The sequence below is a fragment of the Agromyces fucosus genome (genome assembly GCF_004134865.1).
Lineage (GTDB): Bacteria > Actinomycetota > Actinomycetes > Actinomycetales > Microbacteriaceae > Agromyces > Agromyces fucosus.
Genome location: NZ_SDPO01000002.1, coordinates 169,062 through 280,119, shown reverse-complemented (window position 1 = coordinate 280,119; position 111,058 = coordinate 169,062). Strand labels below are relative to the sequence as shown.

110 protein-coding genes (2 of these 110 only partly in view) are annotated in these 111,058 nt (G+C 70.4%); 61 read left to right on the top strand and 49 right to left on the bottom strand.

The window, feature by feature from the left end; all coding sequences use genetic code 11:
* Nucleotides 1–2,614 carry the 5' portion of a glycosyl hydrolase family 95 catalytic domain-containing protein gene (locus tag ESP57_RS07090; RefSeq protein WP_207904501.1) on the bottom strand. 815 nt of this gene lie to the left of the window's left edge, so the window shows 2,614 of its 3,429 coding nt (coding positions 1–2,614); the start codon lies at nucleotides 2,612–2,614; the stop codon falls past the left edge of the window.
* 244 nt (nucleotides 2,615–2,858) lie between these two features.
* Here ESP57_RS07090 and ESP57_RS07085 point away from each other — a divergent pair, with 244 nt between their 5' ends.
* Both ESP57_RS07085 and ESP57_RS07080 read left to right on the top strand, forming a co-directional pair.
* Entirely contained in the window at nucleotides 2,859–3,356 is a 498-nt protein-coding gene (locus ESP57_RS07085; RefSeq protein WP_129231064.1) for a DUF2975 domain-containing protein, read from the top strand.
* A complete protein-coding gene (locus tag ESP57_RS07080; protein ID WP_129231063.1) occupies nucleotides 3,356–3,592 on the top strand; it encodes a helix-turn-helix domain-containing protein in 237 nt (78 codons plus the stop codon). Before ESP57_RS07085 ends, ESP57_RS07080 begins: the two co-directional genes overlap by 1 nt.
* A gap of 12 nt (nucleotides 3,593–3,604) precedes the next feature.
* On the opposite strand, the gene ESP57_RS07075 is transcribed toward ESP57_RS07080, so the two are convergent.
* Nucleotides 3,605–4,447 (bottom strand): SDR family oxidoreductase, encoded by an 843-nt coding sequence (locus ESP57_RS07075; protein WP_129231062.1) that lies wholly within the window; start codon nucleotides 4,445–4,447, stop codon nucleotides 3,605–3,607.
* A gap of 136 nt (nucleotides 4,448–4,583) precedes the next feature.
* Here ESP57_RS07075 and ESP57_RS07070 point away from each other — a divergent pair, with 136 nt between their 5' ends.
* A complete protein-coding gene (locus ESP57_RS07070; protein WP_129231061.1) occupies nucleotides 4,584–5,576 on the top strand; it encodes an AraC family transcriptional regulator in 993 nt (330 codons plus the stop codon).
* 3 nt (nucleotides 5,577–5,579) lie between these two features.
* Here ESP57_RS07070 and ESP57_RS07065 read toward each other — a convergent pair whose 3' ends face one another.
* Complete coding sequence (locus ESP57_RS07065; RefSeq protein WP_129231060.1) at nucleotides 5,580–6,278, bottom strand: TetR/AcrR family transcriptional regulator; 699 nt, start codon at nucleotides 6,276–6,278, stop codon at nucleotides 5,580–5,582.
* A gap of 184 nt (nucleotides 6,279–6,462) precedes the next feature.
* Between ESP57_RS07065 and ESP57_RS07060 the strand changes: the two genes are divergently transcribed.
* From ESP57_RS07060 to ESP57_RS07035, 6 genes are read left to right on the top strand one after another with little or no spacing between them, the layout of a single operon-like run.
* Entirely contained in the window at nucleotides 6,463–8,121 is a 1,659-nt protein-coding gene (locus ESP57_RS07060; protein ID WP_129231059.1) for an amidohydrolase, read from the top strand.
* Nucleotides 8,122–8,139: 18 nt separating this feature from the next.
* A complete protein-coding gene (locus tag ESP57_RS07055) occupies nucleotides 8,140–9,798 on the top strand; it encodes an ABC transporter substrate-binding protein (RefSeq protein ID WP_243648442.1) in 1,659 nt (552 codons plus the stop codon).
* A gap of 48 nt (nucleotides 9,799–9,846) precedes the next feature.
* Complete coding sequence (locus ESP57_RS07050) at nucleotides 9,847–10,803, top strand: ABC transporter permease (RefSeq protein ID WP_056005230.1); 957 nt, start codon at nucleotides 9,847–9,849, stop codon at nucleotides 10,801–10,803.
* A complete protein-coding gene (locus tag ESP57_RS07045) occupies nucleotides 10,800–11,660 on the top strand; it encodes an ABC transporter permease (protein ID WP_129231058.1) in 861 nt (286 codons plus the stop codon). The genes ESP57_RS07050 and ESP57_RS07045 overlap by 4 nt, the downstream gene beginning before the upstream one ends.
* A complete protein-coding gene (locus tag ESP57_RS07040; protein ID WP_129231057.1) occupies nucleotides 11,657–13,390 on the top strand; it encodes a dipeptide ABC transporter ATP-binding protein in 1,734 nt (577 codons plus the stop codon). Before ESP57_RS07045 ends, ESP57_RS07040 begins: the two co-directional genes overlap by 4 nt.
* Nucleotides 13,391–13,435: 45 nt before the next feature.
* On the top strand, nucleotides 13,436–14,701 hold the full coding sequence (locus ESP57_RS07035; protein WP_129231056.1) for a flavin-dependent oxidoreductase: 1,266 nt from the start codon (nucleotides 13,436–13,438) through the stop codon (nucleotides 14,699–14,701).
* A 34-nt stretch (nucleotides 14,702–14,735) separates the two neighbouring features.
* Here the strand turns inward: ESP57_RS07035 and ESP57_RS07030 are convergent, their stop codons facing one another.
* The 4 genes from ESP57_RS07030 to ectB are packed head-to-tail and all read right to left on the bottom strand — an operon-like array spanning nucleotide 14,736 to nucleotide 18,410.
* A complete protein-coding gene (locus tag ESP57_RS07030) occupies nucleotides 14,736–15,446 on the bottom strand; it encodes a GntR family transcriptional regulator (protein ID WP_207904500.1) in 711 nt (236 codons plus the stop codon).
* Nucleotides 15,443–16,321, bottom strand: a complete 879-nt coding sequence (locus ESP57_RS07025; RefSeq protein ID WP_243648441.1) for a cytochrome c biogenesis CcdA family protein — start codon at nucleotides 16,319–16,321, stop codon at nucleotides 15,443–15,445. Before ESP57_RS07025 ends, ESP57_RS07030 begins: the two co-directional genes overlap by 4 nt.
* Nucleotides 16,318–17,097, bottom strand: a complete 780-nt coding sequence (locus ESP57_RS07020; RefSeq protein ID WP_129231055.1) for a DsbA family protein — start codon at nucleotides 17,095–17,097, stop codon at nucleotides 16,318–16,320. Before ESP57_RS07020 ends, ESP57_RS07025 begins: the two co-directional genes overlap by 4 nt.
* 38 nt (nucleotides 17,098–17,135) lie before the next feature.
* A complete protein-coding gene (ectB, locus tag ESP57_RS07015) occupies nucleotides 17,136–18,410 on the bottom strand; it encodes a diaminobutyrate--2-oxoglutarate transaminase (protein WP_129231054.1) in 1,275 nt (424 codons plus the stop codon).
* A gap of 129 nt (nucleotides 18,411–18,539) precedes the next feature.
* On the opposite strand from ectB, the gene ESP57_RS07010 reads away from it, so the two are divergent.
* Nucleotides 18,540–18,974, top strand: a complete 435-nt coding sequence (locus ESP57_RS07010) for a nitroreductase family deazaflavin-dependent oxidoreductase (RefSeq protein WP_165877400.1) — start codon at nucleotides 18,540–18,542, stop codon at nucleotides 18,972–18,974.
* A gap of 24 nt (nucleotides 18,975–18,998) precedes the next feature.
* Here ESP57_RS07010 and ESP57_RS07005 read toward each other — a convergent pair whose 3' ends face one another.
* Entirely contained in the window at nucleotides 18,999–19,466 is a 468-nt protein-coding gene (locus ESP57_RS07005) for a VOC family protein (protein WP_129231052.1), read from the bottom strand.
* Between the two features lie 118 nt (nucleotides 19,467–19,584).
* A complete protein-coding gene (locus ESP57_RS07000) occupies nucleotides 19,585–20,037 on the bottom strand; it encodes an Lrp/AsnC family transcriptional regulator (protein ID WP_115963357.1) in 453 nt (150 codons plus the stop codon).
* A 102-nt stretch (nucleotides 20,038–20,139) separates the two neighbouring features.
* Between ESP57_RS07000 and ESP57_RS06995 the strand changes: the two genes are divergently transcribed.
* Nucleotides 20,140–20,799, top strand: coding sequence for a LysE family translocator (locus tag ESP57_RS06995; RefSeq protein ID WP_243648440.1), 660 nt, complete (start codon nucleotides 20,140–20,142; stop codon nucleotides 20,797–20,799).
* A 37-nt stretch (nucleotides 20,800–20,836) separates the two neighbouring features.
* Here the strand turns inward: ESP57_RS06995 and ESP57_RS06990 are convergent, their stop codons facing one another.
* Together ESP57_RS06990 and ESP57_RS06985 are read right to left on the bottom strand one after the other, a co-directional pair.
* Nucleotides 20,837–21,871 carry an NADPH:quinone reductase gene (locus ESP57_RS06990; protein WP_129231051.1) on the bottom strand — a complete coding sequence of 345 codons (1,035 nt, stop codon included), beginning with the start codon at nucleotides 21,869–21,871 and terminating at the stop codon, nucleotides 20,837–20,839.
* Nucleotides 21,872–21,950: 79 nt separating this feature from the next.
* The gene (locus tag ESP57_RS06985) at nucleotides 21,951–23,531 is read right to left on the bottom strand and encodes a PucR family transcriptional regulator (protein ID WP_243648439.1); all 1,581 of its coding nucleotides are present in this window, start codon (nucleotides 23,529–23,531) and stop codon (nucleotides 21,951–21,953) included.
* A gap of 145 nt (nucleotides 23,532–23,676) precedes the next feature.
* Between ESP57_RS06985 and lysA the strand changes: the two genes are divergently transcribed.
* From lysA to ESP57_RS06960, 5 genes are all read left to right on the top strand, one after another.
* Nucleotides 23,677–24,987, top strand: a complete 1,311-nt coding sequence (lysA, locus tag ESP57_RS06980; protein WP_056005190.1) for a diaminopimelate decarboxylase — start codon at nucleotides 23,677–23,679, stop codon at nucleotides 24,985–24,987.
* Nucleotides 24,988–25,030: 43 nt separating this feature from the next.
* Complete coding sequence (locus ESP57_RS06975; RefSeq protein WP_129231049.1) at nucleotides 25,031–25,966, top strand: ABC transporter substrate-binding protein; 936 nt, start codon at nucleotides 25,031–25,033, stop codon at nucleotides 25,964–25,966.
* The gene (locus ESP57_RS06970) at nucleotides 25,963–26,940 is read left to right on the top strand and encodes an amino acid ABC transporter permease (RefSeq protein WP_056005184.1); all 978 of its coding nucleotides are present in this window, start codon (nucleotides 25,963–25,965) and stop codon (nucleotides 26,938–26,940) included. The genes ESP57_RS06975 and ESP57_RS06970 overlap by 4 nt, the downstream gene beginning before the upstream one ends.
* Complete coding sequence (locus ESP57_RS06965) at nucleotides 26,937–27,740, top strand: amino acid ABC transporter ATP-binding protein (protein WP_129231048.1); 804 nt, start codon at nucleotides 26,937–26,939, stop codon at nucleotides 27,738–27,740. The genes ESP57_RS06970 and ESP57_RS06965 overlap by 4 nt, the downstream gene beginning before the upstream one ends.
* A 198-nt stretch (nucleotides 27,741–27,938) precedes the next feature.
* Nucleotides 27,939–29,531 carry an ABC-F family ATP-binding cassette domain-containing protein gene (locus ESP57_RS06960; RefSeq protein WP_056005178.1) on the top strand — a complete coding sequence of 531 codons (1,593 nt, stop codon included), beginning with the start codon at nucleotides 27,939–27,941 and terminating at the stop codon, nucleotides 29,529–29,531.
* A gap of 52 nt (nucleotides 29,532–29,583) precedes the next feature.
* Here ESP57_RS06960 and ESP57_RS06955 read toward each other — a convergent pair whose 3' ends face one another.
* Nucleotides 29,584–30,273, bottom strand: a complete 690-nt coding sequence (locus tag ESP57_RS06955; RefSeq protein ID WP_129231047.1) for a TetR/AcrR family transcriptional regulator — start codon at nucleotides 30,271–30,273, stop codon at nucleotides 29,584–29,586.
* A gap of 102 nt (nucleotides 30,274–30,375) precedes the next feature.
* On the opposite strand from ESP57_RS06955, the gene ESP57_RS06950 reads away from it, so the two are divergent.
* Nucleotides 30,376–31,419 (top strand): NAD(P)-dependent alcohol dehydrogenase, encoded by a 1,044-nt coding sequence (locus ESP57_RS06950; protein WP_207904499.1) that lies wholly within the window; start codon nucleotides 30,376–30,378, stop codon nucleotides 31,417–31,419.
* Between the two features lie 31 nt (nucleotides 31,420–31,450).
* On the opposite strand, the gene ESP57_RS06945 is transcribed toward ESP57_RS06950, so the two are convergent.
* From ESP57_RS06945 to ESP57_RS06930, 4 genes are all read right to left on the bottom strand, one after another.
* Nucleotides 31,451–32,374: an alpha/beta hydrolase gene (locus tag ESP57_RS06945; RefSeq protein WP_129231046.1), complete on the bottom strand. Its 924-nt coding sequence runs from the start codon at nucleotides 32,372–32,374 to the stop codon at nucleotides 31,451–31,453.
* Nucleotides 32,375–32,502: 128 nt separating this feature from the next.
* Nucleotides 32,503–35,394: an FAD-binding and (Fe-S)-binding domain-containing protein gene (locus ESP57_RS06940; RefSeq protein ID WP_115963330.1), complete on the bottom strand. Its 2,892-nt coding sequence runs from the start codon at nucleotides 35,392–35,394 to the stop codon at nucleotides 32,503–32,505.
* Nucleotides 35,391–36,560, bottom strand: coding sequence for an MFS transporter (locus ESP57_RS06935; RefSeq protein WP_129231045.1), 1,170 nt, complete (start codon nucleotides 36,558–36,560; stop codon nucleotides 35,391–35,393). Before ESP57_RS06935 ends, ESP57_RS06940 begins: the two co-directional genes overlap by 4 nt.
* Entirely contained in the window at nucleotides 36,557–37,462 is a 906-nt protein-coding gene (locus tag ESP57_RS06930; protein WP_056005160.1) for a MurR/RpiR family transcriptional regulator, read from the bottom strand. The genes ESP57_RS06935 and ESP57_RS06930 overlap by 4 nt, the downstream gene beginning before the upstream one ends.
* A gap of 184 nt (nucleotides 37,463–37,646) precedes the next feature.
* Here ESP57_RS06930 and ESP57_RS06925 point away from each other — a divergent pair, with 184 nt between their 5' ends.
* The 9 genes from ESP57_RS06925 (at nucleotide 37,647) to ESP57_RS06885 (ending at nucleotide 47,520) form a co-directional block, all read left to right on the top strand.
* Nucleotides 37,647–39,197: an ABC transporter substrate-binding protein gene (locus ESP57_RS06925; RefSeq protein ID WP_129231044.1), complete on the top strand. Its 1,551-nt coding sequence runs from the start codon at nucleotides 37,647–37,649 to the stop codon at nucleotides 39,195–39,197.
* A 64-nt stretch (nucleotides 39,198–39,261) separates the two neighbouring features.
* Complete coding sequence (locus ESP57_RS06920) at nucleotides 39,262–40,233, top strand: ABC transporter permease (protein WP_129231043.1); 972 nt, start codon at nucleotides 39,262–39,264, stop codon at nucleotides 40,231–40,233.
* Nucleotides 40,230–41,117: an ABC transporter permease gene (locus tag ESP57_RS06915; RefSeq protein ID WP_129231042.1), complete on the top strand. Its 888-nt coding sequence runs from the start codon at nucleotides 40,230–40,232 to the stop codon at nucleotides 41,115–41,117. The genes ESP57_RS06920 and ESP57_RS06915 overlap by 4 nt, the downstream gene beginning before the upstream one ends.
* Nucleotides 41,114–42,022, top strand: coding sequence for an N-acetylmuramic acid 6-phosphate etherase (gene murQ, locus ESP57_RS06910; protein WP_129231041.1), 909 nt, complete (start codon nucleotides 41,114–41,116; stop codon nucleotides 42,020–42,022). The genes ESP57_RS06915 and murQ overlap by 4 nt, the downstream gene beginning before the upstream one ends.
* Nucleotides 42,019–43,188, top strand: coding sequence for an anhydro-N-acetylmuramic acid kinase (locus ESP57_RS06905; RefSeq protein ID WP_243648438.1), 1,170 nt, complete (start codon nucleotides 42,019–42,021; stop codon nucleotides 43,186–43,188). The genes murQ and ESP57_RS06905 overlap by 4 nt, the downstream gene beginning before the upstream one ends.
* A gap of 3 nt (nucleotides 43,189–43,191) precedes the next feature.
* Nucleotides 43,192–43,695 (top strand): GNAT family N-acetyltransferase, encoded by a 504-nt coding sequence (locus ESP57_RS06900; protein ID WP_129231040.1) that lies wholly within the window; start codon nucleotides 43,192–43,194, stop codon nucleotides 43,693–43,695.
* On the top strand, nucleotides 43,692–44,786 hold the full coding sequence (locus ESP57_RS06895) for a mandelate racemase/muconate lactonizing enzyme family protein (protein ID WP_129231039.1): 1,095 nt from the start codon (nucleotides 43,692–43,694) through the stop codon (nucleotides 44,784–44,786). The genes ESP57_RS06900 and ESP57_RS06895 overlap by 4 nt, the downstream gene beginning before the upstream one ends.
* Nucleotides 44,783–45,880 (top strand): serine hydrolase domain-containing protein, encoded by a 1,098-nt coding sequence (locus tag ESP57_RS06890; RefSeq protein ID WP_129231038.1) that lies wholly within the window; start codon nucleotides 44,783–44,785, stop codon nucleotides 45,878–45,880. Before ESP57_RS06895 ends, ESP57_RS06890 begins: the two co-directional genes overlap by 4 nt.
* Nucleotides 45,881–45,888: 8 nt before the next feature.
* Nucleotides 45,889–47,520 carry an ABC transporter ATP-binding protein gene (locus ESP57_RS06885; RefSeq protein ID WP_115963477.1) on the top strand — a complete coding sequence of 544 codons (1,632 nt, stop codon included), beginning with the start codon at nucleotides 45,889–45,891 and terminating at the stop codon, nucleotides 47,518–47,520.
* 15 nt (nucleotides 47,521–47,535) lie between these two features.
* On the opposite strand, the gene ESP57_RS06880 is transcribed toward ESP57_RS06885, so the two are convergent.
* A complete protein-coding gene (locus ESP57_RS06880; RefSeq protein ID WP_115963312.1) occupies nucleotides 47,536–48,144 on the bottom strand; it encodes a TetR/AcrR family transcriptional regulator in 609 nt (202 codons plus the stop codon).
* Nucleotides 48,145–48,264: 120 nt separating this feature from the next.
* Here ESP57_RS06880 and ESP57_RS06875 point away from each other — a divergent pair, with 120 nt between their 5' ends.
* Together ESP57_RS06875 and ESP57_RS06870 are read left to right on the top strand one after the other, a co-directional pair.
* Entirely contained in the window at nucleotides 48,265–49,641 is a 1,377-nt protein-coding gene (locus tag ESP57_RS06875; RefSeq protein ID WP_129231037.1) for an NAD(P)/FAD-dependent oxidoreductase, read from the top strand.
* 2 nt (nucleotides 49,642–49,643) lie between these two features.
* A complete protein-coding gene (locus ESP57_RS06870; RefSeq protein WP_129231036.1) occupies nucleotides 49,644–50,066 on the top strand; it encodes a cupin domain-containing protein in 423 nt (140 codons plus the stop codon).
* On the opposite strand, the gene ESP57_RS06865 is transcribed toward ESP57_RS06870, so the two are convergent.
* Nucleotides 49,991–50,890, bottom strand: a complete 900-nt coding sequence (locus ESP57_RS06865) for an ROK family protein (RefSeq protein WP_056005136.1) — start codon at nucleotides 50,888–50,890, stop codon at nucleotides 49,991–49,993. The two genes, ESP57_RS06870 and ESP57_RS06865, sit on opposite strands and share 76 nt — an antisense overlap.
* A 236-nt stretch (nucleotides 50,891–51,126) precedes the next feature.
* On the opposite strand from ESP57_RS06865, the gene ESP57_RS06860 reads away from it, so the two are divergent.
* The 10 genes from ESP57_RS06860 to ESP57_RS06815 all read left to right on the top strand — a co-directional run bounded on the left by ESP57_RS06860 (nucleotide 51,127) and on the right by ESP57_RS06815 (nucleotide 61,101).
* The gene (locus ESP57_RS06860) at nucleotides 51,127–51,900 is read left to right on the top strand and encodes an ABC transporter permease (RefSeq protein ID WP_165877399.1); all 774 of its coding nucleotides are present in this window, start codon (nucleotides 51,127–51,129) and stop codon (nucleotides 51,898–51,900) included.
* A complete protein-coding gene (locus ESP57_RS06855) occupies nucleotides 51,890–52,717 on the top strand; it encodes an ABC transporter permease (RefSeq protein ID WP_129231034.1) in 828 nt (275 codons plus the stop codon). Before ESP57_RS06860 ends, ESP57_RS06855 begins: the two co-directional genes overlap by 11 nt.
* Nucleotides 52,704–53,507: an ABC transporter ATP-binding protein gene (locus tag ESP57_RS06850; RefSeq protein ID WP_129231033.1), complete on the top strand. Its 804-nt coding sequence runs from the start codon at nucleotides 52,704–52,706 to the stop codon at nucleotides 53,505–53,507. Before ESP57_RS06855 ends, ESP57_RS06850 begins: the two co-directional genes overlap by 14 nt.
* A 134-nt stretch (nucleotides 53,508–53,641) precedes the next feature.
* Entirely contained in the window at nucleotides 53,642–54,703 is a 1,062-nt protein-coding gene (locus ESP57_RS06845; RefSeq protein ID WP_056005124.1) for an ABC transporter substrate-binding protein, read from the top strand.
* Between the two features lie 25 nt (nucleotides 54,704–54,728).
* Nucleotides 54,729–55,775, top strand: a complete 1,047-nt coding sequence (locus ESP57_RS06840; RefSeq protein WP_056005122.1) for a Gfo/Idh/MocA family protein — start codon at nucleotides 54,729–54,731, stop codon at nucleotides 55,773–55,775.
* Nucleotides 55,772–56,815, top strand: a complete 1,044-nt coding sequence (locus ESP57_RS06835) for a Gfo/Idh/MocA family protein (protein ID WP_129231031.1) — start codon at nucleotides 55,772–55,774, stop codon at nucleotides 56,813–56,815. The genes ESP57_RS06840 and ESP57_RS06835 overlap by 4 nt, the downstream gene beginning before the upstream one ends.
* On the top strand, nucleotides 56,803–58,353 hold the full coding sequence (locus ESP57_RS06830) for a DUF3604 domain-containing protein (protein WP_129231030.1): 1,551 nt from the start codon (nucleotides 56,803–56,805) through the stop codon (nucleotides 58,351–58,353). Before ESP57_RS06835 ends, ESP57_RS06830 begins: the two co-directional genes overlap by 13 nt.
* Nucleotides 58,350–59,069 carry a hypothetical protein gene (locus ESP57_RS06825; protein ID WP_056005116.1) on the top strand — a complete coding sequence of 240 codons (720 nt, stop codon included), beginning with the start codon at nucleotides 58,350–58,352 and terminating at the stop codon, nucleotides 59,067–59,069. Before ESP57_RS06830 ends, ESP57_RS06825 begins: the two co-directional genes overlap by 4 nt.
* A gap of 37 nt (nucleotides 59,070–59,106) precedes the next feature.
* Entirely contained in the window at nucleotides 59,107–60,312 is a 1,206-nt protein-coding gene (locus ESP57_RS06820; protein ID WP_056005114.1) for an ROK family transcriptional regulator, read from the top strand.
* Nucleotides 60,313–60,327: 15 nt separating this feature from the next.
* Nucleotides 60,328–61,101 carry a glucosamine-6-phosphate deaminase gene (locus ESP57_RS06815; RefSeq protein WP_115963291.1) on the top strand — a complete coding sequence of 258 codons (774 nt, stop codon included), beginning with the start codon at nucleotides 60,328–60,330 and terminating at the stop codon, nucleotides 61,099–61,101.
* 9 nt (nucleotides 61,102–61,110) lie between these two features.
* On the opposite strand, the gene ESP57_RS06810 is transcribed toward ESP57_RS06815, so the two are convergent.
* Nucleotides 61,111–62,640, bottom strand: a complete 1,530-nt coding sequence (locus tag ESP57_RS06810; RefSeq protein ID WP_129231029.1) for a multicopper oxidase family protein — start codon at nucleotides 62,638–62,640, stop codon at nucleotides 61,111–61,113.
* Nucleotides 62,624–63,124 (bottom strand): hypothetical protein, encoded by a 501-nt coding sequence (locus ESP57_RS06805; RefSeq protein WP_129231028.1) that lies wholly within the window; start codon nucleotides 63,122–63,124, stop codon nucleotides 62,624–62,626. The genes ESP57_RS06810 and ESP57_RS06805 overlap by 17 nt, the downstream gene beginning before the upstream one ends.
* A 195-nt stretch (nucleotides 63,125–63,319) precedes the next feature.
* Between ESP57_RS06805 and ESP57_RS06800 the strand changes: the two genes are divergently transcribed.
* Genes ESP57_RS06800 through ESP57_RS18405 form a run of 3 tightly spaced genes read left to right on the top strand, consistent with a single transcriptional unit; the run spans nucleotide 63,320 to nucleotide 66,279 of the window.
* Nucleotides 63,320–65,449: a sensor histidine kinase gene (locus tag ESP57_RS06800; protein WP_129231027.1), complete on the top strand. Its 2,130-nt coding sequence runs from the start codon at nucleotides 63,320–63,322 to the stop codon at nucleotides 65,447–65,449.
* Complete coding sequence (locus ESP57_RS06795) at nucleotides 65,442–66,143, top strand: response regulator transcription factor (RefSeq protein WP_243648437.1); 702 nt, start codon at nucleotides 65,442–65,444, stop codon at nucleotides 66,141–66,143. Before ESP57_RS06800 ends, ESP57_RS06795 begins: the two co-directional genes overlap by 8 nt.
* Complete coding sequence (locus ESP57_RS18405; RefSeq protein ID WP_165877398.1) at nucleotides 66,133–66,279, top strand: hypothetical protein; 147 nt, start codon at nucleotides 66,133–66,135, stop codon at nucleotides 66,277–66,279. Before ESP57_RS06795 ends, ESP57_RS18405 begins: the two co-directional genes overlap by 11 nt.
* Before the next feature lie 26 nt (nucleotides 66,280–66,305).
* On the opposite strand, the gene ESP57_RS06790 is transcribed toward ESP57_RS18405, so the two are convergent.
* Nucleotides 66,306–67,562: a glycosyltransferase gene (locus tag ESP57_RS06790; protein ID WP_129231026.1), complete on the bottom strand. Its 1,257-nt coding sequence runs from the start codon at nucleotides 67,560–67,562 to the stop codon at nucleotides 66,306–66,308.
* Between the two features lie 114 nt (nucleotides 67,563–67,676).
* Here ESP57_RS06790 and ESP57_RS06785 point away from each other — a divergent pair, with 114 nt between their 5' ends.
* Together ESP57_RS06785 and ESP57_RS06780 are read left to right on the top strand one after the other, a co-directional pair.
* Complete coding sequence (locus ESP57_RS06785; RefSeq protein WP_056005101.1) at nucleotides 67,677–68,159, top strand: recombinase family protein; 483 nt, start codon at nucleotides 67,677–67,679, stop codon at nucleotides 68,157–68,159.
* Nucleotides 68,160–68,214: 55 nt separating this feature from the next.
* Nucleotides 68,215–70,641, top strand: a complete 2,427-nt coding sequence (locus ESP57_RS06780; protein ID WP_129231025.1) for an HAD-IC family P-type ATPase — start codon at nucleotides 68,215–68,217, stop codon at nucleotides 70,639–70,641.
* Here the strand turns inward: ESP57_RS06780 and ESP57_RS06775 are convergent.
* The 4 genes from ESP57_RS06775 to ESP57_RS06760 all read right to left on the bottom strand — a co-directional run bounded on the left by ESP57_RS06775 (nucleotide 70,574) and on the right by ESP57_RS06760 (nucleotide 72,832).
* Entirely contained in the window at nucleotides 70,574–70,981 is a 408-nt protein-coding gene (locus ESP57_RS06775) for a hypothetical protein (RefSeq protein WP_056005097.1), read from the bottom strand. The two genes, ESP57_RS06780 and ESP57_RS06775, sit on opposite strands and share 68 nt — an antisense overlap.
* A gap of 74 nt (nucleotides 70,982–71,055) precedes the next feature.
* The gene (locus ESP57_RS06770) at nucleotides 71,056–71,364 is read right to left on the bottom strand and encodes a hypothetical protein (RefSeq protein WP_129231024.1); all 309 of its coding nucleotides are present in this window, start codon (nucleotides 71,362–71,364) and stop codon (nucleotides 71,056–71,058) included.
* Entirely contained in the window at nucleotides 71,361–72,017 is a 657-nt protein-coding gene (locus ESP57_RS06765) for a CatA-like O-acetyltransferase (RefSeq protein WP_129231023.1), read from the bottom strand. Before ESP57_RS06765 ends, ESP57_RS06770 begins: the two co-directional genes overlap by 4 nt.
* A 53-nt stretch (nucleotides 72,018–72,070) precedes the next feature.
* The gene (locus tag ESP57_RS06760; protein ID WP_056005093.1) at nucleotides 72,071–72,832 is read right to left on the bottom strand and encodes a GbsR/MarR family transcriptional regulator; all 762 of its coding nucleotides are present in this window, start codon (nucleotides 72,830–72,832) and stop codon (nucleotides 72,071–72,073) included.
* A gap of 235 nt (nucleotides 72,833–73,067) precedes the next feature.
* On the opposite strand from ESP57_RS06760, the gene ESP57_RS06755 reads away from it, so the two are divergent.
* Nucleotides 73,068–73,739: a DUF4097 family beta strand repeat-containing protein gene (locus tag ESP57_RS06755; protein WP_243648436.1), complete on the top strand. Its 672-nt coding sequence runs from the start codon at nucleotides 73,068–73,070 to the stop codon at nucleotides 73,737–73,739.
* Nucleotides 73,740–73,821: 82 nt separating this feature from the next.
* Here the strand turns inward: ESP57_RS06755 and ESP57_RS06750 are convergent, their stop codons facing one another.
* Nucleotides 73,822–74,244, bottom strand: coding sequence for an acyl-CoA thioesterase (locus tag ESP57_RS06750; protein ID WP_165877397.1), 423 nt, complete (start codon nucleotides 74,242–74,244; stop codon nucleotides 73,822–73,824).
* Between the two features lie 197 nt (nucleotides 74,245–74,441).
* On the opposite strand from ESP57_RS06750, the gene ESP57_RS06745 reads away from it, so the two are divergent.
* From ESP57_RS06745 to ESP57_RS06735, 3 genes are all read left to right on the top strand, one after another.
* Entirely contained in the window at nucleotides 74,442–75,509 is a 1,068-nt protein-coding gene (locus ESP57_RS06745) for a winged helix DNA-binding domain-containing protein (RefSeq protein ID WP_129231021.1), read from the top strand.
* 67 nt (nucleotides 75,510–75,576) lie between these two features.
* Complete coding sequence (locus ESP57_RS06740) at nucleotides 75,577–76,116, top strand: dihydrofolate reductase family protein (protein ID WP_165877396.1); 540 nt, start codon at nucleotides 75,577–75,579, stop codon at nucleotides 76,114–76,116.
* Nucleotides 76,117–76,191: 75 nt separating this feature from the next.
* Nucleotides 76,192–77,088: a TerC family protein gene (locus tag ESP57_RS06735; RefSeq protein ID WP_129231019.1), complete on the top strand. Its 897-nt coding sequence runs from the start codon at nucleotides 76,192–76,194 to the stop codon at nucleotides 77,086–77,088.
* 43 nt (nucleotides 77,089–77,131) lie between these two features.
* Here ESP57_RS06735 and ESP57_RS06730 read toward each other — a convergent pair whose 3' ends face one another.
* The 6 genes from ESP57_RS06730 to ESP57_RS06705 form a co-directional block, all read right to left on the bottom strand.
* Nucleotides 77,132–78,031, bottom strand: coding sequence for a Gfo/Idh/MocA family protein (locus tag ESP57_RS06730; RefSeq protein ID WP_129231018.1), 900 nt, complete (start codon nucleotides 78,029–78,031; stop codon nucleotides 77,132–77,134).
* Complete coding sequence (locus tag ESP57_RS06725) at nucleotides 78,028–78,939, bottom strand: carbohydrate ABC transporter permease (RefSeq protein ID WP_235507590.1); 912 nt, start codon at nucleotides 78,937–78,939, stop codon at nucleotides 78,028–78,030. The genes ESP57_RS06730 and ESP57_RS06725 overlap by 4 nt, the downstream gene beginning before the upstream one ends.
* Nucleotides 78,936–79,862: a carbohydrate ABC transporter permease gene (locus tag ESP57_RS06720; protein ID WP_129231017.1), complete on the bottom strand. Its 927-nt coding sequence runs from the start codon at nucleotides 79,860–79,862 to the stop codon at nucleotides 78,936–78,938. Before ESP57_RS06720 ends, ESP57_RS06725 begins: the two co-directional genes overlap by 4 nt.
* Before the next feature lie 78 nt (nucleotides 79,863–79,940).
* Entirely contained in the window at nucleotides 79,941–81,212 is a 1,272-nt protein-coding gene (locus ESP57_RS06715) for an ABC transporter substrate-binding protein (protein WP_129231016.1), read from the bottom strand.
* Between the two features lie 61 nt (nucleotides 81,213–81,273).
* Entirely contained in the window at nucleotides 81,274–82,635 is a 1,362-nt protein-coding gene (locus tag ESP57_RS06710) for a sulfatase family protein (RefSeq protein WP_129231015.1), read from the bottom strand.
* Between the two features lies 1 nt (nucleotide 82,636).
* Nucleotides 82,637–83,677 carry a hydroxyacid dehydrogenase gene (locus ESP57_RS06705; RefSeq protein WP_129231014.1) on the bottom strand — a complete coding sequence of 347 codons (1,041 nt, stop codon included), beginning with the start codon at nucleotides 83,675–83,677 and terminating at the stop codon, nucleotides 82,637–82,639.
* A gap of 146 nt (nucleotides 83,678–83,823) precedes the next feature.
* Here ESP57_RS06705 and ESP57_RS06700 point away from each other — a divergent pair, with 146 nt between their 5' ends.
* Entirely contained in the window at nucleotides 83,824–84,996 is a 1,173-nt protein-coding gene (locus tag ESP57_RS06700; RefSeq protein WP_129231013.1) for an ROK family protein, read from the top strand.
* 25 nt (nucleotides 84,997–85,021) lie between these two features.
* Here ESP57_RS06700 and ESP57_RS06695 read toward each other — a convergent pair whose 3' ends face one another.
* Together ESP57_RS06695 and ESP57_RS06690 are read right to left on the bottom strand one after the other, a co-directional pair.
* On the bottom strand, nucleotides 85,022–85,597 hold the full coding sequence (locus ESP57_RS06695) for a dienelactone hydrolase family protein (protein WP_129231012.1): 576 nt from the start codon (nucleotides 85,595–85,597) through the stop codon (nucleotides 85,022–85,024).
* A gap of 159 nt (nucleotides 85,598–85,756) precedes the next feature.
* Entirely contained in the window at nucleotides 85,757–88,117 is a 2,361-nt protein-coding gene (locus ESP57_RS06690) for a glycoside hydrolase family 84 protein (protein WP_243648435.1), read from the bottom strand.
* Nucleotides 88,118–88,304: 187 nt separating this feature from the next.
* On the opposite strand from ESP57_RS06690, the gene ESP57_RS06685 reads away from it, so the two are divergent.
* Nucleotides 88,305–89,495 (top strand): ROK family transcriptional regulator, encoded by a 1,191-nt coding sequence (locus ESP57_RS06685; RefSeq protein ID WP_129231011.1) that lies wholly within the window; start codon nucleotides 88,305–88,307, stop codon nucleotides 89,493–89,495.
* On the opposite strand, the gene ESP57_RS06680 is transcribed toward ESP57_RS06685, so the two are convergent.
* Entirely contained in the window at nucleotides 89,479–90,654 is a 1,176-nt protein-coding gene (locus ESP57_RS06680) for a low temperature requirement protein A (protein ID WP_129231010.1), read from the bottom strand. The genes ESP57_RS06685 and ESP57_RS06680 overlap by 17 nt on opposite strands.
* A gap of 159 nt (nucleotides 90,655–90,813) precedes the next feature.
* Here ESP57_RS06680 and ESP57_RS06675 point away from each other — a divergent pair, with 159 nt between their 5' ends.
* The gene (locus tag ESP57_RS06675) at nucleotides 90,814–91,164 is read left to right on the top strand and encodes a metallopeptidase family protein (RefSeq protein ID WP_115963462.1); all 351 of its coding nucleotides are present in this window, start codon (nucleotides 90,814–90,816) and stop codon (nucleotides 91,162–91,164) included.
* Nucleotides 91,165–91,177: 13 nt separating this feature from the next.
* Here the strand turns inward: ESP57_RS06675 and ESP57_RS06670 are convergent, their stop codons facing one another.
* Genes ESP57_RS06670 through ESP57_RS06660 form a run of 3 tightly spaced genes read right to left on the bottom strand, consistent with a single transcriptional unit; the run spans nucleotide 91,178 to nucleotide 93,401 of the window.
* Nucleotides 91,178–92,410: an RNA polymerase sigma factor gene (locus ESP57_RS06670; protein ID WP_129231009.1), complete on the bottom strand. Its 1,233-nt coding sequence runs from the start codon at nucleotides 92,408–92,410 to the stop codon at nucleotides 91,178–91,180.
* 7 nt (nucleotides 92,411–92,417) lie between these two features.
* On the bottom strand, nucleotides 92,418–92,747 hold the full coding sequence (locus ESP57_RS06665) for a YciI family protein (protein ID WP_056005067.1): 330 nt from the start codon (nucleotides 92,745–92,747) through the stop codon (nucleotides 92,418–92,420).
* A 54-nt stretch (nucleotides 92,748–92,801) separates the two neighbouring features.
* The gene (locus ESP57_RS06660; protein WP_129231008.1) at nucleotides 92,802–93,401 is read right to left on the bottom strand and encodes a dihydrofolate reductase family protein; all 600 of its coding nucleotides are present in this window, start codon (nucleotides 93,399–93,401) and stop codon (nucleotides 92,802–92,804) included.
* A 160-nt stretch (nucleotides 93,402–93,561) separates the two neighbouring features.
* Here ESP57_RS06660 and qcrB point away from each other — a divergent pair, with 160 nt between their 5' ends.
* Together qcrB and ESP57_RS06650 are read left to right on the top strand one after the other, a co-directional pair.
* Entirely contained in the window at nucleotides 93,562–95,025 is a 1,464-nt protein-coding gene (gene qcrB, locus ESP57_RS06655; RefSeq protein WP_243648434.1) for a cytochrome bc1 complex cytochrome b subunit, read from the top strand.
* 125 nt (nucleotides 95,026–95,150) lie between these two features.
* The gene (locus tag ESP57_RS06650) at nucleotides 95,151–95,945 is read left to right on the top strand and encodes a bestrophin-like domain (RefSeq protein ID WP_129231007.1); all 795 of its coding nucleotides are present in this window, start codon (nucleotides 95,151–95,153) and stop codon (nucleotides 95,943–95,945) included.
* A 9-nt stretch (nucleotides 95,946–95,954) separates the two neighbouring features.
* Here the strand turns inward: ESP57_RS06650 and ESP57_RS06645 are convergent, their stop codons facing one another.
* A complete protein-coding gene (locus ESP57_RS06645; protein WP_129231006.1) occupies nucleotides 95,955–96,350 on the bottom strand; it encodes an amino acid-binding protein in 396 nt (131 codons plus the stop codon).
* A 178-nt stretch (nucleotides 96,351–96,528) separates the two neighbouring features.
* Here ESP57_RS06645 and ESP57_RS06640 point away from each other — a divergent pair, with 178 nt between their 5' ends.
* The gene (locus ESP57_RS06640; protein ID WP_129231005.1) at nucleotides 96,529–96,987 is read left to right on the top strand and encodes a nitroreductase/quinone reductase family protein; all 459 of its coding nucleotides are present in this window, start codon (nucleotides 96,529–96,531) and stop codon (nucleotides 96,985–96,987) included.
* Nucleotides 96,988–97,023: 36 nt separating this feature from the next.
* Here the strand turns inward: ESP57_RS06640 and ESP57_RS06635 are convergent, their stop codons facing one another.
* Genes ESP57_RS06635 through ESP57_RS06615 form a run of 5 tightly spaced genes read right to left on the bottom strand, consistent with a single transcriptional unit; the run spans nucleotide 97,024 to nucleotide 101,682 of the window.
* Entirely contained in the window at nucleotides 97,024–97,617 is a 594-nt protein-coding gene (locus tag ESP57_RS06635) for an HAD family hydrolase (RefSeq protein ID WP_129231004.1), read from the bottom strand.
* Nucleotides 97,617–98,207, bottom strand: coding sequence for a hypothetical protein (locus tag ESP57_RS06630; RefSeq protein WP_056005054.1), 591 nt, complete (start codon nucleotides 98,205–98,207; stop codon nucleotides 97,617–97,619). The genes ESP57_RS06635 and ESP57_RS06630 overlap by 1 nt, the downstream gene beginning before the upstream one ends.
* A gap of 39 nt (nucleotides 98,208–98,246) precedes the next feature.
* A complete protein-coding gene (locus ESP57_RS06625; RefSeq protein WP_165877395.1) occupies nucleotides 98,247–99,455 on the bottom strand; it encodes a serine hydrolase domain-containing protein in 1,209 nt (402 codons plus the stop codon).
* 11 nt (nucleotides 99,456–99,466) lie between these two features.
* Nucleotides 99,467–100,687, bottom strand: coding sequence for a serine hydrolase domain-containing protein (locus ESP57_RS06620; RefSeq protein WP_165877394.1), 1,221 nt, complete (start codon nucleotides 100,685–100,687; stop codon nucleotides 99,467–99,469).
* Between the two features lie 59 nt (nucleotides 100,688–100,746).
* Nucleotides 100,747–101,682 (bottom strand): EamA family transporter, encoded by a 936-nt coding sequence (locus tag ESP57_RS06615; RefSeq protein ID WP_129231001.1) that lies wholly within the window; start codon nucleotides 101,680–101,682, stop codon nucleotides 100,747–100,749.
* 72 nt (nucleotides 101,683–101,754) lie between these two features.
* Here ESP57_RS06615 and ESP57_RS06610 point away from each other — a divergent pair, with 72 nt between their 5' ends.
* Nucleotides 101,755–102,696: a LysR family transcriptional regulator gene (locus tag ESP57_RS06610; RefSeq protein ID WP_129231000.1), complete on the top strand. Its 942-nt coding sequence runs from the start codon at nucleotides 101,755–101,757 to the stop codon at nucleotides 102,694–102,696.
* Between the two features lie 38 nt (nucleotides 102,697–102,734).
* The gene (locus tag ESP57_RS06605) at nucleotides 102,735–104,018 is read left to right on the top strand and encodes a serine hydrolase domain-containing protein (protein ID WP_207904498.1); all 1,284 of its coding nucleotides are present in this window, start codon (nucleotides 102,735–102,737) and stop codon (nucleotides 104,016–104,018) included.
* 63 nt (nucleotides 104,019–104,081) lie between these two features.
* On the opposite strand, the gene ESP57_RS18705 is transcribed toward ESP57_RS06605, so the two are convergent.
* Together ESP57_RS18705 and ESP57_RS06595 are read right to left on the bottom strand one after the other, a co-directional pair.
* Nucleotides 104,082–104,660 (bottom strand): DUF6036 family nucleotidyltransferase, encoded by a 579-nt coding sequence (locus ESP57_RS18705; RefSeq protein WP_129230999.1) that lies wholly within the window; start codon nucleotides 104,658–104,660, stop codon nucleotides 104,082–104,084.
* Nucleotides 104,657–105,232 (bottom strand): helix-turn-helix domain-containing protein, encoded by a 576-nt coding sequence (locus ESP57_RS06595; protein WP_165877393.1) that lies wholly within the window; start codon nucleotides 105,230–105,232, stop codon nucleotides 104,657–104,659. Before ESP57_RS06595 ends, ESP57_RS18705 begins: the two co-directional genes overlap by 4 nt.
* A 186-nt stretch (nucleotides 105,233–105,418) precedes the next feature.
* Between ESP57_RS06595 and ESP57_RS06590 the strand changes: the two genes are divergently transcribed.
* Together ESP57_RS06590 and ESP57_RS06585 are read left to right on the top strand one after the other, a co-directional pair.
* A complete protein-coding gene (locus ESP57_RS06590; RefSeq protein WP_056007503.1) occupies nucleotides 105,419–106,027 on the top strand; it encodes a carboxymuconolactone decarboxylase family protein in 609 nt (202 codons plus the stop codon).
* Complete coding sequence (locus ESP57_RS06585; protein ID WP_129230997.1) at nucleotides 106,024–106,899, top strand: RNA polymerase sigma-70 factor; 876 nt, start codon at nucleotides 106,024–106,026, stop codon at nucleotides 106,897–106,899. The genes ESP57_RS06590 and ESP57_RS06585 overlap by 4 nt, the downstream gene beginning before the upstream one ends.
* A gap of 80 nt (nucleotides 106,900–106,979) precedes the next feature.
* On the opposite strand, the gene ESP57_RS06580 is transcribed toward ESP57_RS06585, so the two are convergent.
* On the bottom strand, nucleotides 106,980–107,342 hold the full coding sequence (locus ESP57_RS06580) for a cupin domain-containing protein (protein WP_129230996.1): 363 nt from the start codon (nucleotides 107,340–107,342) through the stop codon (nucleotides 106,980–106,982).
* A 142-nt stretch (nucleotides 107,343–107,484) separates the two neighbouring features.
* On the opposite strand from ESP57_RS06580, the gene ESP57_RS06575 reads away from it, so the two are divergent.
* The 4 genes from ESP57_RS06575 (at nucleotide 107,485) to ESP57_RS06560 (ending at nucleotide 110,329) form a co-directional block, all read left to right on the top strand.
* Entirely contained in the window at nucleotides 107,485–108,282 is a 798-nt protein-coding gene (locus tag ESP57_RS06575; RefSeq protein WP_129230995.1) for an MBL fold metallo-hydrolase, read from the top strand.
* A 132-nt stretch (nucleotides 108,283–108,414) separates the two neighbouring features.
* Nucleotides 108,415–109,086, top strand: coding sequence for a molybdopterin-dependent oxidoreductase (locus ESP57_RS06570; protein WP_129230994.1), 672 nt, complete (start codon nucleotides 108,415–108,417; stop codon nucleotides 109,084–109,086).
* A 74-nt stretch (nucleotides 109,087–109,160) separates the two neighbouring features.
* Nucleotides 109,161–109,826 carry an SGNH/GDSL hydrolase family protein gene (locus ESP57_RS06565; RefSeq protein WP_129230993.1) on the top strand — a complete coding sequence of 222 codons (666 nt, stop codon included), beginning with the start codon at nucleotides 109,161–109,163 and terminating at the stop codon, nucleotides 109,824–109,826.
* Between the two features lie 140 nt (nucleotides 109,827–109,966).
* Nucleotides 109,967–110,329 carry a PRC-barrel domain-containing protein gene (locus ESP57_RS06560; RefSeq protein WP_207904497.1) on the top strand — a complete coding sequence of 121 codons (363 nt, stop codon included), beginning with the start codon at nucleotides 109,967–109,969 and terminating at the stop codon, nucleotides 110,327–110,329.
* Between the two features lie 148 nt (nucleotides 110,330–110,477).
* On the opposite strand, the gene ESP57_RS06555 is transcribed toward ESP57_RS06560, so the two are convergent.
* The gene (locus ESP57_RS06555; protein ID WP_129230991.1) at nucleotides 110,478–110,963 is read right to left on the bottom strand and encodes a hypothetical protein; all 486 of its coding nucleotides are present in this window, start codon (nucleotides 110,961–110,963) and stop codon (nucleotides 110,478–110,480) included.
* Between the two features lie 83 nt (nucleotides 110,964–111,046).
* Nucleotides 111,047–111,058, bottom strand: partial view of an SDR family oxidoreductase gene (locus ESP57_RS06550; RefSeq protein ID WP_129230990.1) — the end only. The gene runs 888 nt beyond the window's last position; the window shows 12 of its 900 coding nt (coding positions 889–900); the start codon falls outside the window, past its right edge — the gene reads right to left on this strand; its stop codon occupies nucleotides 111,047–111,049.

The window sequence follows — 111,058 nt, the reverse complement described above, 5'->3', positions numbered from 1 at the left end:
TCTGCGTCGTGATCTGACGGCCGGGGAACACCGCGAACAGGTGCGAGGTGTGGCGGTGGATGCTGTTCGGGTCGTCGCGGTCGGTCTGCCACTCCTGCAGCTGGCCCCAGCTGCCGATCTTGTTCGGCGCGAGGCGCGACTGCAGGTCGGCGACGGTCGCCCGGTACTCCGGGTCGATGTCGAGGGCGTCGGCACTGTCGAGGTAGTTCTGGAACAGGTCCCAGATGATCTGCTGGTCGTACATGACGCCGTCTTCGCGGGGACCGTGCTCGGGCGACCAGCTGTTCGGCGACACGAGGGTGCCGTCGGGCAGTTCCTTGAGGCGGTGCTCCCAGAACTCGCAGATCTCCTTGAGGATCGGGTAGGCGACGTTCTGCAGGTAGTCGCGATCCTGCGTGTATGCGAAGTGCTCGTAGAGGTGCAGTGCGTACCAGGCGCTCGCGACGGTGTTCCACTCCCACGCGTTGCCGCCGAACACGCTCTGCGAGGTGCGTGCCGTCCAGCCTGGCGTGTTCTGGCCGAACGCGTTCTTCGTCGCGATGCGGCTCGGCACGGCTACCTGCTCGACGAAGCCGACGAGCGCCTCGTGCGACTCGGGCAGTGCCGTGCTCTCGGCCGCCCAGTAGTTCATCTGCACGTTGATGTTGGTGTGGTAGTCGGCGGCCCACGGCGGCTGATTGCTGTTGTTCCAGAGCCCCTGCAGGTTGGCGGGCAGGCCGCCTGGACGCGAGGAGCTGACCAGCAGGTAGCGGCCGTAGTCGTACATCGCCTGCTCGAGCGTGGGGTCGTCGCCGCCGGCCTTGTAGCGGGCGAGGCGCACACTCGTCGGCAGCGCCAGCACCGAGGCATCCGAATCGCCCCACGTCACCGTCGCCCGTGACATGAGCGCGGCGATCTGCGCCGTGTGCTCGCTGCGCAGCTCGGCGTACGGGCGAGCGGATGCCGCGGCGATCGCGGCATCGACGGCGGGCCGCGGCTCGGACCCGCGCCAGCCGTCGGCGGCACTCAGCTTGTAGTTCGTGCGGGCGTCGAGCACGAGGGTGATCGTCGAGGCGCCGGTGAACTTCAGCGAGGCGCCTTCGACGGTCACCTCGCCGTCGGTGTCGGCGATCTGGATCGTGGCGGCGTGCTTGAGGCCGTTGCCCAGGGTGCCCTGGAAGCCGAGCCGTCGCGCGGCGCCATCGGCCGTCGTGGGAGCGGAGGCGTGCGCCGAGGTGACGTCGATCGTGCCGGTGAGGCCGGCTGCGGCATCCGTCGTGTAGCGGAGCACCACCACGTCGGAGGCGCGGCTCGCGAAGGACTCGCGCAGCACGCGGCCCGCGGGCGTCGAGAACTGCGTGACCTGTACGCCGACGGAGGTGTCGAGCGCGCGCCGGTAGTCGGCGATCACGCGTCGGGTGCGGCTGTCGAAGCCGGTGCCGACGAACGCGACGCCGGCGAGCTGCAGGGTGCCGGGCGCGGTGAACGTCAGGCGGTACAGCGAGTAGGTCGTCGTGTTCGCGAAGGCGAACTCCTTCGCCTCGCCGCGAGCGGCGAAGGTCTGGCCGGACTTCGTGTCGAGGGTGACCCAGGTGTTCGCACCGTTCGACGCCTCGAGCTTCCAGTCACGGGGGTCGAGCTCGGGCTGGTCGGCCGCGCTCGTGAGCACGTACTTGGTGAGCGCCTGCTTCGTGGGGAGCTCGAGCTGCCAGCTCGCGCCCGAGCCGACGCCGTCGACCCGCCAGACGGTCGAGGGGTCGCCGTCGACGCTGCGCACGAGGTCGCTGCCCGCGTCGGCCGAGTGGCCGCTGGGGGAGGTCGCGTAGACCAGTCCGCCGCCGGCCATGTCGACGCCGACGAGGCTGATCTCGGCCACCTGGAAGTGGCTGACCCCGGCGATCGGCAGGATGTCGAAGCGGTAGAACCGGTAGGCCGTGGTGTTCGCGAACTCGAAGGTCTTCGTCTGCAGCCGCTGCTCGAACGGCGGGATCGCGCGCGTGTCGAGGGTCGCCCAAGTGGTGCCGTCGTTGGAGCCGAGCAGGCTCCAGTTCTGCGGATCGCGAGCCGGCACGTCTGCGGCGCTCGTGAACTTGTAGGACGACACGACCGTCGGGGCCGGCAGCTGAGCCTGCCACAGCACGTGGGCGGGCGGCGCGATGATGCACCACTTGGAATTGGGGTCGCCGTCGTATGTCTGCGCGACCGTCTGGCTCGAGGTCGAGTCCTGGTACGGCCCGCCGGGTGCCGTGACCGTCGGCCGTCCACCGAACGAGACCTTCACGGTGCCGAAGTTCAGGTAGGAGCCGAAGCCGGTCATGCTCGTGTCGAAGGCGGTCTCGGACTGGCCCATGAGGGCGTTGTCGTAGTTGTTGACACCGCCCCAGAGGCTCTGCTCGTTGAACTGCACGACCTCTTCCTCGGGGTGGCTGTAGAGCATGGCGCCGAGGCGGCCGTTGCCGACGGGCAGGGCCTGCGATGCCCAATCGGTGCCCGGTACGCCGTACCAGAGCGACTTGGTGGAGATGTCGGGGAGCTCGAGTGCTCCGACGGTGGCGCGCCGGACTCCGGCGATCGCCGCGGCGGAAGCGGACTGCGCGGTCAGCAGGTTCGGGAGGAGCGGCGCCAGGGCAGCCACGCTGCCGAGCTGGAGCGCTCGTCGCCGCGGCATTTCACGGTTCAGAATCAAGGGGACCTCCGGGACGTCGTTGTCGGGATGCAGTGAGCAAATATCCTATTTGATTCTCACCGCCTTCATATTGCCGGACGACGGGCCGGATGTACAGGGGGGCGCGGGCATATGACGCGTTGGGTGCTCGGGCGCACGAACTCGGTCGAGCTGATCGATTGACAATCGATAGAGAAATAACGAAACTCGATGCATGCGTACGATCGATCGCGTCATCGTGCCCCTGCGAGTCCTGCTCGTGCTCGTCTTCGTCGGGCTGTTGATCGCGCAACTGCTGAGCCTGCCCGGCCAGTTCTCCCACATGGCGAGCGAGCATCCCGAGAGCGGATTCATCCCGTGGCTGCTGTTGACCTTCTCGATCCTCGAGGTGCTGTGCTTCCAGGTCGTCATCGTCTGCACGTGGCGGCTGCTCAGCCTCGTCCGGTCCGACCGGATCTTCAGCGAAGAGGCCTTCGCCTGGGTCGACGGCATCGTCTGGGCGATGGTCGTCGCCTGGGTGCTGCTGGCGGGAGTTTCGGCCTACTTCGTCTCGGTCATCTACTTCACGCCCGAACTGCGCGACCCCGGCATCCCAGTGGTGCTCACGGGCATGGTGCTGATCGGTGCGGTACTCGTGCTGACCATGGTGGTGATGCGCGCGCTGCTCCGCCAGGCGACGCTACTGCGTACCGACCTCGAGGACGTGATCTGATGCCGATCATCGTGCGCATCGACGTCGAGCTCGCGAAGCGCAAGATGAGCGTGGGGGAGTTCGCCGATCGCATCGGGCTCACCCCGGCGAACGTGGCCGTGCTGAAGAACGGCCGCGCGAAGGCGGTCCGCTTCACCACGCTCGACGCGATGTGCCGCGTGCTCGGATGCCAGCCCGGCGACCTGCTCGAGTGGGTCGAGGAGGTCGCCGGGCCCGCTGCATCCGACGACGCCTGAGAGGCGTGTCGGCTACGACGACGACCGGTCCGCTGCCGTCGCCGTCGCTGCGGCCGCCGCAGCGCGCAGCACCGACCGGACGTCGCGCGGCGGTCGCCCGAGGGCGGCGTCCACGCCGTCGGTGGGGAGCACGTTCCGCCCGTCGAAGGTCTCGCGGCAGAGCTCGGTGAGCAGGGTCGCGACGGCCTCGCCCGCCTCCGCCGCCACTGCGGCGTGGAACTCGTCGAAGCCCATCGGCAGGTACGCGACCTCTCGCCCGGTGGTCTCCGACATGATCGCCGCGACCTCGGCGAACGTCAGCGACTCCGGTCCGGTCACCTCATGGACGCGGTTCGCGTGCACCGCTCCGGGCTCGGTGAGTGCGGCGACGGCGACCGCTGCCACGTCGTCGACGTCGATGAACGGCTCCCGAACGGCGGCGGCGGGAAGGGCCAGCACCCCGGTGACGGTCGCGTCGCTCAGCATGCCCTCGGTGAAGTTCTGCGCGAACCAGCTCGCCCGCACGATCGTCGCCGGCACGCTCGATGCGAGCAGGATGTCCTCGCAGCGGCGCGCGCCGTCTTCGCCGCGCCCCGAGAGCAGCACGATGCGCTCGACACCCGCGTCGGCTGCGACATCCGCCAGACGCGCGATCGCCGTCTCGGAACCGGGGGCGGCCAGGTCGGGCACATAGGCCGCGTACACGCGGTCGATACCCCGCAGGGCGTCGGCCCAGCGCTCCGGGTGCTCCCAGTCGAACGCCGGGCTCGTGCCGCGGGAGAGTCGGCGCACTGCGAAGCCCTCCGCCTCGAGGAGATCGGCGACGCGGCGGCCGGTCTTGCCGGTGGAGCCGATGACGGCGAAGTTCGTTGACATGATGGGTTCCTTTCGGTGGGTGGTGAGTCCACCTTCGACCGAAGTCTCCGGACGTTCAATCGCCATGCGGCCGGATTCGTATGCCGATCGTCCGGATCTGCGGATCTGCGGTCAAGTTGCATGGCACGTTGGATTCATGGTCAACCCGCGCACGCCCGTCGCCGAGGACCACCTCGGCGACGGCCTCCACCTGCTCCGGTTCACCGGCGCGCTCTACTGCCGTGCCGAGCTTACGGCGCCGTGGGGCGTGGAGTTCCCCGAGCTCGAGGGGTTCATGATGCTGCCCGTCGTGCTCGCCGGCCGATGCGTCCTCGAGATCGACGGTGAGCGGCACTCGCTCGAGGCGGGCAGCGCCGCACTCGTCACGCGCGGCGCATCGCATCGACTGCTGAGTGCAGCGGATGCCTCGAGCACGCCGCTGTTCGAGATCCCCGTCGAGCAGGTGAGCGACACCTACGAGCACATGCGCTTCGGGGGAGGGGGTGATCGCACGCAGATCGCCTACGCGGCCCTGCAGGTCGACGGTGCGCTCTCCGCCCGGCTGATCCAGGAGCTCCCCGCCGTCATCAGGGTCGACTCGTGGGACGACGGCGAGTCGGGCGCGTTCCAGGCCGTGCTGCGACTGCTCGCCCGGGAGGCGGAGAGCATCCAGCCCGGAGGCGAGGCCGTCATGACCAGCCTCGCGGACGTGCTCGTCGTGCAGGTGCTTCGCTCGTGGCTGCGGAGCTCGGAGTCGTCGGCCACCGGATGGCTCGCCGCCCTCCGCGACCCGCACATCGGGCGCGCGCTCGGCCGCATGCATGCTCGCCTCGATCACGACTGGACCCTGGTCGAACTCGCGCGGGAGGCGAACATGTCGCGCTCCTCGTTCGCCGAGCGCTTCACGGCGCTCGTCGGCGAACCGCCCATGCGCTACCTCGCGGCCTGGCGTCTCGAGCAGGCGCGTGCCGAGCTCGCGGGCACGACCGACTCGATCGCGTCGATCTCGAGTCGGGTCGGCTACGCCTCGGAGGCGTCGTTCGGGCGTGCGTTCAAGCGGCACCACGGTTCGACGCCGGGAGCGGTGCGTCGCGAAGGAGGCGGGTTCGGCGTCGCGGCGTTGCGCCCGCCGCCGGCCGCCTCCCCGTGACGCCTACTCCGCGTTGCGCGCCACGGTCAACTCGGCGGACTGGATGACGGCCTCGACCCCGAGCAGGAAGAGGTCCTCGTCCTTCAGGTCGGCGAGCTCGCTGTTGAAGGCCGTGATCAGCGGGAACCGGCGGGGGTCGGCGAGGATCGGACCGTCGAACCAGGGGCCCGGTTCGGGGCCGTCGCCGCGCTCGGCGCGGCCTCGCGCGATGCCGGCGGCGCTCGAGAGCACGTGCGAGGCGAGCAGGGCGTAGTGCCGCACCACGTCGTCGCCGGCCAGCCCGGCCTCGGCGAACGCCTCGAGCATGATCTCGATGGCCTCGAGCTCGCCCGGTCCGTGAGTCGTGAGCACGATGGCCTCGGCCCCGATGGCCGGGTGCGCGGAGTAGTGGGCCAGGGTCGCGCGTGAGAGCTGCCGCAGTCGTTCGCGCCACTCGGCCCTCTCCGCGGTGACGGCGGCGACGCTGCGCAGCGTCAACTCGTCGAGGAGCGCCTCCATCAGCTGCTCCTTGCTGCGGAAGTGCCGGTAGATCGCCGTGGGGTCGGCACCGAGCTGGGTGCCGAGCTCGCGTACCGAGATCGTGGGGGTCGCGGAGGTCGCGGCCAGTTCGAGGCCTGCGGCCACGATGGATTCGCGGTCGAGGCGAGCCCGGCCGGTCGATGCGCGGGTGGCACCGCCACGGTTGGAGCCTGTCGCTGTCAAATCGCCTCCTCCTCCTCGTTCGAAGTCTCATCGTGTCACGTCCCGGCGGACGGAAGCGTCTGGGCCGCGGTCGACATCGTCAGCATAACGAATGCGAGCACAATGTTGTCAACACAGTTGACAGCGGTGCTGGGCGTCGCTAGCGTCACCTTCACCAACCGTTCGACGAGGAAGCGAGGGCGACGTGTCAGCTGCCGATGTGCTGTTCACCGGAGCGGCCGTGTTCACTGGAACCGGCCGTCCAATTCAGGGTCACGCCGTGGCCGTCACCGGCGATCGCATCACAGCGGTCGTCCCCGAGGCCGAGGCGTCTGCGCTCATCGGCGAGGGGACGCGGGTCATCCAGCTCGACGGGGCGTTGCTGAGCCCCGGCTTCCAAGACGCGCACGTGCACCCGATCGGCGCCGGCGTCGAGCTGCTCATGTGCAACCTCACCGAGGCGGAGAGCGCCGAAGAGGCCGTCGCCACGGTGAAGGCCTACGCCGATGCGAACCCCGACGAGGCATGGATCCTCGGCGGAGGCTGGTCGATGGACCACTACCCCGGGGGAGCGCCGGTGCGTGCGCTGCTCGACGCGGTCGTGCCCGACCGCCCCGTCGCGCTCTCGAGCCGCGACCACCACAGCGTGTGGGCGAACACCGCCGCCATCACGCTCGCCGGACTCGACGCCGCCACCCCCGACCCCGTCGACGGCCGCATCGAGCGCGAGGCCGACGGCTTCCCCGCCGGCACGTTCCACGAGGGCGCGGAGCACCTGTTCGACCACGTGCGCCCGGGCGTCGACGCCGACTTCGCCTACGCGGGCCTCTTGCGTGCCCAGGACGAGCTGCTCGCACTCGGCATCACCGGCTGGCAGGACGCCATGATCGGCAGCATCTCGGGCATCGAGAGCGTCGACGACATCTACCGCCGCGCGGTCGCCGAGGGCACGCTGCGCGTGCACGTCGTGGGTGCCCAGTGGTGGGAGCGCGACGGCGGCATCGACCAGGTCGAGCGGATGGTCGCTCGTCGCGACGAACTCCTCGCCGCCGGCACGACCGAGCGCTACTCGCTCGGCACCACCAAGATCATGGTCGACGGCGTCGCCGAGAACCAGACCGCCGCGATGCTCACGCCCTACCGCGACAGCCACGGCCATGACACCGACAACACAGGGCTCTCGTTCGTCGACCCGGCCTTCCTGAAGCAGGTCGTGACCGAGCTCGACGCCGCCGGCATGCAGGTGCACTTCCACGCACTCGGCGACCGCGCCGTGCGCGAGGCCCTCGACGCGATCGAGGCGGCACGCGCGGCCAACGGCCCGACCGACGGCCGCCACCACCTCGCGCACCTCCAGATCGTCGAGGAGTCGGAGACCGCCCGCTTCGCGCCGCTCGACGCGGTCGCGAACCTGCAGGCGCTCTGGGCGACGCACGAAGACCAGATCGACGACCTCACGCTGCCGTTCCTCCAGGACGGCGCCGAGGCCCGCCAGTATCCGTTCGGCGACCTCGTCCGCGGCGGTGCGCGCCTCGCGGCGGGCAGCGACTGGCCCGTGTCGAGTGCCGACCCGATGGACGCGATCCACATCGCCGTCAACCGCATCGCCCCAGGGCTCGACTACGAGCCGCTCGGCGGCGAGCACCAGCGTCTCGACCTCGAGACGGCGATGGCGGCCTACACCTCGGGCACCGCCTACGTGAACCACCGCGACCACGACACGGGATACATCCGCGAGGGCTACCTCGCCAACCTCGTCGTGCTCGAGCCGAACCCCTTCAGCCTCCCCCAGGAGGAGATCCACCGCGCGACGGTGACCTCCACCTGGATCGAGGGCACGTCCGCCTTCACCCGCACTGCCTGACCAAGAGGAGCCGCAATCATGTCCCCGTCCCCCGTCATGCCCTCCCGAGGCACCGGTCGTCGCATCGCGTCGATCATCGCCGCCGGGCTGGGAGCAGCACTCGTCCTGACCGGCTGCTCCGGCGCCGAACCCGAGAAGGCCCAGCCCGCCGAGTGGGAGCTCACGTCGACGACCGATGCACCCTCGGGTGACCTCGAGTCGTTCACGTGGGCGAACTACGCCGAGCCCTACTCGCTCGACTACGCGTACGCGTTCGACTACGCCGACAACATGGTGCTCGCCAACGTCTGCGAGTCGCTCATGCGCCTGAACCCCGACTGGACCCTCTCCCCGGGCCTGGCGGAGTCGGTCGCGCACCCGACGCCCGAGACCTGGGTCTACGAGATCCGCGACGGCGTGACCTTCCACGACGGCACCCCGCTGACCGCGGCCGACGCCGTGGCATCGATGAACCGCCACCTCGACCCCGCCGTGGGATCGTCGTGGTACTCGACGTACCAGAACGTGGCCTCGATCGAGCAGACCGGCGACATGCAGGTCACCGTCACGATGACCGGCCCCGACTCGCAGTTCAACCTCGGCATGGGCGGCTCCGCCGGTGTCATCGAGTCGGCTGCGACGCTGGCCGACAAGGGCGCCGACTACGGCAACTCGACCGGCGGCGTGAACTGCACCGGCCCGTTCAGCTTCGGCGAGTGGCAGTCGGGCGAGTCCATCACCCTCGAGCGCTACGACGGCTACTGGGACCCCGAGCTCACCGCTCGCTCCGCCGAGGTGAAGTTCATCTTCATGAACGACGCCAACGCGCGCACCAACGCCCTGAAGTCGGGCGAGGTCGACGGCGGCTGGATGATTCCGGCCGACGCAGTGCCGCAACTGCTCGACTCCGACCAGGGCGACATGCTCTTCGGCCTGAACACCGCGGTCAACAACCTGATCATCTCCGATCTCGACGGCCCGCTGGGCGACGTGCGCGTGCGGCAGGCGCTGCTCATGGCGCTCGACCGCCAGGGCATCGTCGACGCGGCGGTCAAGGGCTACGGCACCACGACCGACGTGCTCACGACCGAGTCGGTGTGGGACGGGGCGAGCGATGCGGCGATCGCCACGGCCTTCGGCGACGTCGAGGAGTACCCCTACGACGTCGAAGCAGCGAAGAAGCTCGTCGAGGAAGCAGGGGCGACGGGCGCGGAGCTCACCTACGTGACCGCCCCGATCAGCAGCGACTTCAATGTCTACGCGCAGGCCACTGCTGCAGCCGCGGAGTCGATCGGCCTCACGGTCAACATCGAGACCGTCACGCCGAACGCGTACACCGCGCTGTTCTCCGACCCGACGGCTCGCGAGGGCGTCGACCTGTTCTACACCTCGTGGTACCTCTCGAGCCCCGACCCGCTCGAGATGTACAGCGTGCTGCGCACCGACGAGTTCAGCAACTACGGCGGATGGTCGAACCCCGAGTTCGACGCCGTCGTGAATGAGGCGCTCGCGATCCAGGACCCCGCCGAGCGCTCGGAGAAGACCGCCGAAGCGCAGCAGATCGCCAACGAGGAACTTCCGTGGCTGCCGATGTTCGAGGCTCCCGTGACGCTCTTCATGGGCGAACGCATCACCGGTGTCTCGCCGTCCATCGCCTTCATGTACTACCCCTGGGCAGCAACCATTGGCGCACGCTAGCACCGACGGGCGCAGCCTCGTCCACCTCGGCGGAGCGGCGGTCACCCGATGACCACGCTCCGCCGGGTGGCGGGCAAGCTCGGCGCCCTGCTCCTCACGCTCTTCCTCGCATCACTGCTCGTCTTCTTCTCGCGGTTCCTCGTGCCGGGTGACCCGGTCAGCTTCCTGCTGCGCGGACGGAAGCCCAGCCCCGAGGCCGTGGCCCAGGTCACCGCGCAGTACGGTCTCGACCTGCCGCCCTGGCAGCAGTACCTGAACTGGCTGACCGGCGTGCTGCAGGGCGACTTCGGTCGCTCGCTGCAGTACCGGCAGGATGTCTCGCAGGTGATCGGCGATCGCCTGCCCGTGACCCTCGGCCTCGTCGTCATGGCGGGCACGATGATCGCGATCGTCGGCCTCACAGCCGGCATCGTGGCATCCCTGAACCGTGGCAAGGTGCTCGACCGGGCCGTGCTCATCGGCCTCACCGTGCTCGGGGCCATCCCGTCGTTCGTCGGCTCCATCGTGCTGATCGCGATCTTCGCGGTGCAGCTCGGCTGGTTCCCGTCGTTCGGGTCGGGCGAGGGCTTCTGGGACACGATCTACCACCTCGTGCTGCCGTCGATCGCGCTCGCGATCGTGTTCGTCGTGCTCGTCGGCAAGGTCACCCGTTCCTCGATGGTCGAGCAGCTCGGCCGCGAGCACGTCGAGGTGGCGACCAGCCGCGGTCTGAAGCGCGGCACCGTCATCCGTCGTCACGTCTTCCGCAACTCGATCGGCCCGATCCTCACCGTCAGCGGCGTGCTCGTGGCGGGTCTCCTCGTCGCGAGCTCGATCGTCGAGGCGGCGTTCGGCCTCGCCGGCATCGGCTCGCTCCTCGTGGCGTCGGTCGACCGTCTCGACTTCCCGGTCGTGCAGGCGATCGTGCTGCTCATCGTCACGGCGTTCGTCGTGGTGAACGCGATCATCGACGTCCTCGAACCGTGGATCGACCCCCGAGCCGCCGCAGGAGCTGGTGCCCGATGACGACCCCCACCATGGCCATGAAGGTGTTGCGCTCGCCCCGCGCGCGGCGCTCGAGCACCACGTTCCTCATCAGCGCCGTGTTCCTCGGCGCGGTGACGATCGCCGCGATCTTCGCGTCGTTCCTCGCCCCGTATCCGCCGAACCAGGTCGACCTGCTGAACATCCAGGCCGGGCCGAGCCCGGCGCACTGGCTCGGCACCGACGCGCTCGGCCGCGACACCCTCAGCCGCATGATGTACGGAGCGCGCACCGCGCTCCTCGCGCCCCTGCTCGTCGTCGTCTTCTCGACGATCGTCGGAATCCTGCTCGGCCTGCTCGCCGGCTGGCGCGGCGGCTGGATCGACTCCGTGCTCGGCCGCATCTTCGACGTGATCTTCGCCTTCCCGGCGCTGCTCCTCGCGATCATGGCGGTCGCGCTCTTCGGCAAGGGCCTCGTGGCCCCGGTCGTCGCGATGAGCATCGCGTACGCCCCGTTCGTCGCGCGCCTGACACGCTCGCTCATCGCCTCGGAGCGCTCGCGACCCTACGTCGCCGCGTATCGGGTGCAGGGCTTCGGCGGCGGGTTCATCGCGCTGCGCCGAGTGCTGCCCAACGTGATGCCGATCGTCGGCGCGCAGTCGACCCTGAACTTCGGCTACGTGCTCGCCGAGCTCGCGGCCCTGTCGTTCCTCGGCCTCGGCGTCCAGGCGCCCACGGCCGACTGGGGTGCGATGGTCAACGAGGCGCAGTCGGGCCTCATCGGCGGCTACTTCCTTCCCGCGCTCGTGCCAGCGGTCGCGATCGTGCTCGTCGTCGTCGCGGTCAACGTGATCGGCGAGGAACTCTCGGACCGCATCGGAGGCGAGATCCCCGCATGACACTCCTCGACATCTCCGAGCTCACGCTCGACCTGCCGAACGGCAAGCGATTGCTCGACGGCATCAGCCTCACCGTCGCCGAAGGGGAGACCGTCGGCCTCGTCGGCGAGTCGGGCTCGGGCAAGTCGCTCACGGCCCGCTCGGTCCTGGGGCTCCTGCCGAGCCGCGCGACCATGGGCGGTTCGGTGCAACTGCTCGACCAGTCGGTGCTCGACGCGAGCCGCCGGCAATTGCTCGAGCTGCGCCGCACCCGTGCGTCGATGATCTTCCAGGACCCGCGGGCGGGCATCAACCCGATGCGCACGGTCGGCGACCACCTCACCGAGACGATGCGACTCTGCGAGGGCCGCTCGGCGGCCGACGCGAGAGCCGTCGCCATCTCGCTCATGGAGGCGGTGCGCCTGCCGCGACCCGAAGAGCACCTGCACCAGTACCCGCATGAGCTCTCGGGCGGCATGCTGCAGCGCGTCATGATCGCCGGCGCGCTCACGAGCTCGCCGCGGCTGCTCATCTGCGACGAGCCGACGACCGCGCTCGACGTCACGACGCAGGCCGAGATCATCGGCGTGCTCGCCGAGCAGCGGGCGAGCCGCGGCATGGGCATGCTCTTCATCACCCACGACCTGAACCTCGCCGCCGCGATCTGCGATCGCGTCTACGTCATGAGCGCGGGCCGGGTCGAGGAGCAGGGCGATGCACGTCAGGTGTTCCGCAACCCGCAGGCGGCGTACACCAAGCGACTCGTCGCCGCGACGCCGACGATCGTCGTCCGCGACTCGTCGACGCCCACCGATGCGGGCACGGATGCCGCGGCGTCGACGAACCCGGACGCGGCGGTTGGGGCGTCGACCGGCGGGGCGGCATCCGCTTCGTCGACGGTCGCGGTGCCTGCGACCGAGCCGATGCTCTCGGCGACCGGCATCTCGAAGACGTACACGCGCCGGGGCAAGGAGCCGGTGCACGCGGTCATCGACGCCTCGATCGAGATCCCGCGGGGCGGCGCCCTCGGCGTCGTCGGCGAATCGGGCTCGGGCAAGTCGACGTTCGCCCGCATGATCGTGGGCCTCGAGCAGGCTGATGCCGGCGACATCCGCATCGCCGGACGCGAGCGCACCTCGGTGCCGAGCTCGCGCGTCGAGCGGCTCGAGCACGCCCGCTCGGTGCAGATGGTCTTCCAGGACCCGTACCTCTCGCTCGATCCGCGCATCACCGCGGGCAAGGCGATCGAGGACGCGATGCGACTGCACCGGCGCCTCAGCACGACGGATGCCCGCGAGCGCGTGCTCGAACTGCTCGAGCAGGTCGGCCTCGGCGACGTGCACGCCCAGGCGCGCCCGCGGACCCTCTCGGGCGGACAGCGGCAGCGCGTCGCACTCGCCCGGGCGCTCGCGATCGAGCCCGACGTGCTCGTGATGGACGAGGCGACGAGCGCGCTCGACGTGTCGGTGCAGGCGCAGGTGCTCTCCCTCGTCGAGGAGATCCGCCGTGAGCGCGGCCTCACCGTGCTCTTCATCAGTCATGACCTCGCGGTCGTGCGACGGCTCTGCGACGAGACGGTCGTCATGAAGACCGGTGCGATCGTCGAGCGTGGTCGCACGATCGAGCTGCTCGGCAACCCGCAGCATCCGTACACGCGACTGCTCATCGACTCCGTGCCGCGACCCGAGTGGAACCTCGACGCCGTGGCCGCGGAGGCGAGCGAACTCGAGGATCCCGTGGCGCAGAACTGAGCGCTCGCCCTGTCGAATCGAACCATCGAACTGGAGATCCACCACATGAACGTCCTCATCGCGGGCGCCGGCATCGGCGGCCTGACGACGGCGCTCTCGCTGCACGCGGCGGGCATCGACGACGTGACCCTGTACGAGTCGGTGCCGGAGATCCGGCCGCTCGGCGTCGGCATCAACCTGCTGCCGCACGCCGTGCGCGAGCTCTCCGAGCTCGGTCTCGGCGACCGGCTCGCCGGGCTCGGCGTGGCCACGAGCACCCTGTCGTACTTCAACCGCCACGGCCAGCAGATCTGGACCGAGCCGCGCGGGCGTGCCGCGGGCTACCACTGGTCGCAGTACTCCGTGCACCGGGGGCGTCTGCAGCTCATGCTGCGCGACGCCGTGCTCGAGCGCCTCGGCGCCGACGCGATCCGCCTCGGCAGCCCGGTCGGCGATGCCCGCAGCGAGGGCGCGCGCACGAGTGTCGCGGTGCTCGGCGGTCCGGGCGCCGGCACGAGGGTGACGGCCGACGTGGTGATCGGCGCCGACGGCATCCACAGCGCGCTGCGGCGCCAGCACTACCCCGACGAGGGCGCGCCGGTGTGGAACGGGCTGATCCTCTGGCGCGGCACCGCGCGGGTGCGGCCCTACCTCGACGGGCTCACGATGATCATGGCGGGCGACGCGATGCAGAAGTTCGTGGCCTACCCGCTGTCCGAGGTCGGCGACGACGGACTGCAGACGGTGAACTTCATCGCCGAGTACCGATCCGACGACCCCGAGCCGGGCGCGAGCGACTGGAACCGCGGCGCCGATCCGAGTGCGGTGCTCGGCCGGTTCGCCGACTGGGACTTCGGCTGGCTCGACGTGCCGGCCGTCATCCGCGCTGCCGACGAGATCCTCGAGTACCCGATGGTCGACCGCGACCCGATCCCGCGCTGGACGTTCGGTTCGCAGACGCTGCTCGGCGACTCCGCGCACGCGATGTACCCGATCGGCTCGAATGGCGCGTCGCAGGCGATCATCGACGCCCGCACCCTCGCCTTCCAGCTCGGAACGATCGACTCCGTCGAGGCGGCGCTCGGCGCCTACGAGGACGAGCGCCGTCCGCGCACGACGGCCATCACGCTCAGCAACCGGTCGATGGGGCCGGAGCAGGTCATGCAGCTCGCCTACGAGCGTGCTCCCGGCGGATTCGGCGACATCGAACTCGTCGTGCCGTACGCCGAGCGCGCGGAGATCGCGAACCGCTACAAGGAGGCGGCGGGCTTCGTGCCCGAGCTCCTGAACGAGCGGGCGAGCCTCACGGTGCCGGTGCCCGAGGACGGCTGACGCTGGGTCAGGCGCCGGTCGGATCGCGCGCCCGTCAGATCGGGCCGAGTTCGGGTCCGTGCGTCTCCATGAGGTGGGCGCGCAGGGCCTCGGCGAAGCCGGCCGGGTCGTCGGCGCGCAGGCGTTCGACGAGGGCGCGATGCTCGTCGATGACCTGGTCGGATCGCTCGAAGAGCGCATCGCGGTGGGCGCTCAGCAGCAGGCGCTGTCGCGCGGTGAGCCGGTCGCCGATCTCGGCGAGGGTGCGATTGCCCCCCGCCTCGACGAACGAGCGGTGGAACGCGATCGTCAGCGTGACGAAGCCGTCGAGGTCGCGCGCTTCGAGCGCGGCGCGCTGCGCGTCGAGGCCGGGCTCGAGCCGGTCGGCGAGCGCGCGACGGGCTTCCGTGCCGGCCCGATGCACCCCGGCTGACTCGAGGATCAGCCGTGCGTCGGCGAGGTCGGCGATCTCCCCGTCGCTGAGCGAGCGCACGAGCGCGCCGCGCTTCGGGTAGATGGTGATCCAGCCCTCGTCCTGGAGGCGAGTGAGCGCCGCCCGCACGGGGGTGCGGCTCATGCCGAGCTCGGCGGCGAGCTCGTTCTCGCTGAGCATCGTGTCGGGCCGGTGGGTGCCGTCGAGGATCCCGGCGCGGATCGCGGTGCGGGCGCGCTCTGCTGCGCTGTCGACGGTCGGCATCCCACCATCATGGCGCGGCGTCGGCGCCGGTGCATCCGCTGCCCCGGTCTCGTGCGCGGTGAGCGTCACGAGGCGTCGCCTTCAGGCGCGGCCACGGATGCCGCGGGGGAGCCGTGGCGCGAGGCATCCGCTCGCCGTGCCGTGCCGCGCCGCCACCGGTGGATGCCCCAGGCGGCCGCCAGTGCGGCGATCGCGACACCCGCGACGACGAGGTCGGAGACCCCGGCGGTTCGTTCGAGCACCCAGCTCTCGACCGCGAACTGCTGCGAGGCGCCGAGCACGCCGCCGAGCGAGGCGGTGCCCTCGGTGACGATGAGCAGCACGCCGATGCCGATGCCGAGCAGGCCGCCGACGACCTGCGTCCAGGTGTTGGTCCAGCGTCCGATGCGCACCGTGCGGGGGCGCAGCAGGCCGCGGAGGCGCGGCGACCGCGACCATGCGAAGGCCAGCACGAAGAGCGGCACGGTCATGCCGAGGGCGAAGACGGCGAGCACGATGCCGCCGTACAGCGGTTGCCCGCCGAGGGCGGCGAGCGCCAGTACGCTGCCGAGCAGCGGGCCGGCGCAGACTCCGGCGAGTCCGTACACGGTGCCGAGCAGGTACACGGATGCCACGCCGGTGCCCTCTGTCGCCCCGCTGCGCGTGAACGCCGGCAAGGGGATGCCGCTGAGCTGCACGGCGCCGAGCACGATGATGACGATCGCGGCGACCGTGACGAGCATCGTGCGGTTCGTGCTGACGAAGGCGCCGACGGTGCCGGCGAGCACGCCGATCGGCACGAGCGTCGTGATGAGGCCGAGGTAGAAGACGCCGGTGCGGGCGATCAACCGGCTCGGACTCGTGAAGGCGTAGGCGAAGAACGCCGGCAGCAGCATCACCGAGCACGGGCTCAGCAGGGTGAGGATGCCTCCGACGAGTGCCCCCGCGAGCCCGAGGTCGATCACTCGCCCGCCGCGGCCAGCTGCTCGTCGAGGAGGGCGCGGAAGTTCTCGATCGGCTGCGCACCGGCGATCGCCTGGTCGCCGGCGACGAAGAACGGCACGCTCGTGACGCCGAGCTTCTGCGCCTCCGCCGTGCTGGCGAGCACGGCATCGCGGAGGTCGGCGCGATCGAGGTCCTGCTCGAACTTCGCGAGGTCGGGCACGCCGGCCTCGGCGGCGAAGCCGATGAGCTTCTCGCGCGGCATGTCGGGGTGGCCCTTCTCGGGCGCGGCGGCGAAGACGGCCTCGAGGTACTCGGGGAACCTGCCCTGCTCGCCGGCGGCCCGCGCCGCGACGGCGGCGTCGACCGACTCGTCGCCGAAGAATGCGACGTCGCGGAATTCGTAGCGCACGAGGCCCTGCTCGACGTATTCGTCGAAGATCGTCGGCAGGGTCTGGTTCGTGACGACCGCGCAGAAGGGGCAGCGGAAGTCGGCCCACTCGACGAGCACGATGGGGGCGTCGACATCGCCGATCGCGAGGGGGTCGTTCGGGTCTCGCTTCGCGAGCTCGGAGCCGGTGCCCGAGCCGGACGTGTTCTCGCCCGCGCCCGCTTCGCCGGCCGCGGGTGTCTGCGTCGCGCCGCCGGCTGCAGCCTGCCCGGCATTCGGCACCGACTGCGCGATCACGACGACGAGGAGGAACGCCGTCACGGCGCCGAGCACGACGTTCAGGATGCGCGCGAGGCGGAGCTTGCGCGCGAGCGGGTGGACTGGCTTCGGTGCAGGGGAGTTCGACATCGCGGCCTAGGATACATGTTGAATCCCAGACCGGGCTGTCAGGCTGCGAGCACCGCGTCGAGGCTCTCGCGCACGATCGCGAGGCCGGCGCGCAGCTCGTCTTCGGTGATCGTGAGCGCGGGGAGGAACTTCAGCACCTCGTCGAACGCACCCGAGGTCTCGATGACGAGTCCGCGCGTGAAGGCCTCCTTCGAGATGCGGCCGGCGAGCGTGCGGTCGCCGTCGCAGGCGAGGCCGTACATCAGACCTCGGCCGCGCGGGGCGAGACCGAGCTCGGGGTGCTCGGCGGCGATGGCGTCGAGCTCTGTCCGCAGCAGCGCCGACTTCGCCGCCACACCGTCGGTGAATGCGGCGTCGGCCCAGTAGGTCTCGAGGGCGACGCGCGCCGAGACGAAGGCGAGGTTGTTGCCGCGGAACGTGCCCGTGTGGGCGCCGGGCTTCCAGACGTCGACCTCGGGGCGCAGCAGCACGAGCGACATCGGCAGGCCGGAGCCCGAGATCGACTTCGACACGGTCACGATGTCGGGCACGATGCCCGCGGCCTCGAAGGCGAAGAACGTGCCGGTGCGGCCGACGCCCGCCTGGATCTCGTCGAGGATGAGCAGGATGCCGCGGTCGGCGGTCAGGGCTCGCAGGCGCTGGAGCCACGGTACGGTCGCGACGTTGATGCCGCCCTCGCCCTGCACGGCCTCGACGATGACGGCGGCGGGCAGGTCGAGGCCGGATCCGGGGTCGTCGAGCATCTTCTCGAACAGGTCGAGGGTGTCGATCTCCGCCCCGAGGTACCCGTCGAACGGCAGGCGGGTGACGTTGTCGAGCGGCATGCCCGCGGCCTCGCGGTACGTGCTGTTGCCGGTCGCGGCGAGGGCGCCGACGCTCAGCCCGTGGAATCCGTTCGTGAACGCGACGACGTTGGTGCGGCCGGTGGCCTGGCGCGCGACCTTCAGGGCCGCCTCGACGGCGTTGGCGCCGGTCGGTCCGGTGAACTGCAGCTTGTGGTCGAGTCCTCGGGGCGCGAGCACGTACTGCTCGAACGCCTCGATGAACGCGCGCTTGGCCGAGGTGGCCATGTCGAGACCGTGGATGATGCCGTCGCGCTCGAGGTACTCGATGAGCGCACGGGTGAACACGGGGTTGTTGTGGCCGTAGTTAAGCACACCGGCGCCGGCGAAGAAGTCGAGGTACTCGCGGCCGTCTGCATCGACGAGGGTGGAGCCGCTCGCACGGTCGAAGACCGTGGGGAACGCGCGGACGTACCCGCGCACCTCCGACTCGCGGCGGTCGAAGACGTCGAGGTTCGCGGCGTCGCTCATGGCGGCATGCTCCTTCTGCAGTTCGGTGACGGTGCTTCGAGCCTAGATCGTCCGGCTGGGCGCCCGGTGCGGCCGCAGGGCGCGGAGATCGCGGGTGCGGAATCCGCCCGGAGAGCGGATGCTGGGGTCGTGAGCGATTCCGGCCGCAGGAAAGGGCCGCCCCGGTGGGCGGTGCGGGCGAGCGAGCCGCTCGCCCGGGTGCTCGCCGGGCGTCGATGGATGCCTCTCTGGGGGATCATCCACCATCGCGGACGTCGCAGCGGCACCGCGTATGCGACGCCGATCGCGCTCGTGCCGACGGTGTCGGGGAGCCTCTTCCTCATCGGCCTGCCGTGGGGAGCGAAGACCAACTGGGCGCGCAATGTGCTCGTCGCGGGCGAAGCGACGATCGCGTGGAAGGGGCGCGACCATCGGGCGACCGACCCCAGGCTGGTCGAGCCCGCGGAGGCGGCTGCGCTGTCGAAACCAGTGTTCCGCAGGGTCGTCGGGCGTTTTCCCGCTGCGATCGTGCTCACTCGCGCGAACGGGGCAGCCGAACGACGAGACGTCGTACCCGATCGATGACGGCGAGCCGCGGCATCCGACGGCTCAGGCGTTCTCGAGCTCGGTGATCACGACCTTCTTCTGCCGCATCATCACCTGGATCTGCTCGGGCCGCCGGGTCAGTTCGCCCATGTTCGCCGGAATGACCTGCCAGCTGACGCCGAAGCGGTCCTTGCACCAGCCGCACTGCTCCGACTCGGGCACATGCGAGAGCTTCGACCAGTAGTAGTCGATCTCGTCCTGGTCGGCGCAGGAGACGACGAACGAGACCGACTCGTTGAACTCGAAGAGCGGCCCGCCGTCGAGGCAGACGAAGTCGACGCCGTTCAGCGTGAACTGGCCGTTCAGCACCTTGCCGGTCATGCCGACGAAGTGCTCGTCGAGTGACTCGTCGGGGTACTCGTCGATGCGGGTGATGCGCGAGTTCGGGAAGACCTCGACGTAGTACGTCATCGCCTCGCGCGCCTGCTCGTCGAACCACAGGCACGGCTGGATGGGTGAGAGCTCGGCCATCGGGAACCTCCTCGTTCGGGGCTGTCGCTTCGACGGCCACGGTACGCCGACCGGCCGACGGCGTCGAGGGGCGGTTCTCGTCGTCCTGCGTCGGGCCGCGCCGGGCCGCGCCGGCCCGTCAGATCGGCAGCGGACGGTCGTCGACGATCGTCTTCATGACCAGGGTGGACTCGACCCGGCGCACGCCCGGCAGCGCCGAGAGTCGTTCATCCCAGAGGCGCTGGTACGCCGGCAGGTCGGGCACGGCGACGCGCAGCAGGTAGTCGGGGTCGCCGAAGAGGCGCAGCGCCTGGATCACCTCGGGGATCTCGGCGACCGCGGCGTCGAACGCGGGGATGGTCGCCCGATTCGCCTGGTCCATCGTGACGAACACGAGCGCGCCGAAGCCGAGCCCGACCACCTCCGGATCGATGACCGCGCGGTAGCCCGAGATGGCTCCGGATGCCTCGAGCGCGTGGAGCCGTCGGTGGGTCGGCGACATGCTCAGCTGCACGCGGGCGGCGAGGTCGGTGAGGCTCAGGCGCCCGTCCTGCTGCAGTTCGGCAAGGATCTTCCGATCGATGGCATCCATGGGGTGAATTGTTCCACGAGGCGGCGTGGTCCGGGGTGAATTCGGCAGCGGCTTCTGGTGCATGGCGCCTACATTCTTCGTATCCGTCGAGAGGAGGCCGCCGTGAACACGCAATTGCTGCTCGCCTGCTGGGCGATGATGACGTTCATGGTGCTCGTGCCCGGCCCTGATTGGGCGTACATCATCGCCTCGGGCCTGCGCGATCGCAGCATCCTGCCGGCGCTCTCCGGAATCCTCATCGGCTACCTCGCCGCGGTCGTCGCGGTGGCGGTCGGGGTGGGTGCCGCTGTGGCGGCCATGCCGTGGGTGCTCATCGGGCTGACATTCGCAGCCGCGGCGTACCTGCTGTACCTCGGTGTGCGGGTGCTCGTCGAGCCGCCTGCCGCGGTCGCCGGAGTGTCCGGAGTGTCCGGCGCGTCTGGCGTCGTCGGCGTGGGAGCGACGACACCGCCGTGGCTCCGACTCGTGCAGGGCGCCGGCGTCAGCGGCCTGAACCCGAAGGGCCTGCTCGTGCTCGTCGTGCTGCTGCCGCAGTTCACGGATGCCGCGGGAGACTGGCCGATCCCGGTGCAGCTCGCCGTGCTCGGCCTCATCTTCGTCGGCAGTTGCGCGCTCGTCTACTTCGTCGTGGGCATGGGCGCTCGCACGGTGCTGCGCGCCCGGCCGTCGGCCATGCGTCTCGTCTCCCGCATCTCGGGCGCCGCGATGGTCGTGCTCGCAGTGGTGCTCGTCGTCGAGCAGCTGTCGCACCTGCTCGGCTGAGCGCGTCTCGGCTGAGCCCCGCTCGCCGCGGGAAGGATCAGCCGATTCCGCGATCGACGTCGATGAGCACCTTGCCGACGGTGCCCGCCTCGACGGCGTCGTGCGCCTCGGCCGTGCGCTCGAGCGGGAAGCGCGTGATCGGCAGGCCGGCGTCCTCGCCCACGGGCAGCGCGCCGTCGGCGAGGGCACGACCGATGTCCTCCGCGGCAGCAGAGAGGGCATCCTGGCCGACGGTGTAGAGCAGCAGGAACTGGTAGCGAACGTTGAGCGCGAAGTGCCGGCGCACGTCGAGGGTCATCTCGGCGCCGCCGTCGGTCGCGTACACGGCGATCGTCCCGTGGTTCGCGATCACGCTCGCGTTCAGCGCGGCATTGCGGGCGGGCGATACCTCGACGACCTGGTCGACGCCGTGCGGGGCGATCGCGCGGATCGCGGCGGCGGCGTCGTCGATGCGGTAGTTCACGACGTGGTGGGCCCCGGCCGCGGTCGCGAGCGCGGACTTCTCAGGCGAGCTCACGGTCGTGATGACCGTGGCTCCCGACCAGCGGGCGAGCTGGATGGCGGCGTGTCCGACGGCGCCCGCGCCACCGGCCACGAGCACGGTGCGGCCGTCGAGCGCGCCGGGACCCAGCCGGGACGGACCCTCCTCGGAGACGGTGAGCGCGCGGTGCGCCGTCATGGCGGGCACGCCGAGTGAGGCGCCGAGGTCGAAGCTCGCGGCATCGGGCAGCGGGACCACGTGTTCGGCCGACAGCACCGCGAACTGCTGCGCGGTGCCCGATGGTCGCTCGTGCGCGGCGAGGTAGGCCCAGACCCGGTCGCCGACCACGAGCCCGTCCACGCCGGGGCCGACGGCGTCGACGACGCCGGCGCCGTCCTGGTTCGGCACGACCTCCGCGAACGGTGTTGCAGCGCCCGGCTGCGAACCGACCCTCGCCTTCCAGTCGGTCGGGTTGACACCCGACACGGCGATGCGCACTCGCACTTCACCGGCGCCGGGTTCGGCCGCCTCCCGCTCGACGAGGTGCAGCACGGACGATTCCCCGGTCTTGGCATACGCGATCGCTCTCATGCAGTGGGCAACGCGCCGGGCGGCGAGAACCTTCCGAACGTGCCGGGCGTGCTCGACGGCGAACCGGTCGGCTGTCGGCTCAACCGTCCGTTGCGGGGCCGGCGCCGTGGAGATTCGCGCGCAGCTGGAGCCACAGCGCGAGTCGCTGGTCGGCGCGTTCGGTGCGGATGCCGTGCGCCTCGCTCGCGCGGCGCAGGCGGTGGCGCACGGTGTTCTCGTGCACGCCGAGCCTGGCGGCGGTCTGCGCGATGTTGCCGAAGCACTCGAGCCAGACGAGCAGCGTCTCGGCGATCGGCCGCGTCTGATCGGAGGCCTGCACGACGTCGACCGCGGGGTCGCGCAGCTCATCGGCCGAGGCGAACAGCCTCGCGACGCGTTCGACCACGAGGATCGGCCGCAGACTCGATGCCGTGACGATGCGAGACGTCGACGGATCGATGCTGCGGTCGGCGGCCTCGAGCAGACGATCGGCGAGCTCGCGAGCACCGGCGACGTCGCCCGAACGGTGAGCCGGCCCGGCGACGGCGACTCGGGTGCCATCGCCGACCAACCGATCGACGAGCGGCAGCAGCGGCGTCGCAACGCCCACGGCCTCGTCGACCGAGCTTGCGGCGAACAGCGTGTAGACCCGGCCTCGATGCGGCACTGCGACCGCATCGGGGCGCTGCAGCGCGAGATGGCGGATGACGGTCGAGCGCAACTGGGCGATGGTCGTCGGCCCGGCTCCCGGCACGTCGAACGCGAGCAGCGCGGCACCGCGCTCCTCGGGGATGCCGAGTTCGGCGAACTCGGTTCCGGTCAGATCGATGCCCGTCAGCAACGTGCGCAGCCGATCCTCGCGCGGGCGCTGATTCGTCGCGTGCACTCGGAGATCGTCGAGCAGGTGGGCCCCGGCGAGGGCGCTCGCGTGCCGCATGCGGCGCTGCTGCTCCTCGGTGAGACGTGCTGCCCCCGACGCGTCGATCGCCCAGATGCTGCCGAGCGGCAGGGCGCCTGCCCGAATCGCGAAGGCCACCCGCGGCTCCTCGTCACCCAGGCGCGGGTAGCTGATCGGCCGGTCGGACCGCAGCACGGTGCGGTACTGGTCGTCGTTGTAGGGGGATGCCGGAACCTGCCGGGCCAGGATGCCGTGGGTGCGCAGCGCGTCGATCACCTGCCCCGGCACCGAGGAGTAGGCGAGGATGTTGCGACTCAGGTCCTCGATCGCGACCGACCCGCCGAAGAACTCGGCGAGTTCGTTCGCGATGGCGAACAACGGCTCTGCGCCACGGTCCTGCGGGGCCGCGAGCACCGTGTCGGCCTCTCCGAGCAGGTGGGTGAGCTGGGCGTCGAGGAGGCGCCAGCTGATGCGGTCGGCGACGCGGAGAAGTGCGAGCCCGGTGGAGTCGGCGATCGCGGCCAGCGCCGGCATCCGCTCGGCGCTGCACTTCAATGCGATCCCAGCGGCACCGTGCTCGGCAGCAGCGGCCGCGAGTGCGCCGATGCGTGCCGTGCTCAGCGAAGCGGTCGATGGGGCGAGGAGGAGCGTGCCCGAGGCATCCGTCACCTCATCGGCGACGTCGAGGAACTCGGTGCCGGTGACGGCGACCCGGTCGCCCAGCGGGCCGATCGCAGTGAGCGTACGAGGCCCCAACTGCTCGACGAGCTCGACGAGGCTCACGCGGGCGCCGGGCGGACGAGGCGTTTGGATTGGAGATTTCGCTGCATCCATGGCGCAAAGCTATCCGAAATCGCCAACCACAGGCGAGCCCGAAGTTTCTAGGCTGGCCCCGGCGAACGCGATTCGCGGCGCTGAAGGAGGAATGATGACCCCGACCCGACCCGCACCCAACGGCACCCGCCTCGGCGAACTCTGGCGGATCCTGCCGGAGGAGGCGACCGCGAGCGGCGATGGCGTGCTCGAGATCGGCGGAGTCGCCGTGACCGAACTGGCCGAGCGATTCGGCACCCCGCTGCACGTCTACGACGAGGTCGGCCTGCGCCGCCAGATCCGTCGCTTCATCGACGGACTCGGCGAGCGCTGGCCCGACTCGGAGGTGCTCTTCGCCTCGAAGTCACTGCCGGCGGTCGGCATGTACCGCCTCGCGCACGAGGAAGGGCTCTCGATCGACATCGCGGGCGGCGGAGAGCTGCAGCTCGCGCTCGCCGCCGGCGTCGACCCGGCACGCCTGTACTTCCACGGCAACGCGAAGACCGATGCCGAGCTGCAGATGGCCGTCGACGCCGGCATCGGCACGATCATCGTCGACAACGACGACGAGCTCGACCGCCTCGAACGGATCCTCGTGCGCCCGCAGCGCCTGCTGCTGCGCGTGATCCCGGGCGTCGAGGCGAAGACGCACGTCTCGCAGGCCACGGGTGGATCGGGGTCGAAGTTCGGACTCCCGATGGACCAGGCCGAGCGCGCCATCGCCCGCATGCAGGCGCACCCGCTGATGGAGTTCGTGGGGGTGCACCTGCACATCGGATCGCAGATCCTCGACACGGCGCAGTTCGCCGAGGCCGTCGGGAAGATCTCGACCGTCGGCACGTTCTCGACCTATGACGTCGGCGGGGGGCTCGGCGTCAGCTACACCTACGACGAGCAGGCGCCGAGCGTGGAGTCGTACCTCGATGCGATCGTCGCTGCTGCGCGGGAGCACCTCCCCGCAGGCTCACGCCTGATGATCGAACCCGGCCGGTCGATCGTCGCCCGGGCGGGGGTCACGCTCTACCGCGTCACCTCGGTCAAGCGCACCGGGCGCACCTTCGTTGCCGTCGACGGCGGCCTGGCCGATCAGATGGACATCGCCCTCACGCAGCAGCGCTACGAGGCGCTGCTCGCCGATCGACTGCTCGAGCCGTGGTCCGAGAGCGTGCAGCTCGTCGGGCGCCAATGCGAATCGGGCGACCTGCTGGTCGACGGCGCACCCATGCCGCCCGCGCACGTCGGCGACCTCGTGGCGATGACGGCGACCGGCGCCTACGCGTACACGATGTCGAACAACTACAACGGCGCGTTGAAGCCCGCCATCGTCTTCGTCAGCGACGGTGAGGCGAGGCTCGTGACGCGCCGGGAGACGTACGCCGACCTGCTCGCGACGCACGCTCCGGCGCGAGCCGGCGTGCTCGTCTGACCAGCACCTTCCACCCGAGTACCCCCGACGACAAGGAAGTCACATGAAGGCACGCACCAACACATTCCTCGGAGCAGCAGCACTGGCCGCCGGCGCCCTGCTCCTCAGCGGATGCTCCGCCATCACCGGTTCCGGTGAGGCCGCGGCAGCCGGGCCCGACCTGCCGATCGACGATGAGATCTCGACCACGGTCGACACGACACTGACCGAGCTGTTGCCCTCCGCGATCGCCGAGAAGGGGCGTCTCGACATCGCCGTCGACATCCCCTTCCCGCCGATGGCCATGTACGACGACTCGAATCGCGCGATCGGCTTCGACCCCGAACTCGGACGACTCCTCGGGCAGAAGCTCGGCATCGACGTCTCCCTCAACAAGCAGGCATTCGACTCGGTCATCCCCTCGCTCCAGGCCGGCAAGAACGACATCATCATGAGCGGCATGAACGACACCCCTGAGCGCCAGGAGACGGTGAGTTTCATCGATTACACGCACGGCGGCTTCGCGATCCTCGTGCCGGCCGGCAATCCCGACGGCATCACGACGCAGACCGACCTCTGCGGCATGACGGTCTCGGTGCAGAAGGCGACCGTGCAGGGAGACCTCCTGCGGGCGACGGAGTGCGGGTCCGACCCGGTGGTCGTCACCGAGCTGCCCTCCGACCTCGATGCCCAGACGGCGCTGCGGGCGGGCAAGAGCGACGCCTACGTGGCCGACGCCGTGGTCGCCGAGTACGTGGCCGCCACCACGGACGACGGCGACGCGTTCGACGTGGTGCGCGACCCCGAGAACCCGGCCGGCTTCAATCCGGTGTACAGCGGCATCGGCGTGCTGAAGGCCGAGACGGAGCTCATCGATGCGATCCAGCAGGCGTTGCAGGCGCTCATCGACGAGGGTACGTACCAGCAGGTGCTCGAGCGCAACAACATCGGCGCGTACGCGGTCGACTCGGCCGAGGTGAACCAGGGGTCGGATCAGTGACCGCCCTGGAGCAGACCCGCAATGAGCTCGGGGAGGACGCCACCGACGACGATGTCGTGGCCATCCCGTTGAGACGGCCATGGCGATGGATCAGCGCGGCGCTCGTGCTGTTGCTCGCCTCGGCATTCCTGTACTCCGTGCTCACCAACCCGAACATCGATTTCGCTGCGATCGGCGAGTTCCTCTTCGATCAGCGAATCCTCGAGGGCGTCGCCCTGACCCTGCTCATCACCCTGATCTCGATGCTGGTCTCGACGGTGCTGGCCATCGTCATCGCCGCGATGCGGCTGTCGTCGAATCCCGTGCTGTCGACGGTGGCGTGGTTCTACGTCTGGGTGTTCCGCGGTACCCCGCTCCTGGTGCAGATCGTGCTCTGGGGCTACCTCGGCCTCCTCTACGAGAAGCTCGCGCTCGGCATCCCGTTCACCGCCGTGGTCTTCTGGCAGGTCGACACCAACCAGCTCATCACCGCATTCGTGGCAGGGCTCCTCGCGCTGACACTGAACCAGGCGGCGTACTCGTCGGAGATCGTGCGGGCCGGCATGCTGTCGGTCGACGAGGGCCAGCGCGAGGCCGCGTACTCGCTCGGGATGTCGCCGCTCTACACGTTCCGTCGGGTGCTGCTGCCCCAGGCGATGCGCGTGATCATCCCGCCGATGGGCAACGAGACGATCTCGATGCTGAAGAACACCTCGCTGCTCTCGGTCATCGCGGTGCTCGAGATCTACACGCAGGCGACCGTCATCTCGTCGCAGAACCTCAAGCAGGTCGAGCTGCTGATCGTCGCGAGCCTCTGGTACCTGCTCATGACGAGCGTGCTCTCGATTCCGCAGTACTACCTCGAGCGACGGTACGGCCGGGGCACCTCCCGCGCCCTGCCGCCCACCCCCCTGCAGCGGATGCGTCGTGCATTCGCCAACCGTCGGCCCGGCGTCGCGCCGGCGCCGGAGACCAAGGCGGTCAGCGTCATATGAGCATCATCCTTCCGGTGGAGCACTCCACGAGGACGTCTCCCATCCCGCTCGTCGAGATCCGGCGCGTACGCAAGAGCTTCGGCGCTCACCAAGTGCTGCGCGATGTCTCCCTCGCGGTGCCGGCCGGCACGGTGACGGTGCTGCTGGGCCCGTCGGGGTCGGGCAAGAGCACGTTGCTGCGCTGCATCAACCACCTCGAGACGATCGACGGTGGTCGCATCATCGTCGACGGCGAGCTCATCGGCTACCGCCAGTCGGGCCACAACGCGCACGAGATGACGCCGCGCCAGATCGCCCGCCAGCGACGCGGCATCGGCATGGTGTTCCAGCGGTTCAACCTGTTTCCGCACATGACGGCGCTCGAGAACATCATCGAAGCCCCCATCGGGATCGCGGGGCGCCCGCGGACGCAGGCCAAGACCCGGGCGAAGCAGTTGCTCGACCGCGTCGGGCTCGCGGACTTCGCCGCTCACTATCCGGCCCAGCTGTCGGGCGGGCAGCAGCAGCGGGTCGCGATCGCCCGCGCGCTCGCGATGGATCCGAAGCTGATGCTGTTCGACGAGCCGACCAGCGCCCTCGACCCCGAACTGGTGGGTGACGTGCTCGATGTGATGCGCGAGCTCGCGAACGACGGCATGACCATGATCGTCGTGACCCACGAGATCGGCTTCGCACGAGGCGTGGCCGACCAGGTGGTGTTCATGGATGGCGGCGTGGTCGTCGAGTCGGGCCGGCCGGAGGACGTGCTCGACGGCCCGCAACGCCAGCGAACGCGGAACTTCCTCGAGAGCGTGCGGTAGTCGCGGCGGGGGCGCCGGCGTGCGCGCCGGAGATGGAGCCCTCGCGCAAGTGGTCAAGCGCCCGGCACCCACAAGCAGCCTCGCGGCCGGCCCGTGCTCCTCTGCACGGGCCGGCCGCTCAGGCGGCGTCGGTAGAGTTGGCGCGCGGCTCGAGGCATCCGTCTCGCCGAACCTCTCCTCTTCACCGCAAGGACACTCGTGAGCCTCATCCGCCTGAACGACGTCAGCATCGAGTTCGACGGGCGCCCGGTGCTGAAGGAGGCGTTCCTGAAGCTCAAGCAGGGCGACCGGGTCGGCCTCATCGGCAAGAACGGCACCGGCAAGACGAGCCTGCTCGAAGTCGTGCTGGGCCGGAGCGAGCCGAGCGGCGGCACGCGGGATGTCACCCTCGGCACCACGATCGGGTACTTCTCGCAGTTCTCGGAGCTCGACGGCGAGCAGAGCATCCAGCAGCTCTTGAGCGGGCACTTCGCGCAGGTGCACGAGACGCAGGCCCGACTCGATGAGATCGGCATGGCGCTCGCCGAGCCGATGGCGGATGACGCGATGACCCGGCTGCTCACCGAGCAGGGCGAGCTCTTCGAACGCATGGATCACATCGGCGGATGGACCTACGAGACCACGATCGACACGGTGCTCACCCGCCTCGGCTTCGACGAGGAGCGCCGCGCTCTCTCGGTCGGACGCCTGTCGGGCGGATGGCGCAACCGCGCGGCCCTGGCGCAGATCCTCGTGCAGTCGCCCGACGTGCTGCTGCTCGACGAGCCGACGAACTTCCTCGACCTCGACGGCGTGAAGTGGATCGAGAACTGGCTCTCGGGCTTCGCGGGCGCCGTGCTCGTGGTCTCGCACGACCGCCAGTTCCTCGACGGGGTCGTCACCCGCATCATCGAGCTCGAGAACTACCGCCTGCAGGAGTACGACGGCGACTACTCGGCGTACGTGCACGCGAAGCAGTCGCGCCTGAAGATGCTCGAGAAGCAGTTCGCCCACGAAGAGGAACTGCTGGCCTACGAGCAGGCTGCGTCGGCCGCCCGCCGCGAGGCCGCCCGCAACCCGTCGAACGCGGTCGCCCGCCGGCTCGCCGACATCAAGAAGCGGCAGGCGCCGCGCCCGATCGACCAGATCATCACGGGCATCTACGAGGGGCTGCGGGTCTCGAACGACCTGCTCACGGTCACCGGGCTCACGAAGAGCTTCGGGGGAGCGCCGCTCTTCGAAGGCCTCTCGTTCGACCTGCGCCGGGGTGACCGGGTCGCCGTGCTCGGCTCGAACGGCTCGGGCAAGTCGACGCTGCTCGACGTGCTGACGGGCGAGACCGAGGCCGACTTCGGCACGGTGCGCTGGGCCAAGGGTGCACGGTACGTCTCGTACAACCGGGTCTACGCCGAGCTCGACCTCGAGGACACGGTCGGGCACGCGGTCAACGCCTACCCCGACTCGCTCGCCTTCACGGCGACGAAGAAGAGCGTCGGCCGGTTCCTCGCGATGCTGCAGTTCTCTGAGGCCGACCTGAAGCAGAAGATCGGCACGCTCTCGGGCGGTCAGCGCGCCCGCGTCGCGATCGCGCAGTGCCTGCTCTCGGGAGCTGCCGTGATCGTGCTCGACGAGCCGACGAACCACCTCGACATCACCTCGACGCAGGTCATGGAGCGGGCGCTCACGCATTTCCCGGGCGCGGTCATCGTGGTCAGCCACGACCGCTTCTTCGTCGACAAGCTCGCCGACCGGCTGCTCGTCTTCGACGGCACTCCCACCGTGCTCGAGACGGCGGCGACCGGGGCGCTCTGAGGCCGGCCCCGCCGGTTGAGTATCGACGAAGGAGCGTATCGAGACCTTCGGCTCAGGCGGGCTGCGCCGCCAGCCGGCGCTCGAGCCCTTCGAGCAGCAGGTCGAGCCCGAACTCGAACTCCGTCTGGTCGTCGCACCAGCCGAGCGTCGAGTCGGGATCGTCGTGCACGACCTCGGCGAGCATCGCGGCCAGATGCGGTGCGAGCGCGGCCAGCTGCTCGAGTTCGACAGGTGCCGGGGTGGCACCGTCGTCGCTGAGCTCCTGCACGTAGCCGTACATGCGGCTGCCGATCGCGTGCAGCGAGTGGTGGATGAGGTCGTGCGACATGCCGCCGGCGCGCATGATCCCGACGACGCCGTCGACATGGCGCATGGCGTTGGGTCCTGAGGCGCCGCGAGCGTTCATGACGTTCGGCAGCCACGGATGCCGCAGCAGCACGCGCCTGGCACCGAGGATCCGTTCGCGGAGGGTCGGCGCCCAGCTCGAGGCATCCGTCGCGGGCGGAGGCGGGAAGCCGCCGACCTCGTGCTCGATCTCGGCGAAGACGACCTCGACGAGGCCGTCGAGGATCGCGTCTTTATTGGGCAGGTGGTAGTAGATCGACATCGCCTCGACGCCGAGCTGCTCGGCGAGGGCGCGCATCGTGAGGGCCTCGATGCCGTCGCGGTCGGCGAGTTGCAGCGCGGCCTGCAGCACGCTCTCGCGAGTGAGCTGGGGGCGTGCGACGGACCGCTGCGGCATGCCTTCACCTTACAACGTCAGGCAATCGTCCCCGGGGACTGGACGCCGACGCGTCGACAGCGTATCTTACGGCGTAAGTCTTACAACGTAAGGGAGCTGCTCGTGTTCACCGAATCACTGAAGCCGGCGACATCCGCCGCCCGAACCACCATGCGTGCCGCGGTCGCCGCGCGCTTCGGCGGACCCGAGGTCGTGCGCGTCGCCGAGGTGCCGAGGCCCGAGCCCGGGCCCGGTGAACTCCTCGTGCGCGTGCGCGCCTCGACGGTGAGCATCGCCGACCATCGGTTGCGGAGTCGCAGCGTGCCGCGGGGCCTCGGCCTCGTCGTCGCGCCGGTCATCGGCGTCTTCCGGCCCAGGAAGCCCGTGCTCGGCATGGACGCCGCGGGCATCGTCGAGGGCGTCGGTGACGGCGTCACCCGGTTCGCTCCCGGCGACGAGGTCATCGTGATGCGCGGCGCGCGCATGGGATGCCACGCGGAGTTCGTGGTGGTCGACGCCGACGGCGAGGTCGCGCCGAAGCCCGCGAACCTCTCGTTCGACGAAGCGGCCGCGATCGTCTTCGGCGGGCACACCGCGCTGCGCTACCTCGACGGCGTGACCATCGGGCCGGGCGGCCGGGTGCTCGTGAACGGCGCATCGGGCGCGGTGGGCTCGGCCGTCGTGCAGCTCGCCGCCGACAGGGGTGCGCACGTGACGGGGGTGACGAGCGGTCGGAACGCCGACCTCGTGCGCTCGCTCGGTGCGAGCGAGATCGTCGACTACACGCGCGAGGACTTCGCGGCGGGCTCCGGGTCAGGTGCTTCCGTCGACGACAGCCGCTACGACGTCATCGTGGAGTGCGTGGGCAATGCGCCGTTCGGCCGCGTCGCGCACCTGCTCCGGCCGGGCGGCGCGCTCCTGCTCGTCATCGCCGACCTGCCCGGCATGCTGGCCGCCGGTGGGCAGGCGCGCCGGAGCGGCCTCGTGGTCGACCACCGCGGCGGTCGCATGGGCCGCGACGGCATGGAGCGGCTCGCTGCGCTCGCCGAATCGGGAGAGCTGCGGCCGGTCGTCGACCGCGCCTTCGACCTCGACCAGATCGTCGAGGCGCACCGCTACGTCGACACCGGTCGCAAGCGGGGGAGCGTGGTGCTGCGGGTCGGGTGAGCCGTCGGCGGAGCCGTGATCGGATTCACGATCACGCAGGGGCGGTGACGGTGCGCAACCACTCCTGCGCGCGCTTCACGAGGGCTTTCGCGGACGGCGCGTCCCGCGCCCAGTTCTCGAATCCATGCGGCGCACCCGTGACGACGTCCGTCGTCACCGGCACACCCGCGTCCCGCAGTGCGTCGGCGTAGGCGCGGTCCTCCTCCGCGAACAGTTCGATGTCGCCCCACGTGATGAAGGCCGGCGGGAGGCCGGAGACGTCGATGCGGCGGCCGGGAACGGAATACGGCGGGGCGGTTGCGGCGCCCGGCGCGGTGCCGAGGTATCCGGACCAGCCTTCCCGATTCGCCTCGTTGTCCCACACGAAGTGCTGCAGGGCATCCAGCTCCCGTCGCGCGGCCGTGCGGTCATCGAGCATCGGCGCGAAGAGCCACTGCCCGCACGGCGCCGCCTCGCCCTCGTCGTGGATCCGTTGGACCAGTCCTGCCGCGAGCCCCGCACCGGCGCTCTCGCCGCCGATGGCGATGCGCTCCGGGTCGACCCGCAGCTCCTTCGCGTGTGCGAGGAGCCAGTACCAGGCAGTCAGTACATCGTCGTGGGCCGCGGGGAAGGGATGTTCCGGGGCGAATCGGTAGTTCGCCGACACGATCACGATCCCCAGCTGCTCTGCCGTCGACAGGCACAGCGCCTCGTCCTGCTTCGCGTCACCGAAGAGCAGGCCGCCGCCATGAATCCACAACAGCGCGGCGCCGCTGTGCGCACTCGTCGGCTGGTAGACCCGGATCCGGGTCGATCCAGTCCGCTCGTTCGTCACGCGGACGGCATTCGAGGTCGGCACACGCAGCAGGCGTACCGCGATCCGTACAAGCCAGCGCGGCGCCGACACCTGCGCACGCCTCATCGGCTCGCGCAATTCCGGAAGCACGAGCTGAAGATCCACGGACAGTCCCTTCATCGACCTGAGCAAGCCTGCACCACAGTACCGGCAACCGGACAACAGTGTCCGAGAGCGCTGCTGCGCGCCTCGACAGCGTCCATCACCCGATCAGCGTCCGAACACGAGCGTGCGCAGCAGCACCTCGCTCAGCGGGTCGCGCGCTCGAGGAGTTCGAGGATGTGCACGTACGACTCGCCCGTCGCGCGCGTCATGCCGATCTCGCACGTGCGGTTGCACGAGGCGTGCGCGTCGAAGGCGCGTTCGGCGAGCTCCGCGGCCTCGGAGGCCGTCGCCGAGGCCGTCAGTTCGGGGTGGAGCATGCCGCGGTCGCCCGCGAAGGCGCAGCAGCCCCAGGCATCCGGAACCACCGCGTCGACGGCCACTGCGTTCGCGAGTTCGCGGAGGTGGTCGTTCGAGCCGAGCCTCGTGCTCGAGCACGTCGGATGCAGCGCGAGGGAGTCGAGCCGCTCGCCGACGTCGAGGGTGGGGAGCAGCCGCTCGGCCGCGAAGTCGACCGCGTCGACGATGCGGAGCGAGACGGGTGCGCCGTCGAGCTCCCCGACGTTCTCGAGCGCGTGCACGAGGCCCTCGGTGCACGAGGAGTTGTCGCAGACGATCGGCAGGCGCCCGCCGTCGGACGCGGCGAGCAGGGCGCGCACCGTCTTCTCGATCGCCGTCGCGTAGCCGGCTGCGAGGCCTTTCGACTTCCACGGCGTGCCGCAGCACAGCCCGTCGATGCCGGCGGGCGTGACGAGCTCGACGCCGGCCCGCTCGCAGAGCAGGCGGAACGCGGATGCCGCGCCGATGCCGTCGTCGGCCGGGCCGAACATCGAGCCGACACAGGCCGAGAAGAAGACGACGTCGCCGTTCGACGCCGAGACGTGCGCGCGCTTCGCCCCGCCGCGCGGCAGGTCGCCCGTCCACTGCGGCACGACGTCGGTACCGAGCACCGCTCGCCCGGCCGCGCTCGCCGCCGCCGCGATCGGCGGCACGGCCTTCGCCGCGGTGAGGGCGAGCGCGGCGCCCCTCGATACCGGCGCCCAGGTCTTCGCGAGACCTGCGGCGATCGTGCGGGTCGGCCCGTTCGCCTCCTGTTCGCGCAGGCGCCGCACGAGGTCGCCCGTGTTGATCATCACGGGGCACGCCGTCTGGCACATGCCGTCGGCGGCGCAGGTCTCGACCGAGGCGTACTCTTCTGCGGCTGCGAGGCGAGCGTCGAGGCCGGTGTCACCCGCCGCCCTCGCCGCGGCTCGCGCTCGGCGCACGGCGATGCGCTGACGCGGGGTGATCGTGACGTCCTTGCTCGGGCAGACGGGCTCGCAGTAGCCGCACTCGACGCAGCGGTCGACCTCGGACTCGACCTCGGGCGTGAGCTTCAGGTGCTCGAGATGCGCGGTCGGCGAGTCGGTGAGCAGCACGCCGGGATTCAGCACGCCGGCGGGGTCGCAGAGCGCCTTGACCTCGCGCATGATCCCGTAGAGCTCCGGGCCGAACTGGCGTTCGACGAACGGCGCCATGATGCGACCCGTGCCGTGCTCGGCCTTGAGCGTGCCGCCGGCGCCGAGCACGAGGTCGACGAGTTCCTCGGTGAACCGCTCCTGCCGGGGGATCGCATCGGCGGCGGTGAAGTCCTCGGTGAGGAGGAAGTGGATGTTGCCGTCCTTCGCGTGCCCGAAGATGACCGCGTCGGCGTAGCCGTGGCGGTCGAAGAGGGTCTGCAGGGCCGCGCAGGTCGCCGCCAGTTGCTCGACGGGCACCGCGATGTCCTCGAGCAGCGCGGTGGTGCCCGGTCGACGGGCGCCGGCGATCGCCGCATACAGGCCCTTGCGGAAGTGCCAGAGCCGGGCTCGCTCCTTCGGGTCGCGGGTGACGTCGAGCGCGGGTGCGCCGGCGGCCGCGAGGGCTGCGGCGGCCAAGGCGAGCTGCTCGGCGAGGTCGTCGTCGTCGCGTCCGTGGTACTCCACGAGCAGCGCGGCGTGCCCGTCGACCACGACGTCGTCGATGATGCCGGATGCCGCGGGGTCGGCCTGGATCACGCGGAGCGACGCCGCGTCCATCAGCTCGAGCGTGGCGGCGCCCGTGTCGACGAGGACCGGCAGGATGCCGGTGGCCGCGTCGAGCGAGGGGAACACGACGAGCGCCGTGGCGATGCTCGAGGCGATCGGCACGGTGTCGAAGACCGCCTCGGCGAGGAAGCCGAGCGTGCCCTCGCTGCCGACCATGAGGTGCGCGAGGATCTCGACGGGTTCGGTGAAGTCGAGGAAGGAGTTCAGGCCGTAGCCCATCGTGTTCTTGCCGCGATACTGCCGCTCGATCTCGGCTCGGAGGTCGGGGCGGCTGCGCACGAGGTCGCGGAGGCGGGCGAGGCCGGCGTGCAGCGCCGGCTCGGCGTCGACGAGGCGGCGGTCGGCATCGGGCGCGGAGGTGTCGACGACGGTGCCGCTCGGCAGCGCGAACGTCAGGGCGGCGAGCGTGCGGTAGCTGTTGTGATGCGTGCCGCAGGCCATGCCGCTCGAGTTGTTGGCGATCACGCCGCCGATGGTCGCGGCGATCTCGCTGGCAGGGTCGGGCCCGAGCTTTCGGCCGTGGCGGAGCAGCCGGGCGTTGACCTGTCGCACCGTCGCGCCGGGCTGCACCCGCACGCGGTCGCCGCCGGCCTCGACCTGGATGCGGCGGAACGCGGTGCGCGTGTCGAGCAGGATTCCCTCCGTCGCGGCCTGGCCCGAGAGGCTCGTGCCGCCCGAGCGCACGGTGACCCCGAGCCCCGTCTCGGCCGCGAAGCCGAGCACCGCCGCGACCTGCTCGATGCTGCGAGGCGTGACCACGGCGGACGGCGTCAGCAGCACGTGCGAGGCGTCGACTCCCGCGACGATGCGATCGAACTCGGTGACTGAGACCTCCGGGGCCGCCGGGGCCTTCGATGGAGGCGAGAGAGTCGAGACCGAGGCTGCGGCGTCGAGCGCGAAGCGGAGGCCGGCGGCGAGACGGGTGTCGCCGGGGTCGACGGCGGAGCGGTTGGCGGTGGCTGGCGCGGTCATGCGGTGCGGCTTCCTGTGGCGGCTGGACTGATGGTGCCGACGCGGATCGCCGACAGCGCGGCGGCGATCACGCAGATGACGGCGGTCGCGATGAAGGTCGCGGGGGCGGTGGGGTCGTCGGTGAAGAACAGGATCGCGGCGGGGACGATGCTGCCGCCGGCCGCCCCGCAGGCGACGAGCACGCCGGTCGCCTTCGTCGCTTCGGCGTCGTCGAGGCGATCGAGCGCGAGGCCGACCGTGAGCGCGTAGGTCGGGGCGAGCCCGATCACCGCGACGGCGATGGCGACCAGGCCGAACGTCGGGGCCGTCGGCGTGACGGCGGCGGCGAGGGCGAGCATCGCGGCGGCGGTGACGAGGCCCATGAGCAGGGCGGTCCGCGTGGTGACCCCGCTCCGCAGCATCGCCGACGAGACGAATCGGCCGACCGCCATGAGTGCCCAGAACACCGAGGTGCCGATCGCGGCGGCGGCGGGGTCGACCTGCAGGAGCTCGGCGGGGATCACGGCCGACCACCCGGCGAAGACGGTCTCGACGCCGACGTAGAGGGGAAGCGCGATCGCGAGCGGAAGCAGGGCGAGCAGGCTCGCACGTCGAAGGCCGCGTGGCCGCTCGCCGTGGACGGGGGCGGGCGCCGCGATGCCGCGCGCGCCGACGACGAGCGCGATGGCGGCGGCGACCTGCGCGGCGGCGACCACGAGGAGCACGAGCGGCGGCCGCCCGGTGCCCGCCGCGGCAGCGACGAGGAAGGGCGTGAGCGCCGCGGTCACGGCGACCGTCGCCGTGAGCGCGGTGAGGATGGCGGCCGTCGAGGTCGTCGAGACGGCCTTCGAGGCGACGCTCGCGGATGCCTCGGTGAGCCCGAACCCGAGGCCGGCGAGTGCGGCGAAGGCGATGAACGCCGGTGCGGTGGGGGCGAGGGCGGCACCGCCGAGGGCGATCGCCTGCACGAGGCATCCGATCGCCGCAAGGTGCATGGCTCGCACCCGACGCAGCACGAGGCCCGACGCGAGCACGCCGACCAGCAGGCCGGCGAAGAGGGCGGGCACCGCTGGCGCGACGGATGCGCCGACCACCTGCTCGACCGACGGCAGCACGGCGGGGATGGCCGCCGCGGTCGCACCCATGCCGGCGAACGCGGCGTAGAGTCCTCGAACCGACGCGGTCACGGACGGCGCGCGCGGAGGTGGTGCACCGCCGCGTAGGTGTTGCGGATCGCCTCCATCGACTGGTCGTAGCTGGCCTGCGCGACGCCGATGAAGACGCAGTCGACGACCATGAGCTGGGCGATGCGGCTGCCGAGCGCGCCCGAGCGGAACCCGGTCTCGCGAGCCGCGGTGGTCAGCACGATGTCGGCGTGCTCTGCGAGCGTGGAGTGGTCGTGATTGGTGATCGCGATCGTCGTGGCGCCGGAGGCGCGCGCGATCGCGAGGAACTCGATCGTGTCGACGGTGCCGCCGCTGTGCGAGACGGCGATCGCCACGGTGCCGGGGCGCAGCGTCGCCGCCGAGGTCCACGCGGCGTGCGGGTCCGACCAGTTCAGCGCCGTGCGACCGATGCGGGTGAGCTTCTGCTGCAGATCGAGGCCGACGAACGAGCTCGCCCCGACGCCGAAGATGTCGACGCGAGCGGAGGTGCCGACCGCGTCGACCGCGGCCTGCAGCGCGACGATGTCGAGCCCTTTCGCGGTGTCGGCGATCGAGAGCGTCTCGGCCATCGAGACCTTCGCCACGATGTCGTCGAGCGTGTCGTCGCGGTCGATGTCGCCCGAGATCTCCGGCAGCCCGGCCGCCTGGAACGTCTCACGGGCGACGTCACGGAGCACATCCATGCGGAGGTCCTTGAAGTGCTCGTAGCCCATCCGCTTGCAGAAGCGCACGACCGAGGTGGTCGAGGTGTCGCAGCGGGCGGCGAGTTCGGCGATCGAGAGTTCGGCGATCGTCGCGGGTTCCGCGACGAACAGCGAGGCGATGCGCTGCTCGCTCGGGCGCAGCTCGGGCAGGATCGCCCGGATGCGCACGAGCACCGGGCGACGGCCGGGCTCGTCGGCCCTGAGCTCGTGAGTGGGCATCAGTCTCCTCGTCGATTGTCGATGACCCGTCGGGGGCTGACACCACCCTAGAAGAAATTTTGTTACACGCCTAGCCAATGTGATGTACTTTTATGACCTACTGAGATCACCGATGCTCTTCGACCCGGCGCACACAGCGCAGTACCACCCGGACGAGGCGCACATAGCCCTGAGGAGTTCCCCCATGAACGGAGGCAACCGCGGTGTACGCGGCGCCCTCGCAGCGGTCGGCCTGGCAGCGGCCGTCGCATTGACGATCACCGGCTGCAGCCCGGCGAAGCCCGCGCCGACCGACGAGGGCACGGCCGGAGGCGCGCTCGTCATCGGCGTCACGAGCGACCCCGACACGCTCTTCCCCTGGAAGGCCACCCAGTTCCAGGCCGTCAACGTGCTGCAGAACCTCTACGGCACCCTGACCGAGTTCGACGCCGACCTCAACGTCGTGCCCGGCCTCGCCGAGTCGTGGGAGGCGTCGGAGGACGGCCTCACCGTGACCTTCACGCTGCGCGAAGGCGTCACCTTCGCCGACGGTTCGACCTTCGGCTCCGAAGACGTGAAGTTCTCGCTCGAGGCCATCCAGGCCGAGGCGACCGCCGCCGTCTCGCGCACCTCGCTCGCGTCGGTCGCCGCCATCGAGGCGCCCGACGAGCAGACCGTCGTGCTCACGCTCACCGCCCCCGACGCCGCCCTGCCGGCGAACCTCGCCGTCATCAACATGGCGATGCTCTCGTCGGACGACACCGAGGCCGAACTCAACACGACGCCGAACGGCACCGGGCCGTTCGTGCTCGAGGACCGCAAGGCCAGCCAGTCGCTGACGCTCGCCAAGAACGACGCCTACTGGGGCGACGCCGCGAAGCTCGACACCGTCGAGTTCCGCGTCATCCCCGACGAGTCCTCGATCGTCTCGGCCATGCAGTCGGGCAACGTGCAGCTCGCCGTCTTCGACGACCCGCTCGTCGCGCAGACCGCCGAAAGCGGCACCGTCACCGTCGAGAAGACGCCCCAGCTCAGCTATCACGCACTGCAGCTGAACGCACGCCGCGGCGACCTCGCCGACGTCAACGTGCGCCTCGCGATCCAGTGCGCCGTCGACCGCCAGGAGGTGCTCGACACCGCCGCCCTCGGCGAGGGCGAGGTGACCGGCCCGATCACGTCGCCGGCGTACCGCTCCGATCCCGACGCCCGGCCCTGCCCCGAGCGCGACCTCGACCAGGCCGCGGAGTACCTCGACAAGGCCGGCAAGTCCGACGGCGTGACGATCAAGACGATCGTCTCGCAGGGCGAGTACGCGACGAGCGTCAACGAGGCGCAGAACCTGAAGGCGCAGCTGGCCGAGGCGAACATCACCCTCGAACTCGAGGTGCTCGAGTCGGGCGCCTTCGTCGACCGCTGGATCGCCGCCGACTTCGACGCGGCCGTTGCCCTGAACGGCGGACGCCCCGACCCCGACGGCATGTACGGCCGCTACTTCACGAGCACGGGCAACCTCAACCAGGTCGCCGGCTACAGCTCTCCCGAGCTCGACGCGCTGTTCGCCGAGGGCAAGCAGAGCTCCGACCCCGATGAGCGCAAGGACATCTACGCGCAGATCTCGGAGAACCTCGAAGACAACGCCGCGTGGGTCTGGCTCTTCACGAGCTACTCCTACACCGCTGCGTCGTCCGAGGTGCAGGGCTTCACGCCCATGGCCAACGGCTCGCTGCAGTACCTCCGCACCACGACGGTCAACTAAGACCCCGAACGGCGCGGCGTCCCCACACTCACGTCGCGCCGTTCGGCCCAACCCACGGAAGACCATGCTTCGACGACTCTTCAGGAACCCGGTGCTCCGGCGCATCCTCGCCGCACTGGCGACGCTGCTCGGCGTTGCGGTGTTCGTCTTCATCATGTTGCGGGCGATCCCCGGCAACCAGATCACGGCCGGCCTCGGCACCGAGGCCGCGGCCCTCACACCCGCCCAGCAGCAGCAGCTCGAGGCGTACTACGGTCTCGACCAGCCGCTCATCGTGCAGTTCTTCAGCTGGCTCGGCAACGTCTTCACCGGCAACCTCGGCTTCTCGGCGCGCGCGCAGCAGAGCGTGCTCGAGCTGACGGCGCAGTCGCTTCCCGTGACCATCGAGCTCGCGATCTTCTCGATCGTGCTCGCGCTCCTCATCGGCATCCCGCTCGGAATGCTGTCGGCGTCGAGGCCCGACTCTCCCCGTGATGCCTTCGGTCAGGTCGTCGGTCTCGCGGGGCTCTCGATCCCCGCCTTCCTGCTCGCGACGACCCTCCTCGCGGTGCTCGCCTCGAGCTTCGGGTTCAACCCCAACGGCGAGGGCTACGCCTACCTCGTCGACGACCCGTGGCTGAACCTGCAGCAGATGCTCCTGCCGTCGATCGTGCTCGGCTTCGGCATCGCGGCCCCCATCATGCGCACGACGCGCACGGCCGTGCTCGAGATCCGCTCGAACGACTTCATTCGCACGGCGAAGGCGAAGGGCGTTCCGCCCCGCCGGCTCCAGGCCAAGCACGTGCTCGGCAACGCGCTCGTACCCATCGTCACGATGACCGGCCTGCAGTTCGGCTACCTGCTCGGCGGCGCCGTCGTGGTCGAGCAGATCTTCTCGCTGCCGGGCATCGGCCGCCAGGTGCTGCTCGGCATCCAGCAGAAGGAGTACGCGCTCGTGCAGAGCACCGTGCTGATCATCGCGCTCTCGTTCGTGATCGTGAACCTGCTGACCGATGTGCTCTACCGCATGATCGACCCGAGGGTGCGTGCCGCATGACCGACATCACTCAGACCGCGACCCTCGCTCCGGGCGGCGGACGGACCATGGAGCGGGTGCGCCTGCTCCTCCGCAGCCGGAGCGGCCTCGTCGGCCTCATCATCGTCGTCCTGCTGGGCGTGCTCAGCCTGCTCTCGGCATTCGGCCTGCTGCCCTACGACCCGATCGCGCAGGATCCGCCGGCCCGGCTGCAGCCGCCGTCGGCCGAGCACTGGTTCGGCACCGACCAGTTCGGCCGCGACGTGTTCTCGCGCGTGGCGGCGGGTGTCGCCAACTCGGCCCTCATCTCGCTCGTCGCGGTGGCGTTCGCCACCCTCGTGGGCACGTTCTGCGGCCTCGTCGCCGGGTTCTACCGCGGCGTCTCCGACGGCGTTATCTCGGGCGTCACGAACGTGCTGTTCGCGTTCCCGCCGCTGCTCCTCGCGCTGTCGCTCGCGTCGGTCTTCGATCGCAACTGGTTCACGATCGCCGTGGCCATCGCGATCGTCTACGTGCCGATCTTCATCCGCGTGACCCGCGGGCCCGTGCTCTCGCTCCGCGAGATCGAGTACGTGAAGGCCGCGACGAGCACGGGGCAGAGCCGCTCGATGGTGATGTTCCGGCACGTGCTGCCCAACATCGCGTCGATCATCATCGTGCAGGTCACGCTCTCGCTCTCGTGGGCCGTGCTGACCGAGGCCTCGCTGAGCTTCCTCGGCCTCGGCACCCCGCCGCCGGCCCCGTCGCTCGGCTCCATGATCTTCGAGGCGCGCACCCTCATCGGCATCGCGCCGTGGACCATGATCGCGCCCGGCGCGGTCGTCGTCCTCCTCGTCGTGGGACTGAACCTGCTCGGTGACGGTCTCCGCGACGCACTCGACCCCAGAAACAGAGGAAAGAAATGACGCTCGACGACGACCTGGCGGATCTCGCCACCGAGGCGAGCAACCCGCGCTACGCCGAGCTCGACCGCATGAGCGTGGCGGAGATCGCCGCGGCCATGAACGAGGCCGACGCCACGGTCCCCGGCGCGGTCGAACGCGCCCTCCCGCAGATCGTTCCGGCGATCGAGGCGGCGAGCGAGCGGATGTCGCGTGGCGGGCGACTCGTCTACGTGGGCGCCGGCACCCCCGGTCGCATCGCCGTGGTCGACGCCTCGGAGTGCCCGCCGACGTTCAGCACGCCGCCCGAGCTGGTCTTCGCGATCATGGCGGGCGGCGCGTCGGCGATCGTCACCCCGACGGAGGGCGCTGAAGACGACGCCGACGCCGGTGCCGCCGCGATCGACGAGGCGAGGATCGGCCCGCTCGACACGGTCATCGGCATCGCGTCGAGCGGTCGCACGCCGTACGTGATCGCGGCCGTCGAACGGGCTCGCGAGCTCGGTGCCCTCACGGTGGGCCTCTCGTGCAACGTCGACACGGCGCTGAGCGCCGCCGCCGAGTTCCCGATCGAGGTGGCCGTCGGCCCCGAGGTGCTCACGGGCTCGACGCGGCTGAAGGCGGGCACGGCGCAGAAGCTCGTGCTCAACATGTTCTCGACGATCGTGATGGTGCGCCAGGGCAAGACCTACGGCAGCTTCATGGTCGACCTGAAGCCCACGAACCACAAGCTCCGCGACCGCGCGGTGCGGATGGTGGCCGAGATCGCCGGGGTGCCGCGCGAGCGGGCGGCCGCCACCCTCGATGGCAACGACTACGACGTGAAGACCTCGGTGCTCGTGCTCGCTCGCGGGCTCTCGCAGTCAGAGGCCGAGGCGCGCCTGGCTGCAGCAGGCGGCCGACTCCGGCCCGCGATGGAAGGTGCATGATGCGTGTTCTCGGCATGATCTCCGGCACCTCGCACGACGGCATCGACGTCGCCGTCGTCGAGTTCTCCGAGCGCGGCGGCGTGCTCTCGGGGCGTGTGCTCCACGACGCCACGACGTCGTACGCGCCCGCCCTGCGCGAGCGGCTGATCGCCGCCCTGCCGCCGGCGCGGACGACGCTCGCCGAGATCTGCGAGCTCGACACGCTCATCGGCCAGGCGTTCGCCGATGCGGCCCTCGCCGCTCGCGATGCGGTCGGCGGGGTCGACGCGGTCACCTCTCACGGGCAGACCGTCTACCACTGGGTCGACGGCGCGCACGCGCTCGGCACGCTGCAGATCGGCCAGCCTGCGTGGATCGCCGAACGGCTGGGAGTGCCCGTCGTCTCCGACGTGCGCATCCGCGACATCGTCGCCGGCGGTCATGGCGCACCGCTCGTCTCCTTCCTCGACGAGCTGCTGCTCCGCGGGCGTTCGGGTGTCTCGGCCGCACTGAACCTCGGCGGCATCTCCAACATGACCGTCGTCGGCGAGGGCTCGCTCGTCGCCTACGACATCGGTCCGGCGAACGCGCTCGTCGACGCGGTCGTCGTCGACGAGGCGCTGAACGACCTCGGCTACGACGACGATGCCCGAATCGCATCGGGCGGCACCGTCGACGACGAACTGCTCGCACTGCTCCTCGCCGACCCGTACTACGCGCTGACCGCGCCGAAGAGCACGGGCAAGGAGCACTTCCACCTCGCCTACGTGCGCGACGCCGAGGCGCGGCTCGGCCGTTCACTCGAGGTCGCCGACCTCGTGCGAACCCTCACCGAGCTCACGGTGCAGTCGGTCGCCCGCGACGTGCGTGCGGCCGGCATCGGCTTCCTGGCGGTCTCGGGCGGCGGATGCCGCAATCCGCTGATCCTCGACGGGCTGCGCGCGGCGCTTCCCGACGTCGAAGTGGTGCTCGCCGACGAGCTCGGAGCCCCGGCCGACAGCAAGGAGGCCATCGCCTTCGCCCTCATCGGCTGGTGCACCCTGCACGGCATTCCTGCCACCGTCCCCGGCGGCACCGGGGCCCGTGCCCCACGCATCCTCGGCACCATCACCCCGGGTGACGGGCCGCTCGTGCTGCCGAAGCCGGTCGACGGCCTCCGGTCGCTCGTGCTCGAGGAGGGTCGCTGAACCATGGCCGTGACGCTTCGCCCCGCGACGAGCGACGACCGCGACGCGATCGTCGCCGTCTTCCTCGCGTGCTGGCGTGAGAGCTACGTCGGCGTGCTGCCGGCTGCGGCGATCGAGGCGATGACGGATGACCGTGCGCAGGCGCTCTGGCGCCGGGTGCTCCTCTCCACCGAGGGCACGGTGCTCGTCGCCGAGCACGACGGCCTCGTGCAGGGCGTCGCCCGTTTCGCGCCCGGGCAGGAGGGCCGTGGCGGTGCGGTGCATTCGCTCTACGTCTCGCCCGACGCCAGGGGTCTCGGCCTCGGCACGCGCCTGCTCGATGCCGCGTTCGAGTCCCTCAGCGCCGGCGGCGCGGATTCCGTGGCGCTCTGGGTCTTCGCTGCGAACGCGCCGTCGATCGCGTTCTACCGGGGCCGTGGATGGCTGCCCGACGGTGGAATGCGCACGCAGGCGGAGTTCGGCGAGCCGGAGCTTCGACTCCGTCGTGGTGGACGGGGGCCGGCATGACCCGGCTCGTCGAACTCCGGGTGCACCGGGTGCCGAGCGCGCTCGTGCGCCCCTTCGTCACGGCGATCCGCCGCGCAGACGAGATCGACGTGATGCTCGTCGAGGCGGTCGACGGCGACGGGCGCAGCGGGTGGGGCGAGGCGCCCACGAGCTGGCGCGTGACCGGGGAGAGCCCCGAGAGCGTGCGGGCGGCGGTCGCAGGGCCGATCGCCGAGGCCGTGCTCGGCGTCCCGATCGCCGAGCAGGAGCGGTGGGCGGCCGCCATCGCCGCCGCGGTCGTCGGCAACCGCTCGGCGAGGAGCGCCGTGGAGTGCGCGCTGACCGACCTGGCCGCGCAGGTCGCCGGATGCCGCGTCGCCGACCTCTTCGGCGCCGAGCACGGCATCGCGCACGTGCGCACCGACATGACGCTCTCGGCGGGCTCCGTCGACGGACTCGTGGAACGCGCCCGTGCGCACGTCGACGACGGGTTCGGCTGCATCAAGGTCAAGGCGGCCGCTGAGGAGGCGGTCGTGCCGGCACTCGTGGCGCTGCGCGACGAACTCGGACCGGCGGTCGTGCTGCGCGTCGATGCGAACCAGGCGTGGACGCCCGGCGCCGCGATCCGGGTCATCCGCGAGGCCGAGGACGCGGGCGTGGGCCTCGAACTCGTCGAGCAGCCCGTGGCCGCCGCTGATCTCGACGGCCTCGCCGAGGTGACGGCCGCCGTCGACACTCCGATCCTCGCCGACGAGTCGGTGTGGACGAGCCTCGACCTGCGCCGCATCGTGCGCCGCCGCGCCGCCGACCTCGTCAACATCAAGCTCGCCAAGACCGGCGGACCCGCCGAGGCGTTGCGCCTCGCCGCCGAGGCTCGGGCCGCGGGCGTCGAGGTGCTCGTCGGCTGCATGATGGAGAGCGCCGTGGGCGTGGCCTCCGCCGCATCGCTCGCCGCCGCGATCCGCCCGGCAGCGGTGCACGACCTCGACGCCGGGCTGTGGCTGCGTACGTCCCCTGTCGACGGCGGGCTCGAGTATGCGGGCGATCGAGCCGTGCTCGCGGATGCTGCTGGTCTCGGGATCCTCGGGCTCGCAAGGCAGGTGGCCGCATGAGCTCCCACGAGATCCTCCTCGCCGCTGCCGAGGCGATCGTCGCGCCCGGCGTCGGGGCACCCGCCGGCTGCGTGATCGGCATCGACGTCGACGGAGCACGACACGTCGCCGCGGCCGGCCTCGCCGCGCCCGAGCGGCCCGTCGCCGGAGCGATGCGTCGCGGCACGGTGCACGATCTCGCCTCGGTGAGCAAGGTCGTCGGCACGACCACCGCGCTGCACCGTCTCGCCTCGATGGGCGAGCTCGGGTTCGACGACCTCGTCACGAGGTTCGTGCCGAGCTACGGGGGCGATGCCGAGACGAGCATCCGCGACCTCCTGCAGCACCGCGCCGGGCTCTGGGAGTGGCAGCCGCTCTACCTCGCCCCTGGCGACGACCCGCTCGCCACGATCGACGCGCTGCCGCTCCGGTACGCCGCGCGCAGCGAGCGGCACTACTCCGACCTCGGGTTCATGCACCTCGGCCGGGTCGTCGAGGCCGCGGCCGGACAGCCGCTCGACCTGGCCGTGCGCGAGCTCGTCGTGCGCCCGCTCGGCCTCAGCTCACTCGGCTACGGGCCCGTCGAGGTCGAGGCCGCGACGAGTTCCCGCGGAGACGAGGCCGAACGCCGCATGGTCGCCACGGGGCATCCGTACCCCGTCGCATGGAGCGATGCGGGCTTCGCCTGGCGCACCGCGCCCGTCAACGGCGAGGCCAACGACGGCAACTGCTTCCATGCCTTCGGCGGTGTCGCGGGGCATGCCGGGCTCTTCGGGTCCGTCGACGACGTGCTCGAGGTCGCCGCCGCGCTCAGCCGCGCCGATGAACGGCCCGAGCTCTGGAACCCCGACATCACGGCCGACGTCATCGCCGCCGGACCCGACGCCGAGCAGGCGCTCGGCTGGCGGCGTCGCGAACTCATCGTGCAGGGCGAGCGGATGCCGCTGCTCTGGCACCCCGGATTCACCGGCTGCGCCGTGGGCTTCGTGCCCGGGCGCGGCATCGCCGTGGCCTTCGCGAGCAACCGCCTGCTCGCGGCCGAGCCGGCACCCACCGACATCCTCTGGCGGCGCGTGCTCGACGCGCTCGCCTCGGCCCTCAGCACACAGGAGTGAACGCGACCATGACCACGAACGAACCGGTGCTCCGCATCAGCGGCCTCTCGATCGCCTTCCGCTCGGGCGGGGAGCTCGTCACCGCCGTCGACGACGTCTCGATCGACGTCGCGGCCGGCGAGACCGTCGCGATCGTGGGCGAGTCGGGCTCGGGCAAGTCGACCACCGCCGCCGCGATCAACCGGCTGCTGCCGGAGAACGGCGTCATCACCGCGGGCAGCATCCGCTTCGAGGGCCGGGAGATCACGGAACTCGGCGAGAACGAGCTCGTGAAGCTCCGCGGCGCGGGCATCGGCCTCGTACCGCAGGACCCGATGTCGAACCTCAATCCGCTCATGCGGGTCGGCGAGCAGATCGGCGAGGCGCTCGAGGTGCACGGGTACGGCACCGGCGACGCCGTGCGGGCCCGCGTGGTCGAACTGCTCGAGCTCGTCGGCATCCCCGACCCCGAGCAGCGCTCGCGGCAGTATCCGCACGAGTTCTCGGGCGGCATGCGCCAGCGCGCCCTCATCGCCATGGGTCTCGCGTGCCAGCCGCGACTGCTGATCGCCGACGAGCCGACGTCGGCCCTCGACGTCACGGTGCAGCGCCGCATCCTCGACCAGCTCGACCAGCTCACCGGCGAGATGGGCACCGCGGTCTTCCTCATCACGCACGACCTCGCGCTCGCCGCCGAGCGCGCCGACCGCATCGTCGTGATGTTCCGCGGCCGCATCGTCGAGACCGGCACGTCGCAGGAGGTGCTCGAGAATCCGCAGCACGACTACACGAAGCAGCTCCTCGCTGCCGCGCCGAGCCTCGCCTCGCGACGGGAGCCCCTGCCGATCCGCGGCGGCGAGGCCGACACCCGTCCGCTCGTCGAGGTCAGCGACCTCCGCAAGGAGTTCCACCTCCGGTCGCCCAAGGCGGGGGAGCCGACGACGTTCACCGCCGTCGACGGCGTGAGCTTCACGATCCCGCGCGGCAAGACGGTCTCGATCGTGGGGGAGTCGGGGTCGGGCAAGTCCACGACGGCGAACCTCGTGCTCGGGCTCGAGCAGATCACCTCGGGCCGCATCGCCTTCGACGGCACCGACCTGACGGCTCTGAAGCGCCGCGAGCTCTTCGCGTTCCGGCGCCGCGTGCAGCCCGTCTTCCAGAACCCGTACGCCTCGCTCGACCCGCGGTACACGGTCGAGGAGTCGATCGCCGAGCCGCTCAAGGTGCACCGCATCGGCAACGCCGCGAGCCGCCGCACGCGGGTCGCGCAGCTGCTCGAGCAGGTCGCCCTGCCGACGGCGATGTCCTCGCGCCTCCCGCACGAGCTCTCGGGCGGCCAGCGCCAGCGCGTCGCGATCGCCCGTGCCCTCGCCCTCGAGCCCGAGCTCGTGGTGCTCGACGAGGCCGTCTCGGCGCTCGACGTGCTCGTGCAGGCGCAGATCCTCGAACTGCTCGCCGGGCTGCAGGCCCGCCTCGGCCTCAGCTACCTCTTCATCAGCCACGACCTCGCGGTCGTGCGCATGATCTCCGACGAGGTGCACGTGATGCAGCGCGGCCGCATCGTCGAGAGCGGCACGCCCGAGCAGATCTTCGACGACCCGCAGGACCCGTACACCCGCGAACTCCTCGCGGCGATCCCCGGGGCGACCCTGGCGTCGTGAGTCATCGGGCGTCGGCTAGATCGGCGGGCGCCCGAACACGAGCGTGCGCAGCAGCACCTCGAGCGAGGCCTGCACACGTGCATCCGTCCACGACGCCGGGTCCTCGACGGCCTTGACCTCGTAGCCGCGGCAGTAGAGGTAGAGGATGTCGGCGATGTGCGCGGCCGTCTCGCGATCGACGGATGCCCCGTCGTGCTCGACGTGCTCGGCGCCGTCGAGGAACTTCTCGTACGTGGCATCCGTCACGCCTCGCACGACGCGGTAGGCGCGCTCGTTCGCGCCGTGCACGTCGGCGATGACCTCGATCCAGAGGCTGCGCAGCACGTTCTCCTCGGGGTCGGACGTGCACATCCACCGGGCGAGTGCGGCGAGCCGCTCGACGCCGACGAGCTCGCCGAGATGGTCGCGTCGCTCGGCATCCCACTGCGTGCGGGCGTGGTCGAGGGCATTGGCCATGAGGTGCGCGCGCGAGGGCACGAAGTTGGTGATGTACGCCGTCGAGCGGCCGAGGCGATCGGCGACGGCGCGCAGTGTCACGGCGCGGGTGCCGCGCTCGCGGGCGACCTCGACCGTCGCGCGGGCGATGTCGGCGAAGCGTTCATCGGCGTCGACGTCGATCGGCACGGCGACCTCCCTCTCTCTGCTGACAACTCTCGGTTGACAGCCTGCCACCACCGCGGGTACGTTTCAAAACATTGTTGTAAAACACGCCGATACTTCATCGATCTCACCGGAGAGGAACCCATGACCGCGAACGGCGGCGTCTCGTTCTGGCTGCAGCAGGTCGGCCTGCCGACGCCTCGTCCGGCGCTGCCCGGCGACCTCGACGTCGACGTCGACGTCGCGATCGTCGGCGCCGGCTACACCGGCCTCTGGGCGGCGTACTACCTGAAGCGCGACCAGCCCGACCTGCGCGTGGCCGTGCTCGAGCGGCGCTTCGCCGGGTACGGCGCTTCGGGCCGCAACGGCGGATGGCTCACCAACTCCGTCACCGGCGGACGCGAGCAGTACGTGAAGACGCACGGGCGCGAGGCCGCGATCGCACAACAGGTGGCGCTCAACGAGACCGTCGACGAGGTCATCGCCGTCGCCGGCGCCGAGGGGATCGACGCCGACCTGCACAAGGGCGGCGAGCTCGAGGTCGCGTACACGCCGGCCCAGTTCGCCCGCCTGAAGTCGTATGTCGCGGCCGAGCAGTCCTGGCCGGCGACCGACGTGCAGCTGCTCGACACGAAGGAGGCGACCGCTCGCGTCAACGTCGCCGGCATGCTCGGTGCCGCCTGGCATCCGCACTGTGCGCGCATCCACCCCGCGAAGCTCGCCCTCGGCCTCGCCGGAGCGGTCGAGCGCCTCGGGGTGACGATCTACGAGGGCACCACGGTCACCGAGATCCGTCCCGGCGAGGCTCGCACCGACCATGGCACCGTGCGCGCCGCCCACATCCTGCGTGCCACCGAGGGCTTCACGCCCGACCTGCGGGGCGAGCACCGCACGTGGTTGCCGATGAACTCGTCGCTCATCGTGACCGAGCCGCTCGCGGCATCCGTGTGGGACGAGATCGGCTGGAACGGCCGCGAGGTGCTCGGCGACATGGCCCACGTCTACATGTACGCGCAGCGCACCGCCGACGACCGCATCGCGTTCGGCGGCCGCGGCGTGCCGTACCGCTACGGCTCGCGCGTCGATCAGGACGGCCGCACCCAGCAGGCCACGATCGACAGTCTCGGCGCGCTGCTGGCTCGCTTCTTCCCCATGGCAGCGGATGCCGCGATCGACCACGCCTGGTCGGGAGTGCTCGGCGTTCCCCGCGACTGGGCGGCCACCGTCGGCCACGACCGCGCCACCGGCCTCGGCTGGGCGGGCGGCTACGTCGGCACCGGCGTGACCGCGACGAACCTCGCCGGCCGCACGTTGCGCGACCTCGTGCTCGGCCGCGACACCGCGCTCACCCGCCTGCCGTGGGTCGGGCACCGTGCCCGCAAGTGGGAGATCGAGCCGCTCCGCTGGCTGGCCGTGCAGGCCATCTACGGGGCGTATCACGCGGCCGACCGTTCCGAGCTGCGCGGCCGCGCGACCACCTCGCCGATCGCCCACCTCGCCGACCTCGTCGCAGGGCGCTGACCATGCAGCAGCAGCAGCAGCTTGCCGCTCCGACCGTCGCCGGACTCGGCCCGCTCGAGCGCGACCTCGGCGACCGTTCGCCGAAGGCCACCGCCGTGACCGACGGCGTGCTCGAGGCATCCGACTCGCTCTGGGCTCGTGCCGGTCTCGACGTCGGCTACTGGGAGTGCACGCCCGGCCGGTTCACGGCTACGCGTGACGGCTACACCGAGATCTGCCAGATCCTCTCGGGTCGCGTCTCGATCGAGGTCGACGGCGACGAGCCCGTCACGCTCGACGCCGGCGACACCCTCGTCATGCCGAGCGGATGGCGCGGGGTGTGGGTCGTGCACGAGACCGTGCGCAAGCTCTACGTGATCGTCGACGACGTCGCCACCGGGACGGGCGACGAGACGGCGTTGAGCGCGAGCAGCATCGCGCCATGAGCGGGTGAGTCGGCGCCGAGTTCGCTGGCAGTGACGCGACGACTCATCGACTCGTCGAGATGCAGGCGAAGCCTGCCGACTACGAGATCGCTGCTGCCCAGACCGCCGGTGAGGACGACGCGCGCCGGGTCGACGACCGCGACCACCGTCCGCACGGCGAACGCGAGCATCCGGGCGTACTCGTCGACCGCAGCGAACGCCGCAGGGTCGTGGCGTTCCGCGCGCGCGAGGATCTCGGGCACGCCGTGGTCGACGGGGCCGCCTGCGCGACGATATCCGGCGATGAGACCCCGGATCGACAGTCGGTCCTCGAGCACTCCTCCGCCGTCGAGTGGGATGTCGGCGATCTCGCCGGCCGCGCCGCGCGCACCGCGCACGAGCTCGCCGCGGTAGACGAGGCCGAGCCCGATGCCGGTGCCGGCGGCGATGACGGCGACCATGCTGTCACCGTGCCCGCCGACCTGCAGTTCCGCGAGGGCCGCCGCGATGAGGTCGTTCTCGACCGCGACGGGGATGCCGAATTCCAGCGCCAGCTGCCTGGCGAGGGGGAGGCCGTCGAGCGCGGCGACGTTCGGTACCTTGCTGACGATCCCGCTCAGCGGATCCACGGTGCCCGGAACGCCGATGCCGACGGCCGCTGCGGCGCCCTCCCCGAGCTCGACGACGAGACGCCGAACCTGCGCCAGGACATCCTGGGAGGTCGGCTCGGTCGCGTCGGCGAGTCGGCGGCATTCGGCATCCGCGACGATGGCGCGAACCTTCGTGCCGCCGATGTCGATACCGACGAATCTCGGAGTCGTGGCTCCGATGGGAGAGAACGTCATGAGGTCTTTATATCAAATAGAGAAAAAAGAATGAAGTCAGACTGGAAATCCCGCCGACCCGACAAATGTCGCGAACTCGTGCCGTGTATGGCCTGCGAGGGCCACCGGGCGGCGGGTTGGGGTCGAATGTCATTCGAGTGTTGACATTTGATTTCCGCCGATGCAGTATTGCCTTCATCTCAACCTGAGAAGAACAAACGATCACAAGGATGGAGGTGCGACGGGTGAGCAGGAGAATGCGACTCGGGGCAGTCTCGGTGGCGTCCGTCGTGCTCGCGGTGCTGTTGTGGTACCTCGCAAGCGACGTCTGGAAGCTCGCCCCCTCGGTCATGCTTCCCTCGCCCGTCACGGTCTGGAACCGGTTCATCTGGATGCTGGGCAATCCGTACCAAGGTTCGACACTGATGGCCCACCTCTGGGCGAGCCTCCAGGTCGTGGTGGCCGGATGGATCATCGCAGTGCTCGTCGGCGTTCCGCTCGGCGTGCTCTTCGGATGGAACCGCCGCATGCGCGAGTACCTGGAGCCGCTGTTCAACCTGATCCGGCCGATCCCGCCGATCGCGTGGACGCCGTTCGCGCTGCTGTGGTTCGGCATCACGCCGGGCGCTCGCATCTTCGTCGTGGTCATGGCGGCGTTCGCCCCGTGCGTGATCAACGCGTACGAGGCCGTGCGCGGCGTCGACCCTGCCCTCATCGGCGCAGCTCGCGTGGCCGGCGCGTCCCGCATGACGACGCTGCGCGGAGTCGTGGTGCCGACGGCGCTCCCGCGCATCCTGATCGGCACGAACCTCGCACTCACCGGCGCCTGGATGACGCTTGTGGCCGCTGAGCTGCTCGCGGCCCAGGCCGGCATCGGCTACATGATGCAGATCGCCCGCTCAGCGTTCCAAGCCGACATCATCATGGTCGGCATGATCCTCATCGGGTTGCTCGGCATCCTGATGACCTTCCTGTTGAAGTTCGCGTTCCGACGCGTCCTCGTCTGGGACGGAGCATCCCGTGAGCACTGACACCATCGCCATGGCCGAGGTCACCGCGCACAAGCGCACCGTGCCGACCGCCCTCACCCGCGGCGCCGTCGCCATCGTCGCCCTGCTCGCCGCCTGGTTCGTGTTCGGCGACCTGCTCGGCCTCATCCCGGCACGCACGCTTCCTCCGCTGACGGAGGTCGTCTCGACGGCGGGCCGGCTCGTCGTCGAGCCGTACGCCGGCCAGACGCTCTTCGGGCATCTGGGCATGTCGCTCACCAGGTGGGGCCTCGGCATCCTGATGGCGGTCGTCATCGGCGTTCCGCTCGGCTTGATCATGGGCTGGTTCCGGGTCGCCGACGCGGTCGTCAGCCCGCTGTTCAACGCACTGCGATCCATCCCGCCGCTCGCCTGGATCCCGCTCGCCATCCTCTGGATGGGAACGGGCCTGGTGACCGAGGTGACCCTCGTGTTCATCGCGGCGTTCCCGCCGATGGTGATCAACGCGTACCATGGCGCCCGCGGCATCGATTCCCAGATCGTCTGGGCCGCGCGCACCTCCGGTGCCGGGGCGACCCGCCAACTCGTGCAGGTCGTGGTGCCGACCGAGCTGCCGCAGCTCATCAGCGGACTCCGCGTGGCGCTCGGCAACGGCCTCATGGCCGTCATCGCCGCCGAGCTCGTCAGCGCCGACTCCGGCCTGGGGTTCCTCATCATCCGCGGACAGCAGGACTTCCAACCCGACCTGATCGTGGTCGGCATGCTGACCATCGCCGTGATCGGCCTCATCGCCGACACGGTCCTGATTCTCATCACTCGCCCATTGCTGCGCTGGAGGAACACCGATGACCGACACTGACGCACCGAAGCTCCGCATCAGCGAGCTCACGAAGGTCTTCAGCACCCGCACGGGCTCGCTCCAGGCGCTGCTCCCCGTCTCGTTCGACGTGCCGCGCGGCGGGTTCGTCACCCTCGTCGGCCCCTCGGGCTGCGGCAAGAGCACACTGCTGCACATCGTCGCGGGCCTCGAGAGCCCGACGTCGGGCACGATCTCGGTCGACGGCAAGCAGGTCACCGGCCCGGGCCGCGACCGCGGCATGGTGTTCCAGAGCTTCGCCCTCTATCCCGCGATGACCGTCGCCAAGAACGTCGACTTCGGCCTCCGCGTCGCCGGGCACAGCAAGACCGAGCGCGCCTCCCGCGTCGAGCAGTACCTCGGCATGGTCGGCCTCTCGGGCTTCGAGGAGCACTACCCGAGCCAGCTCTCGGGCGGCATGAAGCAGCGCGTGGCGATCGCCCGCTCGCTGGCCATGCGACCCGACGTGCTCCTCATGGACGAGCCGTTCGGCGCCCTCGACGCCCAGACCCGGATCATCCTGCAGGAGGACATCTCCAGGATCTGCCGCGAGCAGCAGCTGACGGTCCTGATGATCACGCACGCCGTCGAAGAGGCCGTCTTCATGTCCGATCGCGTACTCGTGATGACCGCGCGCCCCGGCCGGATCAAGGAGGACGTCGAGATCGAGGGCCGTGAGGCCTGGCGCGGCGGTCCCGTCGACGACGCCTACACGAGCGAGCGCTTCGCCTACTGGCGTGAGCGCATCTGGTCTTCCGTCCGCGAGGAGATCTCGAGCCCCAGGCCAGCCTGACCGACCGCCGACCCACAAGCCGCAACACAGCAACAGCAAACACAGCAAACACAGCAAACACAGCACGACAGCACCACAGCACACCCCATCCCCACCGGATGGCCCCTGCACCACTCACACGGAAGGAAACACTCATGCGTCGCATCCCCCGCATCGCGCTCGTCGGCGCGAGCATCGCCGCCGCTGCAACCGTCGCGCTCTCCGGTTGCGCCCCTTCGGCAGCCCCCGCCCCCGACCCCTCGGCTTCGGCGGGTGCCGTCGACGACGTCACCATCCGCGTCGGGGCGCAGCCGGTCTTCGCGCTCTCCCAGTGGTGGGCTGCCCAGGAACTCGGCTACTTCGATGAGAACGAGGTGAACGTCGAGCTCGCCGAGCTGTACCCGAACGGGGCCCCGCAGGTCGAGGCGGGCCTTCGTGGAGACTGGGACATCGCCTTCACCGGCGAGCTGCCGGCAATCAACGCCGGCCGCGCCTGGGAGCTCCAGACCATCGGCTTCTTCGGCAACGAACCGCATGCGCACGGCGTCTACGTGAAGAGCGACTCGGGCATCACCGCGAAGAACGCCGACGACAAGCTCGCAGGTCAACCGGTGCTCTTCACGCAGGGCTCGACCGACCAGCTGTTCTTCGAGGGCTGCCTCGACCAGTTCGGCCTGTCGATCAGCGACATCGATGCGGTGAACCTCGCACCGGTCGACCTCGTCGCCGCGATGCAGTCGGGCAACGGCGTCGCCGCCTCGGCGTACCCGCCCTTCGCGTTCCAGCTCGAGGCCGACGGCTACGAGAACATCTGCGACACGAGCAAGCTCGACGTCGCGGCCTATCCGACGATGGTCGTGCGCAAGGAGTTCCTCGAGGAGCACCCCGACGCCGTCGCGCGCTTCACCGAGGCGGTCTTCCGCGCGAATGCGTTGTTCGCCTCCGACCCCGAGCAGGCGCTCGAACTCGCGCAGGGCTTCTACGAGGAGACGGGCGTTACGCAGACGGAGGAGGACCTGAAGCGCACCATCGACCTCTACGAGTGGGTCGACCTGCCGGGCGGCATCGACATCTTCGAGTCGGGCGACGCCGCTGACAGCGTCAATGCCTACCAGGAGATGCTGGTGCGCAACGGCACCGCGACGGACGTCACCGAGCCGATCTGGCTGAACGATTCGGCCATGGCCAACGCGCTCCTGTTCGCCGACGGTCGCTGACCCGGCCCGGAAAGCGAGACACGAGATGACTCCCGGTACCGGCGACGCGCCTCTCCCCAGTCGCGTCGGCGTCGTCGGTGCCGGGCTCATCAGCGCGTACCACCTCGACGCCCTCGCGGCGCTCGAGGATGCGCCGGTCGAGGCGATCGTCGCCACCAGGCCAGAGCGGGCCGTCTCCGCGGCGGCCCGCTACGGCGCTCCGCACGCGCTGACGGACTGGCGCGATCTCCGCGGTCTCGTCGACGTCGCGATCATCGCGACGCCCGACGACACGCACGCCGACCTCGCTCGCGCACTCATCGCCGAGGGCATCGCGGTGATGGTGCAGAAGCCGCTGGCCGCGTCGCTGGCGGATGCCGCAGCGCTCGTCGCCGATTCGCCTCCGCACCTCATCTCGGCGAGCTTCATGCACCGGCACCTCGACGCGACGGTCGCGCTCGAGGCGGTGCTCCGCAGCGGCGCGCTCGGCGAGATCATGAGCGCGAGGATCCGAAACGCCACGCCGGGGCCCGACTGGGGCGGCTGGTTCTACCAGGGGAACGGCCCGATGGCGGGCGTCGTAGGGCAACTCGGAGTTCACGGCATCGACCTCGTGGAGCACCTGCTCGGCCGCATCACTTCGGTGCAGGCCATGACTGCGACCCGGATGCCGCTGCGCACGATGCGCGACGGCGAGGTCATCCAGAGCTCGGTGCCCGACCACGCGCTCGCCCACTACCGCCTCGCGAACGGCGTGCTCGTCTCGCACGAGCAGTGCTGGGCCGAGGCAGGCGGCACCGAACGGTTCGCCATGGAGGTACACGGCACCGAGGCATCCGCCGTGCTTCGCACCCCGTCATCGCCGATCGGCATCCATTGGCGCAGCGGCGAGTGGCAGGCCCTCGAACTCGACCGCGAACCGGTCCTCGGATTCCGGCACCATCGGGCCTGGATCGATTCGGTGCGGCGAGGCGCAGATGACGGCACCGCGCGTGACGCGGTGCGGGGACTCCACGTCGCCGAGATCGTCGGCCAGGCCGCGCGCGAACAGCGCACCATCGAACTTCCCGGCGAGGAGCGGGGCACGATATGACGAAGACGCAACGGGTGGCCTTCATCGGGTTGAGCCACTATCACGCCACCGACTGGGTCGCCGCGGTCGCCGCGCACCCTCACGCCGAACTCGTCGGCGTCTGGGATCGCGACGCCGTGCTCCGTGCCCGCTTCGCCGCCGGGGCCGGCACCACGGCCTGGGACTCACGGGAGGCGCTCCTCGCGGACGCCGACGTCGTCGCCATCGCCTCGGTGACGAGCGACCATCGCGACGACGCGGTCGCGGCCGCTGAGGCCGGCTGCCACCTGCTGCTCGAGAAGCCGCCGACCGCCGATCTCGCGTCATTCGCCGCCGTACGGCAGGCCGTCGAGGCATCCGGCGTCGTCTTCGCCCAGAACCTGCCGAAGCGGCTCGATCCGGCGAGTCTCGCCGTGCGACGGCTGGTCGCCGCGGGCGAGCTCGGCCCGATCGCCTCCGTCCGGATCCGGCACGGTCACTCGCAGGCCTGGGACGACGGGTTCCGGTCGTCGTGGTTCACCGACCCGGTCGCTGCGGGCGCCGGCGCGCTGCTCGACGAGGGCATCCACACCCTCGACTTCTGCCGCTGGCTGCTCGGCGAGCCGGATGCGATCACCGCCCACGTCTCATCTGCGACGGGCCTCGCGGTGGAGGACACGGCCGTGATCACGGTGCAGTACCGGCGCGGCCCGGTCGTCTCGATCACGACGTCGTGGTCGATGGCCGGGGCATCCGGCAGCATCGAAGTGCACGGTCGCGACGCGACCGTCGACCTCGGTGGCGTCGACATGGCCTCGCGGGGACTCAGCGGCGAGTCGCTGCTGCGACGGGTCGTGCGCCGCAGCGCGGATGCCGCAGCAGCACGCGAGTGGGAGGACCTCGGCATCGTGCCGGTGTTCTCCTCAGGCGGCTTCCACGGCCTCGGCATCACCGACCTGCTCGACGCGCTCGCCGACGGCCGCGACCCGGCGGCCGGCCTCGATGACGCCGAAGCCGCCCTCCGACTCGTCGAGGCCGCCTACGAATCCGCACGGACCGGAAGGACGACATGGCTCTCCTGAGACCCACCACCTCGCTCGACGGATACGCCGGGCTCACCGCGTACGCCGGCGACCTGCACAACCACTGCGGCATCAGCTACGGCCACGGCACGATCGAGGACGCGTATCGCAACGCGCAACTGCAGCTCGACTTCGCGACGGTCACCGGCCATGCGAACTGGCACGACATGCCCGAAGACCCCGCGCACGTCGCCGACTACCACAGGCAGGGCTTCACCCGGCTGCGCGACGGCTGGGAGCACGTGCAGGACGTCACCGAGGCCGCGCACGAAGACGGCCGGTTCGTCTCGTTCCTCTCCTTCGAGTGGCACTCGATGACCTACGGCGATCACTGCGTGTACTACCGCGCCGGCCGCGGACCGCTCGAGCCCGCGAGCTCGGGCAGCCTCGAAGAACTCCGCCAGTCGTTGCGGAACCTCGGCGGGCAGGGGCTTCCCGGCATGATGCTGCCGCACCACATCGGCTACCTCAAGGGCTTTCGCGGCATCAACTGGGCGACGTACACCGAAGAGCTCTCGCCGGTCATCGAGCTGGTCTCGATGCACGGCAACGGTGAAGACGACCACGCGCCGCGCCAGTACTTGCACACGATGGGGCCGCGCGACGTCGGCAGCATGGCCTACGCCGGGCTGACGGCCGGGCATCGGTTCGGCTTCATCGGCTCGACCGACCACCACAGCGCCCACCCGGGCAGCTACGGGTACGGCCGCGCCATGGTGTGGGCCGAAGAACTCACGCGCGAGGGCATCTGGTCGGCGATCCGGGAGCGCCGCACGTACTGCGTCACGGGCGACCGCATCATGCTGGCGGTCTCGCTCGACGGAGCACCGATGGGATCCGATGTCGTGGCCGACGGCGTGCGCCGGTTCGACATCGCGGTTCGCGGAGGCTCGTCGATCGACTACGTCGAACTCGTCCGCAACGGCCAGGTCGTGGCACGCACACGCCCGGCGCCGGGCGCCGAGACAACTGGCGGGTTCCACGGAGTGGTCTCCCTCGGCTTCGGGTGGGGAGAGGTCGGCGTGGACACGGCCTGGGACGTCGAGATCGAGGTCGACGGCGGCAGGATCGACGCGGTCGAGCCGCGCCTGCACGGCTACGACGTCGTCGCCCCCAGTGCTGCCGAACCCGAGCACTACGCTTTCTCGTCGTGGGAGCAGCTCGACGAACGACGCGTCACGCTGAACACGCGCACGAACGGCAACCCGAACGTGATGACGGATGCCACGCAGCGCATCGCGTTGCACCTGACCGGCGACGACCGCACCACCGTGCGCGCTCGCATCAACGGGCGCGAGGTCGTGCACACGGTCGGCGAACTGCTCGCCGGCCCCCGAGTCGGCTTCCTCGGCGGCTTCATCAGCGGCGGCTACGTGTTCGAGCGCGCCGAACCGTCGTCGGCCCTCGACCTCGAGTGGAGCGTCGAGGACGAGGGCACGGATGCCGCTGAGGACTGGTACTACGTGCGGGTCCGTCAGCACAACGAGCAATACGCCTGGAGCTCGCCGATCTGGGCGCGCCGCGGCGAAGCGAGGTGACGGCGGCATGGCTCGCACTCATCGCGACGATCTTCATCGCCGGGGCCGCGCAGCGGATCACGGGACTCGGGTTCGCGCTCATCGCCACTCCGGCGGCGCTCGCGGTGCTCGGCACGCAGGCGGTTCCGTTCGTGGCCGTGATCGGCGCGATGTCGAGCCTCGTCGCGCTTGCCGCGACCTGGCGCTCGCTGCAGCCCAGGGCGATCGTGGCACTCTCCGCCGTCACCCTCGTCACGATGATCCCCGCCCTGCTCCTCGCTCGATCGCTCAGCGAAGCGGCATCGAACATCGTCGCGGGCGGCCTGGTCGTCGCGGCGACGATCGTCGTCGGCGTCCGGATGGCCGGGCCGGCGCTCACCGTGGTCGGCTCGCCGGTCGCGGCCGGGATGATGACCGGGGTCTCGGCCGCACTCGCGGGCCTCGGCGGCCCGGCCGCTGCGGCCCACGGTGCGGCGAAGTCCTGGGGCGAGTCGTTCGTGCCCAACCTGCAGGTCGTGCTGCTGCTCACGGTTCCGTTCGTGGTGCTGGGACACGGCTGGCCGGTGGCGGTGCCGTGGCCGCTCTTCGTCGTCGCGGCGACCGCGGTCGGCGTCGGTGCGCTGGTCGGGGGAGCCGTGCGTCATCGCATCCGGCTGTCGGTCGCGAACCTGCTGACGCGCATCGTCGCGCTCGCGGGCGGCGTCTTCGCCCTCATCAGCGGCATCTCCGCGCTGTGAGCGCCCAACCGAACGAGAAACGGCCAAGATGAGAAACATGCCCGACTCGAGCGAACGCCGCACGGCGCCGCGAACTGCATCGAACCGCACCGCCTCCCGCGTGAACAGCACGGTGCTGGTCGACGTGCTGCGCGCGTCGGGGCCGATGTCCAGGTCCGAGCTCGCACGTCGCACCGGCCTGAGCACGGCGACCGCCAACCGCCTGGTCGACCGACTCGTCGACGACGGCGTGCTCTCCGAGACCGGCGTCGCGGAGTCGACCGGCGGCAGGCCGGCACGACTCGTCGAGTTCAATGCCGCTGCCCGCTCGGTGCTCGCGATCGACATCGGCGGGCGCAAGGTCGCCGGAGCCGTCACCGACCTCGAGGCACAGGTGCTGATCACCCGAGAGCGTCTCGTCGCCGCGGACACGAGACGGGCGGCGAAGTCCTTCTTCGACGCCCTCGCCGCACTCGCCACCGAACTCGTCGACGAGGCGGCCGCGATGAAGTCCCCGGTGCACGCGGTAGCGGTGGGCGTTCCCGGCGTGGTGCGTCGCCACAGCGGCCGCGTCGAATTCGCTCCCGCGCTGCAGTGGTTCGACTTCCCGCTCGTCGCCCTGCTCGAGGAGCGGCTGCAACTGCCGGTGCTGATCGAGAACGACGTCAACCTCGTCGCCCTCGCCGAGCACCGGCACGGCGCAGCACAGGGCCACCGCGACGTGCTGACGGTCGCGATCGGAACGGGAGTCGGTGCCGCGCTCATCCTCGACGGGCACCTGTACCGGGGCGCCGGTGGCGCAGCAGGCGAGCTCGGCTACACCCTGCTCGGCCGGGCATCGCTCTCGAGCCCGTGGCCGGGCTTCGGCGACCTCGACTCCAGGGTCGGCGCCGCCGGCATCCTCTCGCGGTCCTCCGACGCCGTCGCATCGACCGACCCCGAGCCGCACGGCACCGAAGAGTTCCTCCACCACGTCCGCAGCGGCGATGCGCAGGCGGTCGCGGTGTTCGACGAGGTCGTCGACGATCTCTCGCTCGCGATCGGCAACGCGAGCGTGCTGCTCAACCCCGAGCTCGTGGTGCTGGGCGGCGGCTTCGGTCGCGCCGCAGCAGATCTGCTCGTTCCGGCGATCGCCCGCAGGCTGAAGGGCCGCATCCCCTACGAGCCCACCCTCGCGGCGGCTCGCCTCGACCAACCCGAGCTCATCGGCGCCGCCGAACTCGCGATCGACGCCTCCGCCGAGACGGCATCGCTCACCGACTGACGGAGCGTTCGCACCATGATCATCCACATCCTCCCCGGTGCGGAGCGCCTCGGGGCGCTCGCCGCCCGTCACATCGAGGTCGCCCTGCTCGGCGTCCGGCGCCCGGTGCTCGGCGTCGCCACCGGCTCGAGCCCCGAACCGGTCTACGCGGCACTCGCCGATCGGGCGAGCGCCGGCACGTTCCGCGTCGACTCCCTGCGCGCGTTCGCGCTCGACGAATACGTCGGTCTGCCCGACGACCATGCCGAGCGCTACCGAAACGTTCTCCTTCGCGCCTTCGCCGATCCGCTCGGCATCGACGACCGGAGCGTGCACGTGCCCGACGGCGGCGACGCCGACCCGTCGGCAGCGGCAGAGGCATACGAACGGGCGATCCACCTCGCAGGCGGCATCGACCTGCAGTTGCTCGGCATCGGCCGGAACGGCCATATCGGATTCAACGAGCCGGGCAGCGACTTCCGCTCGCTGACGCGCGTCGTCGAGCTCGCGGACTCGACCCGAGTCGCCAATGCCCGCTTCTTCGCGGACCGCGACGAGGTGCCCCGCCACTCCATCAGTCAGGGGCTCGCGACGATCATGCGGGCACGGGCTGCACTCCTGATCGCCACGGGGGCGGCGAAGGCCGAAGCGGTGCGGGCCGCCCTGACCGGCCCCGTGACCACGGATCTGCCGGCATCGGTCCTGCAGCGGCATCCGGCCCTCAGCGTCTACCTCGACGGCGAGGCAGCTTCGGCACTCGACCTGCACCTGCTGGAGTCGATCGCCGTCGTCCACGACTGGCGCGCGTGAGTTGAGCCCTCACTCCGGTCGATTGCCCGCCTCGCCGTTGATCGTGAACGGCGTCGTGACACCGTCGTACATGACGTGCGCGACGAGCCCGTCGACCGCATGGGGGAGCGTGTGGCAGTGATCGCTCCAGATGCCCGGGTTGTCGGCGACGAAGGCGACGTCGTAGGACTCGCCGGGGTGCAGGTCGAGCGAGTCGACGACCCACGGGCTGCCCGTTGCCTCGACGCCATCGCGTGAGAGCACGACGACGTGATGGCCGTGCAGGTGCATGGGGTGCACGTCGCCCGAGTCGTTGCGCAGGTGCATCACCACGACGTCGCCCTCGGTCACCTCGAACATCGGCACGTCGGGGAACATGCGGCCGTTGATCGTCCAGAAGTTGCCGGGGCGCCCGTCGATGATGCCGAAGCGGCGGGCGATGACGTAGTCGTACGACCGGTCGGGGGCCGATGCGTCGAACGCGAGCGGCATCGGCGTGCCGTACGCGAGCAGGTCGAGGGTCGTCGAGGGCTGGCGGGGGTCGGGCGGTACGGATGCCGCGGGGTCGCCGATCACGACGCTGCGGGCGCCGCCGACCCGGAGCCGCACCGCGTCGCCCGCGGCCGGGGCGCGCACCGCGACATCCGCTCGCCCACCGGCCGGGATGAGCACCCGCCGGTCCTCGACGACGCCCGGCTCGTTCACCTCGTGGCCGTCGATCGCGACGACGCGGAACGGCGACGCCGACCACAGGGCTGCGGTGCCCTGGTCGGTGTTGATCACGCGCACCCGCACGATCGAGCCCGGGTCGGCCGCCACCCGCGCATCGTCGGCGCGGCCGTTGAGCGTGTGCTGGCCGCCGTAGACGTGCAGCAGCGCGGTGAACTCCGTCGTCTCGACGTCGCCCGGGGACTCGGATGCCGCGGCGGGCTCGATCACGATCGCGCCGAGCAGCCCGCGTTCGACCTGCACGTGGGAGACCTGGTGCGAGTGGTACCAGTAGGTGCCGGCATCCGTCGCCTCGAAGCGGTAGACCTGACGACCGCCGACGGGCACGGCGTCCTGCGTGATGCCCGCGACGCCGTCGGCGGCGTTCGGCACGTCGATGCCGTGCCAGTGCAGCGTGGCACCGTCGGGCACCGACTCGTTCACGAACTCGACCTCGACGAGATCACCCTGCCGGGCGCGGATCTCGGGCCCCGGCGACGTGCCGTTCACGGTGTAGCCCTCGACGGGACGTCCGCCCGGCACCTCGACCGTGCCCGCACGAGCGACGAGCTCGACGTGCACGTCGGCAGTTCGGTCTGGGTCGGCGGTGAGCGAGGTCACGCTCACCGCGCCGGCCGCGTCAGCGCCCGCGGCGACGGATGCCTCGGCTGCACCCGATCCGGTTCCCGCGTGCGCGCCGTGCCCGCCTTCGCCGCCGCCGGCGCCGCCCATCGTCATGACCGAGTACTCCCCGAGCAGCGTGGAACTCCAGGCCAGTGCACCGGCGCCGAGCGCGGCCGTGACCGCGACGCCGACGACGGCGCACCTGAGGAGCTCACGCCGAGACGGCATCGGGGCTCGCCCCCTCGGGCGCCGGGTCGGGCGCCGGCGACGCGTCTGTCGCGGCCACCACCGCTGCGCGCCGTACGCGCATCGCGGCGACCGACGCCGCGACCACGACGGCCAGCGCGTTCGCGCCGTGGATCAGCCCGAGGTAGGGCATGTCGGTGATGGAGAACCCGAGCGTCACCTGCAGGACGACGAGGCCGAGGACGATCGCCGCCCACAGCCGGGCACCGCGTACTCGCACGAAGAACGAGACGACGAGCAGCGCGAGTGCGAGCAGGGGGATGAGGCCCGCGCCCACCACGCCGTGGATCATGAACCCGAGTTCGCCGACCCCGCCCGCCTGGAAGCTCTCGAGGAGCGCCTTGTCGACGACACCGCCCTCGGACACGAGGTTGAGCATGCCGCCGAACGCGAACGCGATCGCGGCGGCCTGCACGACGACGGCGCCGGCGATCGTCCAGGCGAGTCCGGTGTAGAGCTTGCGCATGATGCCTTCTCCCTTGTGCGGCGCCGGTCCGCGGCATCCGCTCGCCTCACACCTTCGTCGCCCTCGCCGAGCTCCGGAACGCAGAGAACCGGATGCCGCATGGCAGCGTGCCGCACGACGGGTGGGGGTCAGCTGCTAAGGGCTCTCGGGGCAGACCCTCTCCCGCATGGCGCCCGAGAGGAGGACGATGGAATCGTGGTCCGCAGGTGGGTGTGCCTCGCGACGCTCGGCCCGATCGGGGTCGCCGCGCTGGTCTACATCGTCGTCGTGCGGGGCTTCATCGAAGGCGATGCCGACCACGGGCTCGCCTGGCCGCTCCTCGGGGCGCTGCCGCTGTTCGTGTTCGGCATGTGGCTGCTCACGGTGTCGGCGTCGCGGATCGCGCTGCTCATCGCTCTCGGGTCGACCGCGATGCTCGTCGGCTCGGCGTACGAGACGTTCCTGCAGCGCAACATCGAGATCATGACCGAGCCGTGGTTCCCGTTCTTCAACGTGCTGGGCCTCTCCGCCGATGCTGCCGCGACCTCGGCGCTCCTGATCGTCTTCGCGACCTTCCCGACCGGTGACGTCGAGCACCGATGGCAGCGCGTCGCCGTCGCGTTCCTCTGGACCCCGTTGCTCGTCGGGCCGCTGACGCTCCTGACGACGCCGCACGTCGTGATGTCGCAGTACATCGGCATCAGCGGCGATGCGATCGCCAATCCCTACGCCGTGCCGTGGCTGGAGTGGGCGGCGCCCGCGGTGGAAGGCCTGGTCGTGCAGGCGTGGCCGGCCGCCGCGCTCGGTCTTGCGGTGCTCGGCTCCCGTGCGATCTTCGGCACGCCCGAGGTGCGCGCTCGTACGCGGGGGATGGGCCTGACGGTCGCCGCGGCCATGGCGGCCTTCGTGCTGTGGACTTTCCTCCCCGGGAGCTGGGTCGTCGAGGTGCTCGTCTACGCGTCGCTCATCGCCCTGCCGGTCGCGGCGGTGCACGGCATCTTCCGCTCGGGGGCGTTCGACATCGCCCCCGGAGACCGGGGCCGCATGGTGGCGCGTTCGTCGAACCTGCTCATCACGGTGATGTACGCGGCGGGGGTCGCGATGCCGGCGATCCTGCTCTCCGGTCGGCTCAGGGTCGTTCCCGCCGTGCTCGTCACGACGATCGTGGCCGTGCTGCTGCTCCCGGTGCGCACCTGGATGCAGCGGTGGATCCACCGAGCGCTCTTCGGAGATCGTGAGCGACAGCTGACGATGCTCGGCGAGCTCGGCGCGCAGCTCGAGCACGCCGGTGAGCCGCGAGAACTGCTCAGCCGGCTCGCCGAGGCGGTGCGCGCGGGCCTCGATGCCTCGTGGGTGCGCATTCGCATCGCGTCGACGAATGGCGCGCTCGTCGCGATGCCCATGGTCGTCGCCGGCGACCCGGCTGTCGCCGGTGAAGCCGAGCCCGCCGCCGCAGAGTCCTGCGACCTGCTGCACGGCGACGAGACGCTCGGCCGCATCGAACTGGGGCCCCGGCATCGGGGCGAGTACTCCGATGATGAGCGCACGCTGCTGCGCACGGTCGCCGGGCAGGCGGCTGCCTCTGTCGCCAACGTGCTGCTGACCGCTCAGCTCGCGGAGCAGCTCGATGAACTGACCGCTTCGCGCGAGCGGCTCGTGGCCGTGCAGGACGACGAGCGCCGGCGCCTCGAGCGCGACCTGCACGACGGCATCCAGCAGGACGTCGTGGCCCAGATCGCCGGATTGCGCCTGGCCCGCAACCGGCTCCAGCGCGGCGAGCTCACGGCGGCGGAGCTCGAGGAGCTGCAGGACCAGGCGCGCGCGACGCTCACCGACCTGCGCGAGTTCGCCCGGGGTATCCACCCGCCCGTGCTGAGCGACAACGGGCTCGTCGCCGCCGTGGAGTCGAGCGTGGCGCGGTTCCCCATTCCGCTTACGGTCGAGGCGAACGAGCGGGTACGCGCCGAGCGATTCCCCGACGAGGTCGAGACGACCGCCTACTACGTCGTGCGCGAGGCCCTCGCCAACACCGCGAAGCACGCGAACGCGACGCGGGCGTCGGTGGGGCTGGCACGCAGCGACGGGCACCTGCGCATCGCGATCAGCGACGACGGTTGCGGCATCGGGACGCCGGGCTCGGTCGGCCCTGCCTCGACGACGGGAGAGGACGGGCGCGCGGCGGTGTCGCACGGCGGGCTCGCGAACATTCGCGACCGGGTCGCAGCGCTCCGCGGCACCATGCACGTGGCGCCGAACGAGCCGTCGGGCACGGTCGTGTTCGTGGAGTTGCCGCTCGACGGCGTCGGCCCCGAGACGGCTGCTCGAGAGGGGGTACCGGTTGGATGACTCGGGCGTGCTGCGCGTCGTGATCGCCGAGGACAACTACCTCGTGCGCGAGGGCGTGCGGCGCCTGCTGGAGGACTCGGGCGAGGTCGACGTGGTCGCCTCCGTCGGCAACGGCACCGAACTGCTCGACGCGGTGCGCCGGCTCGCGCCGCACGCGGTGCTCACCGACATCCGCATGCCGCCCGGCCATCACATGGAGGGCATCGAGGCCGCGCACGCCATTCGCGCCTCGTCGCCGTCGACGGGGGTGGTCGTGCTCTCGCAGCACGCCGACGAGAGCTACGCGTTCGCCCTGTTCGCCAACGGGTCGGCCGGGCTCGGCTACCTGCTGAAAGACCGCATCGGCGACCTCGAGGACCTCGTGCACGCACTGCACGAGGTGCACGCGGGCGGCTCGGTGATCGATCCGCAGATCGTCGACGCCCTCGTGCGCCGTCGAAGCGCGGCCGGGGCATCCAGCCCGCTCGCGACGCTCTCGCCGCGTGAGCTCGAGGTGCTGCGCGAGATGGCCGCCGGCAAGACGAACGGGGGCATCGAGCAGGCGCTGTTCCTGTCGACGTCGACGGTCGAGAAGCACGTGAACGCGATCTTCACGAAGCTGCGGCTGCCCGAGACGGGTGTGCACCGGCGGGTCGCCGCGGTGCTCGCGTTCCTGAAGGACGACGCGGGCGAAGTTCGGTCGGGTGAGCGCTGAGCCCTCGTCGACCACCCTTGTGGGCTCACCCGTCCTGCGGCAGGGTGGCGGCATCGAGCTCGAGCGGCTGCCTCGCATCGACGACGTGCTCGCCGAGCGCCGACGGTGGATCCGGGCGCAGCGCGGTGGCATCTGAGCCCGAGCTCCGGGCTCGCCCCGGCGCTACCCGAGCGGGTCGCGCGCGAGCGGAGCGCTCTCGAGCTCGTCGAGCAGTGCCGTGCCCGCGGCATCCGCTGCCACCTGCTCGCCGAGTCGCGCGGCCGCCTGCCGGTAGCGGTCGTCGCCGAGCACGCGGGCGATCGCCCTGCTGATCTTCTGCGACGAGGAGCGGCGCGAGATGGCGACCCCTGCGACTCGCTCCGTGACACGTACGGCGTTGTCGGCCTGGTCGCGGCCGTGGTGCAGCACGACGAGCGGAAGCCCGGCGGCGAGCGTCTTGATGACCGTGCCGTGGCCTCCATGGGTGACGACGAGGCTCGCGTGGCGCAGGACCTCGCGATGCGGTGCGGATGCCACGACCGTCACGTTCGCGGGAGCGCTGATCGCACCCGGCTGGACGGCCGGCCCGGTGGTCACGACTCCGCGAACCGGCAGGTCGCCGAGCGCGTCGGCGATGCGCTGCAGGCACTCCACGTGGTTCTGGAACGTCGAAGACATCGCGACGAGCACGAGCGGGTCGTCGCCGGTCGGCGGCGTCCACGGCACATCGGCAGCCCAGCTCGGGTCGTCGAGCACCGGCCCGACGTAGCGGGCGTTGGCCGGCAGCTCGGCAGGGAAGTCGAACGCTGCGGAGGTGAGCACGAGCTGGCGGCGCGCGTGCTGCATCTGGTTCCACATCGTCGCGACCGGCTCGAGGCCGTGGTCGGTGCGCACGGCGTTGAGGGGTTCGAGCGCGAACCGATCGAAGAGGCGCCGGCCGGCCGCTCCGAACGCGCGGTCGCGGAGCGCACCCATCGGCCCGTGTGCCGGCGCGAGTCCGACGCCGAACGGCGGCATGCCCTTCGCGGGCAGCGCGTAGGTGTTCGGCATCAGGAGGTCGAACGGCACCCCGCGCGACTCGGCTGCGATCATGGCGCCGACGGCGAACGAGGAGACCACGACGAGGTCGGGGCGGAGCTCGTCGATCGCCGCGACCGTGTCAGCCGCCTGCACGGGCGCGGGTCCGACGATCATGTGCTCGGCCATCCCGCGCGCGATGCCGGGCGGCGTGCGGATCGCCCAGTCATCGAACGGCTTCGTCACGCGCCCTGTCGTCGGGCGGAACCTCGCGCCGGCCGTGAGCGCGGGCACCTCCAACGGGTCGTCCGCGAGCACCGTGACGCGATGACCGCGGTCGACGAGTCGCCGCACGACCCCCATCTCGGGAGGAACCGTGCCGCCGGCGTCGGTGAGCACGAACAGGTACGTGCGATGGCTCATGTGCCCGCACCCTACGCCCGGCCGGCCCACGCGGCATCCGTGCGTGCGCTGAGGCGCGGGTCGCACTCGTCGGCGATCGGCGCGACAATGGGGGTTGGATCGAAGGGGCACGGCATGGCAGAGCTGAACACAGGGTCGACGACGGATGCATCGGCGGGGGCGTCGGCTCCCGAAGCCGCACCCGCACCGCACGGTCCGGGGCACCACGCCCTCGGTTGCCCCGAGTGCTTCGAGGAGCTGCAGCGCAACCAGGACTGGTGGAAGGCGCGCCCCGAGGGCGCACGTCTCGTCGGTCTCGTCGTCGCCCGCGACGACATGCCCTCGGTCGTCGAGCAGCGGAACGACCTCGCCGACTTCGGCGTCGCGATCCTCGACTTCAAGCACCCCGCAGCCGAAGCACCCGAGACCTGGGAGCAGCGGCTCGGCCGCCTGTTCGGCACCCTGCGCGCCGGTGACGTGCTCGTCGTGGCGAACGAGCGAGCGCTCGGCCGCGATCGCGACGAGGTCACCCGCACGATCCGCACCCTCGCCCGGCACAACCTCGTGGTGAAGGTGCTGAGCCACGGCGCACCGCACCTCGAGGACGCGCGCGCCTGAGCGCTCCGCTGCCCGGCGCCCGACGCTGAGACCGCCTCGCCGGTAGTCTCCACACATGAGCACGACGGATGTCGAGACCCCGGTCGGACTCACGAGCGCCCAGGCCGCCGAGCGTGTCGCCGACGGCCGGTCGAATGCGTTCACGCAGCAGTCGAGCCGCAGCGTCTCGAGCATCATCCGGGCGAACGTGCTCACCCTGTTCAACGGCATCATCGCGGCCTGCTTCCTCGTACTGCTCCTGCTCGGGCGGTGGCAGGACGCCCTGTTCGGCATCAGCGCCGTCGCGAACACCGTCATCGGCTCGGTGCAGGAGTTCCGCGCGAAGGCGGCGCTCGATCGGCTCGCACTGCTGCACGCGCCCCGGGCGCGGGTGCGCCGTGACGCCGCCGTGATCGAGGTCGCCGTCGGCGAGGTCGTGCTCGACGACCTGCTCGTGCTGCGCGCGGGGGACCAGGTTCCGGCCGACGCGCGCGTCGCGGCATCCGCTCGGCTGCAGCTCGACGAGTCGATGCTCACAGGGGAGTCCGACGCCGTCGACAAGGGGCCCGGCGACGAGGTGCTCTCGGGTTCCGTGGTGATCGCGGGCGAAGGCGAGGCGATCGTGGTGCGGGCGGGCGCGGATTCGTTCGCGAACAAGCTCGCGTCGCAGGCGAAGAAGTTCTCGCTCGTGGCGAGCGAGCTGCGAACGTCGATCGACAAGGTGCTGCGCGTCGTGTCGTGGATCGTCGGGCCGATCGCGCTGCTCGTCTTCAACGCGCAGATGTTCGTGTTCGGCGGGTGGGAGCAGGCGATCGAGTCCGGCGACTGGCGTCAGGCGGCCGTCAACACGATCGCCGCACTCGTCGCGATGATCCCGCTCGGGCTCGTGCTCATGACGAGCATCGCCTTCGCGGTCGGGGCGGTGAAGCTGGCCAGGCAGCAGGTGCTCGTGCAGGAGCTCGCGGCGGTCGAGGGCCTCGCACGAGTCGACCTGATCTGTCTCGACAAGACCGGCACGCTCACCGAGGGAAGCATCGCGTTCGACGCCGAGCACCCGCTCGAGGCCGGCGAGGCCGGCGAGGGTGTCGCGGGTGGCGCTGCGGCGTGGCGCAGGGTGCTCGCCTGGAACGGCATCGAACCCGACGCGAACGCCACCGCCCGCTGCCTCGCCGACACCTACGGCGACGTGCCCGCTGCGGCGCCCACGGCGCGCATCCCGTTCTCGTCGGCGCGCAAGTGGAGCGCGGTCGCGTTCGCCGCCGGCACGGATGTCGCGGGCAGCTGGGTGCTCGGCGGCCCGGAGATGGTCTTCCCCGACAACCGGCTGGCGGGGGACTCACGGGAGCTCGCGGCATCCGGCCTGCGCACGCTCGTGCTCGCCCGCAGTGCCGAGCCGCTCGACGAGGAGGCGGAGGCGCTGCCCGACGGGCTCGAACCGGTCGCGCTCGTGACGTTCCGCGAGCGCGTCCGGCCGGATGCCGCGGAGACCCTCGCGTACTTCGCCGAGCAGGGCGTGGCTGTGCGCATCATCTCCGGCGACAACCCTGCGACCGTGGCTGCGATCGCGCGCAGCGTGGGGCTCGATGCCGCCGACGGCTTCGACGCCCGGCAGCTGCCCGACGACCCGGCCGAGCTCGCAGCGGTGCTGTCGCAGCACCTGGTGTTCGGGCGCGTCACGCCCGACCAGAAGAAGGCCGTGGTGATCGCGCTGAAGCAAGCGGGTCACACGGTGGCGATGACGGGCGACGGCGTCAACGACGCACTCGCGATCAAGGAGGCCGACATCGGCATCGCGATGGAGTCGGGGTCTCCGGCGACGAAGGCCGTCGCCCGCATCGTGCTGCTCGACGGCAAGTTCTCGCATCTGCCTCGCGTCGTCGCCGAGGGCCGTCAGGTGATCGCGAACATCGAGCGCGTCTCGATGTTGTTCCTCACCAAGACGGTCTACGCGACCGGGCTCGCGCTGCTCTTCGGCGTGTTCGTGCTCGCCTTCCCGTTCCTGCCGCGCCAGCTCTCGGTGATCGACGGTCTCACGATCGGCATCCCGGCCTTCTTCCTCGCGCTCATGCCGAACACGCGGCGCTACGTACCCGGGTTCCTGCGGCGGTCGCTGAGCTTCGCGATTCCGGCCGGTGTCGTCGTCGCGGTCGCACTGTTCGTCTACAGCTGGGCGGCGACGCAGGCCGGCATCGGCGAGGACGAACTGCGCACGGGCTCGACCCTGCTGCTCACCATCATCGGGCTGTGGGTGCTGATCGTGCTCTCGCGGCCGATCGACGGATGGAAGATCCTCATCATCGGGGCGATGATGGTCGGCCTCATCCTCGTGTACTCGGTGCCGCTCGTCACGGAGTTCCTGGTGTTCGTCGACCCGTCACCTGTGACGGCGGCGCTCGTGCTCGCCGTGGCGGTCGTGAGCATCGGCGCGATCGAAGTCATTCGGTTCGCGCACCGGCGGTACGTGCGAAGAACCGCGCAGTTCGACCCGTCCACAACACCGTGATCGCCGTTGTCGCGAGTACGAGGCCGACGAGCACGAACCAGAGCCCGGGCGAGGCGATCAGGACCACCACGTCGAGCGCGATGGTGATGCCGAGCAGCACGGTGACGAGCACGCGGGCGTCGAGCCGGGCTCGGGTGAGGCCCGCCGCGATCGCGATCACGAAGAGCCCGAGCAGCACCGTGCATGCCCCGGCGATCGTGACGACCACTCGCTCGGCGCCCTCCACGTCGGGGAGGTAGCGGGCGAACATGAGCGCGATGCCCGCGAGTACCTCGATCACGCCGGTGACGTAGCCGAGCACGACGGCGGCGATGAGCTCGGGCGGCGGTCGGTCGGTCATACCGGCGACCCTAGTCGAGCGGGCGTCGTCGCGCCGGGGTTGTCGCGCCGACGTCGTCACGCCGACGTCGTGGCCTACGCCCGAGTGCTGATGCGCCCGGGCAGGAACGGCAGCGCCGGCGCCCGGTACTCGAGCGCCGGCGCATGGTGCGGCTCGAGCGCGAACTCGGCGCGGCCGAAGCGCCACATGCGGTTGAACAGGTAGACGCCGATCACCGCGGTCTCGTCGGCGGGGAGCTGCCAGGTGCCGATGCCCCACTGCGCGGGCTGGCCGAGGCCCCCGATCACGAGGGTCGGCCTGACCCGGCCGTAGAGCGCGAACCACGGCTTGCGCAGGGTCAGTTCGATGCGTCGCGTGGCCGGGGCCGGCTCAGCGGATGTCACGCGCTCACCCAGCTCGCATCGGCCATGAGCGCTTCGAGGGCGCCCAGCAGCCGCGCCGTGTGGAACCCGTCGGCGGCGGCGTGGTGGATCTGCACGGCGACCGGCAGCAGCGTGCGTCCCTCGCGCTCGAGGTACCGGCCGAGCGTGAAGATCGGCAACAGATGGCTCGTGCCGCCGTCGATCTGCAGGGTGAATCCGGTGAAGCTCGTCCACGGCAGGCTCGACACGTCGAACACGTTCGGCGGGAGCGCGCCCTGCGGGAACATCGTGGTCGCGCTCGCCGTGGAGGCGAGCAGCTCGGCGGCCCGATCGTGGAAGCGGCCGAAATCGGGGTCGTAGGGCGCCCAGGCGGCTGCGAAGGTCTCGCGTGCGGCGTTGAACACCGTGAACGCGGGGTGCACCACGGGCCAGCTCGCCGGCTCACCGGCGTCGGTCAACGCCATGCGGAACTCGCGGTACCGATTGACGACGGTGGCGATCGCCCAGATCTGCGCGACGTACGTCTTGCGCGACGAGGAGCGCAGTGCCGCTGCGAAGGCCGTCACGTCGATCTCGACGGTGATGGCGTAGGTGCACGGCACCTGGTTGCGGTAGTGCTCGAACGCCTCGCGCCGCGGCCAGGCGGCGAGGTCGATCGGGTCCGGGCTGGTCATTCCTCGATCGTCGCAGGTCTCGCTCGTTCGCACTGCACGAGCCGCGACATCCGTCAGCGTTCGTCGTCGTTCGAGGTGGGGCTGCTCGTGGCGGCCGCGTTCGTGGTCGGCATCGTCGAGAGGATGTCCCTGGCCTGTTCGGCCGCTCGGGCGATGCTCTCGGCGACGAAGTCGACGAAGCGCGCCATGTTCTGGAGGCGGTTGCCCGCAGGCGTGTCGCGACCGAACACGTTGACGCCGCGCCGGGCGGCCTCGGCGAGCTCGGCGTTGGAGCGGGCCGCGGCGATCATCGACTGGTACCAGGCGTCGTTGTCGGCCGAGTAGCGTTCGCGGCGGCCCGCCTCGACCTCGCGGCGCACGAGCCCCACGTTCTCGAGCAGGGCGACCGCCTTGGAGACCGACGCCGGGCTGACCTGGAGGCGCTGCACGAGTTCCGCTGCCGTCAGGCTGCCCGCATCGGAGGTGTAGAGGCAGGTGAGCACCGAAGCCGCCATGCGGGGCAGCCCCGACTGCATGAGGATCGTGATGAACGCCTCCTCGTACTCGTGCACGGCGTCGGGGTCCCGGCCGTGGGCCGGCGCGGGTGCGCCTGTGCCGCGCGGTGCCGCCGGCTTGCGCTGATGGGTGCGGCGCTCTGTGGCCCGCTGGGCGAGATCGGCACGATAGGCCCCGGGTCCGCCGTTGCGCATCACCTCGCGGGTGATCGTCGAGGTCGGGCGGTCGAGGCGCCTGGCGATCTCCGCGTAGGCGAGGTCGTCGGCGAGGCCCAGCGAGATCTGCTGGCGTTCGTGCTGGGTGAGCCTGCCTCCCGGCATGGTGGCCTCCTTCGTCGACGGAATGCCTCCAGTATGACGTTCGTTCCACGACCATTGCAACGAGCGTTGTGCTCGTCATTGCGTTGAAATCGAAGCTGTTGCAACGATTATATGTACTTGACCAGCATTTTAGAATGCCGGATGCAATTCCATCGTTGCGCAAGTTGTGAATGCAACGTAGCGTTACCAACATCAGAAACACCACTGAACGCAACACCAACTCGAAGGAATCATCATGCTGCAGAAGTTCGACACCCCCGCCCCCATCGCCGCCGTGCTCGACATCTCGGCGGGCCGCGTGCAGGTCATCGCCGCCGACCGGGCCGACACCACGATCGAGGTCCGCCCCGCCAACGCGTCGAAGAGCCGCGACGTGAAGATGGCCGAAGAGACGACGATCGACTACCGCGACGGCGTGCTGCGTGTCGCGACGCCCGCCGGCAACCAGATCCTCGGCCCGTCGGGATCGGTCGAGGTCACGGTGCAGGTGCCGGCCGGCTCCCGTGTCGAGGCGAAGGCGGCCGCGGCCGAGTTCCGCGGCGTCGGACGCCTCGGCGACGTCGAGTTCGCGGGCGCCAACGGCACGGTCAAGATCGACGAGGCCGCGAGCGTGCGCCTGTCGGCGCTCGCCGGCGACGTCGTGGTCGGTCGCCTCAACGGCCCGGCGGAGATCAGCACCCAGAAGGGCGACATCCGCATCGCCGAGGCCGTGCGCGGCTCGGTCGTGCTGAGCGCACAGGCCGGCAACCTGTCGGTCGGCGTCGTGCCCGGGGCATCCGCCACGCTCGACGCAGGCACCAGCTTCGGCCGCGTGCAGAACTCGCTCAACAACACCAAGGGCGCCGACGCCGAACTCGCCATCACGGCGACCACCGCGTACGGCGACATCGAGGCACGGAGCCTCTGAGCAGCTCCTTCTGCTGGACGAGTCGACGCCGCCGACGCCCTCACCGGGCGCCGGCGGCTTCGTTCGTTCGGCGCCCGGACCGTCAGCCGTCGGGTTCGAAGAAGAGTGCCTGGAGTTCGGCGGGCCAATCCGTGGCTCGCCGTGTGCGGCCGTCGACGTGGGCCACGACCATGAGGCAAGTCGAGACCGTCGTGCCCGCGGCATCCGTCATCGTGCACTCGATCATCGCGTCGGGGCCTCGGAACTCGCGCACGAAGGAAATGATCGAGACCTCCTGGTCAGCGGTCAGGGGCCTGATGAAGTCGATCTCCATGCGCCGCACCCATGTCATGAAACCGAGGGAGCCGAGGGTGGGCAGATCCCAACCGGCGTATCGCCCCAGCCCTTCCATGCGGTGGTCGGTGAAGTACCTGGCGTAGTTGCCGGTGCTCACGTGCTGGAACGGATCGAGCTCCGAGAAGGCGATGCGGTGCACGGTCTCGTAGACGATCGGCGTCGGCGACATCGGGCCCTCCTCGGTTCTCGCGGGCACGTCGCGGCACAGGCTACGCCGATGCATCGGATGCGGCTACCGCGGCTGATTCCGCGTCGCGCGCAGGGTGTGCGGATTGGGAGGCGGTACCGAAGTACCGAAGTACCGGAGAACCGGAGCACCGTTCACCTCTCTGGTGCCCGGCGTGCGCCCGCACATACGCTGCAGGGGTGATCAGCGACCGAGACCTCGCCCGGTGGCGGCTGCACTCGCAACGGCTCGCCGCACCCGCCGCGACGGCGGAGGACGTCGTGCGCACCCTCGCCGCCGTGCAGGCCGAGAACGCCTCGCAGTCGGCGTGGGCGGTCGCCACACGCACCGCGTCGCCGCGGCAGGGCGACCTCGCAGACGCGCTCGCCGAGGGCCGCATCCTTCGCATCCACGTACTGCGGTCGACCTGGCACTACGTGCACGCCGATGACGCGCTCTGGCTGCAGGAGCTCACCGCGCCGCGCGTCATGCCGATCTTCGAACAGCAACTGCGGCCGATCGCCAACCGGCTCGGCATGCTCGGCGACGCCGTCGAGACGATGCTCGCGGACTCGCCCGACCGCACCAGGGGCGACATCGCCGACGCGCTGGCCGAGCGAGGCGAGCAGGTCACGGGCCAGCAGCTCATGCTGCTGCTCGGTCGCCTCGAGGTGCAGGGCCGCATCTGCAGCGGCGCGCCGCGAGACGGCGAGCACACCTACGCGCGCTTCGCCGATCGCGTGCCGGCACCGCGTCGCCTCGACCGCGACGAGGCTCTCGCCGAGCTCGCCTTGCGGTACTTCACCTCGCACGGCCCGGCCACCGATCGAGACCTCGCCTACTGGGCGACCCTCACCGTGACCGACGTGCGGCGGGGCATCGCCGCGGCCGGCGACCGTCTTGCCTCGTTCGAGCACGATGGCCGCACCTTCCGGCATGCGCCAGGCGAAGCCCCGGCATCCGCTGCGCCCGCCGGTCACCTGCTGCAGGTGCTCGACGAGATGTACCGCGGCTACCAGGACTCGCGCTGGGTCGTCGACGCCGACGGCGTGGTGCCGCGGGCGCGGGAGACGGCGATCGGCATGGCGCTCGTCGACGGGCAGCTCGTCGCCGGCATGAAGCGCACGGTGACGGCGAAGGCGGTCGCGTTCGCGGTGCACCCGCATCGCCCGCTGTCGCCGCGCGAGGTCCGGGCGATTCAGGATGCCGCGGACCGGTACGGCGAATTCCTCGGACTCGAGGCGAAGGTGCGACTCGACGGGAGCTGACTCGCCGCGCAATGCAGACTCGATCGACCCCGTGACATCCGGCGCTCGAAGGCGCAGTCTGGAATGCATGGGAACAGTGACGATCTCCTTCGAAATGACCCTCGACGGCGCGTTCGACCAGATGGAGCAGTGGTTCGACGACAACGATCCCGATCTGGTGCGCCACTCAGACGAACTCGTCTTCGGCGCCGATGCGGTGCTGCTCGGCCGTGAGAGCTACGAGTTCTTCCGCGAGTACTGGCCGAAGCAGACTGACGAGCGCGGCTTCGCCGCGCACTACAACGCCCTGCCGAAGTTCGTCGCATCGACGACGCTCACGGGCCCGCTCGACTGGAACTGCACACTCATCGAGGGCGACGTCGTCGATGCGGTGCGTGGCCTCCGCGAACGGTACGGCTCCATCATCTCGCACGGCTACGGACAGTTGGCGGCCACCCTCGTGGACGCCGGGCTCGTCGACGAGGTGCACGCGGGCATCCATCCGTTCATCGTCGGCAACGCCGAGGGCCGGCTGCGCTCGCCGCACCCGGTGGGAATCCGGCTGCTCGACGTGGAGGGCTCCGAATCGGGCACGATCTTCGCGAGGTACGCGCCGGCGCAGCGGTAGCGGGGGTCTCAGCACCGGGTCCCGGGCGTCGCGAATTCGCGGATGCCGCGGCATCCGCCCCTCTAACATGAGCGGGTGGACTTCTCCTTCGCATTCACGCCCGAACTCATCGCCGTCTTCGTGACGCTGTTCGTGCTCGAGGTCGTGCTCGGCGTCGACAACGTCATCTTCATCTCGATCCTCGCGTCGAAGCTCCCGAAGGAGCAGCAGGCACGGGCTCGCAACCTCGGCCTCACGCTCGCCATGGTGATCCGCGTGATCCTCGTGTTCTTCGCGGGATGGATCATCACGCTGAAAGAGGACGTCGTCGTCTGGTTCGGCATGGGCTTCTCGGTGAAGGACTTCATCCTCATCGCCGGCGGCCTGTTCCTCGTCTACAAGGCCGTCACCGAGATCCACCACAAGCTCGAGGGTGCCGAAGAGGAGCACGGCGGTGCCGCGCCGAAGCGCATCACCTTCAGCTCGGTGCTCCTGCAGATCCTCGCGCTCGACATCGTGTTCTCGCTCGACTCGGTCATCACGGCCGTCGGCATGACCGAGAACCTCGTCGTCATCGTCACCGTCGTCGTGCTCTCGTTCGGCATCATGCTCTTCGCGTCGCGCTTCATCTTCTCGTTCGTCAACCAGCACCCGACGGTGAAGATGCTCGCGCTGTCGTTCCTGCTGCTCATCGGCGTGTTCCTCATCGCCGAGGGCTTCGGCGTGCACATCGACAAGGCCCTCATCTACGCCCCGATGGCGTTCGCGATCCTCGTCGAGGCGCTGAACCTCGTCGCCTCGTCGCGGAAGGCCAAGCGCGAGCAGCGTCGCCAGGAGGCCGTGCAGTTGCGCCCGCAGTACCCCGACGTCGACGAGTCGGTCGCGGTGTCGGCCGCGCTCTCGAGGGGCGAGGGTGCAGGGTCGGTCGGCCTGTCGAACCGCCCGGTCGAGGGCGAGTCGGATGCCGCGGAGGAGCGCGCCGGGCTCGGGTGAGCGTCAGCGGATCGTCAGTGGAGTGCGTCAGCGTGGGTCGGCGTCAGCGCTGAAGATCGACCGGGACACCGTCTGCGCGACTCCGGGCGGCGGCCTCCACGATCGCGACGGTTGCGACGATCTCCGCCGGCGGTACGGTGGGGAGGCCGCTTCGACAGGATGCCGCGATGCTCGTGAGCAGGCCGACGAGCATCCCTTCGCTCGCCTCGATCGCGAACGCCTGCGACCCGGTCGGGGAGTCGATCACCCCGCGGGTGACGGGGTGCCATTCGGCGTCGCCGCCGAGCACCGCGACGCGGCCGTCGGCCCACGTCGCAACGACGCGATCGCCGGTGGCATCGACCGTCGCGCAGTCGGGACCGAGCGCGGCGACCGCGAGGTCCACGAGGTGCACGCCGTACCAGGCGAGGAAGGGGTGGTGCGGTTGCTCGGGCAACGGGCCGTCGAGGTCGATGCGCTCGGCGTCGCCCGCGGCCGCCAACGCGCGGCGGAACTCCGGCGTGAACCGCTTCGGAGAGCCCGCCAGCACGAGGCATCCGTCTGCTGAAGCCTGCTCGAGCATCTCGATGGCCTCCTGGCGGGTTGGCGCGAACCGCGTGTCGATGTAGATCGGCTTGCCGAGGGGACTGAGGCGGCGCAGGTACCCCGGGTGCGTTCGCGAGTCGCTCGCGACCACCAGCAGGGCGTCGGATGCCTCGGCCACCGCCTCGGGCGAATCGAGCCACGGCACCCCGAGTCCGGCGACCTCGTCGGCGAGCTGGTCGTTGCGGTCGCGACTCGGCGGGAAGTCCGCGACGGTGGGGCCCTGCCAGGCGGCGACGATGGAGCCTCCCGGCACCATGCCGGAGCGCCCGTCGCCGAACAGGCGGGTGAACTGCACCGAGTGCGCGGAGTCCACGCCGATGAGGCCGAAGCGGAGCGGCTGGGCGCCGGTCGGAGTCATCCCTTGACGCCGCTCGAGGTGATGCTCGCCACGATGTGCCGCTGCAGGAACAGGAAGATCACGAGGCAGGGGATGAAGCTGATGAGCGCCGCCGACATGATGTTCGCCGTCGACACGGTCTCGGTGTTCAGGGTCGCGAGGCCGACGGTGAGCGTGCGCGCCTCGTCGGACTGGCCGACGACGAGCGGCCAGAGCAGGTCGTTCCAGTGCCAGAGGAAGACGAAGATGGCGAGCGTCGCGAGCACGGGCTTGATCAGCGGGAGCACGATCGACACGAAGGTCCGCCACTCCCCGGCCCCGTCGATGCGGGCCGCATCGAACAGCTCGTCGGGCAGGTCGCGCACGAACTGGCGGATGAGGAACACCGCTTGCGCGTTCGCGAGCGTCGGCAGGATGAGGCCCCAGAGCGTGTTCACGCCGCCCCAGCCGGCGACCATGATGAACATCGGGATGAGGGTCGCCTGCATCGGCACCATGAGCGTCGCGACGATCGACCACAGGATGATGTTGCGCCCGGGGAATCGCTTGCGAGCCAGTGCGTACGCCGCCATCGACGCCGTGAACAGGATGACGACGACGGAGATCACCGAGTAGAGGAACGAATTCGTGAGCCACGTCGTGAACTCGCCGACGTTCAGGATGCGGATCAGGTTGTCGAGGGTCAGCTCGGTCGGGATCGCGTACGGGAGCGTCGGGGCGTTCTCGGGGGAGAGTGCCAGCACGACGACCGCGATGAGCGGCGCCACGGTGAAGAGCGAGACGACGATCAGCAGGATCAGCAGGCCGGTCTGCCTCCGCTTCGCCGGTCGGCGACGGGCGCCGTTGCGGCCGGGGACCTGCCCGGGTCGGGGGTTCCCGCTCGTGGGTTCGCCAGCACGGCGGGTCTGGGGAAGGGCGGTGGTGCTCACAGCTCCTCCTTTCCTTCGAAGAAGCGTCGCTGCACGAGGGAGAGCACGAGCACGATCACGAACAGCACGATGCCGATGGCGGCGGCGTAGCCGAAGTCGAAGTACTTGAAGCCCTCGTCGAACAGGAAGTAGATGAGGCTGTAGCTGGCGCGGGCCGGGCCGCCGGCGGTCATGACGTAGATGGTGTCGAAGACCTGGAATCCGATGATCGTCTCGATGACCAGCACGAAGAACAGCACCGGCTTCAGCAGCGGGAAGGTCACGTGCCAGAACCCCTTCCACGCGTTCGCGCCGTCGATGCGGGCCGCCTCGTGCACTTCGGCGGGCTGCGCCTTGAGGCCGGCCAGGAAGATCAGCATCGAATAACCGAAGCCCTTCCAGACCGAGACCATGGCGAGTGAGGCGAGCACGAGCCACTGCTCGCCGGAGAGGAAGAGCACGGGGCCGAGGCCGACCGTTTCGAGCGCGGCGTTCAACGGACCGTCGATCGCGAAGATCCACGTCCAGATGATGCCCGCCAGCACGAACGAGCTGAGGTACGGCACGAAGAGCAAGGCCCGGAACACGCCGTTGTAGCGCACGAGCTTGTTCAGTAGCAGGGCGCCGACCAGCGAGACGGCGATGATGAGCGGCACGAAGATGCAGACGTACCCGAGGGTCACGCCGAGCGACTGCCAGAAATGCGGGTCGCTGAAGAGCCGGGTGTAGTTCTCGGCACCGAGGAAGGTGACGTCGCCGTTCAGCCGGTATTCGGTGAGGCTCATCGCACCGGCGCCGCCGATGGGAAGGAACTTGAACACCGCGAAGATCACGAGCGTCGGGAGGATGAAGAGCAGGCCGGCGACGGCTTCCCGTCGATTGGCGCGACGTGCGCCTGCCGGCCGGCGCGGTGCGCCTGTGCGCCGTGCAGTGGTGGCGGTCATGAGTGGGTCCGATCGACGAGCTGGGCGGATGCTTCGGGGCGGGCCGGGGGTCGACGTGCGACCCCCGGCCCAGACGGGTCAGGCGCGGTCGAGCTCGGCGCGGGCTTCGTCCGCGGCCTTCTCGAGGGCTTCCTTGGGCGACAGATCACCCGCGAGGGCGGCCTGGATGTACGGGGCGAGCACGCCCATCACCTGACGGGCGACCGGCGACGGCTCACCGGGGTTCGCGGACTCGAGGGCGCTGCCGAGCGCCTCGAAGTCCGGGCCCTCGCCGGGCGCGCCGACATCGGTGCGGGTGGGGAAGTTCACAGCGGCGGCGTTCAGCGCGGACTGCTGCTCGGCCGAGGTGAGGAACGACAGCACCGCGTACGCGGCCTCCCGGTTCTCCTTCTTGTTGATGGAGGTGAGCGACAGCAGACCCGGGTTGCCGTACGTGGCCTGCATCTCGCCCTCGAGCGGCTCGCCGAGGGCGAAGGCGTCCTCACCGAGTGCGGCACGCATCTGGTTCACCTCGGGCAGGAAGGTGGTCGCGCGCATCGCGGCCTTGCCCGAAGCGATCGGCGCGCCCTCGACAGCGGGGCCCGCGGTTGCGGCATCCGCCGGCAGCCCGCCGGCCTCCTGGAGGTCGACCAGGAACTGGAGCGCCTCGACGCCTTCCTTCGAGTCGAACGCGATGTCGGAGCCGTCCTCGGTGAAGACCCGGCCGCCCGCCTGCCAGAGGAACGGGTAGAACGAGAGGTTGAGGGTCTGCTCGGTGCTGCCGGCGTAGTCCATCACCGCGATGCCCTGCTTCGCCAGCACGGGCGCCGCGTCGAGCACGTCGTCCCACGTCTTCGGCAGGTCGAGCCCCGCCGCCTCGAAGATCTCCGTGTTGTAGGCGGTCGTGAAGACGTTCTGGAACAGCGGGACGCCGTACAGCTCGTCGTCGAAGGTCGCCGCCGACAAGGTTCCCTCGTAGAAGGCGTCGCGATCCTCGGCGATGGCCTCGTCGACCGGGAGGAGGCCGCCGACGGTGAGGTAGGTGGCGGCCTGGTCGGGCGTGATGAGCACGAGGTCGGGGCCGGTGTTGGCCGCGAGCGCGGCCGAGATCTGGGCATCGCGCTTGTCGAAGGTCTGCAGCTCGATCGTCAGGTCGACGCCCGGGTACTCCTCCTCGAACGCGGTCTCGGTGTCGGCCCAGTACTGCTTGCTGGCGGCCTCGTCCTTGATGACGGGGTACATCCACATCGTCACCTCGCCGGTGACCTCGCCGTCGGCGGCAGGGGCGGTCGGGGTGTTCGAGGCGCAGGCGGTCAGGGCGAGCGCGCCGGCGGCGGCGACGGCCGCGAGCCGGAGGTGTCGTCTGGTCATGCTGTTCTCGCTTTCTCGGGGGTGTTCCGGAAGCCTCGTCGGTTCCGGATGGGGGTTGGGGTCAGGGCAGAGCGGGTTCCGCGTCGCGCGCGGCCGATTCGAGGGCAGCCAGCGCGAGTCGGTGGCGTCGCAGCTGGGGCTGCGGCGTGAGCAACGGGTCGCCGGTCTCGCGCATCCAGCCCAACAGGGCGCCGGCGAGGGCGGAGTACGCCGCGCGGTGCGCGACTTCGCCGGCGATGTTGGAGGTCTCGTGCGGGTCGGAGCGGAGGTCGTACAACTCGACCGTGGGGCTCGTGCCGATCGTCGGCCCGGCGAGATCGGCCGGCAGGCTGCGATGGATCCACGACTGGGTGGGATCCATCGCCCGCGGGGCGTTCGAGAAGTTCACGATGAGCTTGTGGCTCGTCGAGCGCACCGAACGTTTCGGGTCGTAGTAGGTGTGGTAGCTCAACTGCGCGAAGGCGTGCTCGCGCCCGTCGGCACCGCGCTCGATCACGGGGACGAGGCTGTCGCCGGTCACGGTATCGGGCGTCGGCAGGCTGAGCAGTTCGAAGAGGGTCGGCAGCACGTCGACGTGGCTCACGAGCTCGTCGATGCGACGGCCCGCCCAGTCGCCGCGCCCCGGGGCGCGGATGAGCAGGGCCACGCCGGTTCCCGCGTCGTAGAGGGTGCACTTCGCGCGGGGGAGTGCGAGGCCGTGGTCGGTGGTGAACACGACGATCGTGCGGTCGTCGAGGCCGAGGGTCTGCAGCCTGGCGAGCACCCGGCCGACGCCCTCGTCCATCGCGCGCACCGCACCCTGCAGCTCGGCCATCTCCGTGCGAGCGCCCGCGTCGTCGTGGAGGTGCGCCGGCACCGTGACACCGAGGCTCCGATCGGGGTCGACGCTCGTGCCGAGGAAGCCCATGACGCCGACCGGGTCGCGGTCGGACGGCGACCGGTGCGGCTCGTTGAACCCGACCTGCAGGTAGAAGGGCGCGCCGTCGGCGCTCGCCGCGTCGAGCGCCTCGAGCGTGCGTTCGGCGACGACGTCGCGTTCGCCACCGGTGCGTACACGGTCGAATCCGAGTCGCACGGCGATCTCGTCGTCAGGCAGCACCTTGGACTCGTGGTGCACGCCGACGAGCTCGGTCCGGTATCCGGCGGTGTGCAACCGGTGCGCGATGTGCGTCGAGGGGTCGTGCAGGTCCCAACCGAACGGCTCGTGGGTGAGTCCGAGCACGCCGTTCTGCTGCGGGTAGCTCCCGGTGAAGAGGGAGGCGCGTGCCGGGCTGCAGTGCGGCGCGGTCGAGAAGGCGTGCTCGAACACCGTCGACTCGGCGGCGAGCGCGTCGAGGTGCGGTGTCGACACCGTCTCGACACCGTAGGTGCCGAGGAACCGGCCGAGGTCGTGGCAGTGGATGATGAGGACGTTGTGGGGCATGTCATCCCATCCGTTCGACGTCGATGCGGGTGAGGGCGTACTGCAGGGGGCGGCCGGCGAGGAAGCGGCGGATCTCGTCGACCACGATCAGGCCGGCGCGCCGGCGGGATTCCACTGTGGCTCCGCCGAGGTGGGGAGTGACGAGCACGTTCGGCAGCGCGCGCCACCGGTCGTCGAGCGGCTCGACCTCGAAGACGTCGAGTGCGGCGTCGAGGCGGCCCGAGGCGACCTCGGCGTAGAGGGCGTCGGCGTCGAGCAGCTCGGCGCGGGCGGTGTTGACCACGAGGGCTCCGTCGCGGAGCAGTGAGAGTTCGGCGGCGCCGAGCATGCCGCGCGTCTCGGGCGTGGCGGGGGCGTGCAGGGCCAGCACCTCGCACTCGCGGAGCAGGTCGTGGAGTCCGCCCTGTATCGCGTGGAGCGGGTCGCCCGCCGGCAGGTAGGGGTCGTAGACCGTGACGTCGGCGCCGAGCGCCGTGACGAGGTCGATGTACTGGCGCCCGGTGCGGCTGGCGCCGATCACGCCGATGCGACTGCCGCGGATCTCACGCGCACGCGGCACCTCGCGCGCCTCCCACCAGTCGCCGCCGCTGCGCAGGGCGTGGTCGGTGCGCTGGGTGCGTCGCAGCAGCGACATCGTGAAGGCGAGCGAGAGCTCGGCCACGGCCGGCGCCATCGCCGCGCCCGCCTGGGAGATCGGGATGCCGGCGGCCCAGAAGTCGTCGCTCGTGACTGAGCGGAGCGAGGATGCCGCGTGCATGACGAACCGCAGCTCGGGCGCGTCGGCCAGCCGCGTGGCGTCGAGCGTCGGGAACCCCCATGCGGTGACCGCGACGTGCACACCCGAGAGCGTCGCGCGGAAGGCGGTCGTGTCGGCCAACTCACCGGGCTCGGCGACGACGACCTCACCGAGCTCATCGAGCGCCGACCGGGTGTCGGCGGGGAACATCGCGGCCAGCTCACGGGCGGGCACGCTGAGCAGGATGCGTACCTGCTCGGATGGTTCGGGGTGCGCTGTCGCACTGACTCCGTTGTCGTCGGTCATGCGAGCAGCGTAGATCGGAAAATTGTGTTTTGTCAATGACCGAAGTAATAGTATGGCGATACGCTGCGATGGGTTCCCCCGATCTCGGCGGCCGACTCGACAGAATGGGGTTCGACGATGACCCGGCTCACGACAGGACGACGGCGATGAAGCTGCGCGCGGGAAGCAAGGCGCTGATCCGCGAGATCAACGAGGCGCTCGTGCTCGACGTCGTGCGTGCCCGCGGCCCCGTCGCGCGTGCCTTCATCGCCGTGCAGACCGGGCTCAGCCCGGCGACCGTCACCGGCATCACGGGCAGGCTCCTGCACTCGGGCGTGCTCGTCGAGACCGACGTCGTGCGCGGTACCGGGGGGCGACCGGCGCGACTGCTCGAACTCGGGCGCGACGCGGTCTTCGCGATCGGTGTGCGACTGACCGCGCACGAGGCGTACGTCGCGTTGATCGATCTCGCCGGCGAGATCGTCGCCGACCACCGGGAGCCACTCGCCTCCACGGCTCTGGCCGATGCCGTGGACGCCGTCGTGCGCTCGGTCGAGACGGTCACGCATCGACAGCAGAGCGGCGAGGTGGTCGGCATCGGCATCGCCGTGTCGGGTGTGGTCGATCAGGCCCGCGGCCGAGTGCGGCACAGCGGCACGCTCGGCTGGGAGAACGTGGCACTCCGCGCGGAGCTGGCCCGTGCACTCGACGCCCCTGTCGTGCTCGACAGCCACGTCAACGCGTTCGCGTCGGCCGGGCTGCTCTACGACGGGCGCCTCGAGGGGCGGGACCTCATCGTCTTCAGCGTCGGGCAGAGCCTCGGTGCATCTCTCGTCGTGCAGGGCCGCATCCACCGCGGGTTCGATGCCTCGGCCGGAGGCTTCGCGCACTGGCGCGCGGTGGGCGGCGCCGACCGCGCGTGTCACTGCGGGGCGCACGGATGCCTCGAGACCTGGGGGAGCGGGTGGGGCATCGAACGGGAGCTCGCTCGTCGAGGGGTCGCCGGGCTCGACGCGGACCCGGCGTCGGTCGAGCCGGTGCTCGATGACGCTGCTCGAGAGCTCGGCATCGCGATGGCGAACGCGAGCAAGATGTTCGGCCCCGAAGGGGTCGTCGTGGCCTTTGCGCCCGAGCTCGACATCCCGCGTCTCGCCCGCGGAGTGGCGGCCGCCTTCGAAGCCGAGTTCGTGCACGGCAACACCGCGGCTCCGCACCTCGACGTCGTCGTGGGTGCTGAGGCCGAAGTGGCGAAAGGGGCCGCCTACGAGGTGCTGTCGCCGTTGTTCACCGCCGAGGTCGCGCAGCTCGACGAACCCGACGTGGTCGACGCGCTCGCCTGACCTCCCGGTCAGCCGATCCGCGCGCTCAGCCGACCCGCGCGAGGAACGCGAGCACGCGCTCCGTGAGCAGCTCGGCCGCAGCCGCGTCGTAGCTCGGCAGGCTGGAGTCGGCGAAGTAGTGCTGGTCGCCCGGGTAGAGGAACAGCTCGGCGTCGTCGGCGACCTCGACCAGTTCGCGCGCGGCCTCGACGTCGCCCTCGTCCATGAAGATCGGGTCGGCGTCGGCGCCGTGGATCTGCACCGGCACGCCGGCCGGCCAGGAGCCGAACTCGTCGACGGGCAGGCACGAGTAGAAGAACAGTGCCCCTCGTGCGCCGGCGCGGGTCTGGGCGAGCTTCTGCGCGGGCACGACGCCGAGCGAGAACCCGCCGTAGACGAGCTCGTTCGGCAGGCTCGCAGCAGCGCGCTCGCCGCGCGCCATGATCTCGTCCCAGCCGACTTCGCGGGCGTAGCCGACCCCATCCTCGATCGTCGCGAACGTACGCCCCTCGAAGAGGTCGGGCGTGTGCACCGAGTGACCGGCGGCGCGCAGTTCGTCGGCGAAGGCATGCAGGCCCGCGGTGGGGCCGAGCGCGTGGTGGAAGAGCAGTACCTCTGACATCGTGATTCCCCGTTCGAGAGCGATCTGACGATTCCGATCGCGAAGTTACCCGCCCGGTCCGACATTGTCGACGGGTGCGAAGGCGGGTGCCCTCCCGCTCGGTGCGAGCGGGAGGGCACCCGTGCCATTCAGCCGGCGATCAGACCGGACCGGAGCGACTCAGCTCGCCGCGTAGATGCCGAGCTCCCAGATCGAGTAGCCCCACGTCGACTTGCGGTCGATGCCCTGCATGCGCACGTACTGCACCGGCTCGCTCTCGTCGAAGGTGTAGACGTCGAGCGCGCATGTCGAGTCGTCGACCGTGCGGATCGTCGTCCATGTCGTGCCGTCGGTCGACGTCTGCAGCTCGTATGCGGCAGCGCACGCGGCCTCCCAGTTGACGGTGATGCCGCGCACGACCGTCGGCTCGGCGAGCTTCACCTGCACCCACGAGTCGTCGCTGTAGCCCGACGCCCAGCGGGTCGACGGGTTGTCGTCGTTGACGTTCTTCGCACCGAACTGCGGCACCTCGGTGCTCGAGGCGGTCGCCGTGCCGCTCGGCGCGACGTTGACGACATCGCCCGCGTCCCACATCGCGAGCGTGAACCCGATGCGACCGTGGAAGGCGTCGAGCACGCCGTCGGCGATGCGCACCTTGGCCTTGCCCCACGAGTTGTCGGGCGGGTCGACGACGACCGCGGCCGCTTGCGCCGCCGTGGTCTTCGCCGAGGCGGCGAGGGCATCGGATGCCGCGGTGTCGCCGTCGATCCTCGCCTGCACGGCGTCGAGCAGCTCGACCGTCGACGCGCCCCAGAGGGCCGCCGCATCGAGCCAGGGGTCCGAGTCCGACACGAAGGCCGGGTCGGTGGTGCCCGAGCGGATCGCCTCTGGAGCGTCGGCGATGGACTGGGCGTAGCCGCGCAGCCCGGCGACGGCGCCGGCCCGGTCGCCCGCACTCCAGGTCTCCCAGAACGCCGCGATGTGTGCGGCGAGCTCGGGAGCCTGCGGCTGCCAGGGCGCCCCGAAGCTCGGCGCGAGGTGGTTCAGGTCGGCGAAGACGCGGAGCGCAGCGGTCGTCGCGGCATCCCCGTTCGCGAGGTGATCGAGGGCACGCGACCAGTTGTGCCCCGCGTCGTACGCCTCGTCGTTCCACGTGAAGTCGGCGACGCCGAAGATCGCGATCTTGCTCGCGGCGGCCTGGTTCATGGGGTTCGAGACGATGCCGGCGAGGTGCTCGCCGAGGCCGGCCTCGCGCTTGTCGTACGGCGCCATGAGCAGTCGCCCTGCGGTGTTGCCGTAGTCGTTGACCGGGTAGTTGTCCCAGAGGAAGGTGGGGCCGCCGAAGACCGTGGCGGCCTGCTGCGCCTGGGCGACCGTCACCGACTGGGGAACGACGCCCTCGCCGGTCCACATGACGACGATGTCCTCGTCCATGGTGCGCAGCGCCGTCTTGTAGGCCGAGTCTGCGGTGTTCGAGTACTCGGTCGGCACCATCTGCAGCGGATTCACGCCCTCGTGCGTCTCGACGAACTCCCGCTGCACGCGGTCGAGGAAGGCGGCCTGGGCGACGCCCGCCGTGCGGGCGCTCGGTGCACCGAACGTCGTGCGGTCGCCGTCGCAGTGCCAGCGGCCGTAGTCGATGTCGTCGAGCGGGATGTTGAAGGCCCGGACGCCGAGGTCGTACATCTGCTGCAGCTTCGATGCGACCGCCTGGTAGTCGGCGTCGCTCGAGTAGCAGACGGTGTTGCCGGGCGAGAGCGCGAAGGTGAAGCGCACGTGGTTGTCGGTCGCGGTCGTCACGAGCTCACCGAGCTCCGCGAGCTTGTCGGCGGGGTAGGGATCGCGCCAGCGATCGCGGTGGTACGGGTCGTCCTTCGGCGCGTAGATGTACGTGTTCGCCTTGACGTCGCCGTAGAACTCGAGCTGGTCGAGTCGCTCCTCGTGCGACCAGGGCTCGCCGTAGAAGCCCTCGATCGTGCCGCGGAGCGGCATCGAGGGGAAGTCGGTGATCGATGCGCCGGCGATGCGGTAGCCGCCGTCGTCCTTCGGTACGAACAGCTGGTCGAGGGTCTTGACGGCGTAGTACTGGCCGGCCGCGTCGGCGCCCCCCAGCGCGACCGTGCCGAGCGGTCCGGCGGATGCATCGGCCAGGAGCGCGTACCCCTCGGCGTGCGTCGGCGCCTCCGTCGAACCGAGCGCACTGTCGATGTCGGCCCTCGTGGCTGCGCCCAACTTGATCGTGAGCGGCGCCCGGCCCGTCGCCGTCGAGCGCTCGTCGATTCGGTCGACGCCGTGCTCGCTCAGGGTCTCGCGCAGCTCGGCGAGCGCCGCGGCATCCGTGTCGTCATCGACGACGATCTCGACCCGGCCCGGCACGTTGAGGTCGGAGCCGGCGCGGGTGATGGACTGCGGTGTCGGGCTCACCGCCGGGAGCGGGCCCGATGGCGGTGCCGCTGAGGCGGAGAGCGGCGTGAGCATCCCCGCCATGGCCACGGCGGAGATGCCCACCGTGGCGACCGTCTTGCGAATGGACTGCATCATTTGCCTCCAACTGTCTCGACGAATTCGAGTCAACGGAGTGCCGAGATCCGGTCAGCACCACTTTGTTGACTAGGTAAACTAAGCATTCTCGACGCTATGTGATCCCAACTCCGAGCGTCAAGAGGCAAGATGTCATCGTGCAGGCATCGGCCCGAGACCGCCGGCACGACCCGAGGAGACGATCACCGTGAGCACCGCCGACCCGCAGCGCAAGTCCGACCTCCTGCGCCGATTCGCGCGCTCGGGCCAGTCCGAATCGCAGACGGGCATCCGGCGCGAGCACCTCCTCCGGGCGCTCGGCCTGATCGCACGTGAGCCCGCGCCGGTCACGCGAGCGGTCATCGCCCGACGCACCGGCCTCACCTCCGCGACCGCGTCGTCGCTCGTCGCCGAACTGATCGCGCTCGGCCTCGTCGTCGAGACCGGTCGTGCCGAGAGCACCGGCGGCAAGCGGGCGACCCGGCTCGAGCTTGAGAGCGACGCGTATCTCATCGTGGTCGCCGTGGTGCGCACTCGCGCGATCGACACCGCGCTCGTCGACCTCGCGGGGCGCACCGTCGAGAGCCGCCGCCTCGACGTCACCGGGGGCATGGAGGTCTCGACCGTCGTCGACGCGATCCGCGAGCTGACCGACGGACTCGAATCGCGGGTGCTCGCCGCGTGCGTGCAGGTGCCCGGCGTCACGGCCGCGGGCGTCGTCGTCGACAGCGTGCAGCTCGGCTGGCGCGACGTGCCGCTCGCCCGCATCCTCGAATCCGAGATCGGCGCGCCGACCTCGGTCGTGAACGACGTCGACGCCGAGGCGCTGACCGAGGCGGTCGACGCCGACGATCGGGCCATCCGTCTTGTCGTGCACCTCGGCGAGGGCGTCGGCGCCGCCATCACGACGGGCGGCTCCCTGATGACGGGCGCCACCGGCCGGGCGGGCGAGATCGGGCACGTTCGCGTGATCTACGAGGGCGCGCGCTCCAGGTGCCGGTGCGGCGTGTCCGGATGCCTCGAATCGGCCACCTCGATGAGCGCGATGCTGGGTGACACGTACACCGACGAGCTCGACGAGCACGACACGACCCTGCTGGCGTCGACGGCCGAGGCACGGGAGCGCATGGGCTTCGGTGCCCGAGCGCTCGCGCGTGCCCTGCGCATCAGCTCGGCGCTGATCGACCCTGAAGAGATCGTCATCGCCGGTGCCGCGCCGGCGCTCGGCCCGCACTTCCTCGGCACGCTCCGCGACGAGTACGAGATGTATCCGGCCAAGGGGACGACGCAGGTGGCGATCCGCTACGGTCGCCCCGAGCTCAGCCGGTACCTCGGTCCGGCGAAGTTCGCGCTCGCGCCGGTGCTCGGCGACGCCCTGCCGCTCACGCAGGCGCGCTGAGCCGCTTTCGCCGGTTGGCGATCTCCGAGGTCGCCACGATGACGACGAGCACGGTCACGGCCCCGGCCATCGCGTACGCGGCGTCGACGACCGATGCGGCGACGCCGAGCGCGATCGTCAGCACGAGGGCCGGGATCGCCCAGCCGAGCACGGTGCTCAGGGGACGCCCGAAGCGCAGCGAGATGATGGCGTTCGTGCCGTAGAAGATCGCGATGCCGCCGCACAGGGCGATGGCCGACGCCTGGGGGAGCGGTTCGTCGGGATGCTGGATCGCGCTGTCGAGGGCGCCCGACACCGCAGTGACGCCGACGACGATGAGGAAGGGCAGGAACCCGACGGTGTCGCGGATCGCCCGGAAGTCGCCGGCCTCGCGCAATTCGTCGAGCCCGACTCGCATCGCATCGGTGCCGTACATGAAGAACGACCACGCGAGGAGCGAGATCGTCGCGAGGCCGAGCATCCCCACGATGCCGGCGGGGAGGTTCCAGCTCTCGTTGAGCGCGCCGACGGTGGAGAGCACCGACTCGCCGAGCACGATGACCACGAGCAGGCCGAACCGCTCGGAGAGGTGCTCGGTGTTCATGCGCGGCAGCACGCGCGCCGCCCAGTTGCTGCTGCTCGTGACGAGCAGCGTCACCTCGACGACGATGCTGAGACCCCAGAGCGCGAACATCCACGGGCTCGGCAGCCAGATCGAGACGAACCAGAGCACGGCCGTCACGCCGTTGTAGACGAGCAGCCGGGTTCGCGACGCCGCGCCACTGCCCCATGATTGCGTGATCCACAGGCCGAGCAGCACGAGCCTGAGTGCGGCGTTGCCCGCCGCGAACAGCCATGCCCGCTCGCCGGTCGCTTCGGGGGCGGCGACGGCGATCGCCCCGACTGCGAACATCGCGGCGAGCATGACGAGGGCGAGCTGCCGGCGGCTGAGCCACGGCATGACGTTCACGGTGAAGGTCAGGTTGACCCACGACCACCAGACCGAGGCGAACAGTGCCGTGAACAGCAGCAGCCCGGCGATCGACGGGTGGTCGTGCAGCGGGTGGGCGAGCTGGCCGACGAGGGCCACGAAGATGAGGTCGAAGAACAACTCCATCCAGTGGGCACGCGACGGGTCGCGGTCTGCGACGGTGATCTGCCCGGATGCCTCGATGCTCATCGCGAGCCCGCATCAGGGCTGCCGGACTCGGACATCGTGAACCTCCTCGTTCGTCGCAGCATGACACGTGCGAGCGCCACCCGCACCCGTTCGCCGACGGCGCACCGGCAGTCCCGCCCGGCGGGGCCGGCCCGCAGGGCGAGCGAGCACAATGGGAGCATGGTCGAGATCTCGGACGCGGACTTCGAACGCATGGTCGGCGAGGTCTTCGACGCGCTTCCCGACGACATGGTGCGCGGGGTCGAGAACGTCGCGATCCTGATCGAGAACCAGCCGGTCGGCGAGCGGCCGCGCCTGTTCGGCCTGTACAGCGGGCGGCCGCTGAAGACGCGGGGGGTCTACGGCTTCGGCGAGCTGCCCGACCGCATCACGCTCTTCCAGAACAACATGCAGGAGCACAGCGCCGACCTCGATTCGCTGCGCACGAGGGTGCGCATCACGCTCGTGCACGAGATCGGCCACTACTTCGGCCTCGACGACGCGAAGCTCGGGGAGCTGGGCTGGGCGTAGGCGGCGGTCGGTCTCAGTCGAGCTCGTCGCGGCGACGCACCAGGTAGGCGGTCTCCGCGGTGTTGCCGGCGAGGGCGATGGCCCGGCCGTAGGCGTCGTGCGACTCGTCGCGCCGCCCGAGCCGGCGCAGCAGCTCGGCCCGTGTGGCGTGGAAGGCGTGGTAGCCGCCCAAGGCGTCGCCCAGACGGTCGATGGCCGGCAACGCGGCATCCGGACCGTCGAGCTCGGCGACGGCGATGGCGCGGTTGAGGGCGACGATCGGCGAGGGGTCGAGGCGCACCAACTGGTCGTACAGGGCGACGACCTGTCTCCAGTCGGTGTCGCGGGCGTCTCGCGCGTCGGTGTGCACGGCGTTGACCGCCGCGAGCAATTGGTAGCGGCCGGGCGCGATTCCGGATGCCAGGCGCTCGCGCACCAGTCGATGGCCCTCGTCGATCAGCGCTTCCGACCACATGCCGCGGTCCTGTTCGCCGAGGGGCACGAGCTCGCCGGCCGTCGAGACGCGAGCGGGGCGACGTGCCTCGGTGAGCAGCATCAGTGCCAGGAGGCCCGCGACCTCGCCGTCGCCCGGAAGCAGCGTCCGGATCAGGCGGGTGAGCCGGATCGCCTCTGCGGTGAGCTCGGCCCGAACGGGGTCGGTGCCCGGACCGGTCGCGAGATAGCCCTCGTTGAAGACGAGGTAGAGCACCGCCAGCACGCCGGAGATGCGCGCCGGCAGGTCCTGCGCCGAGGGCACGCGGTACGGGATGCCTGCTGCCGCGATCTTGTTCTTCGCTCGCGTGATGCGCCGAGCCATGGCAGGCTCCTGCACGAGGAACCCTCGGGCGATCTCGGGCACGGTGAGGCCCCCGACGAGGCGCAGGGTGAGTGCGATGCGCGCCTCCATCGCGAGCGCCGGGTGACAGCACGTGAAGATCAGTCGCAGCCGGTCGTCGTCGATGGCGCCGAGGGGTTCGAGCGGGGTGTCGTCGGTCAGCATCATGGCCTCCCGGTGCTTGTCGGCGCGCTTCTGCTCGCGCCTGATGCGATCGATCGCCTTGTGGTTGGCGGTCGTGGTGAGCCAGGCGCCCGGGTTCGGCGGCACGCCGTCGGCCGGCCACCGCTCGACGGCCGTGGCGAAGGCCTCGGCCGCCGCATCCTCGGCGATGTCGAGGTCGCCGAAGCGCCTCGCGAGCGACGCGACCACCCGGGACCACTCGGCGTGGTGCGCCCGGGTGATCGCCTCACGTGCGTCGACGGGGTTCACGCGGCGCTCACACGAACAGGAGCGGGCGCACCTCGAGGCGCCGGTTGCACGCCTTCGACCCGGCGGTCATGAGCTCGAGCGCGACGTCGAGGTCGGGCGCCTCGATGATCCAGAGCCCGGCCATGTGCTCCTTCGACTCGATGAAGGGGCCGTCGGTGAGCACGGGTTCCTCGCCGCGCGCGTCGATGACCGTCGACGTCTCGGGCGCGGCGAGGCCCGCGGCGAACACCCAGTGGCCACCCGCCCGGAGTCGCTCGTTGAACGCCCGGATGGCCACCATCTCCTCCTCCGTGCCGGAGCCGGTCTTGTCGTCGATGACGGAAACCAAGTACTGCATCTCAAACCTCCACGTGCCGTTCAGGGACATTCTGGTCTGCGCCGCCGCGCGGGGCTACGCGTACTGCGGCCGGCCTGCGGGCCGGAAGGTCTGCGCCATGATGCCGGTCGCGAACGTGCGCGACTCGAGCAGCTCGAGGGCGAAGTCCGTGCCCTCGTCCGGGAAGAGTCGCGTGCCGGCGCCGACGATCACGGGGAAGACGATCAGCGTCATCTCGTCGACGAGCTCGCGTTCGAGCAGCCAACGGATGAGCTGCCCGCTGCCGTGCACCTGCAGCTCACCGCCCGGCCGCGCCTTCAGCTCGCGAACCGCGGCCTCGACGTCTCCGGAGAGCACGGTCGTGTCGGCCCACTGCGGGTCGGTGATCGTGTTCGATGCCACGAACTTCGGGCGCGTGTTCAGGGAGCTGACGAACGGGCTGTCGAAGTCGTCTTGCACGCCCCAGTAGCCGGCGAAGAGGTCGTAGGTGCGCCGGCCGAAGAGGAACGCGTCGGCGCGCCGGTAGAAGTCGCCGATGTAGGCCGTCGACTCCTCGTCGCCGAGCGGGAGCGCCCACCCGCCTCGCTCGAACCCGGGATCGAACTCCGGGTTGTTGCCGCCGTTGGCCTGCATCACGCCGTCGACGGTGATCTGGGTGTTGGTGATCAGCTTCATGATCCTGGTCCCTTCACGGGCCGCCTCCGATCGGCGACCTCTCACCCTTGCTACGAACAGCGTGGCCCCGATCGGACACCTCCGGCAGAAGTTTCTCGACCTGTCACAAATCGGGGTCGGCCCGTGTCGTATGTGGTGAAGGGCCTGAGAGGAGACCAACGTGTCGGGAGCATCGGGAACGCGCACGGACGTCACGGGACGGCTGGCCGAGAGCATGTCGAAGACGCGGATCGGCAGGCGCGGGGGCGCCGCGATGCAGGAGCTCCGTCACCGCGTCGTGCCGCTGCACTGGTCGAACCTGTTCGGAGTCGTCGCGCTGGCCTGCCTCGCGGTCGTCACCGTGACGGGCGTGGTGCTCATGTTCCACTACACGCCGTCGAGTGCGACCGTCGCCTACGACGGGGCGTATCCGACGTTGCACGGCGCACAGGTCTCCGAGGCGTTCGCGTCGACCATGCACGTCTCGTTCGAGGTGCCCGGCGGGCTCGCCCTCCGGCAGGCGCATCACTGGGCCGCGCTCCTGTTGCCGGCGGCCCTGCTCGCGCAGCTCCTGGTGACCTTCTTCACGGGGGCGTTCCGCCGGCCACGACGTGCGGGCTGGGTGCTGCTGTTCCTCCTGCTCATCGCAGCGCTCGCGGGCGGATGGAGCGGCTACGCGCTGCCCGACGACATGCTCTCGGGCACCGGGCTGCGCATCGTCGAGGGCATCACGCTCGGCATCCCCGTGGTCGGCACCTGGCTGAAGGACCTGCTGTTCGGCGGCGCGTTCCCTGGCGAGATCATCGAGCGCCTGTACCCGCTGCACCTCGTGGTCGTGCCGGCGATGATCGCGCTCCTCGTGGTGCGCGTCGCGCTGCTGGCCCGGCACCGGCCGCCGCAGTTCGCCGGCCCCGGGCGAACGGAGGCCAACGTCGTCGGCGTGCCGCTGTTCCCCAATGCCGCGGCCCGCGCGGGCGGGCTCTTCCTGATCGTCTCGGGCATGCTGATGCTGATCGCGGCGACCGTCACGATCAACCCGATCTGGCTGTACGGGCCGGCCTCGCCCGGCGATGCCGGCGCCGGCAGCCAGCCCGACTGGTACACGGGCTTCCTCGACGGCGCGCTGCGGCTCGTGCCCCCGGGCTGGGAGTTCGTCGCGCTCGATCGCACCTGGACCCTCGCCGTGCTCGTGCCGCTCGCGGTGATCGGGGCCTTCCTCCTCGTCGTGGCCGTGTACCCGTTCCTCGAGGAGCGGATCACGGGCGACCGGGGCGAGCACCACCTGCTCGACCGCCCGAGGAACATGCCGACGAGAACCGGCATCGGTGTCGCGGGCGTCGTGTTCTACGCCACGCTCTGGGCCGCGGGCAGTGCCGATCTCATCGCCGACGCCTTCAGCCTCACGATCGAGGGTGTCGTGCTCACCCTGCAGGTCGTGCTGGTCGTCGGGCCCGCCATCGGCTTCACCATCACACGGCGGGTGTGCCTCGGCCTGCAGCGCAAGGACCGCGACGTCGTGCTCCACGGGTTCGAGACCGGGCGCATCGTGCGCCTGCCGGGGGGCGAGTACATCGAGGTGCACGAGCCGGTCGACCGGTACGAGCGGTGGCGCCTGCTCGAGACCGGGTCGCGTTCGTCGGGGTGACGGCACAGTGACGGCGCAGGACTCCGCCGCGGATTGGGGATGGCGGGCGACCGCACCCCTTCCGTAGGCTGTGCCGCATCGACGGGCGCGCGTCGTCCGTTCTCCACCGGGGTGGGGGAGCGAGCATGGTGGACTGGTTCTACGAGACGAGCATCCTGATCACGCTGCCGCTGTTCGTGGGCGGATTCGTGCTGATCTCGTGCCTGATCGTCGTCGCGCTGCGTCCGGTCGTGAACCGGCTCGTGACCGACCCGAAGGAGTGGGACCGCGCTCTCGCGCACGTCATCGGCACGTTCGGCGTCTTCTTCGGCATCCTGCTCGCGCTCGTCGCCGTGTCGGTCTACGAGAACTTCGCGTCCACGCGTCAGGCCGCGATCGAGGAGGCCGGCCAGGTCGGCGCGCTCTACCGGGCGACCACGGGCCTGCCCGACGACCAGGGCGACCGGATGCGGCAGGTGCTCGACGCCTACATGCACGCGGTCATCGAGGTCGACTTCCCCGATCAGTCGGAGGGGGAGCTCCCGAGCGCCAGTGAAGTGCAGGTCGACCAGTTCGAGCGGCTCCTGCACACCGTCGAGGCCGAGACGCGCGGCGACCAGGCCGAGTTCGAGCAGGCGCTCGCCACCTTCGACGACTTCATCGAGTCCCGCCGAGCGCGCATCGACGCCACCGCCCTCGCATTGCCGCCGCTCTTCTGGGTCGTCATCTGGGTGGGTGCTGCCGTCAACGCGGTGCTGATCGCGTTCATCCACGTGTCGAACCGCCGCCTGCACCTGCTCATGGCAGGGCTGCTCGCGGTGTTCATCGGGCTCGTGATCTTCGTCACGGCCGACACCGACCACCCGTTCGCCGGGGCGATCTCGATCGGGCCGGGCGCCTACGAGCGGGTGCTCGAGCAGATCATCGACGCGCGCCAGTAGCGCGCGTCGCTACATCATCGACTGCAGCAGCTTCGTGGCCCGCTGGTTGTCATCGGTCGCGAGCACGACGCGGTTCCTCGCGGCGACGTAGACGAGCGAGATGTTGATGCCCGCCTCGGCCAGCGCGCGGGCCATGCCACCGAACACGCCGGGGGTGTCGAGGTCGGGCTCGGGCAGTGCCGGGCTGACGATGACGTCGGTCTCGGCCTCGACCGCGATGCCGGCCTCCTCGAGCGCGGTACGGGCGCCCGCGACATCCTCGACCAGGATGTGCACGGCACCCCGGCCGCCCTCCATGATCGCGCAGATGCCCTCGATGTTGACGCCTGCACCCCCGAGCGCTTCGCCGAGTCGGGCCCCCTCGCCGGGCTGGTCCTCGAGGGTGACCAAGAGATCCTTCGCCATGTCGGCACCTCCTTGTCGGATGCCTCAGGTCTACGCCCGCGCTCGCGGCGCGTCAACGATGCCGGGCACCGAGTATCCGCATGAGCGCGACCCTCTCCGTTCCGTCTGAATTCGGGGACGCGGGAGTGTGTTCGCGGGATGATTGATGTACGCATCGCACCTCAGGGAGGCGAACGTCATGGCATTCGACACGACGAACGGTACCCGTGGAGCCCGCCAGCCGGGACGCAATCGTTTCGAGCGGTGGGCGAACCTGCGAATGGCCCAGCGATTGCGTCGGAAGGGCGACCGGAGCGGCAACAAGCTGGTGCTCGTGACGGTGGGCAAGAAGACCGGCGAAGAGCGGATGACTCCGGTGCGCTGGTTCTCCGGCGACGGCGGGACCCGACTCATCGTGGCGTCGGCGAGCGGCGCGCCTCGGAACCCTGCCTGGTACTACAACGTCGCGGCCCACCCCGACCGGGTTCGCATCGAGTACGCCGGCCAGCGCATCGAGGTCACGGCCGTGCAGTTGCACGGCGCCGATCGCGAGGCGGCCTGGCAGAAGATCACGGCCCAGGCGCCCGGGTTCGCACGGTACGAGCGCATCACCGACCGGGAGATCCCGGTGATCCGGTTGACGCCGCGGCGAGGGTGAGCCGCGGCATCCGAGTGCGGCACGGAGTCTCGTCGACTACCGAACCCCGACTCCCGCCGCTCGGAGCTGGTCGCGAAGGCCGTCGACGCCGTCGAACGCGTGCGTGCGCATCGAGAGACGGTCGGCGCCGACGAGCTTCGAGGCGGTGTCGTCGGTGAAGAACACCTCTGGGCCGGTCGCCCCGAGAGCGTCGAGCACGTGTTCGAACGCGCGCACGTCGGGCTTCACGAAGCCGATCTCGGCCGAGTTGAAGATCGCATCGAACCGACCGGCGATGCCCTGCGCGCTGAGCTCCGCCGGGATGGTGTCGGTGCCGTTGGTGAGCACGGCCGTCGTGAGCCCCAAGCCGCGGATCTCGTCGGAGAGGTCGAGGAGCGCGTCGTCCACCACCGACGGTTGCCCGCCCCACTCCTCGGCCGCCGGCGCACTCCCGGCCGACTCGCCGACCCGGCGCACCCATTCGGCTCGAGTGATCCGCCCGGTCGTGACCTCCTCGATCAACGGGTTCGCGAAGGCGATGCCCGCGATCGTGCCGTCGGCGAGCCCGTGCCGGCGCTCGATGCCGGCGAGGTGGTCGGGGTCGAAGTGCCGGATGACGCCGTCGAGGTCGAAGAGCACGACGCGAATCATCAGGCGGGGTCGATCCGCAGCACGGGCGCCGATTCGCCGACGGTGAGGTCGTCGACGACGCGGATGCCCCGCGCGAGCTCGTCGACGGCACCGACGACGGTGCCGAACCGCTCGCGATCGCTGCACACGGCCGTCACGCTCACGAAGTGCGTGCCGAGGTCCCAGGTGTAGGTGGCGAAGGGCGGGCGGCCGCCCTCGGGCAGGGGCATCGCGAGCTTCTCGCCGACGCCGAGGTAGTCGCCGCGGAACTCCTCGGTGTCGTCGTACTCGATCGGCATCGAGGCCCGCGCCATCCGCAGTTGGGGCGTCGCCTCCTGCACCTGCGCCATGACGACGAGCAGTTCCGGCTCGGCCTTCCAGACCCACACGAGCACCCGGCCCGCGGCCTTGCGCATCAGGAACGGGACGGCCTGGCTCATCGCCCACGCGCTGAAGCCGCTGCCGGCGCCGCCCGGCGCGGCACCCGGTCCCTTGGCCTGCGTCAGCAGCATCCGGATCGCCGCCTTGCGGTGTCGGCGGCCGCGGAATCCGAGGGAGTCCGTGATGGGCACCCACTTGGAGAGGTCGGGCTCGGCGTGAAGTCGGGGCACCCCTCCAGCCTACGAGTCGCAGACCCACGACTCGCAGGCCTACGAGTCGCAGGCCTCGCTCGACGTCGCGGCCACCGACGGCGGCAGCACGGTGAGCAGCGCCTTGACGACCTTGAAGAACTCCACGCCGGTGCCGCCGTCGCCGTTGCCGATGAGGGCGAACACGGCGCCGGAGCCCTCGAAGTACTGCACGTGCGCACCGTAGCCCGGCTCGGCGCCGCTGTGGTTGAGATCGAGGAGGCATCCGGTCGCCGGGTCGACGTGCACGCTCACGCCGAGCCCGTAGCCGTATCCCGCGTCGCTCGTGCCCGGGGCGCGATCGTCGATGCGCGCGGCCAGCATCTCGGGGGTGAGCCCGAATCCCTCGCCGAGGGCGAGCCCCCACGTGTGGAGGTCGTCGATCGTCGAGAGCATGGCGCCGGCCGCCCAACCCTCGTGGTTGGTCCAATCGGTGGTGTCGGTGGGCTGGGGCAGCAGCGGGCAGAACTCCGAGTAGCCGCGGTTGAACGGATCGGCCAGCACGGCATCGGGAGCGAAGCGGCTGCGCGTCATCTCGAGTGGCACCATCAGACGCTCGTCGATCAGCGTGCCGAGGTCGGTGCCGGTCGTGTGCTCGAGGATGCGCCCGAGCAGGAAGGTGTTGTACCCCGAGTAGGTGAAGCCCTCGCCGGGCGCATAGGCCTCGCGCGGGGTCGCTGCGCCGATCGCGATCACCTCGTCGGGCGTGATCGGCGAGTGCGGGTCGGCGCAGATCCGGTCCATCTGGGCCTCGCCGGGTGGGCCGATGCCGCTCGACATGTTCATGAGCATGCGCACGGTGATCTCGTTCGCGAGCGGGAAGTCGGGGTACCACTCGTCGATCGTGTCGTCGAGGGTGAGCCCGGCCTCGCCGTCGCCGATGACCTGCAGCGCAACCGTGCCGACGACGGTCTTCGTGATGCTCCCGATCTTCGACTGGTTCGCGCGGTCCATCGGCACGTCCCCGTCGAGATCCGAGACCCCGCGGGTGGCGACCCACTCCTCCTGGCCGGGAACCCAGAGCCCGACGACCACGCCGGGCATTCCGGATGCCTCGAAGCCCTCGTCGAGGGCCGCCTCGAGTTGCTCCCGCAGCTCAGGGTCGAGGGGCGGGGCGGCCGCGGTCGGCGGTACCGAGGCGTCGTCCGCCGTCGCGCCGAGGCATCCGCTCAGCATGGCGACCGTGGCTGCCGCGACCGCGGCGACCACCCATTTCCTCGAATTCCGCATCTCGACCCCTGTCATCCCCATGGTGCCGCGCACGGCTCGGTCGACGACCCGAGGAACGCCGAGCGCAGCACCGGCGCCAGCGCGTTCAGCACCTCCGCCGTCGCGTCGCCGGTGCCGCCGTCGCCGTTGCCGAGGATCGCGAAGACCGCCCCGGTCGCCGGGTAGTACGCGAGATTCGAGCCGTACCCGGGCTCGGCTCCGGCGTGGGAGACGCTGAGCACGCACCCGGTCTCGACGTCGCTGACGAGACCCGTGCCGAGGCCGTACGCGGCTCCGGCCTGCCCGGGGATCGGCGCGACATCCGTGTACCGCGCGACCTGCAGTTCGGGGGTGACGCCTGCGCCCTCGCCGAGCGCCTCACCCCAGGCGTGGAGATCGTCGAGGGTCGACACCATGCCGCCGCCCGCCCAGCTCTCGCCGTTCGACCAGCCGACGGTGTCGGCCGGCTGCCCGAGCTCGGGGCAGAAGTCGGAGTAGCCGTGGGTCAATGGGGCGGTGACTTCTCCGTCGGGCGCGAACCGGCTGCGGTCCATGCCGAACGGCTCGGTGATGCGGTCGTGGATGAGGCTCGCGAGCTCCTCGCCGGTGACCTGCTCGAGGATGCCGCCGAGCAGGAAGTAGTTCGTGTTGGCGTACTCGAAGCCCGCGCCCGGAGCGAAGTCGGCTCGGGGCGTCGCCGCACCGACCGCGATGAGTTCGTCGGGCGTCGGCACGGCGTAGGGCGCGCTGCAGATGCGGTCGACCTGCGCCCGTCCGGCCTCGCCGGTGCCGCTCGAGTGGTTCAGCAGCATCCGCACCGTGATATCGGATGCCTCGGGGAACTCGGGATACCACCGGTCGAGGGTGTCGTCGAGGCTGACGTCGAACTCGGCCTCGCCGATCACCTGCAGCATGACCGTGCTGACGATCGTCTTGGTGATGCTGCCGATCTTCTGCTGGTTGCCGCGATCCATCGGTTCGTCGGTCGCGACATCGGCCACGCCCCGCGCCGACACCCATTCGGCCTCGCCGGGAATCCACACCCCGACGATCACCCCGGGCATTCCGGATGCCTCGAAGCCCTCGTCGAGCGCCGTCTCGAGCTGCTCGCGCAGCGCCGGGTCGAGGGACGGGGTGGATGCCGTTGGTGGAGTGTCGGCGACGTCAGCATCCGACGCCGTGGCGACGCATCCGCTCAACGTGACGGCGGTGACGGCCGCGACTGCGGCGACCGCCCACATGGAGTTCCGCATGACCAGCCCCCGGCGTCGCGCAAGACTCGGTTCGAGAGCGGATGCCCCCACCCGCGACCCTACGCCGTGGGAACGCGTCGATGCGGCGCGGAGGTGCCCCATTTCAGGGGTGGAGCACCTGCCCGTCGCCGCGAGGGGGCGTTCGCGATGAAGACACCGGCGACGAGCACGAGTCCGCCGATGGTCTCCCAGAGGTTCGGGACCTGCCCGAGCAGCAGGGCGGCCGAGGCCATCGCGACGACGGGCGCGAGGAGCACCCACGGCACCACCGACGCCGAGCGGTTGCGAGCGAGCAGGGCGTTGAAGATCGCGTAGCCGACGAGGGTGCAGAGGCCAGCCGTGTACAGCGTCGAGACGATGGGGCGCCAGTCGAAGGCCGCGATGCCCGCGGCGATCGCATCGGGCCCCTCGATCATCATCGACAGGCCGAGCGCCGGCAGCGGCACGACGAGCGACGACCACACCGTCAGCGACAGAGCGCCGAGTCGTTTCGGGGGCGCGACGACACCCGCCTTGCGCGAGATGACGTTGCCGATCGCCCACGAGAACGCGGCGAGCAGGCACAAGACGACGGCGAGGGCAGGCGCGTCGCCGCCGCGGCCGAACGCCACGACGCCGAGCCCGACGGTGCCGACGAGCACGCCGATCGTCTGCAGGCGGGTGGGGCGCTCGCGCAGCGCGAGCGCCGCGACCACGATCGTCAGCACGACCTGCGCCTGCAGCAGCAGGGCCGCGATGCCGGGCTGCAGCCCGAGGGCCATCGAGGTGTACAGCAGGCCGAACTGGCCGAGGCACATGAAGAGCCCGACCCCGACGACGGTCTTCCAGCTCGCGAGGGGGCGCGGCACGATGAGCGCCGCGAGCGCGACGACGCCGAAGCGCACGGCGACGAAGAACAGCGGCGGAATGCCCGTCATGCCCCAGTCGATCACGACGAAGTTGAAGCCCCACAGGGTGGCCACTGCTGCGGCCAGCAGCATGTCGCGTCTCGTCATGGATCAACGATCGCCCGCGGCATCCGGAAACACCAGCGATCATTTCTGCGCCTGATTCGGTAGCATCGCTGCATGATCGATCTCGAAGCCGTGGTCGCGCTGCGGGCGGTGGCCACGAACGGAAGCGTCGCAGCGGCGGCGGACTCACTCGGCTTCACGCCGTCGGCCGTGTCGCAGCAGATCAAGCGCCTCGAACGCGGCACCCGCATCGCGCTGCTCGAGCGGGTGGGTCGCGGCGTCGTGCTGACGGATGCCGGGCGTCACCTCGTGACCTCGTCGGCGACGGTGCTCGCCGACCTCGAGCGCATCGAGGCCGACCTGCACCTCGCCGGCGGCGGCAGCGGCTCCGGCGGCGCCGAGCGCCGGGTCACCGGGGAGGTGCGCATCGGAGCGTTCTCGACCGCGGTGCGCGGGATCCTCGTCGACGTGCTGCCGCGCCTGCGCGACGAGCATCCCAAGCTGCGCGTGCCGCTCCGCGAGAGCGAGCCGTGGGAGACCATCGCGCTCGTGGCATCCGGTCAGCGCGACCTCGGCATCGTGCACCGATGGGGAGGGGTCGCCCTCGCGATGCCCGAACCCCTCGTCGAGACGCCCCTGTTCACGGATGTCGCGGACGTGATCCTGCGTCGCGACCACCCGCTCGCCGGCCGCACCGAGTTGACGCCGACCGACCTCGCCGACGAGGAGTGGATCGCGACCTTCGACTCGACGATCTGCCGGCAGTGGCTGCGCCGACTGTTCGACGGCGTCTCGAACGCGCCGCGGGTCGTGCACGAGTCGATGGAGTTCGAGAACCACCTCGAGCTCGTGTGCGCGGGTCTCGGCGTGGCACTCGTGCCGCGCATGGGGCGGCCGCCGCTGCATCCTGATCTCGTCGGCATCCCGACCGTGCGCCCCGCGTCGACCCGCGGCGTCTCAGCCGTGCACCGTCGCAGCCAGGCCGACTCGCCCGCCCTGCAGACGGTGCTCGACGCGATTCGAGGTTCCCTCGCAGAGAGCGGTCCGCTCCCATAGAGTGAGCCTCAGCCCGCGCCTGATCGAATGGGGACGACATGCCGAGCAACATCCGCACTGCCTTCTTGACCGTCGCCGTCGGTGCGCTCGTTGCCGGCTCAGCCGGCTGCGCGAGTCCGTCGAGTGACGCGTCGTCGTCGGAGACACCCGCCGCCGAGGCATCCGATGGCCGTCTCGTCGTCGTCGAAGACGGACTCGGCGATGAGCTCGGCGAACAGCTCGCGGCCGCCGCGACCGAAGCCTTCGCCGGCATCAGTGCGCCCGGTGCCGTGATCGGGGTGCGAACGCCCGAGGGCACGTGGGCTGCGACGATCGGCTTCGAGGACTGGGACGAGACCGTGCCGATGGCGGCCGACGTGAACCACCGCGTCGGCAGCGTCACGAAGACGTTCACCGTCACGGCGCTCATGCAGCTCGCCGAGCAGGGCGACCTCTCGCTCGACGACCCGATCGAGAAGTACGTGCCGGGCATGCCGAACGGCGACGCGACGCTCTTCGAACTCGGCGCTATGCGCAGCGGCATCCCCTCGTACACGTTCGACACCGAGTTCGAGCAGAAGCTGTTCAGCGACCCTGACTACGTCTGGACGCCCGAGGCCCTCGTCGACATCGTGCGCGGCGAAGAGCCGATGTTCGCGCCGGGCACGAAGACCTTCTACTCCAACACCAACACCGTGCTGCTCGGCATGGTCATCGAACAGGTCACGGGCGAGCCGATCCAAGACGTGCTGCAGGAGCAGATCTTCGAACCGCTCGGCCTCGACGGCACGATCTTCCCGACGGATGCCTCGTTCCCCGAGCCGCACGCGCAGGGGTACACGCTGCAGGGCGTCGACGACGGCGTGCCCGTCGAGACCACCGACTGGAACCCGTCATGGGGGTGGACGGCGGGCTCCGTCATCTCCGACCTCGACGACCTGCTCACCTGGAGCGAGTCGCTGGCCACCGGTGACGGGATCCTCGCGCCCGAATGGCAGCAGCAGCGCATCGATTCGTTCGACTTCTCGCTGCCCGTGTACGTCGACGCGGAGACCGATGCGCCGCAGAGCCCGGCTCGCGCCTACGGCCTCGGCATGGGCCTCGCGCTCGGATGGCACGGCCACGACGGCACGATGCCCGGCTTCAACACCGTGCTGCAGCACCACCTCGAGTCGGGCACCACGCTCATCGTCATGGCCAACAGCGACATCAAGTCGGGGGAGTGCCCCGAGAGCGTCGGCACCGTTGAAGGAGGCCGCACCACGGGCGTGTGCTCCGACCCGGCCGTGTTCATCGGCAACGCGCTCGCCGAGGTGATGGGGCACCCCATCGTCGAGGGGTGACGCGGTCGCCGCGGTGCGCCCGCCTTTCTCATCGAGGTGTTTCCGCGAGTCGGCGGCGTCTCGTCAGCCTCCGAAATCCGGTGGCGGCGGAGCCGTCGGAGTCTCGGGAATGCCGACCTTCAGAATCCGCTCGACCATTCGCACCGCGCGATCAGGCAAGAGATCGGCCGGGTAGTAGGACTCGTAGAGCGTCTCGGCGTCATCGAGCGTGGTGACGTCGCAGATTGCGAGGAGGTTCGCGATGTCGCGCTCGTCGCGCCCGGGGCGGTTCGCTCGGAGCTTCATCACGAGCATCGCCTCGGCTGACGCCACCTGGATGACGACTGTGCCATCGTCGTGCAGCGTGTGCCATTCGGTCGCGGACGTTCCGTAATCGGGGATGAAGCCTGACGCCTGCGCGTTGAGCCAGTCTTCGGGCCAACCGTTCACAGCGGCGATCGCCTTGCCCGCGGCGAGTACCCGTTCGGCATCACCGATCGGTCGGGCGTCGATGTCGACGGTCGACTCGCGTTCGAAGTAGCGCAGTGCGAGCGCGGCGCCGCCGATGATGCGCACGCCGGTCGGGCCGTCGGACTCGCGGAGTTTCACGATCAGCTGCTGAAGACCGTCGATCAGGCCGTCGCGGTCGAATCGGGTGGTCACACGCTCACCAGCGTGTCCGCATCGATGAGCACGCCGCGTCGCAGGAACTCGGGCGGAACCCGGTGCAGCTCGGGTACGAGCGTGTACGGGCCTTCTCCGACCGCCCACCGTCGGCGCAGTGAACGTGCCGGGCTGTTCGCCCAGTCGGGAATAGGAAGGCCCTCGGCAACCAGGTGGTGCGCCACGAGCGCGGCGATCGCGGCATCCCACTGCTTGCTTCCCGAGGATTCGGGCTCCGAGATCGTGAGCGCGAATCGCACAGCTCCGTGCTCCGCGAGCAGATTGTCGCTGAGCTGGATGAATCGCCGCAAAGCACGGTCGTCACGACCGTCGAGCACTGCGAAACGGATGTCGGCGGCGACCGCAGCGGCATCGTCCCGAACGCTCGGCACGGCGATGAGGCGGTGCCCGGTCGCCCGGAGCGCGCGCTCGACCGCGTCGTACGACGGGTTCTGGTGGCCCCGCTCGATCAGCGAGAGGTGCGACTGCGACAGCTCGGCTCGGCGCCCGAGTGCGCCCTGCGTCAGACGACGGCTCTTGCGAGCAGTTCGGATCAAGCTTCCTGCGTTCATCGCTTCACCTCCCAGTATTCGATTCATCTCATAATACGCCTGACTATGTCAGAACGGCCAGGGTCCATCTCTGCCACTGAGAACTTCTTCCCATCCGGATGTCACAACCACGCGACATCCGGTGTCTTCATGTCGACGGATCATCCGGGAACCGAACCCCGGGCCGTCGACACGCAGGAGGACATGATGACCACCACCCAGACCCGCATCCCGCCGACCGAGCTGACCGGCGTCTTCGGCACCGTCGTGAAGATCGCCGCCAAGCGCATGATCGGCCGGGTGCCCGACTCGATGGGCGTGCTCGCGCACCACCCCGCTCTGATGCGGGCGTCGATGGGCATCGGCCGCAAGATCGAGGCGCTCGACGAGCTCGACGAGAACCTCGCGAGCTACGCGGTGATGGCGACGGCGGCCTACATCGGCTGCAGCTGGTGCCTCGACTTCAACTACTACAAGACGCACAACGAGGGCCTCGACGAGGAGAAGGCGCGGCAGGTGCCGGTCTGGCGCGAGGCATCCGTGTTCACGCCGCTCGAGCGTCAGGTCATGGAGTACGCGGAGGCGATGAGCCAGACGCCGCCGAGCGTCACCGACGAGCTGTCGGCCTCGCTGCTCGACGCGCTCGGCCCAGCCGCGCTCATCGAGCTCAGTGCCAAGGTCGCGTTCATGAACATGAGCTCGCGCTTGAACATCTCGCTCGGCATCCACTCCGAGGGCTATGCGGATGCCTGTGAGATGCCGCCGCTCGCCACCCGGGCGGATGTCGCGGCATCCGTTGTAGGTTCGAAAGCATGACCGACGATCCGTTCGTCACCCACCGCGGCCTGCTCTTCACGGTCGCGTACGAGATGCTCGGCTCAGCCGCCGACGCGGAGGACGTGCTGCAGGAGTCCTGGCTCCGGTGGGACCAGGTCGACCGCAGCGAGGTGCGCGATGAGCGCGCGTACCTCGTGCGCATCGTGACCCGGCAGGCCCTCAATCACCTGCGCACGATGTCGCGGCGGCGCGAGTCGTACGTGGGGGAGTGGCTGCCCGAGCCGCTGCTCACGAGTCCGGATGTCGCGGACGACGTCGAGCTGGCCGAGAGCGTGTCGATCGCGATGCTGACCGTGCTCGAGACGCTCGGCCCGACCGAGCGCGCGGTGTTCGTGCTGCGCGAGGTGTTCGACGTGCCGTACGACGAGATCGCGGCGGCCGTCGACAAGACGCCGGCGGCCGTGCGGCAGATCGCCCATCGGGCGAAGGAACACGTCGCCGCTCGGCGCCCCCGTGTTTCGGTCGATCGTGCCGAGCAGGAGGCGGTCGTCGCGAGGTTCCTCACGGCGGTCAACTCGGGCGACCTGCAGGGCCTGATGGACGTGCTCGCACCCGACGTCGTCTCCGTCGCCGACGGCGGCGGACTCGTGAAGGGTGCCGCGCTCCGGCCGATCCACGGCGCCGACAAGATCGCGCGCTACCTGCTCGGCGGTCTCGCGAAGCTCGGGCTGCCGTTCGAAGCGGTGCCGACGTGGGTCAACGGACATCCCGCGATCCGCGGCGAGGTCGACGGCGAGCTCGCCGGTGCGATCTGCTTCGAGGTGGAGGGCGGCCGCATCACGCGGATCTTCTCGATTGCGAACCCGAACAAGCTCGGGCGGCTCGATGAGGCGGCGAACCTGGTGCGGTGACCGCGAAAGCGGATCGTCGCAGGGTCGTGACTTCGCGACGTCGTGACGTCGTGACGTCGTGCTGGAGCTCTGCGCTCTCTCTAGCGCTTGGCGTAGTCGTTCATCCCCTGCCAGTCGATGACGACGCACGCCTCGTCGCCCACCGTCCACGCGTCGTGGCCCGGCGGGATGACCATGATGTCGCCGGCGCCGAACTCGTTCTCGTCGCCGTCGTCCATGACGACCTTCATCCGCCCGGCGAGGACGTAACCCATGTGGGCGAACTGGCAGCTCTCGGTGTTCGCGATCGGCTTGACGTGCTTCGACCACTGCCAGCCGGGTTCGAATGTGGCCCTGCCGACGGCGCCGGCCTCGACGTCGACGAGCTCGAGTTTCCCCGAGCCATCCTCGAACGGGCGCGTCTCTTCGGGTTGGTTCAGGCTCTTGCGGATCATGGCGGACATGAGGGGCTCCTTCGCACCATTGTTGAGTTAACCTCACTATGGCAGTGGCCCCCATGGCCGTCAACGAATCCCTGGTCGACGGTGAGCTCGCCGGTGCGGTCTGCTTCGAGGCCCGGGCGGCGCGGGCCACTATGCTCCGGACATGAGACTCACTCGCATCGGCGGTCCGACCGTGCTCGTCGAACTCGACGGATGGCGCCTGCTCGTCGACCCGACGTTCGATCCGGCCGGGCGGAAGTACGCCTTCGGGTGGGGCACCGCATCGACGAAGACCCTCGACCCGGCCGTCTCGCTCGAGGAGCTGGGGCAGGTCGACGTCGCCCTCGTCAGCCATGACCAGCATGCCGACAATCTCGACGACGCCGGTCGTGCGATGCTGCCGTCCGTCGGCGCCGTGATCACGACGGCCAGTGGCGGCAAGCGGCTTGCGCCGGGTCTCGATCCCGCTCGGCTGCACGGGCTCAGGGCAGGCGAATCCGTGACGCTGCCGGGCGCCCGGCCCGGGATGCCCGCGCTCGTGATCACCGCGATGCCGGGCCGGCATGGGCCGGCGCTCACGACCGGGCTCGTCGGTGACGTCATCGGTTTCGCTGTTCGCCGTGAAGACGAGCAGCGCGTCGCGATCTGGATCACGGGCGACACCGTGATCTTCGGCCCGCTCCGGCGCGCGGTCGAAGGCCTCGACATCGACGTGATGCTCGCCAACGTCGGCGGCGTGCGTTTCCCCGCGACCGGGCCGATCAGGTTCACCATGACCGGGCGAGAGGGCGTCGAACTCGTCGGCATCGCCGAGCCTCGCGTCGCCGCGTTCGCCCACTACGACGGCTGGTCGCATTTCGTCGACGGAGAAGACGGCCTGCGCGACGCGCTCGATGCGGCCGGGGCATCCGTTCACGACCGCGCCGTGTGGTTGACGGCAGGCGTGCCGATCGAGGTGTAGCGATCGCGGTTCGCGAACTCGGCGAGGAAATTGCCACGCGCTTGCGGCATCGCGGCGAGCCCGGTCGCGCACGGCCATCTCGGCGTCGAGGATCGTAGCGAGACATCACCGTTTGGAGATGAGAGGCGATCCATGGATCTTCCACCCGGGCAGCGTGCCGTGCGCGGATTCCCCCGATTCGGCATCGACCGGGTGAGTCCGCCGCCCAGAGCGCCCGAGGGAATGAGCATCGAAGTGAGCGGGCCGCTCGCTCGGCGTGTCTCCGTCGACCTGGACGAGCTGGCCCGACTGCCTCATCGCGAGGTCGACGCCGATTTCCACTGCGTTGCCGGCTGGTCGGCGATCGGGCTGCGATGGGAGGGCGTGCTGTTCCGCGACTTCTACCAGTTGGTGATCGAGCCCGCGCTCGCCGAGGGCGCGAGGGTGGAGTACCTCGTCTTCGTCGGACTCGACGGCTACCGTTCGATCGTGACGCTCGAGGACGCGCTCGAAGTCGACGTGCTGATCGCCGACCGGCTCGACGGCGAGCCCCTCCCACCGGAGCACGGTGCGCCGGTGCGGCTCGTGAGCCCCCGTCAGTACGGTTACATCAGCACCAAGCATCTCTGTCGGATCGAGTTGCACCGATCGGAGCCCGTCGGCTACTACCACCCGATGAAGTCCGTCCAGCGCGCTTTGAGCGCCGTTCGACCCCACCGGCGCGCGAGGGTCGCGCACGAGGAGCGCCGACGGCACCTGCCGTCCTGGCTGACGCGACAGGTGTACCGGCTGGTCGTGAAGCTGCCGGCTCCGCCGCTGGAGTGAAGGGTCAGGTGCCGCGCCCTCGCTTGTCCGTCGTGCGCCGCAGCGCCCGCGGGCGGATTTCCTAGACTGGCCCCATGGCCGGGGCAGCAACATCCGCAGTCGGCGCGGCATTAGTCGTCGTCGCGTGCGCGAGCATGATGGTCGGATGCTCCGCCCCAGGGCCTGCTGGCGGCACCGGCTCGCCCGAGGCATCCGCTCTGGCCGATCTCGGCACGTTCGCCGCCGTCGGCGACTCGATCACCGACGCCGACAGCCCCGATTTCGCCGCGGGCGACTTCGGCGACGCGTCGTGGGCAAAGTACGTCGTGGACGACGGCTTCGCATTCGCCGGGGGCTGGGCGGAGTGGGGTGCGACGACGGCGATGATGGCCGACGCGGTCGGCCCGGTCGATGCGGACGTGCTGGTGGTGCTCGCCGGCACCAATGACGTCGCATTCAGCATCCCGTTCGAAGACTCTGCGGCGAACCTCGAGCGCATCGTCGAGGTCGTCGGCATTGAGGATGTCGTCGTCGTCTCGATCCCGCCGATGGATGCGTTGCCCGCGGGAGCGGAGGCGTACAACGAGCGCCTCCACGAGCTGGCGACAGATCAGGGATGGCGGTGGGTCGAGGCATCCGCTGGCCTGCGCACCGCCGACGGACGGTTCGCCGATGGGATGAGTCTCGACGGGCTGCACCCGTCGGTGGAGGGCGCGCGTGTGCTGGGAGAGGCGATCGCGTCAGCATTGCGCGAGGGGTGAGCCGCCCGAGCATGCCCGACGGATCGGCCCCGCCCGCCGGCGCCCTGTCAACCCTCTGTCTGCGGCGCTGCTTCCGACCTACCGTCGGGGTATCACCATCACGGTCAGGCGCCTTCACTGGCACCTGTGAAGGAGGAATGATGAGCACCAATTGGGACGCGTGGACGTACCGCCAATCAGCTGGGCGCACCGCGCAGAGCGCGGACATCGTCGGCTACGAAGTTCACGCCACGGATGGTCACATCGGCAAGGTCGATGAGGCGAGCGACGACGTCGGCCGGAGCCAGATCGTCGTCGACACCGGCCCGTGGATCTTCGGCCGCAAGGTCCTGCTGCCTGCCGGCACGATCGACCGAGTCGATGACACCGAGGAGCGGGTCTATGTGGACCTGACCAAGGACCAGATCAAGAACTCGCCCGAACTCAACGAGGGAACCAGCTGGGATGACTCCGGCTACCGAGACGAAGTCGGCGGCTACTACAGCGGGTTCTACAACTACTGAGCAAAACCCGACTGAGATCAACCCACTCGCCCGCCGTTCCGGAGTCCGCTCCTGAACGGCGGGTTTCGCGTCGAGCGGCGCGGCTCGGCCTTCGGAGCAAGACTTGCTCGGAGCCGACGCCGACGGTCGTGGGTTCAGTCGTCAGTCATCACAGCGACCCGGCCACTCGGGTGTGCACCATGCGCCAATTCACCGGCTCCCAGGTCGCGCCCCCGTCGAACGAGAAGTCCTGCTCCCAAACCGGGTGCGGCCCGAACGTGTCGACCCAGTGGAATCGTGCGAGGTACTCCCGGTCGCCTGTTGCGGCGGGGCCGACAAAGGTGCCGCGACCGTCTTCGAAGCGTCCGCGCACGGGGTCGTCGAGCACCCCGGGCCTGGCCGCGGAGGCCCACCAGATCGCCCACTCGTCTTCTGCCGGATCGTAGAGCCGGAGGCTGAACCCGACGAAGCCGGTGCCATCAGGAAGCGTGCCCCGCGTTTCGTCGGTAGTACCCAGCCCGTCGAGGATCGACTGCACCGACGCCGTCGAGCGAAAGCGCACGCGCGGCCCATCTGCTGGACCGAAGGGGTCGATGAGTCGGTCGTGCTGGACCTCCCAATCGCCGAGGAGGAAGTCGAAGTCTGAAGAAGTCACGCCTTGCAGTCTCCTCCCGACGTCCGACATGGAACCATGAACGCCCGCCAGTACTCGCGGGCGACGGCGAGAGGCGAGAGCGTTCACCGACTGAT

Coding starts and splice junctions, on each gene's coding strand:
- ESP57_RS06565 (WP_129230993.1), top strand. CDS start 109,161: ATGGCCGGGGCAGCAACATCCGCAGTCGGCGCGGCATTAGTCGTCGTC.
- ESP57_RS06625 (WP_165877395.1), bottom strand. CDS start 99,455: ATGCGGAATTCGAGGAAATGGGTGGTCGCCGCGGTCGCGGCAGCCACG.
- ESP57_RS06575 (WP_129230995.1), top strand. CDS start 107,485: ATGAGACTCACTCGCATCGGCGGTCCGACCGTGCTCGTCGAACTCGAC.
- ESP57_RS06830 (WP_129231030.1), top strand. CDS start 56,803: ATGGCTCTCCTGAGACCCACCACCTCGCTCGACGGATACGCCGGGCTC.
- ESP57_RS06975 (WP_129231049.1), top strand. CDS start 25,031: ATGAAGGCACGCACCAACACATTCCTCGGAGCAGCAGCACTGGCCGCC.
- ESP57_RS06730 (WP_129231018.1), bottom strand. CDS start 78,031: ATGACTCCGACCGGCGCCCAGCCGCTCCGCTTCGGCCTCATCGGCGTG.
- ESP57_RS07045 (WP_129231058.1), top strand. CDS start 10,800: ATGACGACCCCCACCATGGCCATGAAGGTGTTGCGCTCGCCCCGCGCG.
- ESP57_RS06580 (WP_129230996.1), bottom strand. CDS start 107,342: ATGTCCGCCATGATCCGCAAGAGCCTGAACCAACCCGAAGAGACGCGC.
- ESP57_RS06915 (WP_129231042.1), top strand. CDS start 40,230: ATGACCGACATCACTCAGACCGCGACCCTCGCTCCGGGCGGCGGACGG.
- ESP57_RS06755 (WP_243648436.1), top strand. CDS start 73,068: ATGCTGCAGAAGTTCGACACCCCCGCCCCCATCGCCGCCGTGCTCGAC.
- ESP57_RS06695 (WP_129231012.1), bottom strand. CDS start 85,597: ATGTCAGAGGTACTGCTCTTCCACCACGCGCTCGGCCCCACCGCGGGC.
- ESP57_RS06945 (WP_129231046.1), bottom strand. CDS start 32,374: ATGAAGGGACTGTCCGTGGATCTTCAGCTCGTGCTTCCGGAATTGCGC.
- ESP57_RS06905 (WP_243648438.1), top strand. CDS start 42,019: ATGATGCGTGTTCTCGGCATGATCTCCGGCACCTCGCACGACGGCATC.
- ESP57_RS06900 (WP_129231040.1), top strand. CDS start 43,192: ATGGCCGTGACGCTTCGCCCCGCGACGAGCGACGACCGCGACGCGATC.
- ESP57_RS06895 (WP_129231039.1), top strand. CDS start 43,692: ATGACCCGGCTCGTCGAACTCCGGGTGCACCGGGTGCCGAGCGCGCTC.
- ESP57_RS06720 (WP_129231017.1), bottom strand. CDS start 79,862: ATGACCGCCACCACTGCACGGCGCACAGGCGCACCGCGCCGGCCGGCA.
- ESP57_RS06650 (WP_129231007.1), top strand. CDS start 95,151: ATGGTGGACTGGTTCTACGAGACGAGCATCCTGATCACGCTGCCGCTG.
- ESP57_RS06675 (WP_115963462.1), top strand. CDS start 90,814: ATGGTCGAGATCTCGGACGCGGACTTCGAACGCATGGTCGGCGAGGTC.
- ESP57_RS06640 (WP_129231005.1), top strand. CDS start 96,529: ATGGCATTCGACACGACGAACGGTACCCGTGGAGCCCGCCAGCCGGGA.
- ESP57_RS06605 (WP_207904498.1), top strand. CDS start 102,735: ATGCCGAGCAACATCCGCACTGCCTTCTTGACCGTCGCCGTCGGTGCG.
- ESP57_RS06805 (WP_129231028.1), bottom strand. CDS start 63,124: ATGCGCAAGCTCTACACCGGACTCGCCTGGACGATCGCCGGCGCCGTC.
- ESP57_RS06865 (WP_056005136.1), bottom strand. CDS start 50,890: ATGACGTTCTCTCCCATCGGAGCCACGACTCCGAGATTCGTCGGTATC.
- ESP57_RS06920 (WP_129231043.1), top strand. CDS start 39,262: ATGCTTCGACGACTCTTCAGGAACCCGGTGCTCCGGCGCATCCTCGCC.
- lysA (WP_056005190.1), top strand. CDS start 23,677: ATGACCCCGACCCGACCCGCACCCAACGGCACCCGCCTCGGCGAACTC.
- ESP57_RS07035 (WP_129231056.1), top strand. CDS start 13,436: ATGAACGTCCTCATCGCGGGCGCCGGCATCGGCGGCCTGACGACGGCG.
- ESP57_RS06705 (WP_129231014.1), bottom strand. CDS start 83,677: ATGACCGACGACAACGGAGTCAGTGCGACAGCGCACCCCGAACCATCC.
- ESP57_RS06680 (WP_129231010.1), bottom strand. CDS start 90,654: ATGAGCATCGAGGCATCCGGGCAGATCACCGTCGCAGACCGCGACCCG.
- ESP57_RS06590 (WP_056007503.1), top strand. CDS start 105,419: ATGACCACCACCCAGACCCGCATCCCGCCGACCGAGCTGACCGGCGTC.
- ESP57_RS06890 (WP_129231038.1), top strand. CDS start 44,783: ATGAGCTCCCACGAGATCCTCCTCGCCGCTGCCGAGGCGATCGTCGCG.
- ESP57_RS06635 (WP_129231004.1), bottom strand. CDS start 97,617: ATGATTCGCGTCGTGCTCTTCGACCTCGACGGCGTCATCCGGCACTTC.
- ESP57_RS06875 (WP_129231037.1), top strand. CDS start 48,265: ATGACCGCGAACGGCGGCGTCTCGTTCTGGCTGCAGCAGGTCGGCCTG.
- murQ (WP_129231041.1), top strand. CDS start 41,114: ATGACGCTCGACGACGACCTGGCGGATCTCGCCACCGAGGCGAGCAAC.
- ESP57_RS07080 (WP_129231063.1), top strand. CDS start 3,356: ATGCCGATCATCGTGCGCATCGACGTCGAGCTCGCGAAGCGCAAGATG.
- ESP57_RS06710 (WP_129231015.1), bottom strand. CDS start 82,635: ATGCCCCACAACGTCCTCATCATCCACTGCCACGACCTCGGCCGGTTC.
- ESP57_RS07085 (WP_129231064.1), top strand. CDS start 2,859: ATGCGTACGATCGATCGCGTCATCGTGCCCCTGCGAGTCCTGCTCGTG.
- ESP57_RS06585 (WP_129230997.1), top strand. CDS start 106,024: ATGACCGACGATCCGTTCGTCACCCACCGCGGCCTGCTCTTCACGGTC.
- ESP57_RS06765 (WP_129231023.1), bottom strand. CDS start 72,017: ATGACCAGCCCGGACCCGATCGACCTCGCCGCCTGGCCGCGGCGCGAG.
- ESP57_RS06570 (WP_129230994.1), top strand. CDS start 108,415: ATGGATCTTCCACCCGGGCAGCGTGCCGTGCGCGGATTCCCCCGATTC.
- ESP57_RS06925 (WP_129231044.1), top strand. CDS start 37,647: ATGAACGGAGGCAACCGCGGTGTACGCGGCGCCCTCGCAGCGGTCGGC.
- ESP57_RS06780 (WP_129231025.1), top strand. CDS start 68,215: ATGAGCACGACGGATGTCGAGACCCCGGTCGGACTCACGAGCGCCCAG.
- ESP57_RS06810 (WP_129231029.1), bottom strand. CDS start 62,640: ATGCCGTCTCGGCGTGAGCTCCTCAGGTGCGCCGTCGTCGGCGTCGCG.
- ESP57_RS06620 (WP_165877394.1), bottom strand. CDS start 100,687: ATGCGGAACTCCATGTGGGCGGTCGCCGCAGTCGCGGCCGTCACCGCC.
- ESP57_RS06700 (WP_129231013.1), top strand. CDS start 83,824: ATGAAGCTGCGCGCGGGAAGCAAGGCGCTGATCCGCGAGATCAACGAG.
- ESP57_RS07020 (WP_129231055.1), bottom strand. CDS start 17,097: ATGTCGAACTCCCCTGCACCGAAGCCAGTCCACCCGCTCGCGCGCAAG.
- ESP57_RS07070 (WP_129231061.1), top strand. CDS start 4,584: ATGGTCAACCCGCGCACGCCCGTCGCCGAGGACCACCTCGGCGACGGC.
- ESP57_RS06860 (WP_165877399.1), top strand. CDS start 51,127: ATGCGACTCGGGGCAGTCTCGGTGGCGTCCGTCGTGCTCGCGGTGCTG.
- ectB (WP_129231054.1), bottom strand. CDS start 18,410: ATGAGCGACGCCGCGAACCTCGACGTCTTCGACCGCCGCGAGTCGGAG.
- ESP57_RS06965 (WP_129231048.1), top strand. CDS start 26,937: ATGAGCATCATCCTTCCGGTGGAGCACTCCACGAGGACGTCTCCCATC.
- ESP57_RS06955 (WP_129231047.1), bottom strand. CDS start 30,273: ATGCCGCAGCGGTCCGTCGCACGCCCCCAGCTCACTCGCGAGAGCGTG.
- ESP57_RS07050 (WP_056005230.1), top strand. CDS start 9,847: ATGACCACGCTCCGCCGGGTGGCGGGCAAGCTCGGCGCCCTGCTCCTC.
- ESP57_RS06850 (WP_129231033.1), top strand. CDS start 52,704: ATGACCGACACTGACGCACCGAAGCTCCGCATCAGCGAGCTCACGAAG.
- ESP57_RS06820 (WP_056005114.1), top strand. CDS start 59,107: ATGCCCGACTCGAGCGAACGCCGCACGGCGCCGCGAACTGCATCGAAC.
- ESP57_RS06740 (WP_165877396.1), top strand. CDS start 75,577: ATGGGAACAGTGACGATCTCCTTCGAAATGACCCTCGACGGCGCGTTC.
- ESP57_RS06760 (WP_056005093.1), bottom strand. CDS start 72,832: ATGCCGGGAGGCAGGCTCACCCAGCACGAACGCCAGCAGATCTCGCTG.
- ESP57_RS06610 (WP_129231000.1), top strand. CDS start 101,755: ATGATCGATCTCGAAGCCGTGGTCGCGCTGCGGGCGGTGGCCACGAAC.
- ESP57_RS06885 (WP_115963477.1), top strand. CDS start 45,889: ATGACCACGAACGAACCGGTGCTCCGCATCAGCGGCCTCTCGATCGCC.
- ESP57_RS06645 (WP_129231006.1), bottom strand. CDS start 96,350: ATGGCGAAGGATCTCTTGGTCACCCTCGAGGACCAGCCCGGCGAGGGG.
- ESP57_RS06595 (WP_165877393.1), bottom strand. CDS start 105,232: ATGAACGCAGGAAGCTTGATCCGAACTGCTCGCAAGAGCCGTCGTCTG.
- ESP57_RS07075 (WP_129231062.1), bottom strand. CDS start 4,447: ATGTCAACGAACTTCGCCGTCATCGGCTCCACCGGCAAGACCGGCCGC.
- ESP57_RS07000 (WP_115963357.1), bottom strand. CDS start 20,037: ATGGATGCCATCGATCGGAAGATCCTTGCCGAACTGCAGCAGGACGGG.
- ESP57_RS06835 (WP_129231031.1), top strand. CDS start 55,772: ATGACGAAGACGCAACGGGTGGCCTTCATCGGGTTGAGCCACTATCAC.
- ESP57_RS06790 (WP_129231026.1), bottom strand. CDS start 67,562: ATGAGCCATCGCACGTACCTGTTCGTGCTCACCGACGCCGGCGGCACG.
- ESP57_RS06665 (WP_056005067.1), bottom strand. CDS start 92,747: ATGCAGTACTTGGTTTCCGTCATCGACGACAAGACCGGCTCCGGCACG.
- ESP57_RS06775 (WP_056005097.1), bottom strand. CDS start 70,981: ATGACCGACCGACCGCCGCCCGAGCTCATCGCCGCCGTCGTGCTCGGC.
- ESP57_RS06845 (WP_056005124.1), top strand. CDS start 53,642: ATGCGTCGCATCCCCCGCATCGCGCTCGTCGGCGCGAGCATCGCCGCC.
- ESP57_RS07055 (WP_243648442.1), top strand. CDS start 8,140: ATGTCCCCGTCCCCCGTCATGCCCTCCCGAGGCACCGGTCGTCGCATC.
- ESP57_RS06870 (WP_129231036.1), top strand. CDS start 49,644: ATGCAGCAGCAGCAGCAGCTTGCCGCTCCGACCGTCGCCGGACTCGGC.
- ESP57_RS06990 (WP_129231051.1), bottom strand. CDS start 21,871: ATGAGAGCGATCGCGTATGCCAAGACCGGGGAATCGTCCGTGCTGCAC.
- ESP57_RS07005 (WP_129231052.1), bottom strand. CDS start 19,466: ATGGCCGAGCTCTCACCCATCCAGCCGTGCCTGTGGTTCGACGAGCAG.
- ESP57_RS06815 (WP_115963291.1), top strand. CDS start 60,328: ATGATCATCCACATCCTCCCCGGTGCGGAGCGCCTCGGGGCGCTCGCC.
- ESP57_RS06940 (WP_115963330.1), bottom strand. CDS start 35,394: ATGACCGCGCCAGCCACCGCCAACCGCTCCGCCGTCGACCCCGGCGAC.
- ESP57_RS06560 (WP_207904497.1), top strand. CDS start 109,967: ATGAGCACCAATTGGGACGCGTGGACGTACCGCCAATCAGCTGGGCGC.
- ESP57_RS06930 (WP_056005160.1), bottom strand. CDS start 37,462: ATGCCCACTCACGAGCTCAGGGCCGACGAGCCCGGCCGTCGCCCGGTG.
- ESP57_RS06840 (WP_056005122.1), top strand. CDS start 54,729: ATGACTCCCGGTACCGGCGACGCGCCTCTCCCCAGTCGCGTCGGCGTC.
- ESP57_RS06750 (WP_165877397.1), bottom strand. CDS start 74,244: ATGTCGCCGACGCCGATCGTCTACGAGACCGTGCACCGCATCGCCTTC.
- ESP57_RS06785 (WP_056005101.1), top strand. CDS start 67,677: ATGGCAGAGCTGAACACAGGGTCGACGACGGATGCATCGGCGGGGGCG.
- ESP57_RS06715 (WP_129231016.1), bottom strand. CDS start 81,212: ATGACCAGACGACACCTCCGGCTCGCGGCCGTCGCCGCCGCCGGCGCG.
- ESP57_RS06660 (WP_129231008.1), bottom strand. CDS start 93,401: ATGAAGCTGATCACCAACACCCAGATCACCGTCGACGGCGTGATGCAG.
- ESP57_RS07040 (WP_129231057.1), top strand. CDS start 11,657: ATGACACTCCTCGACATCTCCGAGCTCACGCTCGACCTGCCGAACGGC.
- ESP57_RS06690 (WP_243648435.1), bottom strand. CDS start 88,117: ATGATGCAGTCCATTCGCAAGACGGTCGCCACGGTGGGCATCTCCGCC.
- ESP57_RS06615 (WP_129231001.1), bottom strand. CDS start 101,682: ATGACGAGACGCGACATGCTGCTGGCCGCAGCAGTGGCCACCCTGTGG.